The following is a 115343-nucleotide window of genomic DNA, read 5'->3' as shown; positions in this document are numbered from 1 at the left end:
CGGCGATCTGTACAGCGCCATCGAGTCGCTGCCGAGCGATCAGCAGGACGCGATCAAGGGTGATATCGACGCGCTTTATAAAGAGCGTCCGCCCATGGCGATGGTCAACTCGCACAAGGGCATCACCAACCTGCACGTACCCAGTGACGTGATCATCGACGCCTCCATGCCGGCGATGATTCGTGACTCCGGCAAGATGTGGGGCGCCGATGATCAGTTGCATGACACGAAAGCTGTCATTCCGGATCGTTGCTACGCCACTATCTACCAGGCGGTGATCGAGGATTGCAAAAAGCACGGCGCGTTTGATCCGACCACCATGGGCAGCGTGCCGAACGTAGGCCTGATGGCGCAGAAAGCCGAAGAGTACGGCTCCCACGACAAGACCTTCCAGATGCCTGCCGATGGTACCGTGGTGGTCAGCGATGATAGCGGCCAGACCCTGTTCAGCCACGAAGTGGAGAAGGGTGATATCTGGCGTATGTGCCAGACCAAGGATGCGCCGATTCAGGACTGGGTGAAGCTTGCCGTTACCCGCGCACGCGAAAGCGCCACGCCCGCCATCTTCTGGCTGGACGCCAACCGCGCCCACGACGCCCAACTGATCAAGAAGGTCGAAACCTACCTCAAGGATCACGACACCAGCGGTCTGGATATCCGTATCCTGACCCCGGTAGACGCCATGGCGGTATCGCTTGAGCGTATTCGTAAGGGCGAAGACACCATCTCGGTCACCGGCAACGTGCTGCGCGACTACCTGACCGACCTGTTCCCGATCATGGAGCTTGGCACCAGTGCCAAGATGCTCTCCATCGTTCCGCTGATGAACGGCGGCGGCCTGTTTGAAACCGGCGCGGGCGGCAGTGCGCCCAAGCACGTTCAGCAGTTCCTGGAAGAGAACCACCTGCGCTGGGATTCGCTGGGCGAGTTCCTGGCTCTGGCCGCCTCGCTCGAGCACCTGGGCAGCACCTTCAATAACGCGCGTGCCACGGTGCTGGCCAAGTCGCTGGATGAAGCCAACGGTCAATTCCTCGACAGCAACAAGTCACCTTCACGCAAGGTGGGTGAGCTTGATAACCGCGGCAGCCATTTCTACCTGGCGCTGTACTGGGCCGAAGCGTTGGCTGCCCAGAACGACGACGCCGAGCTTAAAGCGCTGTTTGCCCGCCTGGCGAAAACTCTGAAGGACAACGAAGAGACCATCGTGAGCGAGCTTAACGAGGTTCAGGGTCAGGCTGTTGATATCAAGGGCTATTTCCGCCCAAGCGGTGAGCTTGCAAGCCAGGCCATGCGCCCCAGCAAGACGCTGAACGAGTCACTGGCCGTGGTTGCCAAGGGCTGATACCCCCTCGCTCTGGGTTGCCCAGGCGGTGTAGCATGACCCCCGTCCCCTAACGGACGGGGGTTTTTGGCTTTTGCGGTATGCTGTTTTTCATACTCTTTTAACTACTCTTTCAAGAACTCTTTCAAGTACTCTGTGAACCCTTGTAGAACTTGAGCGTCATAGTAGGTGGCTGGTCACTGTTGCGCCTTGCAATGGTTAAATGGCACAGGCTAGGTCGTTTCTGAGTCCTTGAGATAACCAACAGTGCAATCTATGTCCATAGCGTTTGATATCAACAAGCCACTTCACGTGGTAGCCAGTACGACCCGACCCGACATGCCGGATGACGGCGATATTGCCGTGCAGCAGGCGAAGCCTGAACTCGCCCAGCCGCCGCTTTACAAGGTCGTGTTACATAACGACGACTACACACCCATGGATTTCGTTATCGAGGTGCTCCAGGAGTTCTTCAACCTGGACAGCGAAAAGGCCGTACAGATAATGCTGGCGGTGCACACTCAGGGTAAGGCGACCTGCGGCATCTTTACCCGCGATATAGCGGAAACGAAAAGCCATCAAGTGAATGAATATGCCCGTGAATGCGAGCATCCGTTGATGAGTGATATCGAGGCTGCCAACTGAGAGCGTTGATAAAAATTTGTCGGCGAAGGCTTGCAACCGTGCCATTTGTACCCGATGTTGAGAGTACCGGTCGATTACACTGATCCGACGCAAGTCCTAGGGGGCGATACGCCCTAGGTAGTAGCTAAAAGGGGACTGCCATGCTGAGCAAAGAACTTGAACTGACCCTGAACACGGCTTTCACCGTGGCACGCTCCAAGCGCCACGAGTTCATGACCGTCGAGCACCTGCTGCTGGCACTGTTGGATAATGCCTCTGCCGTTGACGTGCTGAAGGCGTGTGGGGCAAACCTCGACAAGCTGCGGTCCGACCTGCAGGATTTCATCAACTCGACCACACCGCTGATCCCGGAAGGCCACGGCGATCGAGAAACGCAGCCTACGCTGGGTTTCCAGCGTGTATTGCAGCGTGCGGTATTCCACGTTCAATCGTCGGGTAAAAGCGAAGTTACCGGCGCCAACGTGCTGGTGGCCATCTTTTCTGAACAGGAAAGCCAGGCGGTCTACTTCCTCAAGCAGCAAAGCGTTGCCCGCGTCGATGCGGTCAACTATATCGCCCACGGTATTTCCAAGGTGGCGGGCCACGGCTCCGCGCAGCCTAACGCCTCTCAGGAAGGCGAAGACGTCGAAGAAGGGGCTTCCGAAGGCGGCACCCATCCGCTCAACGGCTACGCCACCAATCTCAATGAGCAGGCGCGCCTTGGCAAGATCGACCCGCTGATCGGGCGCGACCATGAACTCGAGCGCGTGGTGCAGATCCTTGCCCGCCGGCGCAAGAACAACCCGCTGCTGGTGGGGGAAGCCGGGGTGGGTAAAACCGCCGTGGCCGAAGGCCTTGCCAAGCGCATCGTCGAAGAGGATGTGCCGGACGTCATTGCCGATGCGGTCGTCTACTCGCTGGATATGGGCGCTCTGCTTGCCGGTACCAAGTACCGGGGGGATTTCGAGAAGCGCCTGAAAAGCCTGCTGAGCGAGCTGCGCAAGCAGCCCAATGCGGTGCTGTTCATCGATGAGATTCATACGGTGATCGGTGCCGGTGCGGCCTCCGGCGGCGTGATGGACGCCTCGAACCTGTTGAAGCCATTGCTCTCTTCCGGCGAGCTGCGCTGCATCGGTTCCACCACCTTCCAGGAATTCCGCGGTATCTTTGAAAAGGATCGTGCACTTGCACGCCGCTTCCAGAAGGTCGATGTGCTGGCGCCTTCCGTCGACGACACGATCAAGATTCTCAAGGGGCTGCGTTCACGCTTTGAAGAGCATCACGAGATCAAGTACACCGACGGCGCGCTGGAAAGCGCGGCTCGCCTGGCTGATCGTTACATCAATGATCGCCACCTGCCGGACAAGGCAATCGACGTGATCGATGAAGCCGGTGCCCATCAGCGCCTGCTGCCACCCGAAGTGCGTGCCAAGACGATCGACGTGGAGCAGGTGGAAGCCATCGTTGCCTCTATTGCCCGCATTCCGCCGAAGAGCGTTTCAAGCTCGGACCGCAAGCTGCTCGAGAAGCTGGACCGCGACCTGAAAATGCTGGTGTTCGGGCAGGACGAAGCCATCGATACACTGTCAGCGGCTATCAAGCTGTCGCGTGCCGGGCTCAAGTCGCCTGACAAGCCTGTGGGTAGCTTCCTGTTTGCCGGTCCCACCGGGGTAGGCAAGACCGAAGTGGCCAAACAGCTTGCCCATATCATGGGTATCGAACTCGTTCGCTTCGATATGTCCGAGTACATGGAGCGGCACACCGTATCGCGTCTGATCGGGGCGCCACCCGGGTACGTCGGGTACGATCAGGGCGGCCTCTTGACCGAAGCGGTCACCAAGCAGCCGCACTGCGTACTGCTGCTCGACGAGATCGAAAAAGCGCACCCGGAAGTCTTCAACCTGCTGCTGCAGGTGATGGATCACGGCCGCCTGACGGACAATAACGGCCGCGAAGCCGACTTCCGTCATGTCATCGTCATCATGACCTCCAACGCTGGTGCCGAGCAGGCGTCGCGCCGCTCTATCGGCTTCCAGAGTCAGGATCACTCGACCGATGCCATGGAAGTCATTCGGCGCACGTTCTCGCCGGAATTCCGTAACCGGCTGGATGGCATCATTCAATTCCATGCGCTGCCGACAACCGTTGTGCGCAACGTGGTCGACAAGTTCCTGATCGAGCTGCAGGCACAGCTGGATGAGAAGCGCGTACAGCTGGACGTCGATGACGTTGCACGGGATTGGCTGGCCGAGAAGGGCTATGACCCGGATATGGGTGCCCGCCCCATGGCGCGCCTGATTCAGGAGAAGCTCAAGAAGCCGCTTGCCGAGATGATCTTGTTTGGGGAGCTTGCTGAGCACGGCGGGATCGTGCATGTCAGCCTGGAGGAGGGGGAGTTACATCTCTCGACCGAAACGGAAATGGCGGATGCGCCCTGAAAAGGGCGCTAAGAACGCCTTGATGCGTAGCGCCTGAACACGCCATGAGGTTTAGCTACAGCGCCCTGTCTTCGACGGGGCGTTGTCGTATACAGGTGATGGCGCCGTAGTGCGGGCTGGCTGAGCAGGCGTTAGACAGGCTTAGCGCGAGCGGTAGACGATGCGGCCTTTGGAAAGGTCGTAAGGCGTCAGTTCCACTTTTACTTTATCGCCGGTCAGGATGCGGATGTAGTTTTTACGCATCTTGCCAGAGATGTGGGCGGTAACAACGTGGCCGTTTTCAAGCTCAACACGGAACATGGTGTTGGGAAGGGTATCAACAATTACGCCTTCCATTTCAATATGATCTTCGCGTGCCATATAGGCAGATCCTCACTTATTTAACGTAGTTTAAAACCAAAAACCGATTCAGAATCCAGGTGCCAGATCGCTGGCCTATAGGAAACAGCGCTATATTGTGCCGTAAGCCCGTCGTCAAGGCAAAAAAGCTGGCCTAATTTATGCGTTTTAGCGAATCAGCGGCCGCCAGTGGCGTCCATCCAGCAGCTCGGTAGGGGTAAAATCCTGTTTGTAGCGCATTTTACGACACTCTTCGATCCAATACCCCAGATATAAGTGGGGGAGTGCTTTTTCACGGCTGAGCTCAATCAGCTTGAGTACGGCAAGCGTACCCAGCGAACGCCTGTCCCATGTGTCGCCCACGGCGTAAAAGGTATAAATCGCCGACAGCCCGTGCTCGAGTTGATCAAACGCGGACACGGCTATCAGCTCCTCATCCAGATACATCTCCAGCAAGAAGGCGTAGGGCTCAGATAGAGTCAGAAAGGTGCGGTACTGGTCACGGCTGGGCGGATACATATCGCCATCCGCGTGGCGTTTTCGAATGTAATCGGCGTACAGCTCGTAGTGGCGCGCCTCATAGCGGGCGGGCACTACCCGGGTAGTAATATCCTGGTTGCGCCGCCACACCTTGCGCTGGGAGCGGTTGGCCGAAAACTGCTCGACCGGAATGCGCACGGAGCGGCAGGCGTTGCAGTTTTCGCAGTGCGGGCGGTAAAGGTGCCGCCCGCTGCGCCGAAAGCCCAGCAGTGAAAGAGAGTCGTACACTCCGCGCACCGGCGACTCCTGCGGGTCCAGAAACAGTGTGGTTGCCTCTTTATCCGGCAGATAGCTACAGGTATGCGGCACGGTCAAAAAGAAGCGCAGATCCCGCACCGGGCGACGCGGAGCATTACTACTCACAGCTTGCCTCCTTGATCAATTGGCCTGAACCTGCCAGCCCCCTGGATTACTCTGGCTGGGTATTGCGCTTAACCAGGCAGATGCCGGCACTGAGGGTACGTCACTCGATGATGAGGTAGAGAACGCCTTTTCAGGCAGCCACTGATCAAGATAGTTGATGAACGTCTCGCGGGCGACTGTTGCCGCCCCCAGGCTTTGCAGATGCGGCGTATGCATCTGACAGTCGATCAGCTTGCCACCTTCGGCCTGCATGGCGAAGGCCAGGTGCGCAAGCGCCACCTTGGATGCGTCCGGTACGTTCGAGAACATCGACTCGCCAAAGAACACCGGCCCCATGGCCAGGCCGTACAGGCCGCCTACCAGTTGGCCCGCTTGATGGACCTCGATACTATGCGCAATCCCTAGACGGTGAAGCGTTACGTAGGCATTGTACATCTCGTCGGTAATCCAGGTGCCGGCGTCTTCATCGCGTGGTGCGGCGCAGGCATTAATGACGTGCTCGAAATGTTGATTCAGAGTAACGTCGAAGCCCCCATTGCGCAGCCGTTTTGCTAAGCTACGGCGCAGCTTGAACTGCTCGGGTCGTAATACCATGCGCGGGTCCGGGCTCCACCATAAAATGGGGTCGTCATCGCTGTACCACGGAAAGATGCCGCGCCGGTACGCTTCCACGAGCCAGACAGGCGAAAGCTCGCCGCCGGCAGCCAGCAGGCCGTTGGGCGAGTCCAGCGCCACGCTGGTGGATGGAAACATGGGATATGGCGAAGAAAGCCAGGGTAGCATTATTTGCTCCTGTTACTGAGCACATGTTGAGAAGCTCTGTGACGGCGGAAGGATGCTCGGTATGATGCAAACTCGCAAGTGGATTAAAGACGCCATTGAGGTGTAAAGGGAGAATCGCTTGAAAGTGAACAAGGCGGTAGACAAGCGAACGCAGCGTAATTCGCGTCAAGCACCATCTTCGGCCTCTTCTGCGCGGGTAAAAGCCGCGAAAGATAAAGCTCGCCGGTTTGGCCTGCGTTTGCAGGGTTCGGTGCGGGAAGGCGTCGTGGTAGTACTGCTGGCGCTGTGTGTATTTCTATTATTGGCACTATTTAGCTACCACCCGGAAGACCCGGGCTGGTCGTATCAGGGGCCAGAAACGGACGTCCGCAACTGGATGGGGCCGGTCGGTGCCTGGCTTGCCGACGTACTCTATTCGCTCCTGGGGGCGAGTGCGCTGTGGTGGCCGGGGATGTTCGGCTTTGCCGCCTGGTGGCTGATGCGCTCGCGCCAGGTGCGTTTTGAACTGGACCCGGTCGCCATTGCCGTGCACGCCGGCGGCCTGGTGCTGCTGATGTTTGGCACTACCATGCTGGGTGCGCTGCATTTTTATCACCCCGAGAGCATTTTACCTTACGCCTCGGGCGGTATTCTGGGTGAAGGCCTGGTCGGCACGCTGAAGCCGCTGGTGGGCAGTGGCGGTGTAGGCTTGATTGCCGCGGCGCTGATCCTGGTTGGCTTTCCCCTGTTCAGCGGCATGTCGTGGCTGCAGGTGGCCGATGAAGTAGGGCGGCGGCTGTGCCGCGTGGGTGGCTGGTTCAAGGCGCGGCGTGAGAAAGGCCGCGAAAAGCGCCAGGCGCGCGCCGCGCTGCGGGCCTCCCTGAAACCCGCGCCCAAGGCCGAAGAGCCCCCGCGGGCGCCCAAGCCCAAGCGTGACAAGAATCGCACCCGTCGCGAGCCCGAGTTCTCGGCGGCGGCTGAATCGACCGATACGTCGATCCCCTGGGAAGGTACTGGCCTGGCCAACAAGGCGCATGCTGACGTACCCGAAACCAGCGCCGCGCAAGAGGATGCGCAGCCGCAAGATACCCCTGAGGCTGTTGCCACTGCAGGCGATGAAGCCCCGGCTGAGCACGTCCAGACCAAGCCTGCGGCATCAAGGATGCCCGAGCCGGAAGCGGAAAACCTGGAAGCACAAGGCCAGGAGCCGCTCGAGGCTGAACCTCTGGTGGCGTCAAAAGCGCCGGCCGAGCCGCATCCCGCATCAGCTGACACGCTGCGCGCGGACGCTTTCTCGCCACGCCCGGTGCCGCCCGAGGCAGCAGCCCCCTCGCATCGCGAAGCAGTAGCGCCTGCTGCACCTATGGCGCCAACGCCGCCGCCGGTAGACGAAGCGCCTGCTGAGGTTGCCAGCGTGCCGCCTGTCGAAACGCCGCCTTGGCAAACGCCCCAGGTCGACGAAGCCGAGCAGGATGAGGCACCGATCAGCCTGCGCGCCTCCCGGGAAGAGGATGCCGCCTACCCCATGGCGTCGCACTTCTTTGCCCGCGAGGAGGCCGATGACCAGCAGGATGCGCCTCAGGAAAGTGAAAACACAAGTGACGCGATAAGCGAGCCCGACGAATGGGACGATACGCTTGAGGCAGACGACGAAGATCAAGACGTCTGGCACGCCGAAGAGCCGCCGGTCGAGGAGGAGCGGCCGCGCCGCCCCGAGCCCACGCTAGGCAGTACGATGACTCCTGAAGCCGCTGCCCCCCGCGAGCCGAGGCTTGACGCTGAGCCGCGCCGGGAGCCCACGCCCGAGCGCGTACCGGAGGTGGTACCCGAGCCGGTATGGGAAGACGACGAAGATGACGCCCCCATGCTGTCGGCCGCACCCCTGCGTACGCCTTCGCCTTCTCCGAGCCAGCCACCGCCCGTACAGGCAGGGGCGGCGCGTCATGAGCCCACCTTCTCGGCGGATAAGGTAGACGAGGTAGCGGATAGCGGCCCCACGCTCTGGACCGTCGAACATCTGCAGAACCAGCGCCCGGTATTCGAGACGCTGCCGGAGCCCGAGGGCGAAGTGCCGAGCCTGCAGCTGCTGACGCCCGCCGAGCCGCATCAGCCCAACTACACCGATGAGCAGCTTGCGGATATGGCCGAGCTTCTCGAAGTGCGGCTGCGCGAATACGGCGTCAAGGCCGAGGTGGTCGATACTTGGCCGGGGCCGGTCATCACGCGCTTTGAAATCAAGCCTGCGGCCGGCGTCAAGGCGTCCAAGATCAGCAACCTGGCGAAAGACCTGGCCCGTTCGCTGATGGTGAAGAGCGTACGCGTGGTGGAAGTCATTCCGGGGCGTCCAACCGTGGGAATCGAGATTCCCAACCCGCACCGGGCAATGATTCGCCTGCGTGAAGTCATCGACTCCGAGCGCTACCAGCAGGAGACCTCGCCGCTGACCATGGCGCTTGGTCAGGATATCGGCGGCGGGCCGGTCATTGCCAACCTCGGCAAGATGCCCCACCTGCTGGTGGCGGGCACCACGGGGTCGGGCAAGTCGGTGGGCGTCAATGCCATGCTGATCTCCATGCTGCTCAAGGCAAAGCCGGATGAGCTCAAGCTCATCATGGTCGACCCCAAGATGCTGGAGCTTTCGGTCTACGACGGCATTCCGCACCTGCTGGCGCCGGTGGTTACCGACATGAAGGAAGCCGCCAACAGCCTGCGCTGGTGTGTGGCCGAAATGGAGCGCCGCTACAAACTGATGGCCGCCATGGGCGTGCGCAACATTGCCGGCTTCAACGGCCGGCTGGACGAAGCCGAGCGCGCCGGTGCCCAGGTAGCGGACCCGCTGTGGGAACCGCAACCCTGGGAAATGCACCAGACGCCGCCAATACTCGAAAAGCTGCCCTATATCGTGGTGGTGATCGACGAGTTTGCCGACATGTTCATGATCGTCGGCAAGAAGGTGGAAGAGCTGATTGCCCGCCTGGCGCAGAAGGCGCGCGCCGCGGGCATCCACCTGATTCTGGCGACCCAGCGCCCCTCGGTGGACGTGGTAACGGGCCTGATCAAGGCCAATATCCCGTCACGCATGGCGTTTCAGGTGTCGTCACGCATCGATTCGCGCACCATTCTGGATCAGGGCGGTGCAGAAAGCCTGCTGGGCCACGGCGACATGCTCTACCTGCCGGCGGGTTCCGGCCCGCCCAACCGGGTACACGGCGCCTTCGTGGATGACGACGAAGTGCACCGCGTGGTGGATGACTGGAAGCGTCGCGGCGAGCCCGAGTACATCGAGGAGATTCTCTCCGGCGGCGTGTCCGCTGATGCCTTGACCGGGCTCGAGGCTGAAGGCAGCGACGGCGACGATGCCGAGCAGGACGCGCTTTATGACGAAGCCGTGCAGTTCGTGACCGAAAGCCGCAAGGCCTCCATTTCAGCGGTCCAGCGCCGCTTCAAGATAGGTTACAACCGGGCGGCGCGCCTGGTGGATGCCATGGAAATGGCCGGGGTGGTGTCGTCAATGGGGACCAACGGGGCGCGTGAAGTGCTGGCGCCGCCGCCGGTAGGAGGCCATTGAGATTGCCTGGCTAATCATGCAATAAGCGTGAAAGTCGCGCCGCGGGTGAAACCCCGCGGCGCGTTTCGCGTCTGAAGGACCACATGGATGTCGTTGACGATCCTCAGCTATTTTTTTCGGGCAATGTTATGCCTAGGGAGAACACAATGCGCGATACGCAAACTCTGCTTTCTTCACCCCTGACGCTGGCGGCAACGGCGCTTGGCCTTACCTTTGCTACTCCGGTGCTGGCAAACGATGCCGCTGAACGTCTGACCGAGCGTCTCGAACCGCTGGAAAGCTACCAGGCGTCGTTCGAACAGAAAATTCTGGATGGCAGCGGCGAGCGTCTGCAAAGCGCCACTGGTGAAATGTGGCTTTCGCGCCCTGGCATGCTGCGCTGGGAAGTCGAAGCGCCTTACTCCCAGGTCGTGGTTTCCGACGGCAGCGATGTTTACCTGTACGATCCGGATCTCGAACAGGTCACCGTGCAGCCCATGGACGACCGCGTTACCCACACGCCTGCGCTGCTGCTCTCGGGCAATATCGGTGAGCTGACCAGCAACTATGACGTGGTGTATGATCAGGAGAACGGCGAAGACGTGTTTACGCTGATCCCCAGCTCCGCCGATACGCTGTTCGAAGAGCTGAGCATGGTGTTCGATAACGACACTCTGACCCAGCTGTGGATGATGGACAGCACCGGCCAGCGCACCCTGATTACCTTCAGCGACATCACTCAGAACGGCGCGATTGACCGCAGCCTGTTCAACTTCGATATCCCGGAAGGTACCGACGTGATCCGTGAAGAGTTCTAGCGATCTGCCCGCAATAGCGAGGGAAATACCTCGTAAGTGATCGACTGTCAGGCGCCCTAGGGCGCCTGATCTGCTTGTTGATCGCGGCTTTCCCGCCACGCCATTATTTCCGCAAAGCGCTTCTCCTGGCCTATCTGGCTGGGCTCGAAAAAGCGTGTCTTGGGCAGTTCTTCCGGCCAGCAGTCGTGGGCGCTGCCGGCGGGATAGCCATCCGGCTCCTTGTGGGCGTAACGGTAGCCCTCGCCGTGGCCTAGCTGCTCCATCAGCTTGGTAGGGGCGTTGCGCAGGTAGGTGGGCACATCCACCTGGGGCTGCTGGCGCACGTACTGCTTGGCGGCATTCCAGGCGCGGTCGATTCGATTGCTCTTGGGGGCCACGGCCAGATGAATGGCCGCGTGAGCAATTGCGCGCTGGCCTTCGTAATCCCCCAGGCGCAGGTAGGCATCCCAGGCGGAAATCACCAGGGGCAGGGCACGCGGGTCGGCATTGCCGACGTCTTCCGAAGCAATCGCGGTCAATCGTCGCACTACGTCCAGCGGGTCGCCGCCGCCCTGTAAAAAGCGTGCCATATAGAGCAGCGCCGCGTCCGGGCGTGACGAACGGATGGACTTGTGAATGGCCGAAAGCAGGTCGTAGTAAGCATCGCCCTGCTTGTCGAACGCGCTGGCCTGATGGCCAATCACATCAGAAAGAATGGCGGCGTGCAGCACCTCCCGGCCGTTCTCGGTTTCGGTAAAATCACACGCGGTTTCCAGCAAGCCCAGCGCCCGACGCGCATCGCCAGCGCTTGCGTGGGCAAGAGCCGTGAGTACTTCGTCCTCTACCTGAATGTCGCGCTTGCCCAGACCTCGCTGAGCGTCATTCAGCGCTTGGCGCATGACGCTGATCAGCTCATCTTCCGAAAGCGCCTTCAGCACATACACCCGCGCCCGCGACAACAGGGCAGAGTTGACCTCGAAAGAGGGGTTTTCCGTGGTGGCGCCAATCAGGGTCAGCAGGCCGGATTCGACATGAGGCAGCAGGGCATCCTGCTGGCTCTTGTTCAAGCGGTGAATCTCATCCAGAAACAGAATCACCGGCGAGGTGTGTTGCTGGGCCCGCTCGACCACCGCGCGTATCTCCTTCACGCCGGCCATGACGGCGCTCAAGTGTTCAAGGTGCGCGTTGGAGGCCTGGGCCAGCAGCTCGGCAAGCGTCGTCTTGCCCACTCCTGGCGGGCCCCACAGCAGCATCGAGCGGATCTGCCCCGCCTCGGCCATGCGCCGCAGCGGTTTGCCCGGCCCCACCAACGCCTCCTGGCCAATGTAGTCATCAAGGGTTTGCGGACGCATCCGGTACGCCAGGGGAGCGTCGTCGCCGGGTGTCCGCTGAGAGTCAAACAGGTCCATGTAAACTTCCGTTGTAAATCGAGACGTTGAGCAACAAAGTAACCACAAGTGTGTATGGTAAACGGCGTATTGTCAGGCTACCTTTTGCATAGCCCCGTAAAAAAGCGGCCAGCATGAACCATACAAGGAGACGGCACGATGTTGAACCAATTGCGTCTAGATCATGCCAACATGGCGCGAATGCTCCATGTACTGCAGCTAAAACAGAAGACCCTGGTTCAGGGTGAACGGCCCAATTTTCAGCTGATGCGTGAAGTAGTGGATTACATTCTGGCTTACATGGAAGGATTTGCCGCACCTTTGGAGCGCATCTGCGTGGAGCGTCTGGAAAGCCGCGCCTCCGAGCATCTGCCGCTGATGGAAAAGATGGCCAGCGACTACCTGGAGCTTAAACCGAGGCTGCAACTGCTGTCCGATAACATCGATACCATCCTGATGGACAACGTGTTGCCGATGGACCGCTTCGCCGAGGATCTCAAGGATTATCTCGAAGCGCACCGGGCGTACCTTCGTCAGGAGCGTGAAGGGCTCTTCCCGTTGATTGATGAGTATTTCAGTCAGGAGGATATGCAGGAGCTTTTGCAGGCACTGCCCGAAGGTGCCGAACAGGAGCTTGAGCGTCTCCAGCTTGCCTATCCCGAACTCTACGCCGAACTGCGCGGCGCGGAGGTACCTGCGGTTTAACCCCGCCACTTCCTTCAGCGTTGAGCGGGGCGTGTTAAACTAGCGCCCCGCTGTGTGAACGGCTGAAGGAGAAGCAGGTGCACTTGACCAAGCATAAGGCGAAGGGGCTTTGATGGCAGGCCCCGTGCTGATTTTTGATTCCGGCGTGGGCGGGCTGTCCGTGGCCCGCTCGCTGCGTCATCACTACCCCGATACGGCCATGTGCTACGCCTGTGACAACGCGTGGATGCCCTACGGGCTGCGCGACGATGTGACGCTTTCTGCGCGTATCGTCGAGGTTTGCCAGGCCGCCGTTGCCGCCTGCGAGCCAAGTGTGCTGGTGGTTGCCTGCAATACCGCAAGCACGCTGGCGCTCGACAGCCTGCGCGATGCGCTGAGCATTCCCGTAGTGGGCACCGTGCCGGCCATCAAGCCCGCCGCCGCTATCAGCCATACGCGCCATATCGGCCTGCTGGCCACCCGCGCCACGGTAGGCCGGCCCTATACGCAAACGCTGATCGAGAGCTTCGCAAGCGATTGTCACATCACTCGTGTGGCCGCCGATTCCCTGGTGCTGGAAGCCGAAGCACTGCTGGGCGGCAAGGCGCCGAACAGCTCACGTATTCGCGAAGCCCTGGCACCCCTCTGGGATATACCCGGCGACACGCCGTTGGTCGATACCGTGGTGCTCGGCTGCACGCATTTTCCGCTGTTGCAACCCTGGCTTGAAGCCCACGCCCCTGTCCCCATCAACTGGGTAGACTCCGGCGACGCCATTGCCCGACGCGTCGGGCAGGTCGCCCCGGCGCTTACAAGCGGCCCGGACGGGCGTTTTTTCACCACCGCCGATGCCGACGCGCTTTACGCAGGGTTTGCCCGCTACGGTTTCCACACACCGGCGTTCATACTTCGCAGTCGCTAGGCATGAGTGCCTGGCGTCACCCATTTTGTCACTGATATCGATATTGAATAGGAGCCGACTTGGCCATCCCCGATATACAACCCGAGCGCTATGCCGAGCAGTTGGCCGAGAAGCGCGCCTATCTGGAAAGCACCTTTGCGCCGTTCAACCCGCCCGCGCTTGAAGTGTTCGAGTCCCCGGCAAGCCACTACCGGCAGCGCTGCGAGTTTCGTATCTGGCATGAGGGCGACGACCTCTTCTACGCCATGTTCGAGGTCGACCCGGCCAATCCCAAGGAAAAGCGGGTGGTGCGCCTGGATCAGTTCGCCGTGGCCAGCGAGTCGATCAACGCGCTGATGCCACGCCTGCGCGAGGCCTTTCTGGCAAGCGATGAGCTGCGCCGCCGGCTGTTTCAGGTCGAGTTCCTGACCACGCTCTCCGGCGAGGCCCTGGTCACATTGATCTACCACCGCCCGCTGGGAGACGCGTGGGAGCAGGAAGCCCGCGCTCTGGAAGCGGAACTTGGCATCATGATCATCGGCCGTTCGCGCAAGCAGCGTCTGGTGCTGACCCGCGACCACGTATGGGAGCAGCTCACGGTGGATGGCCGTACGCTCGATTACCAGCAGGTGGAGAACAGCTTTACCCAGCCCAATGCACACATCTGTCAGAAGATGCTCGCCTGGGCGCGGGAAGTCACGGCAGGCCGCCAGGACGAAGATCTGGTCGAACTCTACTGCGGCAACGGCAATTTCACCATTGCCCTGGCGGATAACTTTCGCCGCGTGCTGGCAACGGAAATATCGCGCACGTCGGTGGCCAGCGCCAACGTGAACCTGGAAGCCAACAAGGTGACCAACGCGCATATTGCCAGGATGTCCGCCGAGGAGTTTGCCCTGGCGTTAAAAGGCGAGAAGGGCGGGCGGCGCGTCGCGGAAATGGCGCTGGAGGATTATCGCTTCTCCACCGTGCTGGTGGACCCGCCCCGGGCAGGGCTTGACGAGCAGAGCTGCCGACAGATCAGCGAATATGACCAGATCGTCTATATTTCATGCAACCCGGCAACGCTTGCCGACAATCTGCAAGTGCTTGGCAAGACGCACCAGATCGAGCGTTTTGCCCTGTTTGACCAGTTCCCGTTCACCCACCATTGTGAATGTGGCGTATGGCTCACGCGGCGCGAGATTGGTCAAGAGGGCGCATAATGCGAAAGTGGCATACTCCATAAGGAACATGTCAGGTGAATAGAGTGATGGCCACGGGTAGCGTAAGCTGGTCGTCATAGTGGCCTAAAGGCCTATTGTCCCACGTATTTTTTGGCCAGGTGTGGCCCCGGCAGTCGAGGTGATGGATGCATTACGTTGCGAGTGAAGAGAGTCGGCAAGACCTTTTGAAGCAGCTGTTCGAGCGCTTGGAAGCGCGGCTGGAACCAGACCGGGCAACGGCGATAGAGGCGTTTGCTCGACGTTTCTACGCCACCGTGCCCGTCGAGGATCTGGTGGACCGCCGTCTGGATGACCTGTACGGCGCGACGCTCTCCATCTGGCAGTTCCTCCAGCACCATGATGCTCAGCACCCCAAGGTGCGCGTCTTCAACCCGGATTTCGAAGAGCACGGTTGGCAGTCCACCCATACCTTCGTGGCCGTGCTGCACGAAGACATGCCGTTTCTGGTCGACTCGGTGCGCATCGAGCTCAACCGCCGTGGCCTGACCGTCCATGCGATTCAGAACTCGGTATTTGCCGTCGAGCGTAACGAACAGAACCAGCTGAAGGTGCTGGCCTCGCCGCGCGACGCCGATGCCCCGGAGGCGCGCGAATCGCTGATCGTGATCGAAGTCGACCGGCACACCGATCCGGAAGCGCTGTCCAATATCGAGAAGAAGCTTCATCAGGTGCTGCGCGATGTGCGCACCGCGGTGGACGATTACGACGCCATCTGCGGGCAGATCACCTCGGCGATTCAGGAGCTTGAAAAGAACTGTCCGCCGCAGATCGACCCGGATGATCACGAAGAGGCGATCGCTTTTCTCGAGTGGTTGGTCAAGGACAATTTCACCTTCCTGGGCTACGACGAGTACCTGCTGGAAGGCAACGAGCTGCAGCGCGACCCCAACAGCCTGCTTGGCGTATTCCGCCTGGACGACCCGCGCTACGACGAGCGTATTCGCACCGAAGAGGGCATCAACGAGGATGGTGAATACGAGCTGGTGCCCCAGCTGCTCTCGTTTGCCAAGAGCGCGCACCACTCACGCGTGCACCGCCCGACCTATCCTGACTACATTACCGTTGACCGTTACGACGATGACGGCAATGTGATTGGCGAGCGCCGCTTCTTCGGCCTGTTCACTTCGACGGTGTACAACGAGTCGCCGCGCAATATTCCGGTGCTGCGGCGCAAGCTCAAGGCGATCATGGATATCGCCGGGTTCAACCCCCAGGGCCACAACGGCAAGCAGCTGCTGCAGGTGCTGGAAGTCTATCCGCGCGATGACCTGTTCCAGATCAGCACCGATTCGCTGGCCCACACGGCGCTGGGTATTCTCAATATTCGCGAACGCCGCCAGGTGCGCCTGTTCATCCGTGCCGATGTCAGCGGCAAGTTCTACTCGTGCCTGGTATTCGTGCCGCGTGACGTGTTCTCGACCGACTTGCGCCAGCGTATCCAGAACCTGCTGTGCGAAGAGCTGGACGCTCACTTCGGTGACTTCAACACCTATCTCTCGGAGTCGGTGCTTGCGCGTATCCAGCTGATTCTGCGCTTCAACGGCGATGCGCCCAGCCAGTTCGATCTCAAGCGTCTGGAAAGCAAGGTGGCGCGTCTGGCGCGCAGCTGGCGCGACGAGCTGATGGCGGCGATGATCGAAGGCTTTGGCGAAGAGCGCGCCAACCACAAGATGGAGCAGTTCCAGGACGCTTTCTCCGCAAGCTACCGCGAAGAGTTTACCGCGCGTACCGCGGTGTTCGACGTGCAGCATCTGCTGACCCTGGATGAAGGCGATGATCTGTCGCTGTCGCTCTACCGCCCGCTTGAAGAGCAGGGCAGCGGCGTCAACCTCAAGCTTTATCATCGCGCCGCACAGATTCCGCTTTCCGATGTGCTGCCCATGATGGAAAACCTGGGGCTGCGGGTCATCGGTGAGCACCCTTACGAGATCAACGCCCACCATCAGCGCTACTGGATCCATGACTTCGAGCTCGAGCACGGTAACAAGGATGTCAGCCTGGGCGAGATGCGCGACACCTTCGGCGAAGCCTTCAAGCGGATCTGGGCGGGCGAGGCGGACAACGACGCCTTCAACCGGCTGATTATTGCCGCCGGGCTCGACTGGCGCGAAGTGGCCATGCTGCGCGGCTATGCCCGCTACTTGAAGCAGATCCGCTTCGGCATGTCCCAGGACTACATTGCCGCGACGCTGGCCAACTACCCGGCCATCACCCAGGAACTGGTGGAGATGTTCCGTCTGCGCTTTGACCCGGCGCTCGAGTCCCACGATACCGACGAGTGCGTGGCGCGAATCAACGAGCATCTGGAAGGCGTTGCCAGCCTGAACGACGACCAGCTGCTGCGCCGCTTCATGGAGCTGATTCAGGCCACGCTGCGTACCAACTACTACCAGCGCACTGACGGCGGCCGCTTCAAGGATTACATCGCCTTCAAGCTCGAGCCCTCCAAGGTCACCGGCATGCCCAAGCCGCGGCCCATGTTCGAGATTTTCGTCTGCTCGCCACGAGTGGAAGGCGTTCACCTGCGCGGTGGCAAGGTAGCGCGCGGCGGTTTGCGCTGGTCTGATCGCCATGAAGATTTCCGCACCGAAGTGCTGGGGCTGGTCAAGGCGCAGCAGGTCAAGAACGCGGTCATCGTACCGGTAGGCGCCAAGGGCGGTTTCGTCTGCAAGCGCATGCCGGAAAACGCCGATCGCGAAACGCAGCAAAAAGAAGGCATTGCCTGCTATCAGATCTTTATCCGTGCGCTTTTGGACGTCACCGATAACCTGGATGGCAGCAGCATCGTGCCGCCGGAAAACGTGGTACGCCACGATGAAGACGATGCCTATCTGGTCGTCGCCGCCGACAAGGGCACGGCCACCTTCTCGGATATCGCCAACGAAATCTCCATCGAGTACGGCCACTGGCTGGGTGATGCGTTTGCCTCCGGCGGGGCCAACGGCTACGACCACAAGAAGATGGGCATCACCGCCCGAGGCGCCTGGCAGTCGGTCAAGCGTCACTTCAAGAACCTGGGTGTGGATACTCAGGAAGATCTGTTCAGCGTGGTGGGCATTGGCGACATGGCCGGCGACGTATTCGGCAACGGCATGCTGCTGTCCGACAAGATCCAGCTGGTGGGCGCCTTCAACCACCTGCATATCTTCGTCGACCCGAACCCCGACGCCGAGGCGGCGTTTGCCGAGCGTTCGCGGCTGTTCAATCTGCCGCGCTCCAGCTGGGAGGATTACAACGCCGAGCTGATTTCCCAGGGCGGCGGTATCTTCAGCCGCAGCGCCAAGTCGATTGTGATCACGCCGGAAATGCAGTCAGTGTTTGGCATCGACGAGGAGCGGCTTTCGCCCAACGAACTGATCCGCGCCATGCTGCAATCCAAGGTGGATCTGATCTGGAACGGCGGTATCGGCACCTACGTGAAAAGCTCGGAAGAAACCGATGCCGACGTAGGCGACAAGGCCAACGACGCGCTGCGCATCAATGGCGCCGACCTCAACTGCCGTGTGGTAGGTGAGGGTGGCAACCTGGGCCTGACCCAGCGCGGCCGGATGGAAGCCGCCGCCAAGGGCGTGCGGGTATACACCGACTTCATCGACAACGCCGGGGGCGTCAACTGCTCCGACCACGAAGTCAATATCAAGATATTGATCGATGACGTGGTCAAGCGTGGCGACATGACCGAGAAGCAGCGTAATGACCTGCTGGCGGAAATGACCGACGAAGTGGGTGATCTGGTCATTCTGGACAACTACCGCCAGGCTCAGGCGCTGGATCTTTCGGAAACGCTTTCCCATCAGGGCATCGGCCCCTACCGCCGCTTTATCAGCGAGCTGGAGTCCGCCGGCCAGATTGATCGGGAGCTTGAATTCCTGCCTTCCGATGAAGCGCTGAAGGAGCGGGCAAGCAATCAGCAGGGCATGCGCCTGCCGGAGCTTTCCGTGCTGATCTCCTACGCCAAGAGTACCCTGAAGGGCGATTTGATTACGTCTGACGTGCCTGACGATGCCTACATTCACCGTCACCTCGAGCGCCTGTTCCCCTCGGTGCTGACCGAGCGCTACCAGGCCGAGATGTACGAACACCGCTTGAAGCGTGAAATCGTGGCGACCCAGGTGGCCAACGACCTGGTCGATCACATGGGCATCGTGTTTGTACGCCGGCTGATGGACTCCACCGGCGCCGGGCGTGCCGATATTGCGCGCAACTACGTGATTGCCCGCGACAGCTTCGATCTGCCGTCGCTCTGGGCACAGATCGAGGCGCTGGACAATCAGGTGGCAAGCGAAGTGCAGCACACCATGATGCTGGACCTGATGCGCCTGATTCGCCGGGCTACACGCTGGTTCCTGCGTCAGCACCTCAATCTCTCTACTCAGGACACCATCGAGTACTTCGCACCGCGCCTGGCGCAGCTGCAAGAAGAGATCGGGGAGCTGTTGAGCGGTGAAGAGCTGGAGGCATGGAGCAAGCGGCGCGATGAGCTTCAGGCCGCCGGCGTACCGGATGCCCTGGCCTCGACCGTGGCTGCCGCACCCAGTCTCTATGCAGGCCTTGGCGTGATTCAGACCGCGCGGGTCACCAACGAGAAGCCCCAGCGGGTCGCCGACGTATTTTACGAAATCGGCAGCCGTCTGGAGCTTCCCTGGATGATTCAGCAGGTCACCCAGCTGGAAGTGCGCGATGCGTGGCAGGTGCAGGCGCGGGAAACCTTCCGCGACGATATCGACCGTCAGCAGCTGGCGCTGACCACCAGCGTCCTGAAGGTGGAAGCCGGCAGCCGCGATACCCAGGAGCTGGTGGATCAGTGGCTGGAACAGCACTCCCATCTACATCGTCGCTGGTGCCGTTTGATCGACGAGGTACGTAGCGGCAGCGAAGGCGGATTTGCCCTGTTCGCCGTCGCCGTGCGCGAACTGGTCGACCTGGCCGAGAGCGACAGCGAAACCTGAACCCGGGTCTGACCCTGCACTTGAAAGTACCGCGCCTGAAGCCATCCAGGCGCGGTTTTTTTATGCGCGGAATATCGGATGGCGGGCGGGTGCGGTGCGCTGGGTGGGGCGTTTGCGTTATACTCTGCGCCGCTCAGCCCTGCCCACCTTCAGGAGACACCTTGCCGATGTACTCACTTGCCCGCTCGCTGCTCTTTCGTATTGATCCCGAAACCTCGCACGGCATGGCGCTGGCAAGCCTGGATGCGCTGTATCGTGCAGGCGGCATAAAGGCATTGGTAGGCAAGCCGGTAGACGACCCGGTCGAGCTGATGGGGCTGCGCTTTGCCAACCGCGTGGGGCTGGCAGCAGGGCTGGATAAAAACGCCGACCACCTGAACGCGCTGGGCGCGCTGGGTTTCGGGTTTGTAGAAGTAGGCACCGTCACCCCCAAGGCGCAGCCGGGTAACCCCAAGCCGCGCCTGTTTCGTCTGGCTGGTCATGAGGCAATCATCAACCGCTTCGGGTTCAACAATAAAGGGGTCGAGCATCTGGTGGCCCAGGTACGCAAGCGCCACTACCAGGGCCTGGTGGGTATCAATATCGGCAAGAATTTGACCACCGCGGTGGAAAACGCCCTGGACGACTATCTGGTTTGCCTTGACGCCGTGCACCCGGTGGCGGATTACATCACCGTCAATATCTCATCCCCCAATACGCCGGGGCTTCGCACACTGCAGTTTGGCGAGCAGCTGGATGCGCTGCTGGGCCCCATCCGCGAGCGCAGCCGGGTGCTGGATGCCGAGGCCGGGCGCCACGTGCCGCTGTTGATCAAGATCGCCCCGGACATGAGTGAAGACGAGGTGGCGCTGGTGGCGAAAAGTATTGCCAGAAACGCGCTGGACGGCGTGATTGCCACCAATACCACGGTTTCCCGGGAGGCGGTGCAGGGCGACTCCCAGGCCGATGAGGCGGGCGGGCTTTCCGGCAAGCCGGTGTTCGAGTCTTCCAATGTGGTGATTCGCCTGTTACGCCAGCACCTGCCCGAGCTGCCCATCATTGGGGTAGGGGGCATCGACAGTGCTGACACGGCAAAAGCCAAGATCGCCGCCGGGGCGGATCTGGTCCAGCTCTATTCAGGGCTTATCTACCAGGGGCCCAAACTGGTGAACGAGTGCGCCAGGGCGTTGAAGGCGCCATGAAAAAGGCGCATTAAAAAGCCCGCTCGGTGGCGGGCTCCCTGTTCCAGAATATATAGAATATTAAGGAAGTGGTAACTTGCTAGGTCATGACCATGGGGTTTCTATGGATGCCGGAAACGCCGGTCATGCCATCCCACTGGTCTCCACGACCTTCACGCCAACCGCTCATCCAGTATTCGCGTAAATTGACATCCTGACTTGGACAATCGTCACGGGAGCGGCCCGAGACACCTGCTTTGTATCCGTGGACAAAAGCCCGCTGGAAGCGATCACGTTTTTGTCGTTTCATTGGCTAACCTCTTTCATGAAGCCTTTAATAAGAAGTAGAGCGCTGTATCCTTGGTAAAGTGTTTGATTCACAAGGATAAACTCTATTTCGAGAGCTTATTTCAAGAGCAGGTTACCCACCTGGCTGTAACGTCTGGCACTCACGCGCTGAACCGGCCGGATGACAACCTAAACAAGCCTTAGGTCAACTAGTGACTTAGACAAGCAATGCATGCATTTTGTGTAGCTACGCTTTTATTCTTAGATCATGATGGGGGCACTTGTCGACCCCCAAATTGTCATAAGATGTAAATACATTTGCCATATACAGGAATATCGCGCGGTTACGCGCTGCCATGACTATGACCCAAACGAGTCAAGACGCCCCCCTTAACCTGCTGGCCACCTGCCCGAAGGGCATCGAAGGCCTCTTGGCAGACGAGCTTGTCGCCCTTGGCGCCACACCCGGCAAGACTACCGTTGCGGGCGTGTACTTCACCGCAAGCCAGGCAAGTGCCTATCGTGTGTGCCTGTGGTCGCGGCTTGCCAACCGCGTGATCCTGCTGCTGGCCCGCGAGCCGATGATTGATACCCCTGAGCAGCTGCGCGACGCGGTCGCCCGCATTACCTGGACCCGGCACTTGAGCGTGGGCAAGACGCTGGCGGTGGATTTTCACGGCCGCAGCGATCACATTCGCCATACCCGCTTCGGGGCGCAGACGGTCAAGGACGGCGTGGTGGATTCGCTTCAGCTTTCCGGCCAGGAGCGGCCTTCCATCGATACCAAGACGCCGGATCTGCGCCTTTACGCCCATTTGCACCGCGCCAACCTGAACCTTGGCATCGACCTTTCCGGCGAGAGCCTGCACCGGCGCGGCTATCGGCGCGATGTTGGCCACGCGCCGCTCAAGGAAAACCTCGCCGCGGCGCTCCTGGTGCGTGCCGGTTGGCCCGAACGCGCCAAGGCCGGGGAACCCTTGATCGACCCGCTGTGCGGGGCGGGTACGCTGCTGATCGAGGCGGCGCTGATGGCTGCCGACCAGGCCCCCAACCTTGACCGCGAACGCTTCGGCTTCAAGGGCTGGGCGGGGCACGACGAGGCCCTTTGGCTCGAACTCAAGCGCGAAGCCGAGGCCCGCGCCTCCATCGGCCGCAAGCGCTGCAAGAACCAGCTGCTCGGGTTCGATCAAAGCCCGGCGGCACTGTCTGCCGCCAAGACCAACGCCATGCGTGCAGGCATCCCGGCACTCATTACCCTGCACGGCCAGAGTCTTGGCCAGCTGTCCCGGCCGGAGGAGCTTGCCGCGCCAAGCGGGCTCTTGATCACCAACCCGCCCTACGGCGAGCGCCTGGGCGAGCTGCCTGAGCTTGTACGCCTGTACTCACAGCTGGGCGAAAAGGCCAAGGCGCTGTTCCCGGGCTGGACGCTTGCGCTGTTTACCGGCAACCCGGATCTTGGTCACCGTTTGGGGCTACGTGCCCACAAGCAGTACGCCCTCAAGAACGGCGCACTCGATGCCAAGCTGCTGCTGATGGCGATTGGTGCTCAAGCCCCTGCATCCGAGGAGCAAGGCGAGAGTCAGGCCGCAGGGCAGGAGGGTACAGCACCCCAGAAGGCGTCCGGCGTATCCGAAAACGCGCAGATGTTTGCCAACCGGCTGGCAAAAAACCAGAAGCGGCTGAAAAAGTGGCTAAAGCAGAGCGGTGAGACCTGCTACCGGGTGTATGACGCCGACATGCCCGAATTTGCCCTGGCGGTAGACCGCTACGGCGACCGGGTGCATGTGCAGGAGTACGCCGCGCCCAGCTCGATCAACCCAGGCCAGGCCCAGAAGCGCCTGTTCGATGCTCTGGAAGTGCTGCCCGAGGCGCTGAACGTCGACCCCAGCAAGGTCTACATCAAGCGCCGCGAGCGCCAGGCCGGCAGCGCCCAGTATCAAAAGCGCGAAGCCAGCGGCGAGCGCTTTGAAGTGCGCGAAGGCGAGGCGCGGCTGTGGGTCAACCTGCGCGACTACCTGGATACCGGGCTCTTTCTGGATCACCGCCCGGTACGGCGCATGCTCGGTGAAATGGCCGCCGGCAAGCGCTTTTTGAACCTCTTCTGCTACACCGCCACGGCCACCGTGCAGGCAGCACTGGGGGGCGCCAGCGACAGCGTCAGCGTGGACATGTCCAACACCTACCTTGAGTGGGCCAAGGACAACTTTGCGCTGAACAAGCTCGATCCCAGGCTGCACCGCGTTACCCGCGATGACTGCTTTCGCTGGCTGGAAACTGCCAACGCCGAGTTCGATTTGATCTTCATGGATCCGCCGACGTTCTCCAACTCCAAGAAGATGCGCGATACGCTGGACGTGCAGCGCGACCATCCGCGTCTGGTCGAGCTTGCCATGGCAAGGCTTGCCCCGGGCGGCAAGCTGGTGTTTTCCAATAACCAGCGCCGCTTCAAGCTCGACGACGCGCTGAGCGAGCGCTACGCGGTGGAAGACATTACCTCACGCACCTTCGACCCCGACTTCCAGCGGCGCACCAACCTGCACCACGTGTTCCTGCTGCGTCATCGTGCATGAGGCGACGTGATTTCACTGACGCTCTACACCACCCTGGGCTGCCACCTGTGCACCCAGGTGGAAGCCTTGCTGGGTGCGCTTGCCAATCAGCCGGTCGTGATCGAGCGGATCGAGATCACTGAGAAGGACCGGCTGATGGAGCGCTATGCCACGCTGATACCGGTGATAGCGGATAGCCAGGGCGGGGAGCTGATCAAGGGCTTCGAGGTCGGACGCCTGGCGACCTGGCTTCGCACCCGGGGATGGCTTGATGAAGGCGCGTTAAACGCGCTGGCAGCCAGGGATGAGACGCCGCCGAAGGGCGCCTATCGGCGCAATGGGCGGCGCTTTCTGAGTTAGTGAGCGCTAGCTCCTGAGCCGGTTACAGCAGATCCAGCAGCGACAGCTGGCGCATAGCTTCCTGGCCTTCGGGTGTATTGTCGGCCGCCTCGAGTACCTTGCGAAACCCGCGCGACGCCTGAATGGTCGTTTCATCCTCAAGCCACATCTGGGCTTGCTCGAGTGTATCGGCAAGCTGATGCTTCAAGCCGCCAAACTGTGTGCCGATCTGCCCCCAGGCGCGGCTGAATATCCAGTCGCCAAACATGTCCTGATGGATATGCACCAGCACATAGTCGTGGTCGGTTTCCCACCTTACGATCACAAGCTTGCTCCCACGATTTGTCTTGTTACGGGTCTACCCGGCAAGCGCTCTTTACCGTTACCGACAACGCTTTGAATAGCCTTTTCCATTTCTGTACGGCGGGCGGTATTGTAAAGCCCATCATCGTCAAAAGGATACCGCTGTGAAGCTGATTGTGGATGCCAACATACCCGCCGCCGAGCGCTGCTTTGGCGAGTTTGGCACGCTGACCCGTCTGCCCGGTCGCGAGATAGGTGCCGAGCACGTCAAGGACGCCGACGCTCTGATCGTGCGCTCGATTACCCAGGTGAATGACACCCTGCTGGGCGAAAGCCCCGTGCGCTTTGTCGGCACCTGCACAATTGGCACCGACCATATTGACCACGCCGCGCTTGCTCGTCGCAATATCGCCTTTGCCAGCGCCCCGGGGTGTAACGCCGAAGCGGTGGTGGACTACGTGCTGAGCAGCCTGTTGACCTTGGCCGAGCGCGATGGCTGGTCGTTGCTGGCGCGCACGGTAGGCGTGGTAGGGGCGGGCAACGTGGGTAGCCGCCTGCTCGCCCGCCTGCAGGCGCTCGGCGTGAAGACGCTGGCCTGCGACCCGCCCAGAGCAGAAGCGCAGGAGAAGAGCGAGCAGGATTTTGCATCGCTGGATGAGCTGATCGAGCGCTGCGATGTGCTCTGCCTGCATACGCCGCTGGTGACAGAAGGCCCCCACGCCACCTACCAGCTGCTTGACGCCCAGCGTATCAGCGAGCTGGCGCCGGGCACCGTGCTGCTCAACGCCGGCCGCGGCGACTGTATCGATGAAATGGCCTTGCGCGGGCGTCTGGCGGGCAAGGGAGATATCAGCGCCGTGCTGGATGTCTGGGAGAATGAGCCGGGTATCGATGCCAGCCTGCGCGACCTGGTGGCGCTTGCCACCCCGCACATTGCCGGGCACAGCCTGGATGGCAAGTTGCGCGGTACCTGGATGATTCAGCAGGCGCTGGCCAAGCACTGCGGCCAGGAAGCGCCCGAAGCCTTTGCCGATATCTGCCCGTCGCCGGCGCTGGCCTCGCTTCACTTGCAAAAAACGCTGCCCGTCGAGGATGCCCTGCGCCTGTGCATGCGCGCGGTGTACGATGTGCGCCGCGACCACGATAGCCTGGAGCGCCAGGTGCATCAGCAGGGAGTCAGAAAGGGGTTTGACACCTGCCGGGCGGACTACCCGCTGCGCCGCGAGTTTGCCACGCTCACGGTCAAGCTATCTGGCAGCGCCGTTGAGCTTGAGGTGCCGCTGAAGGCCGCCGGGTTTGGCGTGCAGCGCGCCGAATAAGGCTGCGTCACAGAAAGAGAAGGTTTCAGATGCCATCAGGCCCGCTTAAGCGGGCCTGATGGGGGTAGCAGAAGAAGCAACTTACTGGCGGTAAGCGGCTTCCTTCAGCGCGCGGATACGGTCATCCAGCGGCGGGTGGCTGGCCAGCAGCTGCTGCATCAGCGAGCGGGTCTGGCCCTTGGTAATCGCCATGGCGCGCATGGTGTCCGGCATCTGGTCGGGCATTTCGGTTTCTGCCTTCAGGCGCGCCAGGGCGTTGACCATCGCCCCGGTGCCGGCAAGCCGGGCGCCGGCTTCATCGGCGCGGTATTCACGAAAGCGCGAGAACCACGCAACGATCGCGGATGCCACGATGCCGAAGACGATCTCGGCTACGATCACGACCGCAAAATAGCCCATGAACCCCAGGCCGCCTTCACCGCCGCTGCGGCTCTTGAGAAACCCATCCAAAAGCTGTGCCACCACGCGGGCAAAGAACATCACGAAGGTGTTCACCACGCCCTGAATCAGCGCTAGCGTCACCATATCGCCATTGGCCACGTGGCCGATCTCGTGGGCCAGCACGGCGCGCACTTCTTCCGGGCGCATGCGGTTCAAAAGCCCGGCAGATACGGCAACAAGGGCGGCGTCCTTGTTCCAGCCGGTGGCAAAGGCGTTGGACTGCTGGGCGGGGAAAATGCCCACCTCCGGCGTCTTGATACCGGCTTCGCGGGAAAGCTCGGCCACGGTATCCACCAGCCACTGTTCGGTGGAGTTGGAGGGCGATTCGATCACCACCGTGCCGGTGCTGCGCTTGGCCATCCACTTGGAGATGAACAGCGAAATCATTGAGCCAACCATGCCGAACACGAAGCAGAAGATCAGCAGGCTGGTAAAGTTGATGCCCTGGCTACGCAGGTAGCCCTCAACGCCAAACAGGCGCAGCGTGATACTGGCCACCAGCAGCACCGCCAGGTTGGTGGCTAAAAACAGCACTATTCGCATCATGGTGCAGGTTCTCCCTAAGAGGTCATCAACGCGTTACTGGAATACGGGTTATGTCGTATGCATTAGATAGGTACACATAAGCCCAGGTTCAAGCCATTCCGCGCTTTATTGACGATAGCGCGACAGGAAGTTGCCAAACCGGTCCAGCGCGTCGCCCAACTGATCTGCCCAGGGGAGCGTCACGATGCGCACGTGGTCCGGCTCCGGCCAGTTGAACGCCGTGCCCTGCACCAGCAGAATCTTCTCCTGCAAGAGCAGGTCCAGCACCATTTTCTGGTCGTCCTGAATATTGAAGACCTTGGGGTCCAGGCGCGGGAAAGCATAAAGCGCGCCCTTGGGCGTGACGCAGGACACCCCCGGGATGGCGTTGAGTTTCTCCACCGTGATGTCCCGTTGGGCCAGCAGGCGTCCGCCGGGCAGAATCAGGTCGTTGATCGACTGATAGCCGCCCAGCGCGGTTTGAATGGCGTGCTGGGCGGGCACGTTGGCGCACAGGCGCATCGAGGCAAGCATGGTCAGCCCCTGGATGAAATCCCGGGCGCGCTGCTTGGCAATCGTGCCGGAAATGGTCATCCAGCCGGAACGGAAGCCCGCGCAGCGGTAGCTCTTGGAAAGCCCGTTCATGGTAATTACCAACTGGTCATCATCGGCCAGGGCGCCGGTGGCGGTGTGCTCGACGCCATCGTAGAGAATCTTGTCGTAGATCTCGTCCGAAAACACCACCAGGTTGTGCTGCTTGGCTACCGCCAGCACCTCACGTACCACCGCCGGCGGGTAAACCGCCCCGGTCGGGTTGTTGGGGTTGATCAGCACGATGGCGCGGGTGCGGCTGGTGATCTTGGCGCGAATATCGGCAATGTCCGGCGTCCAGTCTGCCTGCTCGTCGCACATGTAGTGCACGCCGTGACCACCGGAAAGGTGTGCCGCCGCCGTCCAGAGCGGGTAATCCGGCGCGGGAATCAGCACTTCGTCGCCGTCGTTGAGCAGCGCCTGCATGCACATCACGATCAGCTCGGATACGCCATTGCCGATGTAGATATCCTCGATGCCGACGCCGGGAATCTCCTTGCGCTGGCACTCCTGCATGATCGCCTTGCGTGCCGAGTAAAGGCCCTTGGAGTCGCAGTAGCCCTGGGCCGTGGGCAGGTTGCGCATCACGTCCTGCAGGATCTCTTCGGGCGCCTCGAACCCGAACGGCGCGGGGTTGCCGATGTTCAGCTTCAGAATCCGCTGGCCCTCATCTTCCAGGCGCTTGGCGTGGTCGAGCACCGGGCCGCGAATGTCGTAGCACACGTTGCTCAACTTATGCGACTTCATGAGCTCGGCAGGCTGGGTGCCGGGCGTTGTGGGTTGAGACTCGCTAGAAGACTCAACGGGCGTTTGAGGCTGAGAGGTTTCCATGAGTGAGGTATCCAAAGGTGTCCAAAGGCCGTGCGGCGGCGCCGGGCGATTTTCCCATTATGCGTCGGAAGGTGCCTGATTGTCTTCGTCATCGTGCACGATGGGCGGCGGAATATCGTCAGGGGTTTCAAGGGTCAAGCGGCCAAGCTTGCCATCGCGCAGCTCGTGCAGCAGCACTTCTGCGCCACGGTGCAGATCGACCTCGCCCCCCGGGCGCAGGCCGCCGCGTTTACCGGCAATCTCTTTGAGAATGGCGTAGCCATCAAAACCTGCCAGGGCCAGAAAATCGGGCCGCTTCGGGCCATCGGCGTCCACCTCGCTGTCCACCGGAGCTTCATAAGTCGGCAGCGCCTTGAGCTTGTAGCGCGCGGTGAGTTCGGCGGGGTAGCGTTTGGCAAGCTCGGCGCTGGCCACGATCCCTACATCGGTATATTCGATGGCGGTATCGCGGATCGCGCCGCTGGCCGCCAGCCGGTAGGCACTGGCCTGGTCTTCAATCTTGGGCCACAGCACCCCGGGCGTGTCGATCAGCGCCACGCGGCCATCGATACGTACCTTCTGCTGGCGCTTGGTCACGGCCGGCTCGTTGCCGGTCTTGGCGATCTTTCGTCCGGCCAGACCGTTGATCAGCGTGGATTTACCCACGTTGGGAATACCCATCACCATCACGCGCACGTCGCGGTCGGCGCGCACGGCACCGGCCAGCTCATGGCAAAGCTTGGGAATCGTTTTCAGCTCACGGGTATTGGTGGTGGTAATGGCCAGCGCCCGAGTGTCTTCCTGGGCATCGAAAAAGGCCACCCACTCGGCGGTGCGTTCCGGGTCTGCCAAGTCCGCCCGGGAGAGAATCTTCAGCACCGGCTTGTGCCGGGTCAGCTCGGCCAGCATCGGATTGGCGCTGGAGTAGGGCAGGCGTGCATCGAGTACCTCGATGACCACGTCGATTTCCGGCAGCGCATCCTTGATCTGGCGGCGGGCCTTGTTCATATGTCCGGGGAACCAGCCGAGCATGAGTTTCTCCTACAAGCACAAAAAAACGGGCTGCCATTATAGCAGCCCGTCGTGCTTGGCGCTGATCTACTGCATGCACGCCTCGGTGGTCTTGATTCGGCCTATGAGTAGGCTACTCGCCCGGATGGAATTCGAGCGAGACGGAGTTGATACAGTAGCGAAGCCCCGTGGACTCCGGGGGGCCATCGGGGAAGACGTGGCCCAGGTGTGCATCACAGTGAGAGCATACGACTTCCGTGCGCACCATGCCGTGCGTGGTGTCCTGGTGCTCTTCCACGCTATGGCGGCCCAATGGCCTGTCAAAGCTTGGCCAGCCACAGCCGGCATCAAACTTGTGCTCGTTTTCAAATAGCGGAGCGTGACAGCAGATGCAGTGGTAGATGCCCTGTTCGTCGCGCACCTGGTAATCGCCGGTGAAAGGGCGCTCGGTGCCTTTTTCACGCGCTACCCGGTACTGCTCCGGAGTCAACTCTTCGCGCCACTGCTCGGGGGATTTTTCAATTTTCGCCATACAATGTCTCCTTTCCCTCTATTACTCGCAGGCTAGCGTACTCTTGCCAGTAAGGACAGGTGTCACTGAACACAGCCCAGTAAAGGCGTGCTGTTAAACACGCCAGAGCCGCCAAGGCATTACCCGCTGAGACTACGGCAAACCCGCATGAGTTCAGCATTTTGCAGACAGCCGACCCCGCCTGCCAATGAGGATAGGGCGAGCAGGGAAAGCAGAACAATATCAGAGTGCTTGACAGTAAAGAGCGGTCTGAGTAATATACGCGCCACCTCGACGAGGCAATGAAACGTCCCATTCGTCTAGTGGTCTAGGACACCGCCCTTTCACGGCGGTAACAAGGGTTCGAACCCCTTATGGGACGCCAATTTCATCGTTAAGGTATCGGAGTGCGGGAATAGCTCAGTGGTAGAGCATCGCCTTGCCAAGGCGAGGGTCGAGAGTTCGAATCTCTTTTCCCGCTCCAAAAACGTCCCATTCGTCTAGTGGTCCAGGACACCGCCCTTTCACGGCGGTAACAAGGGTTCGAACCCCTTATGGGACGCCAATCCGATGTGCAAGATTGATTAAGCGGGAATAGCTCAGTGGTAGAGCATCGCCTTGCCAAGGCGAGGGTCGAGAGTTCGAATCTCTTTTCCCGCTCCAATCAAGTGATTGATAAGTTAGATGTTTATACGTCCCATTCGTCTAGTGGCCTAGGACACCGCCCTTTCACGGCGGTAACAAGGGTTCGAACCCCTTATGGGACGCCATCTAGCAAGCGTTTACGTTGCGGGAATAGCTCAGTGGTAGAGCATCGCCTTGCCAAGGCGAGGGTCGAGAGTTCGAATCTCTTTTCCCGCTCCACGTAAACAGCACCATCTCAAATATCTTCTCTGTCGTTACTTTTCTGAATAAACATCTTCTATCTACCGTCTTCGCTGACGGCGTTTTGCTGTGCGTGTGATTTATGCACAGGTGGTTGATAGCTACTTACGCCCAGGCGGTATGCCTGAGCGTAAGCGGTGTGTTTAGCTGAGCGTGAAGTGGTTGACGATACCGTTGAGCGACTGCGAGCGCTGTTTCAGGTCGTGGGCGGAGTTGGCGGTCTGCTGAACCATGGAGGCGTTGTCCTGGGTGGACTGGTCAAGCTGGGCGATTGCCACGTTGATCTGCTCGATGCCTTGGGTCTGCTCATGAGTCGCCGCGGTGATATCCGCAAACAGAGCGTTGATACGCTGAATCTGCTGGTCGATATGCTCCATGCGCTCCTTGGCGGTGGTGACCAGTGAGGCACCGTTATCCACCTGGGCGTTGGACGTGTTGATCAGCGTCTTGATCTCCTGAGCCGCACTTGCCGAGCGGTTGGCCAGCTGGCGTACTTCACCCGCTACCACGGCAAAGCCTCGGCCGTGCTCACCGGCACGCGCGGCCTCCACCGAGGCATTGAGCGCCAGGATGTTGGTCTGGAACGCAATGCTGTCGATCAGCGTGACGATCTCGGAGATCTTGACCGCTTCACGGGTAATCTCCTGCATGGAGCTGACGGCTTCGCCGATGGCCTTCTGGCCAACCTGGGAGGTTTCACCGGCGCTACGCACCAGCTCCTTGGCCTGCTCGACGTTATCGGCATTCTGGCGTACGGTGGCGGTCACTTCTTCCATGCTGGCAGAAGTTTGCTGAAGGGCGGCGGCCTGCTGCTCGGTACGCGAAGAGAGCTCCTGATTGCCGGCGGCAATATCAGCGGAGTTGTGATCCACTGCGGCACTGGTCGTGTGGATTTCCTGCATGGTGGCATGAAGCTTGTTGCGCATCTGCTGAATATCGTAAAGCAGGCTGCGGGTATCGTTGGCGCTCAGGTCGACCTTGGCCGTCAAGTCACCCTGGGCAATGCGGGCAACGACGCTTGCCGCGTAATCCGGCTCGCCACCCAGGCGGCGCAGAATCAGCGAGATCATGGCCCAGAACGCCAGCGTTACCAGCGCGCCGGCCACAAGGCCCACCAGAATGGTCTTGATCAGTTTGGCCATGATTGCCTGGCTGATATCGCCCATGAAGATGCCGCTGGACACGTATACATCCCAGGGCGCGTAGGCCTCGGTATAGGTGTGTACCAGGGGCATGGCATCATTGCCCCGGGCAAAGTTGGAATGGTAATCGGTAAAGCCCGCACCCGTACTGCGGGCGCTGTCCAGGATCGAATGGAAAATCAGCTTGCCCTGCGGGTCGGTAACCTGGGAAAGGTCCTGGCCTGGCGGGCGCTTGGGGTGGGCCAGCATTTTAAGGTCGCCGGTCAGCGCGAACAGGTAGTTGTCATCCTTGCCAAAGCGCACGTCGCGGATGGTTTCAAATGCCAGGGTCTTGGCCTCTTCCAGGCTGACCTGGCCCTGTTTGGCCATCTCGTCGAAATGCTCGAGAGTGGAAACGGCAATATTCACAGCGGTCACCATGCGCTGTTCGCGCTCATGATGCAGCAGCGCCCGGCTTTGCAGAGCGTTTACGGTAATCATGATGGCAAGTATCAGCCACAGAACCGCCACACCAATCAGGCGCTGACGGCGCAGCGAAAGTGCTGACAGGCCGCGCTTGGCTTCAGCGGGCGAGGGTTCGGTGGATGCTGGCTGGGTAAAGGCGACAGGGGGCTGGGTAATGATGGTGCTCATTAAGTGTTTTTCTCATTTATGAATTATGTGTTCCCTTGCATGCCGTGCTATTAGTTAATAGCGTAATGGCATACGGCTAATACTAAAGTATTAGTCGGGCATTCATGCGCGACAAAACGCCGCTATCGCTCATTAATTGTATGAGTTAGTTAGCGGCGTAATAAAATAGCCGGTCGCTGAAGCCGCCTTCAGCTTGAAAAAAACAGCGAATGCCCCGATATCGTTGCTTCTCACTTGTTTTCTAGTGCCCCATTTTTTGCTGACAGGACATCTTTATGGCCGAACCGGCATTGTCTATCCGTGGCCTTACCAAGGTGTACGGCAACGGCTTTCAAGCGTTAAAAGGAATTGATCTGGACGTTCAGCAGGGCGATTTCTTTGCTCTGCTGGGCCCTAATGGCGCGGGTAAGTCCACCACCCTCGGCGTTGTGTGCTCGCTGGTGCAGAAGTCGGAAGGCAAGGTATCGATTTTTGGTATCGACATCGATAAGGACTTCGCCAAGGCCAAGTACCAGCTCGGCGTGGTTCCTCAGGAGTTCAACTTCAACCAGTTCGAGAAGGTGATCGATATCGTGCTGGCTCAGGCGGGCTACTACGGCATGACGCGCCGCGAAGCGCTGCCGCGTGCCGAGCAGCTGCTGCGCGACCTTGGCCTGTGGGACAAGCGCAACGGCAACGCGCGTATGCTTTCCGGCGGAATGAAGCGCCGGTTGATGATTGCCCGCGCACTCATGCATCGTCCCAAGCTATTGATTCTAGATGAGCCCACGGCGGGGGTGGATATCGAACTGCGCCGCAGCATGTGGGAATACATGCGCCGGATCAACCAGGATGAAGGCACCACCATCATCCTGACGACCCACTACCTGGAAGAGGCGGAGAGCCTGTGCCGCAATATCGCCATCATCAATCACGGCGAAATCGTGCGTAACACCAGCGTGCGCGAGTTGCTGGCCGAGCTGAATACCGAAACCTTCCTGCTGGATCTCGCCGAGCCAGTCACCGCTCCCCCGGTAATCGACGGGTTTGAAATCGCCCAGATCGAGCCTTCGCAGCTCTCTATCGTCATTCAGCGCGGCCAGCAGCTCAACGATGTGTTCAGCGCGTTGAGCGAGCAGGGCGTTCGGGTGGTTTCCATGCGCAACCGCGCCAATCGGTTGGAGGAGATGTTTGTTTCCATGGTAGAGGCAGGCAACAAGGCTATCGACGAGCGCACGCAAGCGGAGGCACAGGCATGAATGCGACCCAAACCCTGGTGGCGCTATGGACGCTGGTGCTCAAGGAGATCAAGCGCTTTACGCGCATCTGGCCGCAGACCCTGCTGCCGCCCTCCATCACCATGGCGATGTACTTCATCATCTTTGGCAACCTGATCGGCTCGCGCATCGGCGAGATGGACGGCTACAGCTACATGGACTTCATCGTCCCCGGCCTGATCATGATGTCGGTGATCACCAACAGCTACTCGAACGTCGCCTCCAGCTTCTTCTCGAACAAGTTTCAGCGCTCGGTGGAAGAGCTGATGGTTTCACCCATGCCCAACTGGGTGATTCTCTCGGGCTTCATTCTGGGTGGGATGGCGCGCGGCCTGGGCGTGGGGCTGATCGTCACGCTGGTATCGCTGTTCTTTACCCGCCTGACCATCGAGCATCCGCTTCTGACCGTATTGGTGGTGGTGCTGACCTCGGCGCTTTTTTCGCTTGGCGGCTTCATCAACGCGCTGCTGGCGAACAAGTTCGACGATATTTCCATCGTGCCGACCTTTATCCTGACGCCGCTTACGTACCTTGGTGGCGTGTTCTACTCCATTTCCATGCTGCCCAACTTCTGGCAGGGCGTCTCCATGCTCAACCCCATCCTGTACATGGTGAACGTCTTCCGTTACGGCTTTCTGGGCGTCTCGGATATCCCTGTGGTATGGGCGCTGGCCGCCATCTTTGCATTTATCATCGTGCTGTTCTTTGCCGCCCTTACCATGCTGGAGCGTGGCAAAGGCATCCGCAGCTGAGCGCACGCCCGTTTTAAAGAGTCGTTTTCAAGAGAGCATGATCTATGGCACACCGCCCCGACACTCTGGAACACGCGCCCCTGGGGCGCGATTCCGCCTACCCCGAGCAGTACGATGCCGGGCTTCTGTTCCCCATTCCCCGCGCCGCCAACCGCGCGCCGCTGGGCATTGAAGAGGGCAGCCTGCCGTTTGTCGGTGAAGACGAGTGGCACGCCTTCGAGGTTTCCTGGCTCAACGCCCGCGGCAAGCCTATCGTTGCCGTGGCCCGTTTTCGGCTGCCGGCGGATTCTCCCAGCCTGATCGAATCCAAATCCTGGAAGCTCTACCTCAACAGCTTCAACCAGACCCGCATTGAGAGCCGCGAAGCGCTGATCGAGACCCTCACGCGTGACCTGAGCGCCGCCGCCGGTGCGCCGATAAGCGTGGAGCTTCTTGGCGTGGAAGACGCCGAGCTTGCCCCGAAGCCGCTGCCCGGCGACTGCCTGGACGACCTGGACATCGAGGTAAGCGACTACACCCCCAGCGCCGCCCACCTGGCAGTAAGCGACGAGATCGTGGAGGAGACGCTGCATTCGCACCTGCTCAAATCCAACTGCCCGGTCACCGGCCAGCCTGACTGGGGCAGCGTGCTGATTCGCTATAAAGGCCCCAAGCTCGACCGCGAAGGCCTGCTGCGCTACCTGATCGGCTACCGCCAGCACCAGGATTTTCACGAGCACTGCGTGGAGCACATCTTTACCGACCTGATGGCGCACGCCAAGCCCATCGAGCTTCTGGTGCTGGCACGTTACGTGCGCCGGGGCGGGCTGGATATCAGCCCCTGGCGCGCCACGCCGGGCCTGACACCGCCAAGCCCGCTGCGTCTGGCAAGGCAGTAAGCCACTGCGCTACAGTAGAGCCTGACTGAACGAAGGATAAAACCAATGGATGCACTCACGCTTCTTCACGAACGCAGCTCGATGGGCAAGCTGGTGGAACCCGCGCCCACCGCCGAGCAGCTGGACGCCCTCTACAAGGCAGCCCTGCGCGCTCCGGACCACAAGGAGCTGCGCCCCTGGCGGTTTATCGAATTCACCGGAGAAGGGCGTGAGCGCCTGGGCGAGCTGTTTGCCGAAGCCGAGTTCCAGGAAGACCCCAGTGCCGGCGACGACACGCTGAACGCCGCCCGCAAGAAGCCCCTGCGCGCGCCCATGATCATCGCCGTGATCGCCAAGGTCACGCCGGACCTGCCCAAGGTGCCCAAGATGGAGCAGGTAATTTCCGCCGGCTGTGCCGCCCACGGCATTTTGCTGGCCGCCCACGGGTTGGGGCTGGGCGCCATGTGGCGCAGCGGCAAGTACGCCTTCGACCCCGTGGTGCGCAAGGGGCTCTCGCTTGAGGAAGACGACGAAGTGGTCGCGTTTATCTACCTGGGCAACCTGGGCGGGCGCCACAAGCCGCTGCCGCAGCACGACGTGGCCGATTTTGTCGAGCGTTGGGCCTAGGAGTAAACGCCATGCGAAAACCCGGTGTGCCTCACCCCCGCTTGCCGCTGCCAAAAGGCCAGGAAGACCTGGCGGCTTTTCACACCTGGCTGGGTGATGCCATCCCCATGGTGGGCGCACTGGGTATTGAAAGCATGTCGCTCCACAACCACTCGCTTACCTGGCGGCTGGCGTTGGCGCCCAACCTGAACGACAAGGGCACGGGCTTCGGCGGCGCGCTAAGCGCGCAAACCACGCTGCAAGGCTGGTGCTGGGTAACGCTCTGGCTGCGCGGGCAGGGGCTGGCGAGGGATGTGGTAGTGGCCGAGGCCACCCAACGCTTCCTGGCCCCGGTAAACGGCGACTACCGCCTGATCTGCACACCCAGTGAGCCAGACGGCATCGAAAAGCTCAGCCAGAAGCTCGCCGAGCGCGGCAAAGGCCGCATCGCGCTGACCCAGCAACTCTACTGCGGCGACGCGCTCTGCCTGGAAGCCCACGGCAGCTACGCCGTTCTGTCGTGCAGCGATTAAGTACATCAAACAGCTGGTCTCGAAAAAGGCCTTGCTATTTGGCCACTTAAAACATAGAATATGCGCCGTTCTGTCGCGAAAGGCACAGCCCAAGTGATGGAACACAAAATGTGGAGAGGTGTCCGAGTGGTCGAAGGAGCACGCCTGGAAAGTGTGTAAGTCGAAAGGCTTCGAGGGTTCGAATCCCTCCCTCTCCGCCACAGAATTTGAAAAAGCCCGCTGAGCAATCAGCGGGCTTTTTTATTGGAATTTTTAACTGAGCCTTCGAGCTAAGCTTTTTACTTTTTGCCTAACCTAGCCTCACTCTTGTCAATATAAAGGTGACATTTTCACTTAGTTTCGCTAATGTACTCTTAATAATAATGAGACGCTGAGTTAGGGCCGCTAACAAACTAAAGTAGGCTTCCCTTGAGATAGCCTCCTCATTTTGCATTTAACCTAGAACATGTTTTTTTGATAGAGCTTGTACAGCAGTATTAAAATACTGATAGCGTAAGCTATAGAGAAAAAGAAAAATACGTGCATAACTATATGGCACCATTGCTATAAATGAGGATTTTTGATGAATTGGGTTTTTGAAAATAAAGAATGGTTATTCAGTGGTTTAGGTATGGCTGTTCTAGGGTGCATTTTTTCATTCTTTTTTAAGAATCGAACAATAACTGCATCCGAAAAAAATAAAGCGGTAAATACAAATACCATAGCAATTAATGTTGGCGAAAAAAATCATAACCCGGGAGAAAAGACGGTGAATGATAAAAGCCATAAAAAAAGTCTAGGTGAGTATAAGAATGAAACACGAATTCTTTTTATTGATGATGATGCAAGATTTAAAGTAGCTAAAATATTAACTCAAAGTGGGTGGGTGCATACTAAGTTAATAAAGGATTGTAAAACATTAGATGAATACGATATTGTTGAAGCTAATTTACTCTTTATTGATGTACAGGGAGTAGGTGTTGCTATGGGTTTTAATGATGAAGGGCTAGGATTAGCTCTTGCTGTCAAAGAGAAATATCCAGAAAAAAAGGTGATTATATATTCTGCAGAAACAAAAGGTGATAGATTTCATGAAGCTTTAAGAAAGGCTGATTCATTTTTACCTAAAAATGCAGATCCTTACGAATTTCAACGTATTGTAGAAGAATTTACCATAGGCTTAGAGTCTTAAATATTATGAATATTAGATATAGGATTTCTTCTTCTGATGGAAGTGTTATCTTCTGTAATTTACATCCAAAAGAAATAGAAAAAATAAACAGTATTAATTCAAGATCTCAGAAGCTTAATGGTATTAATTTGCGAGCGGGCAGGATATTTAGTCAGCATGGAACTGTTGTTGCATTTTCATCTGATAAAAATTATATAAAAAGTTCTGCAAAATTTTCTACTGCATTAAATATTATTTTAGACTCTACTGAAATGATTAATCATGTGGTCAAAGAGGCGCGTGCCAATATTAATAAAAATACTAGTAGATTGATTCATAATTTAACATCGTTAAATGCTCATAATATCCAAGAAATATATTCTTTAATTCCACAAGAAAATGTAAGTCAAAAAATTGGCGGACAAATTTCATTTGTAGAGGATATTGTAAAGAGAGAACCTAGAGAAGCCGCATTGTCATTTCTCAGAATTGCAAAAAACAATGCTGCAATGAAGGCAGAGTTCTCAGTGTTTCGGAAACTGTTTGATAGTAATCCAGATCTTCAGATTAGAGAACACAATGTGCATAAAGTGTTAATGAATATTTTCTATTTATTTTTTTCTGATTTTACAGATAAGGATGTAAGAGTAAAGATCGCTAATGATAAGAATAAATATTTTGCTAATTTCGATTATGAGTCATTTCATGTAGCTATATATCATATCATTGAAAATGCTGCAAAATATATAAAACCGAAAACAACTTTAAATGTTGAAATAAAAGATGTTGGTGAATTTATTGAAATAGTAATGGATATGATTAGTTTAGAAATTAAAAAAGGAGAATCTGATGAAATATTTGAGGAAGGTGTTTCAGGTGAACTTGCTAATCGAATCGGAAAAGCCGGCGATGGTATTGGAATGAATCGAGCTAAAAAAATATTAGAATTAAACTCAGGTTCAGTATTAGTTAATCCGGTTTGTGATACGGTAGAAAATTTTATGGGTGTAAATTATCAAAGAAATATATTTACCGTTAGTTTGCCTAAGCGTAAATCGACCTGGCAATAGTGTTATGCTTTTATTTTCGTAAACTGAAAAATTATAAGTTTTGAGTAAAGTTTAATGAAAATGAACGTAAAGTGAGCTAGATATAAGCTATTTGTAGATTATGTTTTTAATATTTAAGTGCTCAGATCAAAAAATAGAGTGTTTTTTAGGAGGAGGTAGTTTTATTAACCTGCATAAAAAATTGCTTAAAAATTAACTTTTTACGTAAATCAAGTGATCGCAGCTCATAGTATTTATGCTATACATTATTCTTATTTTTAAGATAGATAAGGCATTTATAATGTCGCTGTTTCTATCTTAGTAAATAGTTACATTTTTGGGGTGCAAAATTGAGAAAATCGATAGATAGCGCAATTATTTTAGCTGTTTGTACAGCTATTCTCTATTCATGGAGTACCGCGAAGTACCACGGATTTCTCATAGAGGCGAGCCTAAATTCGAATATGATGGAACGAAGTTTTCATCAAGTTATTTATGGTGGTTTCATCTCATCGTTTGGTCCAACTATTATAATGCTAATTATGACTTCAGTTTTATTATATCTTTGGTCCTATGCTATTTTGCCATTATATATTGATAAACTTAAAACTAGTGTGAGATTCAAACGAAAAGTTATAAAACTTCATCGATTCTGGATAGGGACAAGGATATCTCTTGACATAGAAAGAAAAGAAAAACGTAGGTTTAATAATATTGCATTTTTGTTATTGGCTAGCTTGGCTTTCATCCTTAGTCTTGTATATTTCGAAAATGAAGGGCAGAAAAAAGCGGAAAAAGTTATCAGTGATCATATGGCTGGAGAGAACAGCTCTGATAGTATGATTACCGTTATAATTAATGAAAATGAGAAAAAACTTCGATTTTTAGGTTGTGGGGCAAAGAATTGCGCAGGTATAGAAGAAAAGTCTAATAAAATATATTATTTTTCTCAAGATAGTGGCTATAGTTTTATCTATAAACTAGATATGTAAAAATACGTCAGGCATATAATCTTATATTGCTTCGCACCTTAGATTTGCCAATTGTTCAGGCTCTATGTAGTAGAGTTCTATGTCCCCGTAAATACTTTTAAGGAGTAAATGATTGTCTTGTATAAAGGTAGTTGAGAGTGTAGTTACTCGCAACGTTCAGTCCCTTCCACGAGTCTGTCTGCCTCGCTAAAGTAGCCTCGAACAGTAAATTGTTAAAGTTGTATTCAAAATATTTGACGAAAAGAATCTTCGAAGAATTGCGACTGATGAAGTATTTATTGTTGATAAGAACTAGACTGTCTGTTTTCAAAATGCTCTTGTGCAAAGCTTATGCATGGTAGTAGCTGAAAACGATTCTGAACCATGTTGTGCCCGCTGCTAGCCCTTCATTTTTCCCCAACATCTTGGCGTGATCAGCCCATCACTCCTATGTTGTTGTAAAGAAAAGGGGAACGAACATGCTCAATACGCTTGCGAGAAGGCTTGACCTTCGAACGGATCCGACTATCTTCTTCACTTCCGCAGGCATCATGGTTCTGTTCCTGGTGGCGCTGCTGATTGCACCGGATGCCATAGGGGCGGCCTTTGGTGCGGGGCGGGAGTGGGTGGTGACCAACCTTGGCTGGTTCTTTATTTTAGGGGTCACCACGTGGGTAGCGTTTCTGCTGTGGGTGGCGATCAGCCGTTACGGGGCGATTCGCCTGGGCGGTAACGATGCCAAGCCTGCCTATAGCAATATCTCCTGGTTCACCATGCTGTTTGCCGGTGGCATCGGTACGGTGCTGATGTTCTGGGGGGTGGCCGAGCCTATTTCCCACTTTGCGACGCCGCCAAGACCGGGTGTCGAGCCCTTTTCGGTGGAAGCCGCCGACGATGCCATGAGCTTTTCGATCTATCACCTGGGGCTGCATACCTGGGCAATTTTCGCCATGCCGGGGCTGGCGTTTGCGTACTTTATCTACCGTTACAACCTGCCGATGCGGTTCAGCTCTGTCTTTTATCCGCTGCTGGGCGAGCGCATTTACGGGCCTATCGGCAAGACCCTCGATATCTTTGCCATCCTCGGTACGCTGTTTGGCGTGGCGGTTTCCATTGGCCTGGGCACCCAGCAGATCAATGCGGGGCTGACCGAGCTGTTTGGCGTGCCGGATGCCGTGTTGACCAAGGTCATCATCATTGCCGTGCTGACCACCATTGCCGTGGGGTCGATTGTAGCTGGGCTGGATTCGGGCATACGGCGGCTCTCCAATATCAATATCGGTATGGCCGTTGGTTTGCTGCTGTTCGTACTCTTTACCGGCTCGACCGTGTTTCTGTTGCGTGCCATGGTCGAAACCCTGGGCCTTTACATCACCAACCTGCTGCCGATGGCATTCTGGAACGATACTCTGGCGCGCTATACCAGTACCGATGGCAGCGGCTGGGGGTGGCAGGGCAGTTGGACGGTATTCTACTGGGCCTGGACGGTTACCTGGTCGCCGTTCATCGGCATCTTTGTGGCGCGTATTTCCCGCGGGCGTACCATCCGTGAGTTCGTGCTGGGGGTACTGTTCGCACCTTCCATGTTTACGCTGGTGTGGTTTGCGATCTTTGGCTGGTCGGCGATGGAAATCGACGGGATCGGTTCAGCTGCCCGCGAAGCCCTGGGCGATCAGGCCGGTATCCTGTCTGCCGCCGTTGCTGAAAGCATCCCACTGGCCATGTTCGCGTTTTTCGATAACTTCCCGGCGGCGACGTTAATCCAGGGCCTGGCGGTGGTGATCGTGGCCATCTTCTTTGCAACGTCTTCGGATTCCGCGTCACTGGTGGTCGATATGCTGTGTACCGGCAGCCCCGACCCCGGCCCCTGGCATCAGCGCGTCTTCTGGGGTGTCTCGGAAGGCATGCTGGCCGCCATGCTGATTGTGCTGGCGGGCGATGCGGGGCTGACCGCCTTGCAGGAAGTGATCACCGTGGTCGGCCTGCCGATGTTCATACTGGTGTTTATCATGATGTTCTCGCTGTTGCGCGGCCTGTCCCATGAAGATCTCAGCCAGGTGAGGGTAGGCCGCCCGCCCAACCCCGAGAAGCTGAACGAATAGTCAGGCAAGAGAAAGGCCACCCATAAAAAAGCCCGCTGAGAAAAATCAGCGGGCTTTCAAGCAGACGTGGGGGCGAGTCTCCCCATCCGCCGTTGATACGGCACTACGATTGCTGAGACACGATTGCATCCAGCAGCCCCGGAAACCGGCTATCCACATCAGCTTTACGCAGCGAATTCATATGGGTGGTGCCGATGGTCTGGGTGTGCACCAACCCGACATCGCGCAAGATGCGAAAGTGGTGCGACATGGTGGACTTCGGGCGACCGCCGTCCAGCTCGCCGCAGCTGGCCTCGCCCAATTCGGCAAGGCGCCGGACGATATCCAGGCGTACAGGATCGCTCAAGGCGTAAAGCAGACGCTCGAGAACGAACTCGCTAACGGGGGGATGTTTGAAAGGGCGCATGGGCAAATCATACACGAATTTGCGCTAGGCCCATAGTTCGAATATTATCGAACTTTAGTAATAACCTCTCCTGGAGAATTTCCAATGTCTGCGCTGTTCCAACCCTTCACGCTGAAAGATGTCACCCTGCGTAACCGGATCGCGATTCCGCCCATGTGCATGTACTCCGCCGAAGATGGACTGATCAATGAGTGGCACCGCGTTCACTATGCCTCCTTGGCGCGCGGTGGGGCGGGGCTGGTGGTGGTCGAAGCCACCGCTGTGTCGCCGGAAGGGCGTATCACCCCCGGGTGTGCGGGTATCTGGAATGATGACCTTGCCCAGGCCTTCGTGCCGGTGGTGGAATCGATCAAGGCGGCGGGTGCCGTACCGGGTATCCAGATTGCTCACGCCGGGCGCAAGGCCAGCGCGAACCGCCCGTGGGAAGGTGATGACCATATCGGCGAGGATGATCCGCGTAGCTGGCAGACCATTGCCCCGTCGGCGATTGCCTTTGGCGCTCACCTGGATAAACAGCCCAACGCCATGACGCTGGAAGACATTGCCCAGGTACGCGAGGATTTCGTGGCCGCCGCTCGCCGTGCGCGCGACGCTGGCTTCGAGTGGCTGGAGCTGCATTTCGCCCACGGCTACCTGGCGCAATCGTTCCTTTCTGATCACTCCAACCAACGCGATGACGCCTATGGCGGCAGCTTCGATAACCGCAGCCGCTTCCTGCTGGAAACCCTGGCGGCGGTTCGTGAGGTATGGCCAGAGCATCTGCCGCTGACCGCGCGCCTGGGCGTGATCGAATACGATGGCCGAGACGAACAGACCCTGAGCGAGGCTATCGAACTCACACGCCGCTTCAAGCGCAGCGGCCTGGATCTGCTTAGCGTCAGCATCGGGTTCAGCATCCCTGACGGCAACATCCCCTGGGGCCCGGGTTTCATGGGCGAAGTTGCCCAGCGGGTAGGCAGCGAGGCGGGAATCCCCGTGGCGTCTGCCTGGGGCTTCGGTACGCCAAGCGTTGCCGAGGAGGCTATCAAGCGTGGTCAGCTGGATTTGGCGATGATTGGCCGGGCACACCTGGCGAATCCTCACTGGTCCTACTTCGCTGCTCAGGAGTTGGGTATTGACCGTGCCTCCTGGACCTTGCCGGCACCCTATGCGCACTGGCTGGAGCGCTACAAGTAAGCCTGTCGCGCTTCTGGAGTTTTATCAGGCAGGCGACAAGACCGTGCTGAAAGGCTTCATGATCTGAAAAGCAAAACGCCCGCTGATATCTCAGCGGGCGTTTTCACTCATTCAATCGCGTATTAGAAAGGCAGTACGCCGCTGAAGCCGACGCCCAGCACGGCAATGACGACCACAACAACGACGATAACGGTAGTAGATGGCATTTTACTTTCCCTGTAAGTAGTTGAGATGCTTCCAGCTTAGTACAAGCAAAGCGTTTGCGCACGCCTTGCGGTTTGACGTGGGTCATGCGCCAGCCAAGGTGGCAAAGCAACGCCCTAGAGACAAAAGCGCCCGGCAGAAACCTGCCGGGCGCCGGTTGGCTGAATGGCCGAAGGCGGTTATTTACCGCACTGGCAGTTGTGACCGCAATCAGTTGAACCGTCGGTATGGCCGATGGCGCAGGCTTCACAGCAGTAGCGCTGGCCGTTTTTTTCGATGGCCTGACTATCAACGGAACAATCGCACTTGGGGCATGCACACTGTTGCTGAGACATATCGCACCTCCTTGGTTGGTACCTTACAGCGTAGGCGCGACCCCCGGTGTTATGTAATTGCGTTTTCCACTCTTTTTCGAGCAATGGATTTGCGGGCTTCTACGCTTGCGCGAGGGCTTTACCCAACTGGTTAAAGTAGGCGCTGAAGGCTTCATTGATGCGCTCGCGCTGCTCGCCCTGGGGGTAGAGGCCAAGCGCGGCTTCTGGCGTTGCCTTGGTGCCCTTCACCAGAAAGTGGTTCTTGAGCGGGGCGTCCTGCACGAAGGCTTCAAAGGCGCGAGCGCACAGCTCTTCGGGCTGGCTGTAGTAATGCTGGTTGAGTTGGCGGTCCATCTGTTTAGAGTGCTGGAAGAGCGCACTGGGCTGGTGGCCCTCCGGCGTCAGCATGACAGCCTTGAAACACTCCACCAGGCGTTGATTGAGCGGATGGTGAACAGGCGCGGCGCATCGCCAAGCCAGGCGCTGGAAGCAAACTGGCGTGCTGACACGCCGTGAAAGCACTTACTGGCAATGTAATGATCAAAAGCGTGAAACCACTCATGGGCAATGCTGCCGGGTCCTGCGTTCTTGGCAAGGGCGAAGCTGCGCTGGGAAGGGTCGTAATGGGCGGCCACGCCCGGCCTGCCGCCACTGCCGTATTGAAGGGCCAGCGAACCGCGCAGTGATACCAGCGCTTCAGGCCCTTGCAGAATCAGCATCAGGTCGCACAGCGCATCGTGAAACAGTTCAGCGGCCTTGTCGCGCTCCTGAGGGCTCACCCAGCGGCCGATCTCGATGGAGCGAAAATCGAACTGACGCCGAATGAGCGCAAAGCTTGCGGCTTCACCCTCGCGGTGGTGGGGGCCGTTGCGATAAAACGTGCGTGCTTCGATGCTCATGACGACTGCTTCCCTAGCGTTCAGGCCAACCATTATGCCAGCAGGTCGATACATTGCTGAATGTCGCCCACGAAAAAGCGCCCTCACGAGTGAGGACGCTTTTTCGTTTCCTTGGCCTTCCATGACGTCTTGCGGCTCATCCTGAGCGCTCATTTCCTTGCGTGCGGTTTCCCTGCCGCGAACAGTACGAACAATAGCGAATAGTTAACCGATGTACAAGTAAAAATTGTCGCCAGGTTGTACGAAAGCGTTGCCAAACCTGATTGAGGCCCGATTTGGCGGGGTATAGAGCAAATACCTGTACAAACACTGCGGAGAGCTTCCGATGTTACTGCCTGGTTGGTATCGCCATTGCAGCGTGGTGTCAGCACGGCAGGCAGCCGGTTTTACCTTCCTTGGGTGGCAATTGCCTATCGCGAACGCCCAAGCAGAGTTTGGAAAGGTTTTACAAAGTACAAGAAACAAGCCTGTAATTTCATGCGCGCCGGTTGGAATAGTAGATTGATTTTTATAACTCTTTGAAAATTAATTTCTTTGGTTTAGTTCCATTTGTACAAGAAGTAATGATTTTCTGAAGATATATATGAGATCAATAAGCCTTATTTATCATAGATGATTGACTATTTTTTCAGGATAAATAATATAGACCCATTGATGGGCATTTCTATATCGCCAAAAAATACTTTTCTTTAATAATAAAGAAAGATCAAAAAAGTATAATAAATTACTTTCTTTTTTATATTTTCTAGTATTATCAATATTCGCTTAATAGTTTAAGTTTACCTGCCTTAATATGCCCCGCTAAATTAATATCTTTTATGGATTATTGGTTATTTTATGGTTTTCATAACCTGTGTTAGATAAATAGAGGCTTTTGAGGTCCATTGTGCACACATAGCGCAGGGCAGCGCTCTAAGGAAGATGGACAGGGACGGTTCGCAGTATACAAGGAAGGGCAAGCAAGGAGTGTTTGCGGCTACACGGATGGGCAAATAAGGAATATTTGCGAAGTACAGGGAAAGGCAAACAGGGAGTGTTTGCAAATCATACGGATTAGCAAATACGGAATATTTGCAGATTGCAGGGATGGGCAAATAAGGATTGTTTGCGAAGTGCACGGAAAGGCAAGCAAGGATGCTTGCAAACTACAGGGATGAGCAAATAAGGACTATTTGCTAATACAGGGAAAGGCGAACAAGGAGCGTTTGCAGTACACAGGGAAGCACGAACAGGATGTTTGTGAAGCAGGATTAAGGACGAACAGATCACCCCCGGCCAGCAATGGCGCGGGGGTTTTTTTATGCCTGTTAATTAACTGAGTATGCTTAATTTAATCATCAAACAGAGGGCAGCAGTAGCGGCATCACGAAGTAGACGAACAGGGTAATCGCGATGGCGCTGACGATATTCATGGTGAAGCCTGCCCTGGCCATCTGCTTGATCGAAATACGTCCGGTCGAGAACACGGCCGCATTGGGCGGGGTTGAGATCGGCAGCATGAAGGCGCAGGTGGTGGCCAGCGCCACGGCGACCATCAGCCCCAGCGGGTTGCCGGTGGTAATCGCCGCCGCCATGCCGGCGGTAATGGGCAGCGCCATGTTGGCCGTGGCCGTATTGGAGATGATCTCGGTCAAAAACAGCATCAGCAGCACCATGATCAGCAGTAGCCAGAAGTAGTTGACGCCATCCAGCAGTTGAAGCTGGTCGCTGATCCAACCGGTCAAATCGCTGGCGATAAAGGCAGCCGCCAAGGTCATGCCGCCGCCCCACAGAATGAACAGCCCCCAGGGCAGGCTCTTCATGTCGTCCCACACCAGCAGCGCGCGTTTTTCGTTATGAGCCGGAATCACGAACAGGGCGATGGCGGCGGTGACCGCAATCAGCGTGTCGTTGATGGGCAGATCGAAAAACGGTGCCAGCCAGCCGCGCAGCGCCCAGGCAAGAGCAGTAACCACGAACACGCCCAGCACGCGCTTCTCTTCCTTGCTCATCGGCCCGAGCGAGGCGAGTTCCTGGGCCACGAAGTCGATCTCGAGCGGCGTATCGGGCACCTTGGTGTAAAGCCGGGTGAGGTAGACATACAAGATGACGAGCAGAATCAGCGTGAGCGGCAGGGCGAAAATCATCCACTGAAGAAAGCTGATTTCAACGCCTTCAAAGAATTGCGGAATCATCGCCACCACAATGGCGTTGGGCACCGAACCGATAATGGTGGCCAGCCCGCCGATGGAGGCCGAATAGGCAACGGTCAGCAGCAGAATACGCGCGAAGCTGTCGCGCTGGTCACGGTCGAACTGGTCGCGCTCGTCCAGCTCGTTGGTCAGCGCCACGGCAATGGGCAGCATCATCAGCGCGGTGGCGGCGTTGGAAATCCACATGGAGAGAAATGCCGAGGCGATCAAGACGCCCAGCACGATGCTGCGCAGGCTGTTGCCGATGCGATTGACGATGGCCAGCGCGATGCGCCGATGCAGGTTCCAGCGCTCGATGGCGATCGCCAGGATGAACCCGCCCATGTACATGTAGATCACCGGGTTGGCGTAGCCGACCACGGCGTCATCCAGCACCATGACGCCGCTTAGCGGCAGCACCAGCATGGGTAGAAACGAGGTAACCGGAATCGGCACGGGCTCGGTTACCCACCAGGCTCCCATCCATACCGTCAGTGCCAGCACGGTACGCGGCGCGGGGTCAATCAGCGACTCGGGCATCACCAGCTGTATGGCGATGAAAAGCAGTGGCCCAGCCAGCAGCGGCACCCAGTGGCGCCAGTTCGATAGTGTTAATCCCATACGCCTCTCTCCCATGGCACGATAAAGTAATTAGCTAAGCACTAATATAAGGGGTGAGGCATGCTACCACTTTCGTTTATACGCCGTTGGTGGTATGGCATAGACTTTGGTATGAGGTGGCAAGGCGCTGCGCGGGCCGCTGTCATCAATTTTTTATTCATGTTAATGAAGTTGACATATTTGGTCGGCAAGATAGGCATTGTGGCAGGGAGAGGCCGTAAGGAAGAGCAGGCAGGGAGCGCCTGTATTACCCAGGGAAGCACAAACAGGACGTTTGTGAGTAGGTGTCATGGAGGAGCTGATAAAGCCCTGACCGATGATTGGTCAGGGCTTTTTTTATGCCTCAGCGCGAAATCTACCGGGCGCTTGCAGCAACTAGCTTACTTCTCTTCGCCTTCCGGCTTGGCGTGGCCCTGGTGGGCAAGCGGGCTTGCCTGGTCAAGGCGCGGGTGGTTATCCAGGAACTCGCGCTCAAGGTTGGGCAGTTTGTCCAGTGCTTGCAGGGTGTGGGTCAGCGCGTGAATGGCGGCCAGTACGTCCTGGGTGTTTCCGGTTTCCGAAATGGTGTGCATGTTGCGGATCGGGAAGCCGATGGAGGTGGCGGCGCTGTCGATCGAGGCCAGCACGCCCGCCATGCCGTCGGTGCCGGTATCCACGCCCACCATATCGCGCTGCAGGGGAATGTCCTGCTCCTTGGCGGCAGTGGCGATGATGCGGTTGAGCTGTTCGCTGGCGATCGAACCAACCGACATGGTAAAGCCCTTGCCCATTTCCAGCGGCTGCATGCGCTTGTCGCCAATCCCGGGGGCGGCCACGTAGTCGTGGTTCACGTCCACGCCAATCAGCGCATCAGGCTTCAGCTCGCCGGCCATCACGCGGCTGCCGAAACGGCCAATCTCTTCGTAGCTGGCTATCGCAAACAGCACGCGCACGTTCTCGGTGCCACCCGCCTCGGCGATCAGGCGCGCCACTTCAGCGGTGACAAAGCAGCCCAGGCCGTTATCCAGGTAGGCGCCGTAAAAGGTGTTGGGGCTGAAGCCCGGGCGGATCGGGCGGTCGAAGATGATCGAGTCGCCGGGGCGTACGCCCAGGTTCAGTACCTGCTGCTTCTTGTTTTCGCCGTGAATCTGCAGATCCAGATAGATCTGCTCTTTCTTCAGGCCCTTGCTGCCATCGCGCTGGGCCGGGTCCGAGAAGTGAATCGCGCCCAGCGCTTCTACCGTGCCGCCTTCGATGCTGCGATAGCTGCCGGGTTTTTCCGGGTCTTCGCTGAACAGCTTCACCTCATGGCCGATCAGTACCGTCGGCAGGAAAGAGTCGGTGTTGATCCAGATCTTGCCGTCTTCGCCAATCGAGCGCACCTGCATGCGAATCTTGTCCGCATGGCCGATGATCATCACCGTGAACATGTCATCGCGCTGCGGGTGGGTGTCCAGCACCACGCCCGCGTTGCCCTTGAACTGGTGCAGGTGCCAATCCTTGGGGGCAAAGCTTTCAAAATGCGGCTTGAGCACACCGTAGGTCATCGCCGCTTCCAGGCCCACCGGGCTTGGAGCTGCCAGAATATCGCGCATCAGCTTGAACTGCGCGTCGGGCATGGGCTGTGTCCAGGGTTTGGCTGTATCGCTCATCTCAACTCTCCGTGTGGTTATGCCATGTGGTCATGCGTATGACCAGTCTGCCAGATTAATGCGGCTCTTCCACCATTAGACGATGGGGGGCGTGGCCATGTACACGTAATATGCAGGCTAATTACCTGGAAACAACGGCCCAGGCAGTAATTCGCAAGTGCTACAGGAGAAAGCATGAGCACAGCATCGCTACGCGTTCAGCGTTACAAGGTCTTACTGGCCGGGGTCTTCAGTCAGCTTCTGTGTATCGGGATTGCCCGCTTTGCCTACACGCCGCTTTTGCCGATCATGCAGCAGCAAACCTGGATGAACGATGCCGACGGCGGCTGGCTGGCCGCGCTCAATTACGCAGGCTATATGCTGGGTGCCGTGCTGGCGGCGGTGGTTCACAGCATTCATGTAAAGGATACGCTTTACCGCATCGGCCTGGGGCTGGCCGTGCTGACGACCGTCGGGATGGCCCTGACCGACAGCTTCTGGCTGTGGGCGGGGCTGCGTTTTTTTGCGGGCCTTTCCAGCAGTGCGGCCATGCTCCTGGCGTCGGGGCTGATTCTTCACTGGCTGATGCAGCACCGTCAGCGTGGGGAGTTGGGCATTCATTTTGCCGGGCTTGGTTTGGGGATTGTGCTGGCGGCGGTGTCGGTCGAGTTCATGCTTTCCCGTGCGCTTGACTGGCAGGCGCAGTGGTGGATGTTCGGCCTTTTGGGCGTGGTGCTGTCAATCCCCGCCTGGCGCTGGCTGCCGCGCCCGGTCAAGCCGCTTGCCGGTGCCAGCAAAGCTTACGCGCCCGCCGCCATACCGCCTACGCGGACCTTCATGCGCCTGATGCTGCCGGCCTATTTCTGTGCCGGCTACGGCTATGTGATCAATGCCACCTTTATCGTCACCATCGTGGAGCGCGAGCCGTTGCTTTCGGGCATGGGCAACTGGACCTTTGCCGTGGTGGGGCTGGCCGCCGCACCGGCGGTGATGCTGTGGGATCTCATTGCCCGGCGGGTAGGTTATCTCGGCGCCTTGATTATTGCGATGAGCATTCAGGTCGTGGGGATCGTGCTGCCGGCACTCAGTGCCAATCTCGCGGTGGTGATGCTGAGCGCCGTGCTGTATGGCGGCACCTTTCTTGGCTGCGTGAGCCTGGTGCTGACCATGGCAGGCAAGCTGTACCCGGCAAGCCCGGCGCGGCTGATGGGGCAGATGACACTGGCCTATGGCGCCGCGCAGATCTTTGCCCCCGCCTTGACCGGCATGCTGGCCGAAGCCTCGGGCCACTATACCGTGGGCCTGTGGCTTGCCGGCGGTTTTGTGCTGCTGGGAGCTGCGCTGCTTGCCTATTTACGTGGGGTGGACCAAACCGCTCAGCGTCTGGACGCTGAAGCAAAAGCGCTGTCGATTGCGCGCTAAGCCCAGGCTTTCACACAGTTTATAAAAGCGTTAACGAGAGTTTTGTGCTTTTGGCGCGAAATCCTCTAGGATAAGCGCCTTTTTCAAACAAGAAGGATGGTCATGGCGTCTTCCGAGCAACCTCGCATCCAGTGGCTGGGCCGCTGGGGGTTCGTGCTAGCGGCAACGGGTTCCGCCGTTGGGCTGGGCAATATCTGGAAATTCCCGTATATCACCGGCGAGTATGGTGGTGGCGCGTTTGTACTGGTTTATCTGGCGTGTATCTTTGCCGTGGGCGTGCCGGTGATGATGAGCGAGATCGCTTTCGGTCGGCGCGGGCGGGGCAGTCCCATCGACGCCATTCGTCGCGTGGTCAATGAGTCGGGGCGTTCATCGGCGTGGTCGCTGATCGGCTGGATGGCGATGCTGTGCGGCTTTCTGATCCTGTCGTTTTACGTGGTGGTGGCCGGGTGGTCGTTCTCCTACCTGTGGAAGATGCTGACCGGCGGGCTTGCCGGTACCAGCGTCGATGACATGGCCGCCGTGTTTGGTGCCAATAACGCCGACCCGCTCAATCTCGGCTTCTGGAGCACGCTGGTCACGCTGGTGACCATGGTGATCGTGGGCAAGGGCGTTCAGGAGGGTATCGAGAAAAGCGTCGGCTGGATGATGCCGGGGCTGGTCATCATGCTGGTGCTGCTGATCGTTTACGGCATGTTTTCCGGCGGCTTTGGTGACGCGGTGCGCTTTCTGTTCACCTTCGATGCCGGTAGCCTGTCAAGCGAGGGCATGCTGGCAGCCCTTGGGCATGCGTTCTTTACGCTGTCGCTGGCGTCTGGCGCCATTCTTACCTACGGCAGCTACCTGCCCAAGGGCGCCTCGATTGCCCGTACTTCCATCAGCGTGGCGGTTGCCGACACCGCCGTGGCCCTGATGGCGGGCCTGGCGATCTTTCCGGTCATCTTTGCCAACGGCATGAACCCTGGTGAAGGCCCAGGGCTTATCTTCATGAGCCTGCCGCTGGCGTTTCAGGCCATGCCGCTGGGCACGCTGTTTGGCGTGCTGTTCTTCGTGATGCTCTCCATGGCGGCGCTGACCTCGTCGATCTCCATGGTCGAGGCCACGGTTTCCTGGCTGTGCGATAACAAGGGCTTCTCGCGGCGCTCGGCAGCATGGAGCACGGGTATCGTGCTGTGGCTGATCAGCACCGCCGCCATGCTCTCCTTCAACGTGGGCGCCGACTGGACGCTGGCGGGCAAGACCTTCTTTGACTGGCTGGATTACATCACTTCACGCTGGATGATGCCGCTGGGCGGCCTGGGCACCGTGGTGCTGGCAGGCTTTATTCTGAAAAACGCCACCTTCCGCGATGAGCTGGGGCTTGCGCCGTTGCCCTATGCGCTGTGGCTTGCCATGGTGCGCTATGTAAGCCCCTTGGGCATTCTGGTGATCTTTGCCGATGCGCTCGGGCTTTATAGCGTGACCTTCTCGGTGCACTGGCCGTGGCTGCTGGGCATTCTGGTGCTGATGGGTATCATTGGCGAGCTGCTCAGCCCGCGGCTGCGCAAGGCGCTAGCGAAAGCCTAATCGCTTGAGACCTTAGTCTCTTCTCCTGCAAGCCAGCGCCGTTGCCGAGCCACCACGGCTTGTTCCTGCAGCGGCGTCTGGCAGCGCGCATACACTTCCCGTAGAAATTTCTTTCTGGCGCCTTTGAAAGGCCCGCTGAGAATGGCCGCCTGGGTCAGGCTTTCCAGCACCTGTGTGCGTTGCGGCTGCTCTAGGTTGGCGTACTGCCTGAGCGTATCGGGCCAATCGATATCGACACTTTGAGGTTTGTCCGGCAGCGTTTCCAAAAGCTGCGAAAGCAGCAGCACCAGGTTCGGATGCGGGTGACGGTTGCGCATCATCAGCTCGCCAATCCCCTGCACGACCAGCCGGCGCTGGGCAAGCGGCAGCTCGTTGAGCTCCTTCATCAAGGCGTCGATGCGCGGCGGGCCGTAAGCCACCAGATGCGCCTGGTGCAGCACGCGGGCGGCAATCCAGGCGTTCCAGATGGCGTACAGCGGCCCCATCAGCATGGGAATGAACCCGCGCAGCGCAAGACGCCCCAGCACGCGGCGCATCACTACGCGCAGAATGAAGCTGCTCAGGCTTATCTTCAGCCGGTAAAGCAGCGTCTTGAGTGTCAGCTTCCAGCCGTGCAGGTAGGCATGAGGGTTGATGCCGTAAATGGTATTGCCGGAGCTTGGGTACTCAAGAGCAATGCGTGCGATGCCGTGAACGGTCAACTGCACGGAAGGGGTAAACGCCGCCTGCTGCGAATAGGGCAGGCCCGCCCTGCGGGTAATATGGGTAACGCCGCGCAGGGCGTTCCAGTACAGAAAGCCGATTTCGAAGGCCGTCACCACCCCGGCCGCTGCGTAGTAGGCAATCCAGTAAGGCACCTGCTCGCTGAAGTTCAGGCTCGACCAGTCCGCGATGGCGATGCGTTTCATCCACCATTCGCCGCCGCCAATCAGCGTGCCGGAAACGATACCGGCAACCGCCGCCCATACCATGGCCCAGCGCTTGATACGCTTGATGGCCACGGGGTCGGGGGTGTCCAGCGGTGCTTGATGTTTCAAAAGGCGGCTGATGTAGCGGTTTGCCCAGCGTTGCGCCAGGTCTGGGGAGGGGGCGAATTCCTTATCGGGCCTTTCCAGTGGCATAGCAGCGAAATGTCCTTTGTTTGCGTCCCTTTAGGGTAGCGGCTGCTTGCGCAAAGCGCACTCCCTGATGGCGCCTGGATGCGTGCCAGCCTGCATCAGTTCGTCCCAGCGCGTGGTATAGCGGTGAGAGCGGTGGGCGCAGCGCAACTGCCAGGCGGCGTTGGCGTTGGTCATGCCAAAACTGATCGTGCCTTGCCCCATGCGCCGGTTGATGTCGTCGAGCGTGGCCATGAGTAGCGGATAGCGATTGCGCGAAGGCGGATTGAGCAGCGAGAGCTGGTGCTGCTCGGCGTCCACCAGGTCCAGCAGCATGACGCCTGCTTTCATGAAGCGGTAGCCCGGCCGGTAAATCTGCTCGAGACCCTGGCGCACGGCATCCAGAATGGCACGTGTATCGTCGCTGGGTGCCGGCAGGGCTACCATGGCGTGGGGGAAGTACTGGCGCTGGTCGCGCCGATGGCGGTTGGTGTTGAGAAAGATCATCACCGCCCGTGCCATGCTCTGCTGCTGGCGGAGCTTTTCAGCGCTGCGCTGGGCGTGACGGCGCAGAGCATTATGCACTTCCTGCTTTACCCCGGTCGGCTGGCCGAAGGAGCGTGACGTCATGATGCGGTGGCGCGGCTGGTCCAGGTCGTTCATGTGCAGGCAGGCCGTGCCGCGCAGTTCCAGCGCGGTGCGCGCCAGCACCACGGAAAAGCGCTTGCGCAGCCGTTGAACGTCGGCTTCGCGAAGGTCCCAGGCGGTATGGATGTCGCTGACGGCAAGCCGCTCGGCCAGGCGGCGGCCAATCCCCCAGACGCTGCCCACCGGCGTCTGCTTGAGCAGTGCGGCGGTTGCGGCACCGTCGGCTTGAAGCAGGCATACGCCCTGATAGTGTGGCATCTGCTTGGCAAAGTGGTTGGCCAGTTTGGCCAGCGTGTGGGTCGGTGCCAGCCCGACACATACGGGCAGACCCAGGTGGCGGCGAATGCGCCGGCGCAGCCACTCGCCAAGTATCTGGCACTGCCTGTCGGTGAATTCCTCGAGATAGACGAACATTTCATCGATGGAGTAGGGCGACACCGCCGGGCAGGTATCGCGTAGCAGCTGGCATAGCCTTGCGGACATGTCGCCATACAGTTCGTAGTTGGAGGATTTCAGGTGGATCTCGCCGCGCTGGCGCAGTGCTTCGAGCTTGAAAGCGGGTACTCCCATGGGAATGTCCATGGCTTTCATCTCGGCGGAGCGGGCAATGATGCAGCCGTCATTGTTTGACATGACGCCCACGGGCTTGCCTTCCAGGGAAGGGTCGAAGACGCGCTCGCAGCTGACGTAGAAGTTGTTGGCATCCACCAGGCCGATCATCGTAGGTACTCGTGGATCACCGCGCGTACCACACCCCACAGCTGACAGTCGGTATCTTCCAGGGGGAGTGGCGGGTAGTGGGGGTGAGCCGAACAGAGGTGCGGGGTGCCGCGGTAGAGGGCGTAGCGCTTGATCAGCACTTCGTCATCCAGCATCGCCACCAGAATATGGCCCAGGCGCGGCTTGATGCTGCGATCCACGACCAGCAGGTCGCCTTCGAAAATTCCCCAGCCTTCCATGCTGTCGCCGGCGGCCGAGAGATAGAACGTCTGGGTCGGGTTCTTGATCAACCGCGTATTGAGATCGAGCGTACGCGGCTCGTAATCCTGCGCTGGCGATGGAAAGCCGCTAAAGCCAGCGCGGCCTTGCAAGGAGGAGTAAGGCAGCGGCTGAGGCGTTAACGGCAAGGCTGGCGCGACAGGCGATGGCGGTAACGACATCGTCGGCATCCTCACTGAATTTAATATGTATGGATGTACAGTATTTATTCGTGAGGCAGAAATTGCAAGCGTGGCGCTTGCAGGTTCAGGTTAACGGGCGAGCCACAGGCCCACTACAATGGCGCTGACCACGGCCACTAAAAAGACGAGATTACGGGCGCGCGTATCGCGGCGTGGTTTCATGAAATCACCATTAACAATTGTGGGTAAAAGCGGCGGAAGAATTGCGTCTGGCATGGTAACGTCTGTTGCCAATACCGTCATCCAGGCATTTCATCAAGCGCTGTCGTCACCAAGCCCTGTCAGGAACCATGCCCATGTTTGAACCCACTTCGAAGCGCTCTTCCCACGCCGCGCAACCGCTGTCGCTGGCAGCCGGTCGCCTGGCCGGCCTTGGCTGGGGGCGTGTGGGCGCGCCTGTATGGCTGGCGCTACACGGCTGGCTGGACAACGCGGCAAGCTTTACCCGCCTGGCCCCACTGCTGGTTGAAGCGCTGGATATTCGCATCGTGGCCATCGATTTTCGTGGCCACGGCCATTCGCAGCACGCCCCGCCCGGCGGCGACTATGCGCTGTGGGATTACTGCCACGACGTGCTGGACGTGATGGACGCACTCGAGATCGACAAGGCCTCGCTGCTGGCCCACTCCATGGGCGCGGCGGTGGCCTGCGTGCTGGCGGCGGCTGTGCCCGAGCGCATTGCCCGGCTGACGCTGATTGACGGCCTGGGGGCGCTGAATACGCCGGCGGAAGAGACCGCAAGCCAATTGCGCAAGGGACTCATTGCTTACCGGCGGCCGCTTTCCCGGGCGCCGCGCTACGCCGATATCGAAAGCGCCGTGGCGGCGCGGGTAGCGGGCGGGGCGACGGCGCTGGATAGCGTCACCGCCACGCCCCTTGTCGAGCGCAATACCCAAGCCACGGCGGATGGCCAGGTGCAGATGCGCACCGATACCCGGCTGCTGAAGCCATCACTGGTGAGGTTCACCCCCGAGCAGGTGCTGGCGCAATTGGCCAGCATCGAGGCCCCGGTGCTGTTGATTGAAGGCGAACGGGGAATTCTCGGCGAGCGTCAGTGGGCCGAGCAGGCGCGCCAGGCGGTCAGACATCTCACCCGGCAGGTATTGCCCGGCGGGCATCACTTGCACCTTGAGCCTCGCGAAGCCGCAAGCGTCGCAGGCAGAATAGCCGCCCATTGGGGTGAAACGGCAAGATAACAGCCATCAGTGAACTGACGACAGGCACGGGAAAGGACAAGCAATGAACCAACTGACGCGTGTGGGCGACGGTAAAAAGGTGGCCCTGGTGCTGGGCAGCGGCGGGGCACGTGGCTATGCACATATTGGCGTGATCGAAGCGCTGGAAGCGCGGGGATTCGAGATTATTTCTATCGCCGGCTGCTCCATGGGGGCGCTGATCGGGGGGATCTACGCCTCAGGAAAACTGCCCGAGTACCGCGAGTGGGTGTGCAACCTGGACTATCTCGACGTGCTCAGGCTCGTGGACGTGACCTGGAGCCCCATGGGAGCCATACGCGCCAACAAGGTAATGAACAAGCTCGAAGGGCTGGTGGGCGATGTGCTGATCGAAGACCTGCCGATACCCGTGACCACGGTAGCCACCGACCTGGTGCGCCAGCGTGAGGTGTGGTTTCAAAGCGGCCCGCTGCTGCGCGCCATACGCGCTTCCATCGCTATTCCCGGCGTCATTACGCCGGTCAGCATGGGCGATCAGATGCTGGTCGATGGCGGGCTGCTCAACCCCTTGCCGATCATGCCGATCGTGGCAGCGCACGACGCTGACCTGGTCATCGCCGTCAACGTGACGGCCCATAGCCCGCAGCCGGTGGCGCTTGAAGAGCTGCTGCCTCAAGAGCAGGAAGAAAACGATAGCCGCACGGCTCAGGAGCGCGAGCGCGACGCCAACCTGGGCGGCTGGATGAGCGACGTGCGCGAAGTTACCAAACGATTATGGGATGGCCTGGGCGGTAACGGAGAGAGTGATGAAGAAGAAGAGGAACAGACGCCCGAGGCCCGCGGCAAGCGCGAGTGGAGCCGGCTCGGCATGATTCTGGAGTCCTTTGATATTACCCAGGCGGCGTTGGCGAAGTACAAGATTGCCGGTTATCCGCCGGATGTCCTGATCGAGATACCCAAGACGGTATGCAGTACGCACGAGTTTCATCGGGCCAAGGACTTGATTCGCCTGGGGCGGCACCTGGCCGATGAAGCGCTTGAGCGGCGTATGCCCGGCATCGCGTCGGATGCCGCTGAATAATCGGCTTACGCTCCGCGCTTGCGCAGCAGAATGTAAACTGCCCCGGTACCGCCATCGATATCAATCGCCGAGCAGAACGCCAGCACGCCAGGCCATTCGCGCAGCCAGGTATTGGTATGGCTCTTGAGTACCGGAAAATCCGCGTTCGTGCCCCACGCCTTGCCGTGAACCACCAGCACGCAGCGCAGCCCCTGGCCTGCGGCGTCGCGCAGAAAGCTTTCCAGCTCCGCGCGGGCCTCTTCCAGGGTGTAGCCGTGCAGGTCAAGCCCCGCCTGCCACTCGGTCTGGCCGCGTTTTAGCTGGCTGAAAGTGCGCCAGGGCAGGTCGGGCACGCTGAACTCCAGGTACTCCGACGGGCGCACGGCCTCCACGCGGCCATCCGAGGTGCGCCCGCTGGCCTGAGGCGTGCTGCTCTCCACCGCCGAGTGGCGGCGCGCCTGGTGGGCATCATCGTTACGCTTGGGCTTGCCGGGGTCTGCCTGATTGGTGGCAATACGGCGCACGCCTGCAGCTTGCAGCGCCTGGCGAAAGGCGCTGATATCGTCATCGTTAGGCAGGTGGCGGCGTCGCGTCATGTCAGGCTCAAGTATGAAAAGTGGGAAATGGTATAAAGAGCGACAGTATAGCGGGCTGAGCGTCGCTGTGAACCGGGCGGCGTCAAAGGTACAATCGTTAAAGGTATCATCTTTGCTTTATCAACCGAGTGTAGCTGCATAATGGCTGCGCGGATGTTTTTCGTTATCAGGAGTCGCTGTGACCACGCCCCTCAACCATGAGACCTCTCACTCCACCCTTTCATTGCCGGATACGGCGCTGGTGAGCGACCTTTTTACGCTACGCGACTATCTGCGCTGGGTGTCCAGCGAGTTCTACCTGGCCGGGCTTCACTACGGCCACGGCACGCAGTCCGCCTGGGATGAGGCGGTGGCGCTGTGTCTGGGCGCGCTTCACCTGCCCTGGAACGTGGACCCCGCCGTGCTGGAAGCGCGCCTGCTGCCCGTCGAGCGCCAGCGTATCATCCACCTGGCGCGCCAGCGGGTCACTACCCGCCAGCCGCTGCCGTATCTGCTGGGCGAGGCGTTTTTTGCCGGCCACCCGTTCAACGTCGATGAGCGCGTGCTGATCCCGCGCTCGCCGATTGCCGAGCTGATCGAGGACGGATTTGCAGCCTGGTTCCCGGAAGAGCCACCGCAAAGCGTGCTGGATCTGTGCACCGGCTCGGGCTGTATCGGTATCGCCACCGGCCTTTATCTGCCTACCTGCGAAGTGACCCTTGCCGACATCAGCCAGGACGCACTGGCCGTCGCGCGTGAAAACATTACCCGCCACGAGGTAGGCGACCGGGTACGCGCTGTCGCGTCCGATGTGTTTGACGGGCTCGAAGGCCAGCGCTTTGATCTGATCGTTTCCAACCCGCCCTACGTGGATGCGCGGGACCTGGCCACCATGCCCGCCGAATTCCGCCATGAGCCGGCGCTGGCGCTGGGCGCCGGGCAGGACGGCCTGGATATCGTGCGGCGCATTCTGCGCGAAGCGCGCAGCCACCTGACCGATACGGGCTGGCTGATCGTGGAAGTGGGCAACTCTGACCGCCACGTGGAAGCCGCGTTTCCCGACGTGCCTTTCCTGTGGCTTGAATTCGAGCGCGGCGGCCAGGGCGTCTTCGTCCTGAGCGCTGCTGAACTCGACGCCCATGCGGCGTCTTTTGCGTGAGGAATTAACGCCCATGTCTGGCAATAGCTTTGGCAAACTGTTTACCGTGACCACCTTTGGAGAGAGCCACGGCGTGGCACTTGGCGCCATCGTGGATGGCTGCCCGCCGGGGCTTGCGCTGTGCGAGGAGGACCTGCAGCGCGACCTGGACCGCCGCCGCCCCGGCAGTTCCCGGCATACCACCCAGCGCCAGGAGCCTGATCGGGTGCGCATTCTGTCAGGGGTTTTCGAGGGCAAGACCACCGGCACCTCGATTGGCCTGCTGATCGAGAACACCGACCAGCGCTCGAAGGACTACTCGAAGATCAAGGATCAGTTCCGCCCGGCCCACGCGGACTACACCTATCACCACAAGTACGGTCACCGCGACTATCGCGGCGGCGGCCGTTCGAGTGCCCGCGAAACCGCCATGCGCGTGGCGGCCGGGGCGATTGCCAAGAAGTATCTGGCAGCGCAAGGCGTGCAGATCCGTGGCTACATGAGCCAGCTTGGCCCGATCAAGATCGCGTTCAAGGAGTGGGACGCCGTCGAGCAGAACGCCTTTTTCTGCCCCGACCCCTCACGCGTGGCCGAGCTTGAAACCTACATGGACCAGCTGCGCCGTGACCAGGATTCCGTCGGTGCGGAGATTACCGTGGTCGCCGAAGGCGTGCCGGTCGGCCTTGGCGAGCCGGTGTTTGATCGCCTGGATGCCGATCTGGCGCATGGTCTTATGAGCATCAACGCGGTCAAGGGCATCGAGATTGGTGCAGGCTTTGGCTCGGTTGCCCAGCGCGGCAGCGAACACCGCGACGAGATGACTCCGGAAGGCTTTCTCTCCAACCACGCCGGCGGCGTGCTGGGCGGTATTTCCAGCGGCCAGCCCATTGTCGCCAGGCTGGCGCTCAAGCCCACTTCGAGCATTACCACGCCCGGGCGCTCCATCGATGTGCACGGTGAGCCGGTCGAGGTGATTACCAAGGGCCGTCACGACCCCTGTGTGGGCATTCGCGCAACGCCCATTGCCGAGGCCATGATGGCGATTACCCTGCTGGACCACTGGCTGCGCCAGCGCGGCCAGAACGGTGAGGTAAGCGTTGATACACCTCGCCTGGCGCAGCGTTAAAGCGCCGGCCTTCGCGTATCGCTGCTACACTCAAACGAGACGGCTGAGGAGTTGCCCATGAAGATCAACGTTGAATTTGACCTGACCCCGGATGAATTTCGCCAAGCGTTGGGCCTGCCCGATGTGGAAGCGTTCCAGCAGAACCTGCTGGAACATATTCAGCGCCAGATGGAGTCGGGCGTCGACGGTTATGACCCCATGAGCCTGATGCGGCCTTTTCTGCAGCAGCCCATGATGCAGCAAGGGCTGTCCCAGGGGCTTGCCAACTTTGGTACCTACCAGCAGATGATGCTGGACATGCTGCGTCAGGCAGGCAGCGCAAGTGCAGGGGCGAGCAGTGCCGGCGCCGATGACAGCGAGCAGGCTGGCCGCACTGAGACGCGCAAGCAATCGTCTGCCCAGACGGCGTCTTCGCGCTCACGCAGCAGTAAAGGAAAGGCCGAGTAGAGAAAACAGGGTAATAGCGCAAAGCGCGTTCTCGACCAGGCTTGAAGCATTGTCAGCCGTTGCAATGAATCAGGTCTGGGATTACTCTTTTTTGCAGTGCAGCAAATCACGTTCTTATGAGCACTCATGCTCATGTCCGGAATCAACCCTATCCGGCACCGACCGAGGAGCACACACCATGCAAGACAAGATGATGGACGCCTTTAACGCCCAGACCCGTCAGATGTTCGAGCCGATGCGCAAGATGAACTCGCTGATGCTCAACAACATGGAAAAAATGACCCAGTACCAGCTGGAGGCCATGAAGCGCTACAGCCAGATGGGTACCGAGCGCATTCGCAGCGCCACCGCCGTTCAGGATGCCGAAAGCCTGCGCGACTTCGGCGCTCAGCAGGCCGAGATGATGAACGAGATCTCCCAGCAGATGCAGGAAGACGCACGGGCCATGGGGGACATGAGCCTGCAGTTCAAGGCCGAAATGGAAAAGCTGTTCAGCGACGCCGGACAGCAAATGGCGGAGCAGGCCACGTCTGCCGCCAAGGGGGAGCAGCCCGGCAACGCTTCGAGCAAGTCGACCCGCAAGAACTGACCTGTCAGCCTGTTGGCGGCGCCTTTCGGCGCCGTTTGCTTATTGTCTTGATGAAACGCCTGGCTCCACGTCGGGGGTGAAGGGGAATCAGTATGCAGTCAGGGTGGGAAACGCCGCCGGATGGTCTGTCCTGTGAAGACCTGCAGGCCTGGAGCGCGCAGCTCAAGGAGATGAATGATCAGTATCAGGCGCTGATGCAGGATATGCTCGCACGCATGGCGCCTTCCGAGGCTGCCGACTCGGTCTACGGGGAGATGCGCAAAAGCTTCGAGGCTGGCGCAAAGGCCCTGATGAACAACCCCAACCTGCTGTGGCAGACCCAGACGCGCCTGATGCAGGACCAGTGGCTGCTCTGGCAACAAAGCATGCGTGCTCTGGCCGGTGAGCAGGTCAGCCCGCTGATCACCCCCGCCAAAAGCGACCGCCGTTTCAAGGATGAGGCCTGGACTCAGGACCCTCACTATACGGCGATCATGCAGCAGTACCTGCTGTTTTCCCAGACGGTTGAGGAGCTGGTGGAAAGCCTTGATGGCATGGACACCACCCAGCAGCGCAACCTGGCGTTTTATGCCCGGCAACTGGTCAGCGCCATGGCGCCGACCAACTTTATGTCCACCAACCCCGAAGTGGTGCGGCGCACGCTGCAGACCCGCGGAAAGAACCTGGTCGAGGGGCTGGCCCGGCTGCGCGAAGACCTGGAAAACTCTGCCGAAGGTATCAACGTTTGCATGACCGAGCGCAATGCCTTCGGAATTGGTGACAACATTGCGGTGACGGAAGGTGCGGTGGTGTATGAAAACGAGCTGATTCAGCTGATTCAATACGCTCCCAGTACCGAACAGACCTTCAAGACGCCGCTTCTGATCGTGCCACCGTGGATCAACAAGTACTACATTCTTGATCTGCGCCAGGACAACTCCATGGTCAAGTGGCTGGTGGATCAGGGCCATACGGTATTTCTTATCTCATGGCGCAACCCTGGACCCGCGCAGCGCGATATAACCTGGGCGGACTACATGCAGATGGGGCCGATCAGCGCCATGGACGCCATTGAGCGTGCCTGCGGGGAAACATCGGTCAACCTGGTGAGCTATTGCGTAGGCGGCACGCTGACCGCCTCCACCGTGGCCTACCTGACCAGCACCCGGCGCGCGCGCAAGGTGAAATCGGTCACCTACATGGCCACGCTTCAGGATTTTCGTGACCCTGGCGATATCGGCGTGTTCCTGAATGAGGCGGTCGTGCAGGGCATCGAGCACAGCATGCAGCTCAAGGGGTATCTGGACGGCCGCTCCATGGCCTATACCTTCAATCTGCTGCGTGAAAACGATCTTTTCTGGTCGTTCTATATCAACAATTACCTGAAGGGCGAGATGCCCGCCGCCTTTGACCTGCTCCACTGGAACACTGACGGCACCAACTTGCCTGCCAGCACCCACGCCTGGTATCTGCGCCATATGTACCTTGAAAACCGCCTGGTCGAGCCCGGTGGCATCGAGCTTGATGGCGTGAAGATCGATCTGCGCAAGGTGGCTACGCCAAGCTACTTCGTTTCCACCAAGGAAGACCACATCGCCAAGTGGAACAGCACCTATTACGGTGCGCTGCTGCCCAAGGGGGCGGTGACTTTCGTGCTGGGTGGCTCAGGGCATATTGCCGGCATCGTGAACCCGCCGGCGAAGAACAAGTATGGCTACTGGAGCAACGACACCCTGGCGGAAAGCCCTGAGGCGTGGCTTGAAAAGGCCACGTACAACGAAGGCTCCTGGTGGCCGCACTGGCAGGCGTGGATGACCCAGAACGGCTACGCCGATACCCAGAAAATGGTACCGGCACGGCAACCGGGGCAGGGCAAGCTCGACGTGATCGAGCCAGCGCCCGGGCGCTACGTGAAAATGACCATTCCGGACGTGTTAAACGAGAGCTCGTGAGGCAAGTTCTGCACTGAAGGGATAGGGGGTATCGCTACCAAGCCCTGGCCGTCGCTGGTCAGGGCTTGGTGGTTTTCCGCGATTGACATAATGTCGCAGGTGGTTTGTCCAGGCCCCGGTTCGGGCTATGGTAACCAGGATTTTGGCGCAGCGCCCAGGCGCGAAATGGTATCTGACACGGCACTGGCGGCGCGGCAGCAATTCCTTTGAGGAGTAGTGAATAATGGCGAGTAACGTATTCGACGTGCTGAACAATCGTGCCTGCCGGGGGCTCGCACTCGGCGCCCTGGCCCTGATGCTGGGTACGGGTGTTGCCCAGGCAAGCACTCTCGAAGTGAGCAACGCCCGGCTGAGCCTGCTGCCCGGCAATACTCCCGGTGCGGGCTATTTCGAGCTTGCAAACTCAGGTGAAGAAACCGTGACGCTGGTGGGCGCTGAAAGCCCGGCGTTCGAAAGCGTCGAGATGCACGTAAGCTCGGAGCACGAGGGCATGGCGCACATGCACGCCATCGAATCACTCGACATTGCCCCGGGTGAGCGTATCGAGTTTGCGCCCAAGGGCCATCACCTGATGTTCATGCGCCGCATCGAGGCATTGAGCGAAGGCGATAAGGCGGAGGTCGTGCTCGAGTTCAGCGATGAGCAGCGCCTGCCGGTCACGTTTGACGTTGTCTCTCCGGCTTCTCTGTAACCTGATAGGAAGTGATTCATGTATAAGTTGTTGTTCGCGGGGCTTGCGTCTTTCGTGCTGGCAGGCTGCAGTGATCAGAGCTGGCGTACGACGGATATTGGCGACATCATGCCCCCGCTCGATTTCACGCTGACCAATGAAGAGGGCGAAACGGTACACGGTGAGGATTACCGGGGAAAGGCGACGCTGGTCTACTTCGGCTATACCTTCTGCCCGGATGTCTGCCCGATCACGCTTTCAAGGCTTGGCGATACCATCCGCGATCTGGATGACGAGACCCGCGACAATATCCAGGTGCTGTTTATCTCCGTGGACCCGAGCCGCGACACCCCTGAGGTATTGAAACGCTACACTGACGCCTTCGGCCCCGAGTTTATCGGCTTGAGCGGCGAGCAGGCGGAAATCGACGCGGTGACCAACCGCTACCGCATCGCCTACGAGTATGGTGAAGAGAACGAGAACGGTGACTACCTGGTAACCCACTCGAGCGCCGTTTTTGCCTTTGATCGCGAAGGCCAGGCGCAGTTTCTGATGCGCGACAGCCACCCGGTGTCGGACGCTGAGGCGGATATCAAGCGCCTGGCGTCGCAGGGCGGATAGTGCTTGGGTAATCAGCGATAAAAAAGGGGCAGCGCCATGGCGCTGCCCCTTTTTGTTTTACGCTGCCTTGTTTTACCTCACCGCTCAGCACACCGAAGAGAGGCCGCAACGCGATTTGTACAGGCGCGAATTGATATCCAGTTCCACGTTCTCGCTATCGGTGTCGTAGAAGAACGACGCATAGCCATTTTCCGACGACGAGGTACGGTAGAGTCCGCAAATACCGTAGCCGTACTGCACCTTCTGCAGCTGGGAAAGCTCGATGTCGCTGGAGGTATCGAGCTTCTGGGCCAGGGCGCGCTGAATGTCGCTATCCACGTGGCTATCCGACAGGGCCTGGCTGCCAAAGATGGCCGCGCCCAGTACGACGATCAGGGCCAGTGGGAGCACAACGAGCAGGATAAAGGGGCGTGATTTAAGCATGGCGTTACCCTATTTCACCTGAGTGGGTTAGATGGACGCATTATAGCGCTGCGCGCAGGCGCCGCCTACTTGCCGCGACAACGTGTCAAGTAAAGCCCCGGCAGCAGCATGAGCCCGGCCAGCAGCCACGCAGGCCAGCTACCGGTCCGCGTAAACGGCGTTGACCCCTGCATGGCGTAGAACTCACCGACCAGCGACGTGGTTTCAAACTGTGGCGCCTGTGCCGTGATGCGGCCCTGGTCATCGATGATCGCGGTAATGCCGTTGCTGGTGGCACGTATCACATAGCGGCCGTTCTCCAGCGCCCGGAGCCTTGCCATCTGCAAATGCTGGTGCGGGCCGATGGAGGCGCCAAACCAGGTATCGTTGGAAACGGTGAGCAGGACATCGCTCTGTTCGGCACGACGAGCGACCAGCTGCGGGTAGATGATCTCGTAGCAGATTGCGTTGCCAAGGCTTATGCCTGAGGCCTGCATGGGCGTCTGTTCAGAAGCACCTTTGGTGAAACTCGACATGGGCAGGTCGAAAAAGTCGATGGCCCCACGCAGCACGCTCTCAAGCGGCAGGTACTCGCCAAACGGCACCAGGTGCTCTTTCTGATAGCTGCCCTCGACATTGCCCACACCGATCACGCCGTTGTAATAACGGTTTGCGTCATCGAGTTGAACAATCCCCGTCACCAGCGCTACGCCAGGCGGCAGGTTGGCCTGCACGCGTTCGAGCACCGGGCGGGCCTGGGCTTCCATCATCGGCAGGGCGGTTTCCGGCCAGATGATGATATCCGCCTCATCGGCAACCTCAGCGGTCAAGCGGCTGTAGGTATTGGCGGCAATGCGCTGACCATCCGGGGTCCATTTCAGCAGCTGGGGAAGATTGCCTTGTAAAAGCGCCACGCGGGTGGGCGTCTCGGCCGGGGTGGTCCACTGCTGGGGAAGCGCCAGCGGAACAAGCCAGATGGCGGCCAAGGGGGCAACTGCCCACCATTGGCGGCGCATGAGAAGTTCGGCAGCGAGCGTGCCGCTCAGCACCACCAGCAGCGAAAGCAGGTAAACCCCGCCGATTGGCGCCCAGCTGGCAAGCGGCGAATCAACGTAGCCTGAGCCCAGCAGCAGCCACGGGAAACCGGTAAAGAGATAGGTGCGTAGCACCTCGCCCAGCACCCAGGCGCCAGCGAAGGTCAATAGCGCAAGCCTGGCGCCGAAAAAACGCCGGTAGAGCCAGAAGGTGCCGGCGTAGAAAAGCGCCAGCACGGCAACAAACAGCCCTGTCAGAAACACCGCCAGCGGCACGCCGGTATAGCCGTAGTCGTGAATCGAGACGTAGACCCAGGAGGTGCCACTGGCAAACAGGGCCAGCCCGTAAAGCCAGCCCTTGAGTGCCGCCTGGGCAGGCGTCAGGGTGTGCAGGCCTACATACAGCAGGGCAATGGCCACCGGCCCAAGCCACCAGAGTTCGAAGGGGGAGGCGGTAAGCGTGGTAAAGCCGCCCGCGACAAGCGCCAGCAGCAGTTGAAGCATGAAAACGGGCGTCGGCCCCATGGTGATATCCTATCGGCTAGTCGTTTTCCGGCTCGTCGTCTGCGGCTTCGCTGTCGCGGTAGGCTTCCAGTAGGCGAATGCGCCGGTTGTCGGCATTGAGGATGACAAAGCGCCAGCCGCCAAAACGGGTGTGCTCACCGCGGCCGGGCAGGTGACCAAACTGCTGCATCACCAGACCCCCGACGGTGTCGAATTCATCATCGGAAAATTCGGTGCCAAAGCGGTCATTGAAGTCTTCGATGGGCGTGAGGGCGCGAATGGCGAAGTGGCCGTTTTCCAGCGTGCGGATATCGTCCTCTTCGTCGGTGTCGTGCTCGTCTTCGATATCGCCGACAATCTGCTCGAGAATGTCTTCAATGGTAATGATGCCGGCGGTGCCGCCGTACTCATCCACCACGATCGCCATATGGTTATGGGTATCGCGAAACTCCTTGAGCAGGCTGTTGAGCCGCTTGGATTCCGGGATGAACATGGCCGGGCGCAGCACGTCATCGAGCTTGAATGCATCGCGGCTCTCCTGGGTCTGGGAGAGCAGCGGCAGCAGGTCCTTGACCAGCAGAATGCCCTTGATGTCATCCAGGTTTTCGCCAATGACCGGGTAGCGTGAGTGGCCGGTTTCCTGAATGAGCGGCAGATAGCCATCGCTTGCTTGATCAAGGGCAATGGCCGAGACCTGGGAGCGGGGAATCAGCACCTCGCGCACCTGCTGATCGCTGATTTCAAGCGCCCCTTCGATGATCATGATGGCGTCTTGATCCAGCTTCAACTTGCCTGCCGTGTGGCGTAAAAACGTCATCAGCTCATCGCGCGAGCTGGGTTCGTCGGAGTCTCCGGTTAGGGCGCCAAAGAGTTTCTCGAGCCAGGATTTTTGATTGGGGTTGCTCGATCGGTCTTCGCTCATGCGTCAAATCTCTTGTTTACAGGGCAAGCAGGTGTCTTCACGTGCATGGATAGGCAGTGTGCCAGCCAACGTTTTAGCACTGACACGAAGCGTTATACCAGCCACGCTGGGTCAATGTAACGGCTTTTGGCTCAAACATGATAAGGATCAGGAATATCGAGCCTGGCCAGCAGCGTACGCTCAAGCTGCTCCATCGCCTCGGCTTCCTGCTCTTCGATATGGTCATAGCCCATCAGATGCAGCGTACCGTGAATCACCATGTGCGCGTAGTGATTGACCAGGGGCTTGTGCTGCTCGTCGGCTTCCCTGGCCACTACCGCGTGGCAGATGACCAGATCACCCAGCAGCGGCAGTGTGATGCCGGGCGGGTTCTCAAACGGAAACGACAGCACGTTGGTCGGCTTGTCCTTGCCCCGATAGTCGCGGTTCAACGTCTGGCTTTCCGCTTCATCCACGAAGCGGATGGTCAGCTCGTCGCGTTCGTCGTCCGGGTGGTGAGAAAACACACAGCCCACCCAGTGGGTGAGCTGTTCAAGAGTCGGCAGTGCAGGCTCATCGATCGCCGCCTGACGGTCGATCACGATATCGGTCATCGCGGTGAGTCTCCGCGGCGCTCCTGGGCCTGCATGCGCGCTTCACGCTCTTGCTGGCGAACCTCGCGGCGGGCGCGCTCTTCGACTTCCTGCTGCGACTCGAATTCGTCGTAGGCTTCGATGATGCGCTGTACCAGGGGATGGCGTACCACGTCCTTGGCGGCAAAGTGAGTCACCCCGATGCCAGGGGTGTCCTTGAGGACATCCAGCACCTGAGAAAGGCCCGAGCGCTGTCCGCGCGGCAGGTCGACCTGGGTGATGTCGCCAGTGATGACCGCCGTCGAGCCAAAGCCGATCCGGGTCAGGAACATCTTCATCTGCTCCGGCGTGGTGTTCTGGCTCTCATCGAGAATGATGTAGGAGTTGTTCAGCGTACGTCCGCGCATGTAGGCAAGCGGCGCTATCTCGATGACCTGGCGCTCGATCAGCTTGGCGACCTGCTCGAAGCCGATCATTTCATACAGCGCGTCGTACAGCGGGCGCAGGTAGGGGTCGATCTTCTGGGCCAGATCGCCGGGCAGGAACCCCAGCTTTTCACCGGCTTCTACTGCCGGGCGGACCAGAAGGATACGGCGCACTTCCTGCTGGTTGAGCGCCTCGACCGCGGCGGCCACAGCCAGATAGGTCTTGCCGGTGCCCGCCGGGCCAATACCGAAATTGATATCGTGCTCGCGGATGCTAGTCACGTAGCGCTGCTGGTTGAGGCCGCGCGGCTTGATCATGGTACGCGGTGTGCGCATGACCACGTCGCCGCTGCCGCCTTCGCTGTCCTCTTCTTCCTCCAGCGCTTCAAGGCCGGATTCCTGTAGAAACAGGTGTACGGTATCGGCAGAGAGCTCGCTTGCCGCGGTCTCCCGGTAAAGGTGTTCAAGTACGTTAGCCGCTGCCTTGATGCGGTTGCCCGCTCCGGCAAGCTGGAACATGTTGCCGCGGTTGCGCAGCGTCACATCCAGCCGGCTTTCAATCAACTTCAAGTGCTCGTCCTGCTGGCCGCAAAGACTCGCAAGACGCTGCGGGTCGTTGGGTTCAAGGCTTAGGGTAATGATGCGATTGGCCTGAGATGATGGCTGGCTCAAGAGTAGGAAACCCGTCAGTTGATGTATGTAGCTCTCAGCTTACTGCCCCGACCGGGGTCGGGGCAATTACCTGGGATAAGAGAGCGTTCAATAACGCTCGGAGGATGCCAGCTCGCCGCGCAGCGAGTTGGGGAAGGCCTCGGTGATCTCGATATCCACGAAGTAGCCGATCAGCTCGGTAGGATTGGCCGCGCGGAAGTTGACCACCCGGTTGTTCTCGGTGCGTCCGGAAAGCTGGCCGGGGTCCTTGGGCGAGAAGCCGGTGACCAGAATGCGCTGGGTGGTGCCTACCATGCGCCGACTGATCTGGGCCACGTTCTGCAGGATACGGTCCTGGAGAATCGCCAGGCGCTGCTTCTTGACGCTTTCCGGCGTGTCATCCGGTAGCGAAGCCGCCGGTGTGCCGGGGCGCGCCGAGTAGACAAAGCTGAACGAATGATCAAAGCCGATCCGGTGGATCAGATCCATGGTGGCTTCGAAATCTTCCTCGGTTTCGCCGGGGAAACCGATAATGAAGTCAGACGAGAAGCTGATGTCCGGGCGGTTGGCGCGGATGCGCTCCATCTTCTCGATGTACTCCTCTGCCGTATGGCCACGCTTCATGGCGCTTAGAATGCGATCGGAGCCCGACTGCACCGGCAGGTGAAGGTGGCTGACCAGCTCTGGAATGTCCGCGTAGGCATCCACCAGGCTGTCGGTAAACTCGACCGGGTGGGAAGTGGTAAAGCGCACGCGGTCAATGCCATCCACGGCGGCTACGCAGGCGATCAGCTCGGCAAGATCGATTTCATCGCCGTCTTCGTTATCGCCCCGGTAAGCGTTGACGTTCTGGCCCAGCAGGTTGATCTCGCGCACGCCCTGATCGGCCAGGTGCATGACCTCGTCCATTACCTTCTCGAAAGGACGCGAGACTTCTTCACCGCGGGTATAGGGCACCACGCAGAAGGTGCAGTACTTCGAGCAGCCTTCCATGACCGAGACAAACGCAGTGGCACCGTCGGACTTGGGCTGGGGCAGGTGGTCGAACTTCTCGATTTCCGGGAAGGTAACGTCAACCGCTGCAATCTGGTTGCTGCGCTTTGCATCGAGCATGGAAGGTACGCGGTGCAGGGTTTGCGGCCCGAACACCATGTCCACGAACGGCGCACGCTTGCGCAGCGCTTCGCCTTCCTGGCTCGCCACACAGCCACCTACGCCAATCACGAGGTCAGGATTGGCATCCTTGAGCTTTTTCCAGCGCCCAAGCTGGTGAAATACCTTTTCCTGGGCCTTTTCACGAATCGAGCAGGTGTTGAGAAGGATAACGTCGGCTTCCTTCTCGTTGTCGGTCAGTTCAAGCTGATGAGATTCGCCGAGCAGATCCGCCATGCGAGAGGAGTCGTACTCGTTCATTTGGCAGCCGTGCGTTTTGATGAAGAGCTTCTTCGCCATCGGTACCTGTCATCTATGGGTCGTCGGGGGACGAGGGATGAATGAAGTGTCGGGTCGTGGGCATTGCCACTTTTGGATAACCCCTATTATACGGGCACAACAAACCCGGGGCTAGCGTTCACCCATAATCGATACTTGACCTGAAAGTTTCTATGAGTATACTACGCACCGTGTTTGAGCAGTTCCTCGATAGCTCAGTTGGTAGAGCAAATGACTGTTAATCATTGGGTCACAGGTTCGAGTCCTGTTCGAGGAGCCAACACACCGCGTGGTGGCTCTGCTTGAAACACAATAGCTTAAGGTTGTTCCTCGATAGCTCAGTTGGTAGAGCAAATGACTGTTAATCATTGGGTCACAGGTTCGAGTCCTGTTCGAGGAGCCAAGCTATATCCACTTTTACTATCTGTTCGGTCAGCCGTCTCAGGTAGCGCGTGATTCCTCGATAGCTCAGTTGGTAGAGCAAATGACTGTTAATCATTGGGTCGCAGGTTCGAGTCCTGCTCGAGGAGCCATCTCTTTATTTTTCCGCTGTTTTCAAGGCTAATGCCAGGTTCAACTTGACGTTGATGCCGGCAATTCCCATGCGTTTCATCGTGTTGCCCGCTGCTTGATGCATCCGGGTGTTTTTGCATGCCTGGGATTTCTGCCAATCAGCGCGGTCATCATGGCTATGCCTGCTTCCCGCGCTGGTCGACGTGTTGCGCCTTGTTCCATGTCTAGTGTTTCTTGGCTAGCGTTTACATGGCTGCCTCGTCACACCATGGCCACCAGCCAGCGCGCGGCGTAGGGCGGCAGGGTCTCATCCACGTTCGGGCCTGCTGGGTCGAGCGAGCGCCAGCGGTGCTGCTCAAGTGCTTGAGTAACGGCCTCACCCGCCTCGCTTAACGGCAGGGGATTGTCGGTCACGTTGTAAAGTGCCAGCAGCCGGCGCCCATCGGCCAGCGGGCCGCGCTCGATGGCCAGAAGCGCCGGCGACGAGACAAGCACTCGCTGCGCCGCGCTCGGATGAAAGCAGGGCTCCTGGCGGCGCTGCTCCAGCAGTCGACACAGCGCGTGGAATATATAGTGGGTGGGGTTGGCGGTATTATCCAGCAGCAGGTCAAGCTCGCTGCGCTGCCAGCGCCGGCGATTGATCGAGCGCAGGCGACCGCTGCGCTCGACGCCTTCTACATCGTTGAGCGTGCTGGTCAGCGTATGAATATACAGCGCTGGAATGCCCTGCAGGCTCAGCATGATCGCCTGGCTGCACAAGAAGCGGGCGACCTGCCACGGGTCCGGCCCGCGACGGGTGCCGCGCATGGCCTCGAACCAGGTGATGTTGATCTCGTAGGGCGTGTCGCTGCCGTCGGGGTTACTGCGCATGCTGACAAAACCGCCGAAGCGGTGCATCAACTCCAGCAGCGCATCGCGCTCGTGGTCCGGCAGTAGTCCCTCCAGTGGGCGCACGCCGATGCCGTCATGGCTGGCGGTAAAGTTCAGGTAGGTGCAGTGGCTGGGCAGCACCGGCAGGCTCGAGAGCCAGGCCTGGAGGGTGTCGGACTCGCCCCGGGTCAAGGTGTGCAGTAAAAGCGGCGGAAGAGTGAACTGATACACCATGTGGGCTTCGTCGGGCGGGCCATCCGGCAGCCGCTCGAGCCCGAAGTAGCTGAGGTTCTCTTCGTGGGGCACGTTGGTTTCGGTCACCAGCAGCGTCCCCGGGGCCACGTGGTCGACGATGGCACGCAGCAGGCGTACCACGGTATGGGTTTCGGGCAGGTGAATGCAGGAAGTGCCAAGCCGCTTCCATAAGAACGCCACCGCATCCAGGCGGATCATGCGCGTGCCCTGTTCAAGATAGAACAGCAAGATGCCCACGAACTCGAGCAGCACGTCCGGGTTTTCAAAGTTTAAATCGAGCTGGTCTTCTGAAAAGGTCGCCCACAGGTGGCGGGTGCCGCGGCGCGTGGATACCGGCACCAGAAGCGGGCTGCTGCGCGGGCGGGTCACGGCGGAAACGTCGGTGTCCGGATCGACTTCGATAAAGTAGTCGCGGCCTGGCTGGCTGCCGCTCAAATAGTCGACGAACCACAGCGACTCGCGGGAAACGTGGTTGAGCACCAGGTCGGCCATCACGTCATAGTGGCTGGCCAGTGCTTGAATGTGGTGCCAATCGCCAAGTTCGGGATTGACTTCGCGGTAGTGAATGACCGAGAAACCGTCGTCACTGCTCCAGGGAAAGAAGGGCAGCACGTGAACTCCGCTGATACGGTCATCCAGGCGTGCCTGCAGAAAATCATCGAGTACGGCCAGCGGCGGCGTCTCGTTATCCACAATGGAATCACCATAACAGATCAGCCACTGATCCTTTTCGCTCCAGGTTGGTGCCTGACCGGCGGATGGGGCGGTAGCGCCCGCGGCGGCGGTGGATGAACGGAAATGCTCGAGGTGCTGCTGCAAGCGGCGCATGACCTCGTCGGCCCGAGGGCCATAAAGGTGTGTCAGGTAACCATGAACCGTGTCTTCGAACGACGCCATGCGGGTCTCCTCATCAGCCGTCTGTTTTCTGAGTTCATCAAGCACTTGCATCGAGCAATTACATCGAATAAATGCAGCTTGTGTGCCAAATCGTTACAATGCAGGGTTAATACCGCGTTTAAACCCTTCGGGCATGTGAACTTGTGTCTGGCAAGTGAGTTGAAGCGCTTGGAAACAGTGAGTGAGAACAGGTTATAACATGCTTATTCGTGCGGCTTACAGCACGGGCTGACAACAGGGTTGACCGCTATGCATTGCCCTTTTTGTGGTGCAAACGATACACGAGTGACCGATTCGCGACTGGTAGCGGAAGGTGATCAGGTGCGTCGGCGTCGCCAGTGCGCCAGCTGCCACGAGCGCTTCACGACCTATGAAACCGCCGAGCTCTTGATGCCTCGCGTGGTGAAATCCGACGGCTCGCGGGAAAGCTTCAACGAAGCCAAACTGCGCGACGGCATGGTGCGGGCGCTGGAAAAGCGCCCGGTCAGCGCCGAAGCCATTGAAGCCGCCGTCGAGCGGATTCGCCAGACCCTGCGCGCCCGGGGCGACCGTGAAATCAACGCGCGCGATATCGGTGAGTCGGTCATGCAGGCGTTGAAGAATCTGGATCAGGTTGCCTATATCCGGTTTGCCTCGGTATACCGCAAGTTCCAGGACCTGGACGAGTTTCGTGCCGAGATCGACCGGCTCTCACAAGAGCCCGGTCAACTGTCGGCCGCCATGCAAAAGGAGCCGCCCAGTGAGTCTTGAGGCAGCGTTCAGCGAAGCCGATCACCGCCATATGGCGCGGGCATTGACGCTTGCCCGCCAGGGGCTTTATACCACCGACCCCAATCCGCGAGTCGGCTGCGTGATCGTGCAGCAGCCACCCGGTCAGCCGGAGCGGGTAGTGGGCGAGGGGTATCACCGGCGAGCCGGCGAGCCGCATGCCGAAATTCACGCGCTGAACGCCGCCGGTGAGCATGCCAGAGGCGCGACGGCATACGTGACGCTGGAGCCTTGCTCGCACACTGGACGAACCGGGCCCTGCGCAGTAGCGCTCAAGAATGCCCAGGTGGCACGGGTGATAGTGGCCATGGTGGACCCTAACCCGCAGGTGAGCGGGAGGGGGATAGAGCTACTTCGGGCGGCAGGTATCGAAGTCAGCGTGGGTCTTCTCGAGCAGGACGCGCGCGCTCTGAACCCGGGTTTCATTGCCCGGATGCAGCACAAGCGCCCGTTTGTACGTCTCAAGATGGCCATGAGTCTGGATGGCCGCACGGCCATGGGCTCGGGCGAGTCTCAGTGGATAACCGGGCCCGAGGCCCGCAGCCACGTGCAGCGCCTGCGGGCGCGCTCAAGTGCGATTCTGAGCGGCGTCGAATCCATCATCATGGACGATTCGCGGCTGACCCTGCGTGCCGAGCAGCTGCAGCTGGATAACGCCGAAAGCGTTGTGCTGCGCCAGCCTTTGCGGGTAATTCTGGATACCCGGCTGCGTTTGCCGCTTGCTGCCGCCTGCCTGAGCGAACCCGGCCGCACGCTGGTCATGACCACGCCGGATCACTCACCGGAAAAGCGCGAGAAGCTGACCGCTGCCGGCGCCGAAATACACGTTTTCGAGCCTGGCATGGACGGGCGTTTACCGCTCGAGGAACTGCTGGGCTGGCTTGCCGAACACGAGCAGGTCAACGAGCTTCTGGTGGAAACCGGCGCGACGCTGGCCGGTGCACTGCTCGATGCACGCCTGGTGGATGAGCTGCAGCTATTTGTCGCGCCTACGCTGCTGGGCGGCGAAGCCAGGCCGCTTTTTGCACTGCCCGGGCTTTCACGCATGGCCGATCAGCGGCGTTTGACGATTCACGATATGCGCGCGGTAGGCCGCGATTGGCGTATTATCGCCACCCCGCAGCCCGACTAGCGCACGCAGCAATAGCAGGGTACTCTGTCGTCAATTTCAGCGTCGTCAATTTTGTCGTCGTCAATTTCGCCGACCGTGTGAACACATATTTGGGAGATTTCATGGCGCACACCTCCTCTGGGGGCCTGGCCTCTATTGCCGAGCTGGTGGACGATATCCGCCAGGGCAAGATGGTGATTCTCATGGACGATGAGGATCGCGAGAATGAAGGCGATATCATCATGGCCGCCGAAAAGGTCGAAGCTGAGCATATCAACTTCATGGCGCGTTTTGCGCGCGGCCTTATCTGCATGCCGATGACGCGCGAGCGCTGTGAGCAGCTCAATCTGCCGCTGATGGTACGTGACAACGGCTCAGGTTTCGGCACCAAGTTCACGCTTTCGATCGAAGCGACCCAAGGCGTGACCACGGGCATTTCTGCCGCTGACCGGGCGCGTACCGTTCAGGCCGCCTGCGCGCCCTACGCCAAGCCGACCGATATCGTCCAGCCCGGGCATATCTTTCCGCTGATGGCCGAGCCTGGTGGCGTACTGCGCCGCGCCGGCCACACCGAAGCCGCCTGTGACCTGGCGGCACTGGCAGGCTGCGACCCCAGCGGCGTGATCTGCGAGATCATGAACGACGACGGCAGCATGGCACGCCGGCCCGAGCTTGAAGCGTTTGCCCGCGAGCACGACATCAAGATCGGCACCATTGCCGACCTGATTCACTACCGGATCATCAACGAGCAGACGATAGACCATGTGGAAACCACCGAGGTTTCCACGACCCAGGGCGAGCTTGCCCTGCACGTGTTTCGCGACCGCATTCAGGGGGCGCACCACATGGCGCTGGTCAAGGGCCAGCCCACTCCCGAGCAGGCGACGACCGTGCGCGTTCACCTGGCCGACACGCTGCGCGATGTGCTGGGCCTGAACAAGGGTGAGCAGGGCCGCTGGAATGCCCAGCAGGCGCTGGAAGAGATCGCCAGCGCACCCGCGGGTGTGCTGGTGCTGATTGATGACGGGCGTCCGCATCAGGATTTGAAAGACCAGTTGGACGTGTTTCTGGATCGTGTGCGCCAGCCGCGCACCAGCGACTCCGATGGCACGGGCAACTATTTAACGATTGGTACTGGCTCGCAGATTCTGCGCCATCTCGGCGTGGGGAAAATGCGGCTATTAAGCTCCCCGTGGAAGTTTTCAGCGCTTTCAGGCTTCGATCTTGAAGTCATAGAGCTGGTAGGTCCCAATGACACGGCGTATGAGCCAAATTCTCAGCAGGAATAAATTGATGCAATCCCTCTCTCAAGTAGAAGGTACGTTTGTCGACGTCGATGGTCGGTACGTTATCGTGGTTGGACGATTCAACCATCACGTAGTGGATAGCCTGGTGGAAGGCGCGATCGACAGCCTGACGCGCCATGGCGTCGATGCCGAAAACATTCATCTCGTTCACGTACCGGGCGCCTGGGAACTGCCGCTGGCCGTCAAGCGCGTTCTGAAAGTGATGAAGCCGGATGCGGTCATCGCACTTGGCGCGGTGATTCGCGGCGGCACCCCGCATTTTGAATATGTGGCGGGTGGCTGCAACACTGCCATCAATCAGCTGCAGCTTGAGTTCGAGACCCCGGTGGCCAACGGCGTACTGACCGTCGAGTCCATCGAGCAGGCAATCGAGCGTGCTGGTACCAAGGCGGGCAATAAAGGTACCGAAGCCGCCATGGCCGCCATGGAAATGGTTTCCCTGCTGCGTGCGTTACCGGCAGGAGATTCACAATGAGTGAACGCCGTGAGCGTAAGCCGTCCGCCGCCCAGCAGAGCCGTCATGCGGCCCGCGAGCTGGCGGTTCAGGGGCTCTACCAGTGGCAGATGACCGGCAAGTCGATCACAAGCGTCGAGGCCGAGTTTCGAAGCCAGGTGGCCGATGATGATCTTGAAGATCATGAGAACTGGGTCAAGGTCATGGAGATTGCCGACAAGGCGCTTTTCCATGAATTGCTGCACAACACGGCGCGCTTCAAGGCCGAGCTCGACCGGGAAATATCCCCGCTTCTAGACCGCCGCCTGGAAGATCTGGACGCGGTGGAACTTGCCATTCTTCGCCTGGGTGCCTACGAGCTTTCCCGGCGCATGGAAGTACCCTACCGGGTCGTCATCAATGAAGGTGTTGAGCTTGCCAAGTCGTTTGGCGCCACCGACGGCCATAAATACGTAAACGGCATTCTCGACAAGCTGGCTAACCGCTTGAGAAGTGCCGAAGTCAGCGCCCGCCGTTTATAACGGCGCGCCGTCTGATACTGTGTTTAAGGGGCCTTTGTGCTTGCCGAATTTGATTTGATTCGCCGTTATCTGATGCCATCGCCTACGCGACACGCGGCAGATGGTGTCGCACTGGGCAGCGGCGACGACGCTGCCCTGTTAGTGCCTCAAGCGGGTCATCAGCTGGCGGTCAGCGTGGATACCTCGGTAGTCGATGTTCACTTTCCCGGTGATGCCCCTGCATTTGCGGTGGGCCACCGTGCACTGGCGGTGGCGCTGAGCGACCTGGCGGCCATGGGGGCGAAGTCGCGCTGGTGTTTCATGGCGCTGACGCTTGACCAGCGCCGCTTTGCCGACGATGCCGCGACGCATGCGTGGATGGAAGGCTTTGGTCAGGGGTTTCATACCCTGTGCCAGCGTCACGCCACCACGCTTGCCGGCGGTGACGTGACCTCAGGGGCACTGACCGTTGGCGTGACGGTGATGGGGGAGACGCCTCAAGGCCAGGCCCTGCGCCGTGATGGCGCCCGGCCTGGCGATGTGATCGCCGTGACCGGGGAGCTGGGCGGCGGTGCCGGCGGGCTTGCGCTCTGGCAGCGTGGCGAACGCCACCTTGAGCATCCGCTGCTACAGCGTTATCTGCTGCCCGAACCACGGCTGGCGGCGGGCGAGGCGCTTTTAGGGCTCGCCTCAGCCGCCATCGATATTTCAGATGGCCTGCTTGCGGATCTTGGCCATGTTCGTCATGCCTCAAGCGTGGGCGCTGTGCTGGATATCGAGGCGTTGCCGCTGGCACAAGGGCTTGAAGAAGCGCTGGGTGGTGAAGCCGCGCGTCAGGCCGCGCTTTCCGGTGGCGATGATTATGAGCTGCTGGTGACGCTGGCGCCCGAGAAGGTCGAAGAGGCGCAGCAGCGGCTAAGCGGTTTCGGGCTTGGATTGACGGTTATCGGCCACTGCAGCGAGACGCCGGGTGTGCAGGGCATACCCTCTGGCGGTCGCGCTGGTTGGCAGCATTTTAATGAGGGAACGCCATGAACCGTGCACCATCAAGTGTGTGGCGTCGCCCAACGCATTTTTTCGCGTTTGGATTAGGCAGTGGTACCGTGCCCTGGGCGCCGGGCACGTTCGGGACGCTCGCCGCCATCCCTTTTTATTGGATGATGGCGGATCTGCCGTTAGGTTGGTATCTGGGCATCGTGCTGGTGGCTTTTGTCGTCGGCGTGTGGCTGTGCGATAAAACGTCCCATGACTTGGGTGTGCATGACCATTCAGGCATTGTCTGGGATGAGTTCGTGGGCTACTGGATCACCATGGCCGCGGTACCGTTTTCCTGGGAAGCGGCGCTGTGGGGCTTTATCGTGTTCCGCATCTTCGATGTGTTCAAACCCTGGCCCATCCGTTGGGCAGACCGGCGGGTCGCCGGTGGCTTTGGCATCATGATCGATGATGTAATGGCAGGCATCTACGCCTGGAGTACGCTGCACCTCTGGTACTGGCTCCACTAAGACGTCATATCGCATAATCAACGCCAGCAGGCCTTGGTCTGCTGAAACATAACGACAGGTAACGCCAAGACAAAATCACTCCCTACTGGTGCGGTTGCTCAAGGAGATGGCATGCGCAAGGAACGATTGATCGTCCCTATTCTGGCGGCGATAGCCGTTATCTGGATGGCAGGGCAACTGCTGTCCAGCGTGCTGTTTGAGCGCAGCCTGCGCCAGGCGCTCGAGGATCTGGAAGCGCGCGGTGAATGGCGCGTTACCCGTCCTGAGAGTAGCCGGGGCTGGTTAAGTTCCCAAGGGCGGCTTCTGCTTTCTCCCTTGCTGGGCCGCCCCTGGCGCCTTGAGCTTACCTATAACGCCCGCCACGGCATCCTGAGCACCGATGTGGAAGGCACCTTTCTGCCCCGCCTGGATACTGCCCTGCAGCGCGCCGTGGGTGAAGTCACCGCCGCATCGGCGCCGCGCTGGAAAGGGCGTTACCACACCCTGAGCGGGCGCAGCGAACTACAGCTTGCGTTGGCCCCTTTCATCATTCAGCAAAGCGGGCGCGAGCTTGAAGTGCGCGGTGCAAGGCTGCGCCTGGAAGGCATGTTTGGCGACTGGCGCCTGCGCCTGCGGCTCGATCAGCTCGCGCTGACCGATGGAGCGGCGCAACTGACGCTGGGGCCTGCGCTGCTGGAAAGCCGCTATACCTACATTGACGACGCCTACCATTTCGCTCAGCGCGACCACCTGCAGATCGATGCTCTGACGCTGCGCTATCCAGCCTACGAGATTCAGCTGGCCCCGCTCAACCTGCATAGCCACATGGTGCTGGACGAGAGCGAGCTGCGCATCAAGGGTGAGCTGATCATGGGGGACATGATGGTGCCTTCTGAGGCGCCGGATACGCCGCTGCTCAACGGGCGTATTGAAATGGAGCTTTCGCGCCTGAATGCCGATGCCATCCGCCAGACCATTCGACGGCTACGTCAGGAAGCCGCCTGGGGAGATACCAGCCTGCCCATGGCAGAGGGCCTGCTGGCCCGGCTCGAGCCGGACCTGCTTCAAGTGCTGAGCGATTCGCCGCGCCTGGATGTGTCTACCGTCGCCCTGGAAAGCCCCTTGCTGGGGATTCAGCTGGATGCCGACGGGGCGCTGTTCTTCGATGCCCGCAAGCTTGACCAGCTCAGTGTCACCCGCCTTGAATCGCCTGAAGTCCGCGAGCGCTGGTTTGAACGCCTGGACGGCGATTTCATCTGGCATGACGCGCCCACGGTAGCAGCACTCTGGCTTGGATTGCCGCTGGGTACCCGCGAGCTGCAGTTTGACGTGATTCGCGGCGATTGGCGGGTCAATGGCCGGCCCATGCCGGATCTCTGGTCACAATAGCGCGCCCCAAGGGTTGAAGTTTCAGCGCAGCGCCCACATTCCATAGGCAGTCACAGGCGGCGTGACCGCCGATATCTGTTTATGGGAGTGCGCATGAGCGACCAGGATTACGACCGCGATCACGATAATCTCGACTGGCTGGCTGAAGACGACCATTCGTCCCATGAGGGAAGTGGTGCAAACGATCAGATGCATCGCTCCGACGGCGAAAAGGTCAACTCGCTGGTGCCCGCCAGCGATATGCTGCCCGAACGTATCTATCTTCTCCCTATTCATAACCGCCCTTTTTTCCCCGCTCAGGTACAGCCGCTGGTCATCAACCGCGAACGCTGGGAAGAGACCATGCGCCGGGTGGGTAATACGCCTCACAAGACCTTGGGCGTTGCCTTTGTAGGCGAGGGCGGGGTGGAATCGCTCGACCACGACGACTTCCCGGCCATTGGTACCGCGGTGAAAGTGCACAAGCTCAAGGGCGAGGATCAGCAGATCCAGTTCATTGCCCAGGGCGTGCAGCGCTTTCAGATAAAGCGCTGGCTTTCCAAGGAGCCACCTTATCTGGTGGAAGTCACCTATCCAAAAGAGCCGGTGGATGCGGAGAACGAAGAGACCCGTGCCTACGCCATGGCGATCATCAACGGCATCAAGGAACTGCTGCCGATCAACCCGCTTTACGGCGAAGAGCTCAAGCACTACCTCAACCGCTTCAGCCCCCACCAGCCCGGCCCGCTGACCGATTTTGCCGCCGCGATCACCTCCGCCAAGGGCCCAGAACTTCAGGACGTGCTGGCGACACTGCCGGTGGCCGAGCGAATGCACAAGGTGCTGCCGCTGCTGCGCAAGGAAATTGACGTTGCCCAACTGCAAAGCGAGATCAGCGAGCAGGTCAATGCACAGATGCAGGACCGTCAGCGCGAGTTCTTCCTGCGCGAGCAGCTGAAAGTCATTCAGCGCGAGTTGGGCATCTCCAAGGATGACCGCGAAAACGACGTCGACACCTTTAGAAACCGCCTTGAATCGCTGGTTGTGCCCGAGCGGGTGCAGGGGCGAATCGATGATGAGCTCAACAAGCTCAGCGTGCTGGAAACCGGCTCGCCGGAGTACGGCACCACCCGCAACTATCTGGATTGGCTGACCTCTTTACCTTGGGGCGTGACCAGCCAGGACAAGCTTGACCTGGGCCATGCCCGGGACGTGCTCAACCGCGACCACGACGGCCTGCAAGATGTGAAAGAGCGCATCGTCGAGTTTCTGGCCGAAGGCACGTTCAAGGGCGACGTCGGTGGCTCGATTGTTCTACTCGTTGGCCCGCCCGGGGTGGGTAAAACCTCTATTGGCCGCTCGATTGCCGAAGCGCTGGGCCGTGAGTTCTATCGCTTCTCGGTAGGCGGAATGCGCGATGAGGCGGAAATCAAGGGGCACCGGCGTACCTACGTCGGCGCCATGCCGGGCAAATTGGTCCAGGCGTTCAAGGAAGTGGAAGTCGAGAACCCGGTCATCATGCTCGATGAGATCGACAAGCTCGGTCAGTCGTTCCAGGGTGACCCCGCCTCGGCGCTACTCGAGGTGCTCGACCCCGAGCAGAACGTCGATTTCCTGGATCACTATCTGGATGTACGGATGGACCTTTCCAAGGTGCTGTTCATCTGTACGGCCAACACGCTGGACTCGATCCCCGGCCCGCTTCTGGACCGCATGGAGCAGATTCGTCTTTCCGGCTATATCGCCGAAGAGAAGCTGGCCATCGCCAAGAACCACCTGTGGCCCAAGCTACTCAAGCGTGACAACCTGTCCAAGAAGCGCATCAATCTCTCCGATGCGGCGCTGAAGCAGGTCATCGATGGTTATGCCCGGGAAGCCGGTGTGCGTCAGCTTGAGAAACAGCTGCATCGCATCGTGCGCAAGGCGGCGGTCAAGCTTCTTGAAGAGGAGCCCGAAACCGTCAAGATCTCGGTCAAGAACCTGGAAGAGTTTCTGGGCGCGCCGATCTTTCGCAAGGAAAAAGTGCTCAAGGGGGAAGGCGTGGTCACCGGGCTTGCCTGGACGTCCATGGGCGGCGCGACGCTGCCAATTGAAGCCGGTAAGGTGCATGCGCTGGACCGCGGCTTCAAGCTGACCGGCAAGCTGGGCGATGTCATGAAAGAGTCAGCCAATATCGCCTACAGCTACACACTCGGCCATCTGCAGGAATATGGCGCCGATGCCGACTTCTTCGACTCTGCCTTTGTACACCTGCACGTGCCGGAAGGCGCGACACCCAAGGACGGGCCTTCCGCTGGTGTCACCATGACCACAGCGCTGCTCTCGCTGGCCAAGCACCAGTCGATCAACCGCCCTCTGGCGATGACCGGTGAGCTGACGCTGACAGGTCAGGTACTGCCAGTTGGTGGTATTCGTGAGAAGGTAATTGCCGCCCGGCGCAGCGATATCTTCGAGGTGATTCTGCCCGAAGCCAACCGCCGCGATTACGACGAGCTGCCGGAGTATCTAAAGGCAGGCATGACGGTGCATTTCGCCAATCGCTATCAGGATGTGGCCAAGGTGGTCTTCAAGGATTAGTAGTCTGCTAATTTTAAAGCCATTTCACTGAGCTGCAATACGACGCCGTACGAAAGTACGGCGTTTTTTCATAGCTATTCGTTAATTTAATTTCATGATAGAAAGCGAGAATGGGTTTGATAAAAAAGAATTAGAAACTTTCCGGGGATCCCCATGCGCAACAACCAACCTGTTACTCAGCGCGAATATGTCCTGAGTGATGAAGCCGTGCTGATTTCACGCTCTGATCTGAAGGGGCGGGTGACGTTTGCCAATTCTACCTTTGTGGATGTCAGTGGCTATACGCGTGAGGAGCTTATTGGCGCACCGCATAACCTGCTGCGTCATCCAGATATGCCTGAAGCCGCCTATGCAGATTTCTGGAAGACCATTCAGGCGGGGGGTACCTGGCAGGGGCTGGTCAAGAACCGGCGCAAGAACGGTGATTACTACTGGGTCAACGCAACGGTGGCGCCGCTCAAGGATGGCGACCGGGTAGTGGGTTATACCTCCGTACGGCGCAAGGCGGTGCCGGAAGCCGTGGCGCAGGCTGCCCCGGTTTATGCAGAACTGCGCGAAAAAGGCAGCACCCGACGCTACAAGCTGGCACAAGGGGCGTTGCGCCGTAAGGGGCTGGCCGGTTTATGGGCGCGGTTCAATGTCACCAGCCTGAAAGCCAAGCTGATCACCATGGTCGCTGCCGCCCTCATGCTGCTGTGTCTTGCCGGCGGCCTGGGCATTTACGGGGTGATGGAGTCCGGTGAGCGCCTGGATACACTCAACCACTCGGGCCTTGAGTCCATTGCCAACCTGCAGCGTATCGAGCGCCACCTGGGTCAGAGCCTTGAGGCGCTTGAACCGGCCGTGCGTAATCCCCGCCGTGCTGACACAGACGCCTTGGACGTTGAAATGCAGGAGCACACCGCCTCTTTGCAAGAACTGTGGCGGGCATTCAAGGCAGAGGGGGAGGCCGGGAATGACGTCATAGCGGCCTTCGACACGACGCTGAATGAGTGGCTGACAAGTGTGGATACCGCACTGAACGCCGTTCAGACCGGCAACGGGTTTGCCGCGTTCGAGGCGCTGACCGATACCATTCAACCTCATACCGACGCGCTGCGTGAGATGAACGCTGAACTGGTAACTCAGGAGCGGCGTCAGGCCCAGGCGCTAGTAGCAGATGCCCAGCGCAGCCGCCAGCACATGCTGATTGCTCAACTGGCATTGATCGGAATAGGACTACTGGTACTGATCGGGCTAAGCGTATTCATTCTACGCAGCGTATTGAACGGCCTGGCCGGCGCCCGCCATCTGACCTTCCAGATTGCAGCCGGCAACCTGGCCGCCAGCGAACGGCATAAAACCAACGACGAGCTGGGGGAGCTGCTCTATTCGCTGGATACCATGCGCTTTAGCCTGGCCAGCATCGTCAACGACCTGGATAGCCGAGTGGCGGTGGTTACCCCCGCGATCCGGGAAATCGCCGCGGAGAACGAAGAGCTTGCCTCGCGCACCGAGCAGCAGGCTTCATCGCTTCAGCAGACGGCCGCCAGCATGGAGGAGATGACCTCCACCGTGCAGCAGAATACGCAAAACGCCCGTCAGGCGACCGAGCTTGCCCAGCAGAACGCCGCCAGTACCCGCGATACCGGCAAGCAGATGGAGGCGCTGGTAGAGCGTATGCAGCGCATCGCCCAAAGTGCGGACAAGATGACCGAGATGATCAGCGTCATCGACGGTATCGCTTTTCAGACCAACATCCTGGCGCTCAACGCCTCTGTGGAGGCAGCGCGGGCCGGGGAACACGGCCGTGGCTTTGCCGTGGTGGCAAGCGAGGTGCGTAACCTGGCCGGGCGCAGTGCCGAAGCCGCCCAGGAAATTCGCCGGATGATCGACAGTACCACCCAGGAAGTCGGCAGTGGGCGAAGCGCGGTAGAGCAGGCTGAGCGCGCCATCGAAAACGTCATGCAGCAGGTCAACCGGGTCAGTAGCCTGATGGAGTCCATCAGCACCGCTTCCAGCGAGCAGAATAGCGGTATAGGCCAGATCAATTCAGCCGTGGCCGAGATGGACCACGTTACCCAGCAAAACGCTTCCAAGGTGCAGTCCATTGCCGCCTCCGCCGATAACCTGTCGCTGGAAGCGTTCGAGCTGGCCAACGTGGTAGGCGCTTTCCGCCTCAAGGGCGCTCAGGAAGAGAACGTCAATACCGCCCGCGAAGCGCTGCAGCACCTCCATCAAAAGCCGCAGAAACTGCCTAAGCCTCTAGCCTCGGATGAAAAGCCGTCTGCGAAAAAGTGGGAAGCCGTCTCTCAGCATGATCAGTGGGAAGCGTTCTGACCCTGTATAACCTGTGATGGCCGTTCCCTACATCTGGTCTGATGAAGGCGCTCATGCCACAATCTGGAGCGCTGGATTCACTTACCCGCCGCCGAACGAGCGGCGGGCCAAAAAAAAGATGTAGAGGACACCATGCCCGAGTATCGCTCCCGTACCACCACCGCCGGCCGCAACATGGCCGGCGCCCGCGCTTTATGGCGCGCAACCGGCATGAAGGACGACGATTTTCACAAGCCGATCATCGCCGTTGCCAACTCGTTTACCCAGTTCGTGCCGGGCCATGTTCACTTAAAGGACATGGGCCAGCTGGTCGCGCGTGAAATCGAGAAGGCCGGCGGCGTGGCGAAGGAATTCAACACCATCGCCGTGGACGACGGTATCGCCATGGGCCATGACGGCATGCTCTATTCGCTGCCCAGCCGCGACATCATCGCCGACAGCGTCGAGTACATGTGCAATGCCCACTGCGCCGATGCGCTGGTGTGCATTTCCAACTGCGACAAGATCACCCCCGGCATGCTGATGGCCGCCATGCGCCTCAATATTCCGGTCATCTTCGTTTCCGGCGGGCCGATGGAAGCCGGCAAGACCAAGCTGCTTGACCACGGGCTGGATCTGGTCGATGCCATGGTCATGGCCGCCGACGACAGCGTGGATGATGAAACACTGGCCGAAGTCGAGCGCAGCGCCTGTCCCACCTGCGGCAGCTGCTCGGGCATGTTCACCGCCAACTCCATGAACTGCCTGACCGAAGCGCTGGGTCTGGCGCTGCCGGGTAACGGCACGGTGCTTGCCACGCACTCCGATCGCCGCCGCCTGTTCGAAAACGCCGGCCACAAGATTGTCGAGCTGGCCAAGCGCTACTACGAAAATGAGGAAGCGCACCTGCTGCCCCGCGCGATTGGCTCCAAGGCCGCGTTTCGTAACGCCATGACGCTGGATATCGCCATGGGCGGCTCTACCAACACTATCCTGCACCTGCTGGCCGCTGCCCAGGAAGCGGAAATCGACTTCACTCTATCGGATATTGACCGTCTCTCGCGTGAAGTGCCCCAGCTGTGCAAGGTGGCGCCCAACACCCAGAAGTACCACATCGAAGACGTCCACCGCGCTGGCGGCATCATGGCGATTCTGGGCGAGCTTGATCGTGCCGGCGTGCTGGATACCTCGGTACCCACTGTGTATGGCGATACCCTCAAGCAAGCCCTGGACGAGTGGGACATCATGCGCTCGCCAAGTGCGGAGACGGTCGAGTTCTTCAAGGCAGGCCCTGGCGGTGTGCCCACCCAGACGGCGTTCTCGCAAAGCGCGCGCTGGCCGAGCCTTGACGGCGACCGGGCGACCGGCTGTATTCGCGATCTGGAGCACGCGTTCTCTCTAGAGGGCGGCCTTGCCGTGCTCTACGGCAACATCGCGCTGGATGGCTGCGTGGTCAAGACCGCCGGGGTGGACGACTCGATCCTGCTGTTCGAAGGCACCGCTCACGTGGTCGAATCCCAGGATCAGGCCGTGACCAATGTGCTGGAGGGCAAGGTAAAGGCGGGCGACGTGGTGGTCATCCGTTACGAAGGCCCGAAAGGCGGCCCGGGCATGCAGGAGATGCTCTACCCGACGTCGTACCTGAAATCGAAAGGGCTCGGCAAGGCCTGCGCGCTGCTCACCGACGGGCGCTTCAGTGGCGGCACGTCAGGCCTTTCAATTGGCCACGTATCGCCGGAAGCCGCGGCGGGCGGGGCGATTGGCCTGGTCGAGCAGGGCGACACCATCGTGATCGATATCCCCAACCGCACCATCAACGTCAAGTTAAGCGACGCCGAGCTTGCCGCGCGCCGCGAAGCCATGGACGCCAAGGGCAAAGACGCCTGGAAACCTGTCGAGGTTCGCCCGCGCAAAGTCACGCCAGCGCTCAAGGCCTACGCGCTGCTGGCAACCTCTGCCGACAAGGGCGCGGTGCGCGACCTTTCCAAACTGGATTGACCACGAGCAAGGAGCGTTATGAAGTCGACGATCAATGTTGGCCTGGTAGGCTACGGGTTCGCGAGCAAGACGTTTCATGCACCGCTCATTCAGGCCACGGACGGCCTGAATCTGGTGGCGGTGTCCTCAAGCGACGCCGCCAAGGTGCAGGCGGATCTGCCGGATGTCGAGGTCGAGCGCGAGGCGCGAGGGCTGTGCGAGCGTTACGATATCGATCTCATCGTGATTCCCACCCCCAACGACACCCACTTTCCCCTGGCAAAAATGGCGCTTTCTGCGGGCAAGCACGTGGTGGTGGACAAACCCTTTACCGTCACGCTGTCAGAAGCCAGGCAGCTTAAATCGCTTGCCGTGGTGAAGGAGCGCCTGATCTCGGTATTCCATAACCGCCGCTGGGACAGCGATTTTTTGACCCTCAAGGCCTTGCTGGAAGCCGGTACTCTGGGGCGCGTGACCGGTTTCGAATCGCGCTTTGACCGGTTCAAGCCGGAGGTTCGCGACCGCTGGCGCGAGAAAGCCGCCGCGGGCGGGGGGCTGTGGTTCGATCTTGGTCCGCATCTGCTGGACCAGGCCTGCGAGCTGTTCGGCACCCCCAACGCCATTTTGCTGGAACAGGGCGCACGGCGTGACGGCGCCCAGGCCGACGATGACTTTCTGGCCCTGCTGGACTATGACGGCTGCCGCGTTAGCCTGAGCGCCAGCGCGCTGGTGGCCGAACCCACCCCTCGGTTCAGGGTCCACGGCACGCAAGGCAGCTATCTGAAGTACGGCCTGGACCCCCAGGAAGACCGCCTGAAAGCAGGGGAGACGCCCAGCGTAAACTGGGGCGAAGACACCCCGGGCACGCTGACGCTTCGCGACGGGCAGGGAGAAGACGCAGCGCTGAAAAGCCAGGAGCATCCATCGCAGCCCGGCAACTACCTGGCCTATTACCAAGGCATCGCCAGCGCCATCCAGGGCCACACCCCGCCCCCGGTCGATATCGACGCCGCCCTGCGTTCCATGACGCTTCTTGAAGCCGGCCAGGACAGCCACCGCCAACGGCGCTGGATAGCGCTAAAACCCCACTTCTAAACCCACCAGCACGCGCTGCGTGTTTGTCGCCGATGTTTGATTGGGCAAACCGTAGCGCGTGGTAAGCCGTTAGGCGCACCCGCAGCGGCGGCCCGGCGCGGGAGCAGCGCGGAGAGCGCTGCCGATGTGTGGCGCAAAAGCATGGCATGGGTGCCACTGCCGGGGCGGCTAACCGCCGCCCATCCGCGGGTGCCTTATTTGCTCGTGCCTCGCAAGATTCGTTACCACGCGCTACGGGTATATCGCTGATGTTTGATCGGGCAAACCGTAGCGCGTGGTAAGCCGCTAGGCGCACCCGCAGCGGCGGCCCGGCGCGGGAGCAGCGCGGAGAGCGCTGCCAATGTGTGGCGCAAAAGCATGCCATGGGTGCCTCCGCCGGGGCGGCTAACCGCCGCCCATCCGCGGGTGCCTTATTTGCTCGTGCCTCGCAAAATTCGTTACCACGCGCTACGGGTATATCGCTGATGTTTGATTGGGCAAACCGTAGCGCGTGGTAAGCCGCCAGGCGCACCCGCAGCGGCGGCCCGGCGCGGGAGCAGTGCGGAGAGCGCTGCCGATATGGTGCAAAAGCATGCCATGGGTGCCACCGCCGGGGCGGCTAACCGCCGCCCATCCGCGGGTGCCTCATTTTGCTCGTACCTCGCAAGATTCGTTACCACGCGCTACGGGTATATCGCTGATGTTTGATTGGGCAAACCGTAGCGCGTGGTAAGCCGCCAAGCGCACCCGCGGGAGCAGCGCGGAGAGCGCTGCCGATGTGTGGCGTAAAAGCATGCCATGGGTGCCACCGCCGGGGCGGCTAACCGCCGCCCATCCGCGGGTGCCTTATTTGCTCGTGCCTCGCAAGATTCGTTACCACGCGCTACGGGTATATCGCTGATGTTTGATTGGGCAGACCGTAGCGCGTGGTAAGCCGCCAGGCGCACCCGCGGGAGCAGCGCGGAGAGCGCTGCCGATGTGTTGCACAAGCATGCCATGGGTGCCACTGTCGGGGCGGCTAGTCGCTGCCCATTCGCGGATGCCTCATTACAACAAATCCGCACTGTTCTGGCGCTTCTCATCACGCAGCCGGTCGCGGGCGATGTATAGCGCGGCGATGGCGCGGGCTTCGTGAAAATCGTCGCGCAGCAGCAGGGCGGGGAGGTCTTCTATCGGGTGGGTTTCGACGATTAGCGGCTCGGGCTCGTCGCCGGGCAGGCGCTTGGGATATAAATCGGTGGCGATCATCACCTGCATGCGGTGGCGCATGTAGTTGGGGGCCAGGGAAAGCTCCACCAGCGGCTCGATACGGTGGGCGCCGAAGCCGCACTCTTCCATCAGCTCGCGATTGGCGGCGGTGACCACGTCTTCGCCCGGGTCTACCAGGCCCTTGGGCAGCGTGAGCACGTACTCCTCGTAGCCCGCGGCGTATTCGCGAATCAGCAGAACGTGGTCCGGGTCGGGCATGGCGACGATCATCACCGCCCCGCTGTCGGCGCCGCTTTCCCTACCAGCCAAGCGTTCGAACTGGCGCTCCTCGCCATTGGAGAAGCGCAGATCCAGCGCTTCGACGTGAAAGAGACGGCTCTTGGCCACGCTTTCTCGGGCCAGTATCTGGGGTTTTTGCGGGTAGCTGGATGAAGTGTCTGATGCCGACATGAGGCGCCTCCATGGCTGCTAAAAAGGGGTTGAGCTACAATAGCACGCTTACTCTTTTAGACTGGAGCGGCAATGATCGACTGGCGCGAAATTGATACCGTCCTGCTGGACATGGACGGCACGCTTTTGGACCTGCACTTTGACAGCCACTTCTGGCTGGATCATCTGCCCCGGCGCTACCGCGAACTTCACCACCTGGATGAAGCGTCGCAAAATGCCCTGCGCGATCGCATCATGGGCGAGCAGGGCACGCTCAACTGGTACAGCCTGGCCTACTGGAGCCGTGAACTCGACGTGGATGTGGTTGCGCTCAAGCGTGAGGTGCAGCACCTGATTGGCCTGCGCAGCGATGCGCTGGATTTTCTCACATGGCTCAAGCAGGCTCATCCGCGCGTCATTCTGGCCACCAATGCTGATAGAGCCAGTCTATCGCTTAAATTACCGCTCACGGGGTTGGAAAACTACCTCGACGCCATCATCTCCTCGGAAGACGTGGGGGCGGCCAAGGAGGAGCAGGCATTCTGGTTTGCGCTTCAGGACATCGAGCCGTTCGACCCCGCCCGCACCTTGTTCATCGACGATAACCCCCGCGTGCTGGAAAGCGCCCGTGAATTTGGTATTCGCCATCTGCTGGGTATCAAGCAGCCCGATAGCCAGCGCCCTGAAAAAGAGCTGCAGGAGTTTATCGCCCTGGATCGATTTGCCCAACTGCTGCCGGAAAATCTGCCCGGGCAGCAAGGAGAGCGTTAATGAGCGACACCGTTCGCCTGGATAAATGGCTGTGGGCCGCGCGGTTCTTCAAGACGCGCGCCATGGCCAAGAAAGCCATTGAAGGCGGCAAGGTGCACTACGACGGTGCCCGTGTCAAAACCAGCAAGAATGTAGAGCTGGGCGCGTTGATTCGCGTACCGCAAGGGTGGGATGTCTACGAGGTCGAAGTCATCGCCCTTTCAGATCAGCGCCGCGGCGCCCCCGAGGCGCGCAAGCTGTACGCCGAAACCACCGAAAGCAGCGAACGCCGCGCGCGTGAAGCCGAGGCGCGCCGGTTGACCAATGAAGTCATGCAGCACCCGCTAAAGCGGCCGGATAAAAAGCAGCGCCGCGACATACAGCGCTTCCAGCGCCAGCCCGGCGAGTAGCCGCTCCCGCCGTTACGCGGCCTGGGTATCGTCATGCCATCACCCCGGCCGCTTCTTGTTTGCATACATTTATACCCAGGACCCTTCAATGTCTGATCAGATTCAGCGTTTCATGTTTGACCACACCAACGTGCGCGGCGAAATCGTCACGCTGTCCACTGCCTATCACGAAGTGCTGTCGCGCCATGCCTATCCGGGCGCCGTCAATGAACTGCTCGGCGAGCTGCTGGCGGCGGTTGCGCTATTGACCGATACCGTCAAGCTCGACGGAACCCTGAGTATCGAGGTGCGCGGCCAGGGCGTGCTTTCGCTCTTGATGGCCGAATCCAACCCGGGTGGCGAGCTGCGCGCGATTGCCCGGATTGCGGAAGACAGCCACCTGCCCAGCGAGCAGGCGAGCTTTCGCGAGCTGGTAGGTGAAGGCCAGATCGTGATTACTCTGGACCCGAAGGATGGCAATCGCTATCAGGGCATTGTAGCGCTGGACCATGAAACGCTCAGTGGCTGCCTGGAAGCCTACTTCAGCCAGTCCGAGCAACTGCCCACCCGGCTATGGCTGGCGGCGGACGGCGAGCGCGCCGGCGGCCTGCTACTGCAGCGCCTGCCCGAGGAGTCGCAGAATCAGGATGTCGATGCCTGGGAGCGCAGCGTGCACCTGGCCGAAACCATCAAGCCCGAAGAGATTCTGGGTCTTGAGCAGCGCGAAGTGCTGTATCGCCTCTACCACGAAGAAACCGTGCGCGTTTTCGAACCCAAGGCGTTGCGCTTTGGCTGCACCTGCTCACGGGAGCGGATGGCCGGCGCACTGCTGACGCTGGGCGCTGATGAACTGCGCGATATTCTTCAGGAACAGGGTGCCATCGATACCCAGTGCCACTTCTGCCACACGAAATATCACTACACTGCGGTGGATATTGAAGCCATGTTGGATGACCCTGAAGCACCGGCGCCGGTTATTCACTGATTATGTAGTCGCCCAGGTAAGTGGAGGCGTCAGTGCAAGGTGTGCAAAGTGTCAGCAGTTACAACGTGTTTGGCCTGGTTGCCAAACACTTGTTTGAAAAAATACTGCGCCGCAACACAAAATATTGTGTCCTTGTAGTAGTTTAACTACAAAATGTTTGATGCAAGCCCCCGTTTCGCGGGGGCTTTCTTTTTGCAATAATGCGCCACACTTCAGCATCCCCAGCCAGTTTTACATCGCTGGGACGACCTTTTAACGGCGTCGATGACGCCCGGTAACGAGAGAAACGGCCGCAAGGCCCAGGAATCGACATGACCACGACTCAAGCCGCTCCCCAAGCCCACGTCAATCTCAGCAGCGCCGAACTGATCGAGCGCGCCGTGGCCGGTGGTGAAGGCCGCCTGTCGGCTGATGGTGCTCTGGTAGTCAATACCGGCGTACGCACCGGGCGTTCACCGAAAGACCGCTTTATCGTCGATGAACCCGGAACCCGCGACAGCATTGACTGGGGCAGCGTCAACCGTCCGTTCGACGCCGCAAAGTTCGATGCCCTGTGGGCGCGGGTGGAAGATTACCTGGGTAGCCGTGAGTATTTCGTCTCTGAACTCCACGTGGGCAGCGATTCCACTCACTACCTGCCGGTTCGTGTGAACACCGAAACTGCCTGGCAGAACCTGTTCGGCCGCACCATGTTCGTTCGCCCAACGGCCTACAACCCGGCGGCTAAAGACGAGTGGGTCATTCTCAACGCGGCAGGTTTCGAGTGCGACCCGAGCCGCGATGGCACCAACTCCGACGGCTGCGTGATCATCAACTTCGCCGAGAAGAAGGTGCTGATCGCCGGCATGCGCTACGCCGGTGAAATGAAGAAGGCCATGTTCTCGGTACAGAACTTCCTGCTGCCGGCGGCCGACGTACTGCCCATGCACTGCTCGGCCAACGTGGGTGAAGATGGCGAAACCTGCCTGTTCTTCGGCCTTTCCGGCACCGGCAAGACCACGCTCTCCGCCGACCAGGCCCGCTACCTGATCGGTGACGACGAGCACGCCTGGGGCGACGACATCGTCTTCAACATGGAAGGCGGCTGCTACGCCAAGTGTATCGATCTTTCCGAGAAGAACGAGCCGGTCATCTGGAACGCCATCAAGTTCGGCACCGTGCTGGAAAACGTGGTGCTTAACGACCGCCTGGAGCCGGACTACGCCGACGACAGCCTGACCCAGAACTCTCGCGCCGCGTACCCGCTCGAGCACGTTGAAAAGCGCGTGCCGGAAAATCTGGCCGGTGAGCCCAATGCCATCGTTTTTCTGACCTGCGACATGTCCGGCGTGCTGCCGCCGGTTTCCGTGCTTTCCAAGGAAGCCGCCGCCTACCACTTCCTGTCCGGCTACACCGCCAAGGTCGGGTCGACGGAAATGGGCTCGTCCGAAGGCCTGGCCGCCACGTTCTCTACCTGCTTCGGCGCACCGTTCTTCCCGCGTCCGGCGCGTGAGTACGCGGACCTTCTGATCAAGCGTGTGGCCAAGAAAGACGCTCAGGTCTACCTGGTCAACACCGGCTGGACCGGCGGTGCTTACGGTGAAGGCGGCTCACGCTTCTCCATTCCGACCACCCGCGCCATCATCAGCGCCATCCAGTCCGGCGTGCTGCGCGATGTGGAAACCAAGCACATCGAAGGCCTCAACCTGCAGGTGCCGGTAGCCGTACCGGGCGTTGATTCAAGCCTGCTCGACCCGCGCGACACCTGGGCCGACCGTGACGCCTACGACCGCCACCTGAAAGACCTGGCCACCAAGTTCGTGGACAACTTCAAGAAGTTCGAAGGTGTAAGCGAAGCGATCATCAAGGCCGGCCCGCAGCTGACCTGATTGCCGCACCAGCAGTGCCAGAAGGCCGCCTCCGGGCGGCCTTCTGCTGTATGGATACCCAAGCGTGATAATGGCCCGCGGCGTCGCCTCCAGATAAAGCGGTGATAGACCGATTGTGATACCTTGTGGGCACTTAAAAATGCTGCATGAGTTAGTTGCACGTTATGGATGTCAATCAGCGAATTATTTCCCGCCTGGCCGATGAGCTGGGCGTGCGTCACCAACAGGTCGCGGCCACGGTAGAGCTTCTGGATGGCGGTGCGACTGTACCTTTTATCGCCCGTTACCGTAAGGAAGTGACCGGTGCGCTGGACGACAGCCAGCTTCGCCAGCTGGATGAACGGCTGCGCTACCTGCGCGAACTTGAAGAGCGCCGTGAAGCCGTGCTGCTTGCGATCAACGAGCAGGGCAAGCTGGATGCGCCGCTGAAGGCGGCGATCCAGTCAGCAGAAACCAAGCAGCGTCTGGAAGATCTGTACCTGCCGTTCAAGAAAAAGCGCCGCACCAAGGCGCAGATTGCTCGCGAGGCGGGCCTTGAGCCGCTGGCCGACGCGCTGCTGGCCAACCCCACGCTTGACCCCGAAGCCGAAGCGGCCAGCTACCTGCGCCCGGCCGAGGGGGACATACCCGCGATTGAAGACGCCAAGGCGGCGCTGGATGGAGCCAAGCAGATCCTCATGGAGCGCTTTGCCGAAGACCCGGAGCTGATCGGCCGGCTGCGCGAGCGCCTGTGGCAGGAGGGCGAGCTGAGCGCCCGAGTGCTGGACGGCAAGCAGCAGGAGGGCGCCAAGTTTTCCGACTATTTCGAGCACGACGAGAAGCTTGCCAAGGTGCCGTCGCACCGGGCGCTTGCCATGTTCCGCGGGCGCAACGAAGGCGTGCTGAGCCTCGCCATTCGTCTGCCCGGCGAAGAGGACGCCCCGGTGCATCCGGCCCAGGTGGCCATTGCCCGCCAAGTGGGTATCAGCGATGAAGGCCGCGCTGCGGATAAGTGGCTGGGCGAGGTAGTCCGCTGGACCTGGCGAGTGAAGCTATACACCGCGCTTGAAACCGAGCTGCTGAGCCGTCTGCGTGAACAGGCAGAGCTCACTGCTATCGAGGTATTTGCTGCCAACCTGAAGGACCTGCTGCTGGCTGCACCGGCCGGGCAGAAAGTCACGCTTGCGCTCGACCCGGGCCTGCGCACCGGATGCAAGGTGGCCGTGGTGGATGCCACCGGGCAGTTTATCGATCAGGCCACTATCTACCCCCACGCGCCGCAGAACCGCTGGGACGAGTCGCTTTCCGTGCTCGCCAAGCTGGTCAAGCAGCACGGCGTGGAGCTGATTGCCGTGGGCAACGGCACCGCCAGTCGGGAGACCGACAGACTGGCCGGCGACCTCTTAAAAGCGCTGGCGCCGGAGCGCCGGTTAAGCAAGGTAATGGTGTCTGAGGCGGGCGCTTCCGTCTACTCTGCCTCCGAGTATGCCTCACGCGAGCTGCCGGATCTGGATGTCACCATTCGCGGTGCGGTCTCCATCGCTCGCCGCCTGCAGGACCCGCTCGCGGAGCTTGTAAAGATCGAACCCAAATCCATTGGCGTGGGCCAGTACCAGCACGATGTCTCCCAGGTGCAGCTCTCGCGCAGTCTGGAAGCCGTGATCGAGGACTGCGTCAACGCCGTGGGCGTGGATCTCAATACCGCCTCGAGCGCGCTGCTTTCCCGAGTCGCGGGCCTGAGCACCGCGCTTGCGGAAAACATCGTCGCCCAGCGTAACGTAAGCGGCGCGTTCAAGAGTCGCAAGGCGCTGCTTGAAGTCAGCCGCCTGGGTCCCAAGACCTTCGAGCAGTGCGCGGGCTTTCTGCGCATTCACGGTGCCGATAACCCCCTGGATGCCAGCGCCGTTCACCCCGAGGCCTATACTTTGGTTGAGCGCATCGCCAAGCAGAGCGGGCGTGAAGTGAAAGGTCTGATTGGCGACAGCGCCGCGCTGAAAGCCCTGAAGCCGGCGGATTTTGCCGACGAGCGCTTCGGTATCCCGACCGTCAGCGATATCTTGAGCGAACTCGACAAGCCTGGCCGCGACCCGCGCCCGGAGTTCAAGGCCGCCGAATTCCGCGAAGGCGTGGAAACGCTCAAGGATCTCAAGCTCGGCATGGTGCTTGAAGGTACGGTCACCAATGTGACCCATTTCGGCGCGTTTGTGGATATCGGCGTTCACCAGGATGGCCTGGTGCATATTTCCGCGCTATCAAACCGTTTTATCGACGATCCGCGCAGCGTGGTAAAGGCCGGTGATATCGTGTCGGTCAAGGTCATGAGCGTGGATATCGCCCGTAAGCGGGTCGGCCTCTCCATGCGCCTGGACGATGAGCCGGAACGTGAAGAGGGTGGGGCCGCCCCCGCCAACCAAGGGGCACAGAAGCCGCCGCGCAGCAAGCGCGCCGCGCAAAAGCCGGCAGAAACGGCGGCTCCCATGGGCGCACTGGGTGCGGCGCTTTTAAAGGCACGCAAGGATAAATAGGCGCATCGCCCGAAAGCTTATTAGGCTTCATGGCAGAGGCGTCTTGAAAAAAGCATGGTTGCCGCCATATCCTGTTTTCTGTTTTTTTAGGCAGTTTTTAAGACAGCGATGATGGCGATGCCACCGGATTTCACCAGGGCCCGCAAGGCGGGCCTTACTGACAAGGAGTGTTCACCTTGCCTGAACCACTCACTGTATCTACCCGACTAACCGCTCAGATCGAGCGGCTCCTGCCCAGTGCCCGCCTTGGGCGTTTAGGGCGCCTGCGGCGCGGGCTCGAAAAAGAGGGCCTGCGGGTAGATGCAAAGGGGCATATCGCACAAACGTCGCACCCGGCTGCGCTGGGCTCCAAGCTCACGCACCCGCATATCACCACCGATTATTCAGAAGCTCTGCTTGAATACATCACCCCGGTCTATTCCGAGCCCCGGGAAGCGCTGGCGTTTTTATCCGATCTGCACACGTTTACCTACCACCACCTCGAGCAGGAGTGGATCTGGCCGGGCAGCATGCCGTCCAGGCTCTCGGGTAACGACAGCGTACCCATCGCCGACTACGGCACCTCCAACGTAGGCACCATGAAGCACGTCTACCGCAAGGGGCTGGATGTACGCTACGGGCGCATCATGCAGGCCATTGCCGGGGTGCACTATAACGTCTCGCTACCCGAAGACATGTGGCACGCCCTGCGTGAGCTGGAAGGCGCGGGCAATATCCCGTTCAACGACTACCGCTCGACGCGCTACTTCGGTCTGATTCGCAACTTCCGCCGGCACAGCTGGCTGCTGCTGTACCTGTTCGGCGCTTCGCCGGCGATCGACAAGAGCTTCCTGCCTGACGGCAAGGTGCCTGAAAAGCTCGAGCCTCTGGGCGACGATACCTTCTACGCGCCCTACGCCACCACGCTGCGCATGTCGGATCTGGGCTATCAGAACAAGGTCCAGTCGCAGCTCAAGATCTGTTTCAATTCGCTGTCGAACTACGTCAATACGCTGCGTCACGCCATCTCGACGCCCTGGCCCGATTACGAAAAGCTCGGCGTGAACGTGGAAGGCAACTGGCAGCAGCTCAATGCCAATATCCTGCAGATCGAGAACGAGTACTACAGCGATATACGCCCCAAACGGGTGGCCAAGCACAACGAAACGCCGAGCCAGGCGCTCGAGGCGCGCGGCGTCGAGTATATCGAAGTACGCTGCCTGGACCTGAACCCCTTCGACCCGCTGGGCGTGACCGAAACCCAGATGCGCTTTGTGGATACTTTCCTGATGTGGTGCCTGCTCAGCGAAAGCCCGTGGATTTCCGATGATGAGTGCGACCGCCTGGATGATAACCGCCGCTGGGTAGTCGAGCGCGGACGCGACCCCGAACTTGCGCTGATTCATGACGGCCAGCCGACTTCCGTCAAGGCATGGGGCGGGCAGATATTTGCCGAACTCAAGGAAATTGCCCGCCTGCTGGACGCCGTTGAAGACGAAGCGCCGCATGCGAAAGCGCTGGATGAACTTGCACCGCGTCTTGAGGATCCCTCGCTTACGCCTTCGGCACAGCTTCTGGCGCGCATGAAAGAGGGCAACGGCTCCCTGAGCGATACTCTGCTTGCCCTTGCCAAGGAGCAGGGCGAAAAGCTCAAGCAGACGCCGATGGTGCGCTCGCGCGAAGCGCTGCTGGCCCAGTTGATCGACACCTCGCACCAGCAGCAGCGGGACATCGAAGCGGCCGACCAGGAAAGCTTTGCTGACTTTCTGAAAACGTACTTTATCAAGGCACGCGAATCTCGCGCGCTCTCGGCGTTACCCTCTGAGGATAGGCAATGAACCCGGCAGCACTTCGCCCAGTGGCACTCGCAGGTCTGGCTTTCTGTGTATTGATGATGGCAGTCGCGCTCGGCCTTGAACATATCGGCGGGTTTGAGCCCTGCCCGCTGTGCATTTTTCAGCGGGTAGCGGTCATTAGCGCCGGGCTGATCTTTGCCGTCGCGGCGATTCATAACCCCGGTGGCAAGGTGGGCGCCGGTATTTATGGCGTGCTGGGGCTTTCGGCAGTGGGCACCGGCGCGTTCATTGCCGGGCGCCACGTCTGGCTGCAAAGCCTGCCCGCTGATCAGGTGCCGTCCTGTGGCCCTGGCCTTGATTATATGATGGATGTGCTGCCCATGCGCGATGTTATCGCCATGGTGCTGAACAGCTCCGGCGAGTGCGCCGAGATCGATTTCACCTTCCTGGGACTTTCGCTGCCCGCCTGGACGCTGATCGGGTTCGTGATTCTGGCGGCGGTGCCGCTGCGCATGCTGTGGCTGGCGTTTCGTCGCCGGTAAAGGAGAGCGGTGTGCTGTATCGACACTACGCGACGCAAGAGGAAATTGACCGGGCTCACGACCCGATGCTCGGGCGAGACCCCAGCGTATTGGTGCATGATTGGCGCAAGCGCAGCGAAGCGTCGCGCGCCAAACACCGCGTGAGCCTGGACCTGGCTTATGGGCCTAGCCTGGCCGAGCGCATGGATGTCTTTCATGCGCCGTGCCCAAACGCGCCCGTGCACGTGTTCTACCACGGCGGCTACTGGCGCTCGCTTGGCCACCGGGAATTCAGCTTTATCGTCGATGACCTGGTAGCGTCGGGTATTACCGTCGCCGTGGTCAACTATGCGCTGTGTCCGCAGGTGCGCTTTAGTGAACTGGTTCGCCAAAGCCAGGCAGCGATTGCCTACGTATACCGAAATGCCGCTGCCTTGGAGGTAGATCCAGCTCAGCTGAGTGTGTCAGGCCATTCGGCGGGCGGGCACCTGAGCGCGATGCTGGTTTCAACGGATTGGGAGCGTGTCTTCGGGCTGCCCAATCACATCATTCGCGGCGCGCTGTGTGTCAGCGGGCTGTATGACCTGCGCCCGTTTCCGTGGTCCTGGCTGCAGCCCAAGCTTCAACTGACCGGACGCGATATCGAGGAGTTCAGCCCGCTGGGGCTGACGCCACCCCTGCAGGTGCCCGTTCAACTGGCCGTAGGCGGGCAGGAGCCCGAAGCGTTCGAGCAGCAGATGGCGGATTACGTCACTCATCTGGCGCAAGCGGGCCACCCGGTTCGACATCATGTGCTGGCGTCAGCCGACCATTTTTCGATTCTTGAGCACTACCTGGAAAATGGCTGTTTCGTTGAATGGATTAAAGCGTTTCACGACATTGGCTAGCGCCCCGGCAGGGGCGCTATGCATTTGGCGGCTTAATTAACGTACTGGTAATTAGCGCCTAGGGAATGACCGCCGTGGCTTCGATCTCCACCTTGGCCTGGTCCTCGACGAGCCCGGCCACCTGGACCATGGTCATCGCCGGGAAATGCTTGCCCAGTACCTCGCGGTAGGCCGCGCCCACTTCCTTGAGGCGTGCCAGATACTCCCGTTTATCCGTGACATACCAGGTCAAGCGAACAAGATGCTCCGGCCCGGCATTGGCTTCTTTCAGAATGCTTACAATGTTTTGCAGCGCCTGATTCACCTGCGCGACAAAGTCGTCGCTCTCGAAGCGCTGGTCGGCGTTCCAGCCGATCTGCCCCCCTACAAACACCGTCTGCCCGGAAGCCACCACGCCATTGGCGTAGCCGATGGCGGGCTTCCAGTGGGAAGGGTGAAGAAGCTTTACAAAGCTGGCGTCGCTCATGAGAATTATCCTTATCAGTTATCTACGGTAATGTGCTGGCGTATCCCTTCGACCCAGGGCATCGATTGTCCGCTATCGAGATCCATGAACACCAGGGTGGAGCGGCTGGTCAGTCGCTTCTGCTCACCGCAGTAAGCCGAGATTTGAAGGGTCAGGCTACTGCGGCCGATGGCCTCTACCGCAAGCTCGAACCTGAGCCGCTCGCCCAGGCGGCTCGGCGCATGGAACTGAGTCTCGATCGAGACCGTAGGCACGCCCTGGCCGGTTTCAACATGCAGATGATTGAAGTCGTGGTGCAAGACCTCTTCGAACCAGTCTTCGACCACTGAATTTATCATCTCGAAATAACGCGGGTAAAACACGATCCCTGCCGGGTCGCAGTGCTGAAAACGGACTTTTCGCTGTGTGGTAAAAGGCATCATGTCTCTTTGCTCGGTGGTTCGGCTACACGCCCAGGTAACGGTCGCGAACGGTGGCGTCCAGGGCGGCGGGCCTGTCGTCCCACACGGTGCAGCCTTTCTCTAGAATGGTGCAGCGGTCGGCAATCGGCAGTATTTCGCTCAATGACTTATCGACCAGCAGAGTGGCCTGGCCCTGCTCCTTGAGCAGGCGAATCGCCCGCCAGATTTCCTGACGAATGACCGGGGCCAGCCCTTCGGTAGCCTCGTCGAGCACTAAAAGGCGTGGGTTGGTCATCAGCGCTCGGCCAATGGCCAGCATCTGCTGCTCACCGCCAGAAAGCGTCTTGGCCATCTGGGTACGGCGCTCTTCCAGGCGCGGGAACAGCGCCTCCACCTTATCCAGCGTCCACTCCCCCGGGCGAGCGGTGACCAGCAGGTTTTCACGCACCGTGAGGTTGGGAAAGCAGCGCCGCCCCTCCGGCACCAAGCCAAGCCCCGCCTTGGCAATGCGGTAAGCGGGCAGACGGCGCAGATCCTTCGATTCAAACTCGATAGTGCCGCGGCTTGCCGGTGTAAGGCCGAACACCGAACGGATGGTCGTGGTCTTGCCCATGCCGTTGCGGCCCATCAAGGCCACCATTTCGCCCGCCTTTACCTCGAGGCTTACACCGAACAGCGCCTGGGAGGGGCCGTAGAACGTTTCGATATCGGCAACTCTAAGCATTGGAATCTCCCAGGTAGGCTTCACGCACGCGCGGGTCCTGCTTGATCGTATGGCTATCGCCGTGGGCGATGACGCTACCCGAGACCAGCACCGAGATGCGGTCGGCCAGGCGAAACACCGCTTCCATATCGTGCTCGATCAGCAGGATCGGCACTTCCCGCTTGAGCACTTCGAGAAGCTCCGTCAGCTTGGCCGAGCCTTCCGGCCCGAGACCCGCCATGGGCTCATCGAGCAGCAGAGCACGGGGCTTGAGCGCCAGAGCGCAAGCAACTTCCACCTGGCGGCGCTCGCCGTGGGAAAGCTCGAACACCGGCGTCCAGGCGCGATGGGAAAGCTGCATGTGCTCCAGCGCCTGGTAGGCGGGTTCAAGCAGGGCCGCATCGCGGGAGACGCGCTTGAAGAACCGGAAACTGTGCCCCTGCAGCGCCTGCACGCTCATCATCACGTTGCGCATCACCGAAAGCGGCTCGGCAAGCGACGACACCTGAAAGCTGCGCCCGAGCCCGAGGCGGGCGCGCTGGGCCACGCTCATGCTAGTGATCGCGGTACCCGCCAGATGAACGCTGCCTTCGTCCGGGCGGATGTTGCCGGCAATCTGGCCGATTAGGGTCGATTTGCCGGCGCCGTTAGGGCCGATCAGGGCATGGATCTCTCCCGGCCTGAGATCCAGCGAGACATCGTTGGTCGCGTGCAGGGCGCCAAAGCGCTTATGCAGGTGATGTAGTGATAGAACGGCGTCACTCATTGCGTTCTCTCCCGGCCAGTAGCCCCATGACACCGTGCTGGGCAAACAGCACCACGCCCAGCAGCACCAGCCCCAGGAAGAGCTGCCAGTACTGCGTGATACCGCCCAGCAGGGTTTCCATCATCACGAACAGCACCGCCCCGGCAAGCGGGCCATAAAGCCGCCCGACACCGCCCAGAATCACGATGACCATCAGCTCGCCGGAAAAATGCCAGCTGAGCACGGTCGGGCTGACAAAGCCGTTCAAGTCGGCATACAGCGCCCCGGCAAGCCCGGTAATGGCCGCGGAGATGACGAAAGCCACCAGACGAATGGGGTAGGGGCTGATACCCGACGTAGCCAGACGGACGTCGTTGAGCCTTGCCATGGTCAGCGCTGCGCCAAAGCGCGATTTCATCAGCCGTGAAGTCAGCGCCATGGCCAGTATCAGGCCGATGAAACAGATCAGAAAATAGGTCAGCGCGTTGCCGGTATCCAAAAGCGGCAGCGTGTTGCGAATATAGATCGGCAGGCCGTCCTCGCCGCCGTAGGTTGGCCAGGAGTTGGCGAAGTAGTAGATCATCTGGGCAAAGGCGAGAGTGATCATGATGAAATACACCCCGGTGGTGCGCAGCGAAATGGCGCCGATCACCAGTGCCAGCAGCGCACACAGCAACGCCGCTGCCAGCCAGATGACCAGCAGGTTATCGCTGCCCGGTACGCTGATGGGCCAGCTCATGAAAGGCGTGAAGTCAAAGGCGTGGTAAGCGCTGATACCGGCGACGTAACCGCCCAGGCCAAAGTAGGCCGCATGCCCGAAGCTCACCATGCCGCCATAGCCAATCGCCAGGTTAAGGCCCACCGCCGCCATGGCAATGATGGTAATACGTGAGGCCAGATTGACGTAGTAGAGATGCCCCAGAAAATAGGCCACCACCGGGAGTATCAGCAGCAGGCCAAGCAGGGTCATCTGCACAAGCCCCTTGCGATCAAAATGGCGCTCGGTTCCGGGAGCCTTTACGGCACCGGGGGCGCGTTGGGAAGTCGTGTTAATCATGAGCGGAGAACAGTCCCTTTGGCTTGAACGCAAGAATGATCGCCATGAGGATATAGATCAGCATGGCTGCCAGCGCAGCGCCTACCCCGGATGCCTCGGATGGCGGCATGAACGCACGAAAGAAGATCGGCAGATAGACGCGCCCGAGAGTATCCACCACGCCGACCAGCAAGGCGCCCAACAGTGCGCCCTTGATCGACCCGATGCCGCCGATGACGATCACCACGAAGGCCAGAATCAGCACCGGCTCGCCCATGCCCACCTGTACCGACTGCAGGGCGCCCACCAGCGCCCCCGCCAACCCGGCAAGGCCCGCGCCGAGAGCAAACACTACCGTATAGAGCTTGGAGATGTTCACCCCCAGCGCACCGATCATCTCGCGGTCGCTTTCGCCGGCGCGGATACGCATCCCCAGGCGCGTTCTGGAAATCAGAACGTAGAGCGCAATGGCAATGACGATACCCACGCCGATCAATACCAGCCGATAAATGGGATAGCGAGTATTACCGGGTAGCGTCACGAAACCGGTCAGCCAGGATGGCGGGCTGAGTCGCAAGGGGGACGAGCCGAAAATCCAGCGCGTGCCTTCCGAAAAGATGAGAATCAGCGCGAAGGTAGCCAGCACCTGGTCCAGGTGCGGGCGATGGTAGAGCCTGCGTATCACGATCAGCTCCACCAGTGCCCCGGCCACGGCTGCTGCTGCCATGCCCGCGGCCAGCCCTGTCAGAAAAGAGCCGGTTGAGGCGGTCACCGCTGCCGTCGCGTAAGCGCCCACCATGTAGAAGGAGCCGTGGGCCAGGTTGATCAGCCCCATCACGCCGAACACGAGGGTAAGGCCGCTGGCCATCAGAAACAGCATCGTGCCAAGCTGCACGCCGTTAAGTAATTGCTCGATTAGCAGAGTAACGGACACGTTGGGTATCCTTGACCGAGTGAAGAGAAGGGCCGGGTTTCAGCCCCTGGCCCGAGTGGATCACATCTGGCACTGTTCGTAATAGACGTCCTGAATGTCTTCGACGGCAACGCCGATCAAGCGGTTGGTCGGCTGGCCGTCCTCGCCCTCGACGACTTCACGCACGTAGATATCCTGGATGGGGTGATGGTTGGGGCCGAAGCGGAACTCCCCGCGCACGCTGTCAAAGTCAGCGGCCCGCAGCGCTTCACGAAACGCATCCTGGTCATCCGGGTGGACGCTATCCAGGGCACTCAGAATCAGATTGGCGGTGTCGAAGCCCTGGGCGGCATACAGAGTGGGTGTGCGGCTGTAGGCCTCACGGAAGCTGTCCACGAACTGATGATTGGTCTCGTTATCCAGGTCGTAGGCCCACAGGGAGGTGTTGCGCGCACCGATGGCAGCGCTGCCGACCGCCTTGATCAGGATTTCATCGAACGAGAACGCCGCGCCGAAGATGGGAATGTCCACGCCGGAGCTCTCCCACTGCTTCATGAAGGAGATGCCCATGCCGCCGGGCAGGAAGAAGAACAGGCTATCGGCGTCGCTGGCGCGGATCTGGGCAATCTCGGCGGCGTAGTCGGTCTGGCCCATCTGGGTATACAGCTCGTCGACAACCTCACCTTCATAAAGGTGCTTGAAGCCTGCCAGGGCATCGGTACCTGCCGGGTAGTTGGGCGCCATGATGATGGGGCGCTCAAAACCCTCCTTGCGCATGTACGCGCCCATGGCGCCGTGCAGGTTGTCGTTCTGGTAGGCCACGTTGAAGTAGTTCTCGTGGCACATGCGCCCGGCAAGATCCGAGGGTCCGGCATTGGGCGAAAGATAGAAGGTGCCCTGGCGAGTCACCGCAGGTACCACGGCCATGGCCAGGTTCGACCAGATGATACCGGTCATGATGTCCACGTCGTCGCGCTGCATGAACTCGTTGGCGAGGCTGCGCGCCAGGTCCGGGCGGTTGGCATCATCCTGGATAAGCACTTCGATGTCATCGCGGCCGGACTGCTCGATGGCCAGCATGAAGCCGTCACGAACATCCACCCCAAGGTGAGAGCCGCCGCCGGAGAGTGTTGTGATCATGCCGATCTTGACATCGTCAGCTTGCACTGCCATCACGCTGGATGAAAGCAGCAGGCCAAGGCCGAAGCGGGTAATGTTCTTCATGTTGATTCCCTCATTTTGTTGACGTTTTATGGCTGAGAGGCGGTCTAGTGGATGCTCGGTGCGCTGCTGTCGCTGTCCTTGCGGGTTTGCGTCAGCCGAAAACGCTGCACCTTTCCGGTGGCCGTTTTGGGCAATGTATCGATAAAGCGTACCGAGCGAGGGTACTTGTAAGGCGCAATCGTTTGTTTTACAAAATCTTGCAGCGCCTGCCTGCAGGCATCATCTTCTTCAAATCCAGCGTTTAATACCACAAAGGCTTCGACGATCTGGCCGCGTTCCGGGTCCGTGGCACCAATCACGGCGCACTCCTTGACCGCGGGGTGGGCAAGCAGTGCCGACTCCACCTCGGGGCCAGCAATGTTGTAGCCCGCCGAGATGATCATGTCATCGTTGCGGGCCGCGAAGTGGAAGTACCCCTCGTCGTCTTTATAAAACGCGTCTCCGGTAATATTCCAGCCTTCCTGGACGTAGTGACGCTGGCGCCGGTCAGCCAGGTACCGGCAGCCCGTGGGGCCGCGCACGGCAAGCTTGCCTATGGAACCCACTGGCACGTCCTGCATGTCGCTGTCGACGATTCGCGCTTCGTAGCCGGTTACCGGTTTGCCGGTACAGTTGGGGCGGTGGTCATCCAGGCGGTTGGAAATGAAGATATGCAGCATTTCCGTTGCGCCAATCCCGTCGATGATGGGCGTGCCGGTCTGCTTGATCCAGTCGTGATAAATGGGCGCCGGCAGGGTTTCACCGGCGGATACCGCCACGCGCAGGCTGCCAAGATCCTCATGACGGGTAGGCGAGGCAAGCATCGCCCGGTAGGCGGTGGGTGCGGTGAACACGACCGTTGCCTGATACTCGCGGATGATTTCCATCATGTTGGGCGGGGAGGCATGCTCGAGCAGGACGGCGCAGGCCCCGAAGCGCAGCGGAAAAATCGCAAGGCCCCCCAGGCCGAAGGTAAACGCCAAGGGTGGCGAGCCCACGAAAACGTCATCCGCGGTCACCTTGAGCACGTCTTTTGCGTAACCGTCGGCAATCATCAAGAGGTCGCGATGAAAATGCATGGTGGCCTTGGGGGAGCCGGTAGTGCCCGAGGTAAACCCCAGAAGCGCCACGTCATCGGCGGCGGTGTCTATCGCCTCGAAATGGGCAGGTTTGTTCAAGGCCAGCCGGTCAAGCTCGGCGTCGTGGCTGGCCGTGCCGTCGAAACCGACGATGCGGGTAAGCCCGGGGCACTGCGTCTGGCACGCCAGCAGCTCATCGACCAGGCGAGTATCGCACAGGGCGAGATGCACCTCCGCCTTGTCGATAACCTGGGTAAGCTCCTTGGCGCGCAGCATCGGCATGGTGTTGACCACCACCGCGCCTGCCTTGGTGGCTGCCAGCCAGCAGGCTACCATCGCCGGGTTATTGGCTGAACGTATCAGCACGCGGTGGCCGGGGACAACGCCCAGGTCTTCCACCAGAACGCGCGCCAGGCGATTCGTCCACTCGGCAAGTTCCTGATAGGTGCGCCGGCGTCCGTTGCCGGCCAGGGCGATTCGGCCACCCAAGCCTTGAGACACCAGGCGGTCGCAAAGCTCAACGCCAGCGTTGAGCCGTTCAGGATAGTTGAAGCCTGCGAGCAGAAACTCAGGCTGGTCCTCAACAGGTGGCAGATTATCTCGGGCAAACGTATCCAGATGCGCCGATTCGATGTACATGACCAACCTCCGTATTTAGTGTCGTTGTTTATTCCCGCAAGCGTTTGAACGGCGCCTGCGGGATACGGTGTCTGGCGTAGTGCGTTATCGCAGTTATTGTTGTTGGTATGGTGACGGCTTTAACGCTTTAGCATGTGGCGATAATCGATGGCTGGCGGTTTACTCCTCGGCAAGCAGGCTGCGGGCGATCACCACCTTTTGCACATCGGATGCGCCCTCGTAGATCCGCAGCGCACGAATCTCACGATACAGGCTCTCGATGATATGGCCCTTGCGCACGCCATCACCGCCGTGGAGCTGCACCGCCTGGTCGATCACCAGCTGAGCCTGGTCCGTGGCAAAGAGCTTCGCCATGGCCGCTTCACGGGTCACCCGCTCGGCGCCCTGGTCCTTGGTCCAGGCCGCGCGGTAAACCAGTAGTGCTGCGGCATCCACATTGAGCGCCATATCCGCCAGGTGGCCCTGTACCATCTGCAAATCCGCGAGAGCGGCGCCAAACAGTTCGCGGTCACGGCTGCGCGTCAGCGACTCGTCCAGCGCCCGGCGGGCAAAGCCCAGCGCCGCCGCGCCGACCGTCGAGCGAAACACGTCGAGTACCGACATGGCGATTCGAAACCCCTGCCCGGGCTTGCCGATCAGTGCACTTTCCGGCAGGTACATATCCTTGAACCCGATGCGCGCCAGCGGGTGGGGCGCCACCGCCTCCAGCCGCTCGCGGATTTCCAGCCCCGGCGTATCCGCGGGTACCAGAAAGGCCGAAAGACCTTTGGCCCCGGGGCCTTCGCCGGTGCGGGCGAACACCGTATAGATATCCGCGATTCCGCCGTTGGAGATCCATGTCTTCTCGCCATTCAGCCGGTAGCCGCCGCCGTCGCGTTCGGCACGCGTATCCAGCTGCGCCACGTCCGAGCCGGAACGCGGCTCGCTCAGGGCAAAGGCGGAAATCGCTTCGCCCCGGCGGGTCTTGCCCAGCCAGCGTTTCTGCTCGTCGCTGCCGTAAAGGCTGATCGCCCCGGTGCCGAGTCCCTGCATGGCAAAGGCGAAGTCGGCCAGCCCGTCGTGGCGGGCAAGCGTTTCACGAATCAGGCACAGGCTGCGTACATCGATATGCTCACCGGCGGTGCCTGCCAGAAAACCCGCCTTGCCCAGGTCGCGCACCAGTGCGACGCAGGTAGCGTCCACGTCATCGTGCGCGCGAGGCAGCGTCTCGCGGCACCAGGCTTCGAGCTTGTCGGCAAGCTCGCGGTGGCAATCTTCGAAAAAAGGCCAGTGTAGAAAACGCGTATCGCTCATCAGTCCCCCTTGAACTCAGGTGTTTGCTTGGCGACAAAGGCTCGATAGGCGCGTTCGAAATCCAGGGTCTGCATGCAGATCGCCTGCGCCTGAGCTTCGGATTCTATGGCCTGTTCAAGGCTCATCGACCACTCCTGGTTGAGCTGTGTCTTGGTGATGCCGTGGGCGAAGGTGGGGCCCTGGGCCAGACGAGTGGCGTAGACGAGGGCCTCCTCTTCAAGGGCGGCGGGTTCGACCACGCGGTTATAGAACCCCCACTGCAGGCCTTCCTCGGCGCTCATGCTGCGCCCGCTGTAAAGCAGGTCTGCCGCACGCCCCTGGCCGATGATGCGCGGCAGCATGGCGCAGGCCCCCATGTCGCAGCCTGCAAGCCCCACGCGGGTGAACAGGAAAGCCGTACTGGCGCGAGGAGTGGCAAAACGGATGTCCGAAGCCATGGCGATGATTGCCCCGGCGCCCACGCAGATACCGTCGATGGCGGCGATGATCGGCTTGCCGCAGTGAAGCATGGCCTTGACCAGATCCCCGGTCATGCGGGTGAATTCGAGCAGGCCTTTCATGTCCTTACCCACCAGCGGGCCGATGATCTCGTGCACGTCGCCGCCGGAGCAGAAGTTCTCGCCATTGGCGGTAAACACCACGGCGTGAACGTCCGAGGCGTAGGCCAGGTCGCGGAAGGTATCGCGCAGCTCGGCGTAGCTTTCAAAGGTCAGCGGATTCTTGCGCTCGGGGCGATTCAACCGAATAACGGCGACGCCTCCTCGCATTTCCCAGATAAAGTGTTCGGGGGATAGCCCTGCCATGCGCTTCATCTTGTTGTTCTCGCCTCTGGTTGTTAGTCGGGGTCGTGGGCAGTGGTAGGCAAGCAGTGCAGCAGCTCGCCGATATGGTGGGCGTCCTCTTCGCCCACGCCTTCGAATAGTGCATTGATCCAGCGCTCGTGCTCGACGGCCATGGCGCTGAAGGTCTCGCGGCCAGCGGGGGTCAAACATACCCGCGTGGCGCGGCGGTCGCCTTCGATGGCAATACGCTCCACCGTGCCGTCTTCCACCAGCCGGTCGACAATGCCGGTGACATTGCCGTTGGAAACCCGTAACCGCCTGGAAAGCTCGTTCATCTTCAGGCCGTCTTTATCCGCATACAGGGCGGCCATGACGTCGAAGCGGGGCAGGGTGGTGTCGTGCTCGGTACGCAGGCGCTCACGCAGAATGGATTCCGTCTGGCGAGTCACCCGCAGCATGCGTAGCCACAAGCGCAGGCGCTCCTTGCTCAGGCTCTGTGCCGTCATACTTCGCCCCCTGAAATGGAAATGGCCTGGCCAGTGATGGCGCCGCTGTTCGGCCCGCATAGCCACAGTGCCGTGGCAGTCACCTCGGCGGGCATTACCAGGCGCCCCGTCGGGTTGGTGGATTGGAAGTGGGCGGTGGCCTGTTCGGCAGACTGCCCGGTCTTGGTCACGATAGTGTCAACGCTTGCCGCCAGCAGCGGCGTATCGGTAAAGCCGGGGCAGAGCGCGTTGATGGTCATGTTGCGGGCGGCAGTTTCCGCCGCCAGCGCGCGTACCAGGCCGACCACGCCGTGCTTGGCCGCGCAGTAGGCGCCTACGTAGGCGTAGCCCTTGAGCCCAGCGGTGGAGGCCACGGCAATCATTCGCCCGCCATCGTTGAGCCGTTTCAGCCCTTCGCGCAGGGTCAGAAATACCCCGCTCAGGTTGACATCCAGCATGCGCTGCCACTGCTCGAAGGAGGTCTTGGCAAGAGGCGCGCTTTCCGCGGCCCCGGCGTTGGCGATCACGATATCCACGCTCCCGAGCGTCTCGAACAGGGCCACCATGGCGGCCTCGTCGGTAACATCCACCACGTTATACGAAAGCCCATCGTGCTTGCGAGCGAGTGCTTCAAGCACTTCCTGGCGCCGGCCGGTGATAGTGACGTTCGCCCCGGCCCTGGCAAACGCCAGCGCCATGTCCGCGCCTATACCGCTGCCGCCGCCGGTGATGACTACCCGCTTGCCGTGCAGGTGTTTTGCCTGACTCATATCCAACCCTCGTTGCGCTCGGCCAGGCGCTTAAGCTGAGCGCCCCCGGCCCGGTAGGGGGCAGGCCACTCCACTTCATCGTCACCCAGCGAGGCGGCCACGTGCAGCGTCCAGTAAGGGTCGGCCAGGTGCGGGCGGGCGATGCACACCAGATCTGCACGACCGGCAATCAGGATCGAGTTCACGTGATCCGCCTGATAGATATTGCCCACGGCCATGGTAGCAATGGGCGTTTCGTTGCGAATGCGATCAGAAAAGGGGGTCTGGAACATGCGCCCGTAAACCGGCTTCGCCTGGGTGGAGGTCTGCCCGGCGGAAACGTCGATGATGTCGACCTCTGCCTCACGCAGGCGTTTGGCGATCTCGACCGCTTCGTCCGGTGTCACCCCTTCATCGCCGCGCCAGTCGTTGGCGGAAATACGCACGGCGAGCGGCTTGTGCGCAGGCCAGGCCGCGCGTACCGCCTTGATGACCTCAAGCGGATAGCGCAGGCGGTTATCCAGCGAGCCGCCGTACTCGTCATCGCGATGGTTGGTGAGCGGGGTAATGAATGACGAGAGCAGGTAGCCGTGGGCCGCGTGAATCTCGATCATGTCGAACCCGGCGCGGTCGGCCATGCGTGCCGCTTCAACGAACTCATCGCGTACGCGCTCCATGTCTTCTCGCATCATGGCGCGCGGCACCTGGTTGCGCTCGGACCAGGGCTGCTTGGAGGCCGCCATGATCGGCCAGTTATCTTCACCAAGCGGCGCATCCATCTCTTCCCAGCCCAGCTGAGTTGAACCCTTGGGCCCCGAGTGGCCGATCTGAGCGCAAAGCTTGGCTTTGGTTTCCTGATGGACGAAATCGCACAGACGCTTCCACGCCGCTTCATGTTCCGGGGCGTATAGTCCCGGGCAGCCCGGCGTAATGCGCCCGGTGGCGCTGACGCAGGTCATCTCGGTATATACCAGGCCCGCACCCCCCTTGGCACGCTCGGCGTAGTGGCTGAAATGCCAGTCGTTAGGGCAGCCGTCGACGGCCTTGTACTGCGCCATGGGGGAGACCACCACGCGATTGACAAGGCGCATGTCGCGAAGCTGATAGGGCGCAAACATCGGCGCCCGCGCGCTGTTCGGGTTGCCCGCCTGGGCTTGAAACCAGCGCTCCGCACTTTCCAGCCATTGCGGGTCACGTACCCGCAGGTTTTCATGACTGATACGCTGGGAGCGGGTCAACAGCGAGTAGTTGAACTGCACCGGGTCAAGGTCCAGGTAGCGCTTGATCTGCTCGAACCACTCCGTCGAGTTGCGCGCCGCCGACTGCAGACGCAGCACCTCGAAGCGGCGCTCCTCTTCATAGCGGGCAAGCGCGGTTTCCATGCTGCTTTCACTATGCAGGTAGTTGGCCAGCGCAATGGCGCTCTCCAGGGCCAATTTGGAGCCCGAGCCGATCGAGAAGTGGGCCGTGGCCGCGGCGTCGCCCATCAGCACGACGTTTTCAAAACTCCAGCGCTCGCACAGCACCCGGGGAAAATTGATCCAGGCGGAACCGCGGATGTGGTGGGCATTGGTCATCAGCGCATGGCCGCCCAGGTGCTTGGCAAAGATTCGCTCGCAAAGCGCGATGGATTCCTGCTGGCTGAGTTCGCCAAAGCCGAACGCCTGCCAGGTGGCTTCGCTGCACTCGACGATAAAGGTCGCCGTGTCGCTGTCGAACTGGTAGGCATGCGCCCATACCCAGCCGTGTTCGGTTTTCTCGAAGATAAACGTAAAGGCGTCGTTGAAGGTCTGGTGCGTGCCCAGCCAGACGAACTTGCACGCCCGCACATCGATATCGGGCTTGAAGTGTTCGGCGTAGGTCTGGCGGGTGCGTGAGTTGAGGCCGTCTGCGGCGAGTACCAGGTCATACTCACGCCGGTACTGTTCGATAGCGGCTTCGCTGGCATCGGTTTCAAAACGCATCTCGACGCCCAGCTCGCGGGCGCGGACCTGCAAGAGAAGCAAAAGCTGCTTGCGTCCGATACCGCAGAACCCATGGCCGGTGGAGACCGTCTTGACGCCTTTGTGAACGACTGCGATATCGTCCCAGTAGGCAAAGTGTTCGCGAATGCGCTCGGCACTCACCGGGTCGTTGGCGGCCAGGTTATCCAGCGTTTCATCGGATAGCACCACGCCCCAGCCAAAGGTGTCATCGGCACGGTTGCGCTCGATGACCACTATCTCGTGAGACGCGTCCTTGAGCTTCATGCTGATGGCAAAATAGAGACCGGCAGGCCCTCCACCCAGGCAGGCGATTTTCATTATTGTTCTCCCTATGGACGTACTTCATGGCTTGAAGATAGGGAGAGCAGCTTAAAAATTCAAGTTTAAAATTTTTAAGCTTAAAGTATTTTTATCGATGCTTTGTTGGCCGTGAATTCGTCGTACTCGTCGGCCTGATCGCCGGTCGAGAGCACACCTTGGGTCCAGCCGTCTTACTCTAGGGCTGGTATTTAGGGCGATGAGGCGTTAAAAAGTACTCTCGCTCAAGAAGTTTACGTACCAGGGAAACCCGTCCATGGCGGGATTGACAGCGTTGGATGAAAAGGTGAGTCTAGCGCTGGTATAGGTGGCTAATTAGCAAGGAGAAGCCCCATGCTCGAAGATTGCAAAAATGCCCAGGAGCGCTGGGGAGGCGTTCATGGCTTGATCGACCGCTGGCTTGAGCAGCGCCGCTCGCTCCTGATCAGCTTTATCGAGTTGAAGGAAGCCTGCGACAGCGAGCTTGAAGCCGTCAGCAAACCGCGTATCGATACGTTCAGTGAAAGCCTGATGGACTACATCAGCGCCGGCCATTTCGAGATTTATCCGCAGCTGGCCGAAGAGGCCCGCGCCTTCAACGATGAAAGCGCTCTGCACATTGCCTCGCAGCTGCTGGAGCGTCTGGAGATGTCCACCGAGATGGTGCTCGAGTTCGATAAGGACTACGCCTCGATGGAAAGTTGCCAGCAGCATCTGGTGCGCCTGCCCGCCTGGATCGACCGCCTCGCCAGAGGCCTCACCGAACGCTTTGCCCTGGAAGACCAGTTGATCGCCCGCATGCACGCCGCCCACACTCCGCTTTCGAATAAAACACTCGCGTAGCGTGGGTGTTTAAAGCGCCAGGCCTTGGCGCCCATATATGCTTTTGCACCCTATCACCAACCCCGGCAGCGCTCTCCGCGCTGCATCCGCGCCGGGCCGCCGCTGCGGGTGCGCCTGGCGGCTTACCACGCGCTACGGGTATGCCGGCAATGTTGGGCAATGCACTAACCGTAGCGCGCGGTAACGTTTTGCGAGGTTACGAGCAAATAAGGCACCCGCGGATGGGCGGCGTCTAGCCGCCCCGGCCTTGGCACTCATATATGCTTTTGCACCCTATCACCAACCCCGGCAGCGCTCTCCGCGCTGCATCCGCGCCGGGCCGCCGCTGCGGGTGCGCCTGGCGGCTTACCACGCGCTACGGGTATGCCGGCAATGTTGGGCAATGCACTAACCGTAGCGCGTGGTAACGTTTTGCGAGGCACGAGCAAATAAGGCACCCGCGGATGGGCGGCGTCGAGCCGCCCCGGCCTTGGCACTCATATATGCTTTTGCACCCTATCACCATCCCCGACAGCGCTCTCCGTGCTGCACCCGCGCCGGGCCGCGGCGCCAACGTGGAGTGAATGCACCAACCGTTGCGCGTGGTTTATGATTCCTTGCCTTTTACGCGATGAAACCTGCCGTCGATCACCAGCATGCAGGGTGTAAGCAGCAGAGTGAGGGCGGTGGCGAAGGTGAGCCCGCCGGCGATGGCGCTGGACATCTGGGTCCACCACTGAGCAGAGGGGGCGTTGAAGCCGAGCGCCGGGGCGAACAGGTTGACGTTTACCCCCAGCACCATGGGCATCAGCCCGAGCACGGTAGTGATCGCGGTCAGCAGTACCGGGCGCAGGCGTAAACAGCCAGCCTCCAGGGCTGCGGCGGCGGGGGCCATGCCTTCGTTGCGCAGTTCGTTATAGGTGTCGATCAGCACGATATTGTTGTTCACCACGATACCGGCAAGCGCGATGACCCCCATCCCCACCATGACGATGCCAAACGCCTGCCCGGTGATCAAAAGCCCCATCAATACGCCAGCGGTCGAAAATACGATGGCCGAAAGCACCAGCCCCGCCTGATAGTAGCTGTTGAACTGGGTGACCAGAATCAGCGACATCAAGCCAATGGCCACCAAAAAGGCCCCGACCAGAAACTGCATCGACTCCTGCTGGTCTTCCTGTTCACCGGCCACGTTGACCATCAGGCCGTCCGGCAATTGGTCACTGCCGGCCGCCAGCAGGGCGCGCAGGCGCTCGTCGGCCAGGTAACCGGGTGCCAGGTCAGCCTCGATGGTAATCGCTCGCCGCCCGTCGATGCGGTTCAGCGTGCCCACCTTGGGCGCAGGCTTCATGGTCACGAAGTGAGAAATCGGCACCTGACCGCGTTCGGTGTTGATCGTCAAGCGCTCCAACTGGTCAAGCGTGCGCCAGTGCTCCGGCAGGCGAACGCGGATGTCCACCTCGTCGCTGACCGTGGGCGGGCGGTAGGTGGCCACTTCAAGGCCCGTGGTCAATAGCTGCACTGCGCTTCCGATGGTGGTGACATCCGTGCCCATGCGGGCGGCCGCTTCACGGTCCACGCTGATCTGCCACTCGACCCCGGGCAGGCTGCGGTTATCCTGAATATCCACAAAGCCCCCCAGCTCGCGCATCAGACCATGCAGTTGATCGACCCCGGCATCGGCCACCGCCGGGTCCATGGCGCTGACTTCCAGCACGATCGGCTTGCCGCCTCCCGGGCCCATTTCCTGCTCCTGAAACTCCAGCACGATACCGGGCAGGTCCCGGGTGCGCTCGGCCATGTCGTTCAGAATGGCGCGAGCCGGACGGCGCTGGTACCAGTCCACGAACTGGAACTGGAGCATGCCGATCACATCGTTGCCCATCTGCTGATCTGGCACCGCAAACGAGCGCGCGTAGAGCGCCTCGACTTCGCTCATGCGGCCAAGCCGGGCCTCTACCCGCTGCAAGATGGCATCGGTTTCCGTGGCCGAGAAATCACCGCGGGCGCGCACCAGCACCTGGGCACTGTCCGGCTCGACGTTGGGGAAGAAATCGACCCCGTGATTGAAGCGCGCGTAGCCGGTATACAGCAGCATGATGGTCAGCACCGCCACCAGCAGCACCCACGCCGGGTGCAGCAGTAGGCGGCCGAGCAAGCGTCGGTAGCCGCGCCCCAGGGCGGTCGATTCATCCGGCAGGGTAGCGCCTTCGCTCTGTGTTGCCGTACGGGTAAACAGCCGCCCAAGCGTAGGCAGAAACACCAGCGCCATGGCAAGCGAGGCGAGCAGGCAGAGAATCACCGTAGCCGGCAGGTATTTCATGAACTGGCCCACCACGCCCGGCCAGAACAGCAGCGGAATGAAGACCGCAAGCGTGGTCGCCGTGGAGGCGATCACCGGCCAGCTCATGCGCGATGCCGCGTTCAGCCACGCCTGATGCGGCGGCTGACCTTCGTGCAGGTAGCGGTCGGCAAGTTCGCTGACCACGATAGCCCCGTCCACCAGCATGCCCGCCACCAGAATCAGCGCAAACAGCACCACGATATTGAGCGTAAAACCAAATACCCACACCAGCAGAATACCGGTCAGGAACGCCCCGGGAATGGTCAGCCCCACCAGCAGTGCCATGCGCCAGCCCATCACGGCCACCACCACGACAAGTACCAGCACCACCGCAGTCAGCACGTTGTTCAATAGCTCGGAAAGCATGTTCTGTACGGTGAT

The 115343-nt window shown here is 59.8% G+C and carries 96 protein-coding genes, 10 tRNA genes and 1 pseudogene (2 of these 107 cut by a window edge); 65 read left to right on the top strand and 42 right to left on the bottom strand.

Annotated features, from left to right (window positions below; genetic code table 11):
• The 3 genes from B0H98_RS02260 to clpA form a co-directional block, all read left to right on the top strand.
• Window positions 1-1342: the 3' portion of an NADP-dependent isocitrate dehydrogenase gene (locus tag B0H98_RS02260; RefSeq protein WP_106373435.1), read on the top strand. 893 nt of this gene lie to the left of the window's left edge; 1342 of the gene's 2235 nt are visible here — the last part of the coding sequence; its start codon lies off the left edge, out of view; the stop codon is at window positions 1340-1342.
• 318 nt (window positions 1343-1660) lie between these two features.
• Window positions 1661-1966, top strand: a complete 306-nt coding sequence (clpS, locus tag B0H98_RS02255) for an ATP-dependent Clp protease adapter ClpS (RefSeq protein ID WP_106373864.1) — start codon at window positions 1661-1663, stop codon at window positions 1964-1966.
• Window positions 1967-2106: 140 nt separating this feature from the next.
• The gene (clpA, locus tag B0H98_RS02250) at window positions 2107-4383 is read left to right on the top strand and encodes an ATP-dependent Clp protease ATP-binding subunit ClpA (RefSeq protein WP_106373434.1); all 2277 of its coding nucleotides are present in this window, start codon (window positions 2107-2109) and stop codon (window positions 4381-4383) included.
• Between the two features lie 141 nt (window positions 4384-4524).
• On the opposite strand, the gene infA is transcribed toward clpA, so the two are convergent.
• The 3 genes from infA to aat all read right to left on the bottom strand — a co-directional run bounded on the left by infA (window position 4525) and on the right by aat (window position 6408).
• Window positions 4525-4743, bottom strand: a complete 219-nt coding sequence (gene infA / locus B0H98_RS02245; protein WP_007111068.1) for a translation initiation factor IF-1 — start codon at window positions 4741-4743, stop codon at window positions 4525-4527.
• Window positions 4744-4890: 147 nt separating this feature from the next.
• A complete protein-coding gene (locus B0H98_RS02240; RefSeq protein ID WP_106373433.1) occupies window positions 4891-5625 on the bottom strand; it encodes an arginyltransferase in 735 nt (244 codons plus the stop codon).
• 15 nt (window positions 5626-5640) lie between these two features.
• Window positions 5641-6408, bottom strand: coding sequence for a leucyl/phenylalanyl-tRNA--protein transferase (aat, locus tag B0H98_RS02235; RefSeq protein WP_106373432.1), 768 nt, complete (start codon window positions 6406-6408; stop codon window positions 5641-5643).
• A 118-nt stretch (window positions 6409-6526) separates the two neighbouring features.
• Between aat and B0H98_RS02230 the strand changes: the two genes are divergently transcribed.
• Both B0H98_RS02230 and lolA read left to right on the top strand, forming a co-directional pair.
• Window positions 6527-9955: a DNA translocase FtsK gene (locus B0H98_RS02230; protein ID WP_106373431.1), complete on the top strand. Its 3429-nt coding sequence runs from the start codon at window positions 6527-6529 to the stop codon at window positions 9953-9955.
• A 146-nt stretch (window positions 9956-10101) separates the two neighbouring features.
• On the top strand, window positions 10102-10752 hold the full coding sequence (gene lolA, locus B0H98_RS02225) for an outer membrane lipoprotein periplasmic chaperone LolA (RefSeq protein WP_106373430.1): 651 nt from the start codon (window positions 10102-10104) through the stop codon (window positions 10750-10752).
• 56 nt (window positions 10753-10808) lie between these two features.
• Here lolA and B0H98_RS02220 read toward each other — a convergent pair whose 3' ends face one another.
• The gene (locus tag B0H98_RS02220) at window positions 10809-12140 is read right to left on the bottom strand and encodes a replication-associated recombination protein A (protein ID WP_106373429.1); all 1332 of its coding nucleotides are present in this window, start codon (window positions 12138-12140) and stop codon (window positions 10809-10811) included.
• 138 nt (window positions 12141-12278) lie between these two features.
• On the opposite strand from B0H98_RS02220, the gene B0H98_RS02215 reads away from it, so the two are divergent.
• From B0H98_RS02215 to B0H98_RS02195, 5 genes are all read left to right on the top strand, one after another.
• Entirely contained in the window at window positions 12279-12824 is a 546-nt protein-coding gene (locus tag B0H98_RS02215) for a hemerythrin domain-containing protein (protein WP_106373428.1), read from the top strand.
• Between the two features lie 112 nt (window positions 12825-12936).
• Window positions 12937-13725 (top strand): glutamate racemase, encoded by a 789-nt coding sequence (gene murI / locus B0H98_RS02210; protein WP_106373427.1) that lies wholly within the window; start codon window positions 12937-12939, stop codon window positions 13723-13725.
• Window positions 13726-13784: 59 nt separating this feature from the next.
• The gene (gene trmA, locus B0H98_RS02205) at window positions 13785-14909 is read left to right on the top strand and encodes a tRNA (uridine(54)-C5)-methyltransferase TrmA (RefSeq protein ID WP_106373426.1); all 1125 of its coding nucleotides are present in this window, start codon (window positions 13785-13787) and stop codon (window positions 14907-14909) included.
• Window positions 14910-15055: 146 nt separating this feature from the next.
• Window positions 15056-19879, top strand: coding sequence for an NAD-glutamate dehydrogenase (locus B0H98_RS02200; protein ID WP_106373425.1), 4824 nt, complete (start codon window positions 15056-15058; stop codon window positions 19877-19879).
• A gap of 167 nt (window positions 19880-20046) precedes the next feature.
• A complete protein-coding gene (locus B0H98_RS02195; RefSeq protein WP_106373424.1) occupies window positions 20047-21060 on the top strand; it encodes a quinone-dependent dihydroorotate dehydrogenase in 1014 nt (337 codons plus the stop codon).
• Window positions 21061-21139: 79 nt separating this feature from the next.
• On the opposite strand, the gene rmf is transcribed toward B0H98_RS02195, so the two are convergent.
• Window positions 21140-21349 carry a ribosome modulation factor gene (gene rmf / locus B0H98_RS02190; protein ID WP_106373423.1) on the bottom strand — a complete coding sequence of 70 codons (210 nt, stop codon included), beginning with the start codon at window positions 21347-21349 and terminating at the stop codon, window positions 21140-21142.
• Window positions 21350-21689: 340 nt separating this feature from the next.
• On the opposite strand from rmf, the gene rlmKL reads away from it, so the two are divergent.
• A complete protein-coding gene (rlmKL, locus tag B0H98_RS02185; RefSeq protein ID WP_106373422.1) occupies window positions 21690-23897 on the top strand; it encodes a bifunctional 23S rRNA (guanine(2069)-N(7))-methyltransferase RlmK/23S rRNA (guanine(2445)-N(2))-methyltransferase RlmL in 2208 nt (735 codons plus the stop codon).
• Between the two features lie 6 nt (window positions 23898-23903).
• On the top strand, window positions 23904-24236 hold the full coding sequence (locus B0H98_RS02180; protein WP_106373421.1) for a glutaredoxin family protein: 333 nt from the start codon (window positions 23904-23906) through the stop codon (window positions 24234-24236).
• A gap of 22 nt (window positions 24237-24258) precedes the next feature.
• Here B0H98_RS02180 and B0H98_RS02175 read toward each other — a convergent pair whose 3' ends face one another.
• Window positions 24259-24540, bottom strand: a complete 282-nt coding sequence (locus B0H98_RS02175; protein WP_106373420.1) for a hypothetical protein — start codon at window positions 24538-24540, stop codon at window positions 24259-24261.
• Between the two features lie 142 nt (window positions 24541-24682).
• Here B0H98_RS02175 and pdxB point away from each other — a divergent pair, with 142 nt between their 5' ends.
• On the top strand, window positions 24683-25837 hold the full coding sequence (gene pdxB / locus B0H98_RS02170) for a 4-phosphoerythronate dehydrogenase PdxB (protein WP_106373419.1): 1155 nt from the start codon (window positions 24683-24685) through the stop codon (window positions 25835-25837).
• 81 nt (window positions 25838-25918) lie between these two features.
• Here the strand turns inward: pdxB and htpX are convergent, their stop codons facing one another.
• The 4 genes from htpX to msrB form a co-directional block, all read right to left on the bottom strand.
• Complete coding sequence (htpX, locus tag B0H98_RS02165) at window positions 25919-26824, bottom strand: protease HtpX (protein ID WP_106373418.1); 906 nt, start codon at window positions 26822-26824, stop codon at window positions 25919-25921.
• Between the two features lie 105 nt (window positions 26825-26929).
• Window positions 26930-28141 carry a pyridoxal phosphate-dependent aminotransferase gene (locus tag B0H98_RS02160; RefSeq protein ID WP_106373863.1) on the bottom strand — a complete coding sequence of 404 codons (1212 nt, stop codon included), beginning with the start codon at window positions 28139-28141 and terminating at the stop codon, window positions 26930-26932.
• A 141-nt stretch (window positions 28142-28282) separates the two neighbouring features.
• A complete protein-coding gene (gene ylqF / locus B0H98_RS02155) occupies window positions 28283-29236 on the bottom strand; it encodes a ribosome biogenesis GTPase YlqF (protein WP_106373417.1) in 954 nt (317 codons plus the stop codon).
• A gap of 112 nt (window positions 29237-29348) precedes the next feature.
• Window positions 29349-29747, bottom strand: a complete 399-nt coding sequence (gene msrB / locus B0H98_RS02150) for a peptide-methionine (R)-S-oxide reductase MsrB (RefSeq protein ID WP_106373416.1) — start codon at window positions 29745-29747, stop codon at window positions 29349-29351.
• Between the two features lie 288 nt (window positions 29748-30035).
• Between msrB and B0H98_RS02145 the strand changes: the two genes are divergently transcribed.
• The 6 genes from B0H98_RS02145 (at window position 30036) to B0H98_RS02120 (ending at window position 30590) form a co-directional block, all read left to right on the top strand.
• A tRNA-Glu gene (locus tag B0H98_RS02145) sits at window positions 30036-30111 on the top strand.
• Window positions 30112-30135: 24 nt separating this feature from the next.
• Window positions 30136-30210, top strand: a tRNA-Gly gene (locus B0H98_RS02140).
• A 5-nt stretch (window positions 30211-30215) separates the two neighbouring features.
• A tRNA-Glu gene (locus B0H98_RS02135) sits at window positions 30216-30291 on the top strand.
• A 23-nt stretch (window positions 30292-30314) separates the two neighbouring features.
• Window positions 30315-30389: transfer RNA gene (locus B0H98_RS02130), tRNA-Gly, on the top strand.
• Between the two features lie 31 nt (window positions 30390-30420).
• Window positions 30421-30496, top strand: a tRNA-Glu gene (locus B0H98_RS02125).
• A gap of 19 nt (window positions 30497-30515) precedes the next feature.
• Window positions 30516-30590: transfer RNA gene (locus B0H98_RS02120), tRNA-Gly, on the top strand.
• 164 nt (window positions 30591-30754) lie between these two features.
• Here B0H98_RS02120 and B0H98_RS02115 read toward each other — a convergent pair.
• Window positions 30755-32386, bottom strand: coding sequence for a methyl-accepting chemotaxis protein (locus B0H98_RS02115; RefSeq protein ID WP_106373415.1), 1632 nt, complete (start codon window positions 32384-32386; stop codon window positions 30755-30757).
• 275 nt (window positions 32387-32661) lie between these two features.
• On the opposite strand from B0H98_RS02115, the gene B0H98_RS02110 reads away from it, so the two are divergent.
• The 10 genes from B0H98_RS02110 to B0H98_RS02070 all read left to right on the top strand — a co-directional run bounded on the left by B0H98_RS02110 (window position 32662) and on the right by B0H98_RS02070 (window position 41662).
• Entirely contained in the window at window positions 32662-33624 is a 963-nt protein-coding gene (locus tag B0H98_RS02110; protein WP_106373414.1) for an ABC transporter ATP-binding protein, read from the top strand.
• On the top strand, window positions 33621-34394 hold the full coding sequence (locus B0H98_RS02105) for an ABC transporter permease (protein ID WP_106373413.1): 774 nt from the start codon (window positions 33621-33623) through the stop codon (window positions 34392-34394). Before B0H98_RS02110 ends, B0H98_RS02105 begins: the two co-directional genes overlap by 4 nt.
• A 44-nt stretch (window positions 34395-34438) precedes the next feature.
• The gene (gene queF, locus B0H98_RS02100; RefSeq protein WP_106373412.1) at window positions 34439-35272 is read left to right on the top strand and encodes an NADPH-dependent 7-cyano-7-deazaguanine reductase QueF; all 834 of its coding nucleotides are present in this window, start codon (window positions 34439-34441) and stop codon (window positions 35270-35272) included.
• A gap of 45 nt (window positions 35273-35317) precedes the next feature.
• Window positions 35318-35878: a nitroreductase family protein gene (locus B0H98_RS02095; RefSeq protein ID WP_106373411.1), complete on the top strand. Its 561-nt coding sequence runs from the start codon at window positions 35318-35320 to the stop codon at window positions 35876-35878.
• 11 nt (window positions 35879-35889) lie between these two features.
• Window positions 35890-36390 (top strand): YiiD C-terminal domain-containing protein, encoded by a 501-nt coding sequence (locus B0H98_RS02090; RefSeq protein ID WP_106373410.1) that lies wholly within the window; start codon window positions 35890-35892, stop codon window positions 36388-36390.
• A 112-nt stretch (window positions 36391-36502) separates the two neighbouring features.
• Window positions 36503-36590 (top strand) — tRNA-Ser (locus B0H98_RS02085).
• A gap of 362 nt (window positions 36591-36952) precedes the next feature.
• On the top strand, window positions 36953-37561 hold the full coding sequence (locus B0H98_RS02080; RefSeq protein ID WP_106373409.1) for a DNA-binding transcriptional response regulator: 609 nt from the start codon (window positions 36953-36955) through the stop codon (window positions 37559-37561).
• Window positions 37562-37566: 5 nt separating this feature from the next.
• Window positions 37567-38610 (top strand): histidine kinase, encoded by a 1044-nt coding sequence (locus B0H98_RS16940; protein WP_146130228.1) that lies wholly within the window; start codon window positions 37567-37569, stop codon window positions 38608-38610.
• A 446-nt stretch (window positions 38611-39056) separates the two neighbouring features.
• A complete protein-coding gene (locus tag B0H98_RS02075) occupies window positions 39057-39581 on the top strand; it encodes a hypothetical protein (protein WP_208623567.1) in 525 nt (174 codons plus the stop codon).
• A 458-nt stretch (window positions 39582-40039) separates the two neighbouring features.
• Complete coding sequence (locus B0H98_RS02070; protein ID WP_106373407.1) at window positions 40040-41662, top strand: BCCT family transporter; 1623 nt, start codon at window positions 40040-40042, stop codon at window positions 41660-41662.
• A 103-nt stretch (window positions 41663-41765) separates the two neighbouring features.
• On the opposite strand, the gene B0H98_RS02065 is transcribed toward B0H98_RS02070, so the two are convergent.
• Complete coding sequence (locus B0H98_RS02065) at window positions 41766-42068, bottom strand: ArsR/SmtB family transcription factor (RefSeq protein WP_106373406.1); 303 nt, start codon at window positions 42066-42068, stop codon at window positions 41766-41768.
• Window positions 42069-42152: 84 nt separating this feature from the next.
• Here B0H98_RS02065 and B0H98_RS02060 point away from each other — a divergent pair, with 84 nt between their 5' ends.
• Complete coding sequence (locus tag B0H98_RS02060) at window positions 42153-43244, top strand: NADH:flavin oxidoreductase/NADH oxidase (RefSeq protein WP_106373405.1); 1092 nt, start codon at window positions 42153-42155, stop codon at window positions 43242-43244.
• Window positions 43245-43627: 383 nt separating this feature from the next.
• Here the strand turns inward: B0H98_RS02060 and B0H98_RS02055 are convergent, their stop codons facing one another.
• From B0H98_RS02055 to B0H98_RS02040, 4 genes and pseudogenes are all read right to left on the bottom strand, one after another.
• Window positions 43628-43783, bottom strand: a complete 156-nt coding sequence (locus tag B0H98_RS02055; RefSeq protein ID WP_106373404.1) for a metallothionein — start codon at window positions 43781-43783, stop codon at window positions 43628-43630.
• A gap of 99 nt (window positions 43784-43882) precedes the next feature.
• Window positions 43883-44661, bottom strand: a pseudogene (locus B0H98_RS02050) (CLCA_X family protein).
• A 1337-nt stretch (window positions 44662-45998) separates the two neighbouring features.
• On the bottom strand, window positions 45999-47453 hold the full coding sequence (locus B0H98_RS02045; RefSeq protein WP_106373403.1) for an SLC13 family permease: 1455 nt from the start codon (window positions 47451-47453) through the stop codon (window positions 45999-46001).
• 380 nt (window positions 47454-47833) lie between these two features.
• Window positions 47834-49084, bottom strand: coding sequence for a M20/M25/M40 family metallo-hydrolase (locus B0H98_RS02040; RefSeq protein WP_106373402.1), 1251 nt, complete (start codon window positions 49082-49084; stop codon window positions 47834-47836).
• Window positions 49085-49258: 174 nt separating this feature from the next.
• On the opposite strand from B0H98_RS02040, the gene B0H98_RS02035 reads away from it, so the two are divergent.
• Both B0H98_RS02035 and B0H98_RS02030 read left to right on the top strand, forming a co-directional pair.
• Window positions 49259-50485, top strand: coding sequence for a YbfB/YjiJ family MFS transporter (locus B0H98_RS02035; RefSeq protein ID WP_106373401.1), 1227 nt, complete (start codon window positions 49259-49261; stop codon window positions 50483-50485).
• Window positions 50486-50587: 102 nt separating this feature from the next.
• The gene (locus tag B0H98_RS02030; RefSeq protein ID WP_106373400.1) at window positions 50588-52051 is read left to right on the top strand and encodes a sodium-dependent transporter; all 1464 of its coding nucleotides are present in this window, start codon (window positions 50588-50590) and stop codon (window positions 52049-52051) included.
• Here B0H98_RS02030 and B0H98_RS02025 read toward each other — a convergent pair.
• From B0H98_RS02025 to B0H98_RS02015, 3 genes are read right to left on the bottom strand one after another with little or no spacing between them, the layout of a single operon-like run.
• The gene (locus tag B0H98_RS02025; RefSeq protein ID WP_106373399.1) at window positions 52048-53172 is read right to left on the bottom strand and encodes an LBF_2804 family protein; all 1125 of its coding nucleotides are present in this window, start codon (window positions 53170-53172) and stop codon (window positions 52048-52050) included. The two genes, B0H98_RS02030 and B0H98_RS02025, sit on opposite strands and share 4 nt — an antisense overlap.
• A gap of 30 nt (window positions 53173-53202) precedes the next feature.
• A complete protein-coding gene (locus B0H98_RS02020; protein ID WP_106373398.1) occupies window positions 53203-54516 on the bottom strand; it encodes a Y-family DNA polymerase in 1314 nt (437 codons plus the stop codon).
• Entirely contained in the window at window positions 54513-54956 is a 444-nt protein-coding gene (locus B0H98_RS02015; protein WP_106373397.1) for a LexA family protein, read from the bottom strand. The genes B0H98_RS02020 and B0H98_RS02015 overlap by 4 nt, the downstream gene beginning before the upstream one ends.
• A gap of 317 nt (window positions 54957-55273) precedes the next feature.
• Between B0H98_RS02015 and B0H98_RS02010 the strand changes: the two genes are divergently transcribed.
• Window positions 55274-56173: an alpha/beta fold hydrolase gene (locus B0H98_RS02010; RefSeq protein WP_422822136.1), complete on the top strand. Its 900-nt coding sequence runs from the start codon at window positions 55274-55276 to the stop codon at window positions 56171-56173.
• A gap of 43 nt (window positions 56174-56216) precedes the next feature.
• Window positions 56217-57233: a patatin-like phospholipase family protein gene (locus tag B0H98_RS02005; RefSeq protein WP_106373395.1), complete on the top strand. Its 1017-nt coding sequence runs from the start codon at window positions 56217-56219 to the stop codon at window positions 57231-57233.
• A gap of 5 nt (window positions 57234-57238) precedes the next feature.
• Here B0H98_RS02005 and B0H98_RS02000 read toward each other — a convergent pair whose 3' ends face one another.
• Window positions 57239-57808, bottom strand: coding sequence for a Smr/MutS family protein (locus B0H98_RS02000; protein ID WP_106373394.1), 570 nt, complete (start codon window positions 57806-57808; stop codon window positions 57239-57241).
• 178 nt (window positions 57809-57986) lie between these two features.
• Between B0H98_RS02000 and prmB the strand changes: the two genes are divergently transcribed.
• The 7 genes from prmB to B0H98_RS01965 all read left to right on the top strand — a co-directional run bounded on the left by prmB (window position 57987) and on the right by B0H98_RS01965 (window position 64309).
• A complete protein-coding gene (prmB, locus tag B0H98_RS01995) occupies window positions 57987-58946 on the top strand; it encodes a 50S ribosomal protein L3 N(5)-glutamine methyltransferase (RefSeq protein ID WP_106373393.1) in 960 nt (319 codons plus the stop codon).
• A 13-nt stretch (window positions 58947-58959) separates the two neighbouring features.
• On the top strand, window positions 58960-60051 hold the full coding sequence (gene aroC, locus B0H98_RS01990) for a chorismate synthase (protein ID WP_106373392.1): 1092 nt from the start codon (window positions 58960-58962) through the stop codon (window positions 60049-60051).
• Window positions 60052-60108: 57 nt separating this feature from the next.
• On the top strand, window positions 60109-60498 hold the full coding sequence (locus tag B0H98_RS01985; RefSeq protein ID WP_106373391.1) for a hypothetical protein: 390 nt from the start codon (window positions 60109-60111) through the stop codon (window positions 60496-60498).
• A gap of 178 nt (window positions 60499-60676) precedes the next feature.
• Window positions 60677-61087, top strand: a complete 411-nt coding sequence (locus B0H98_RS01980; protein WP_106373390.1) for a phasin family protein — start codon at window positions 60677-60679, stop codon at window positions 61085-61087.
• Between the two features lie 92 nt (window positions 61088-61179).
• Window positions 61180-63018, top strand: coding sequence for a class I poly(R)-hydroxyalkanoic acid synthase (phaC, locus tag B0H98_RS01975; protein WP_106373389.1), 1839 nt, complete (start codon window positions 61180-61182; stop codon window positions 63016-63018).
• Between the two features lie 223 nt (window positions 63019-63241).
• Window positions 63242-63709 carry a copper chaperone PCu(A)C gene (locus B0H98_RS01970; protein WP_106373388.1) on the top strand — a complete coding sequence of 156 codons (468 nt, stop codon included), beginning with the start codon at window positions 63242-63244 and terminating at the stop codon, window positions 63707-63709.
• An 18-nt stretch (window positions 63710-63727) separates the two neighbouring features.
• Window positions 63728-64309: an SCO family protein gene (locus B0H98_RS01965; protein WP_106373387.1), complete on the top strand. Its 582-nt coding sequence runs from the start codon at window positions 63728-63730 to the stop codon at window positions 64307-64309.
• An 84-nt stretch (window positions 64310-64393) separates the two neighbouring features.
• Here B0H98_RS01965 and B0H98_RS01960 read toward each other — a convergent pair whose 3' ends face one another.
• The 6 genes from B0H98_RS01960 to miaB form a co-directional block, all read right to left on the bottom strand.
• A complete protein-coding gene (locus B0H98_RS01960) occupies window positions 64394-64732 on the bottom strand; it encodes a hypothetical protein (RefSeq protein WP_106373386.1) in 339 nt (112 codons plus the stop codon).
• A gap of 65 nt (window positions 64733-64797) precedes the next feature.
• The gene (lnt, locus tag B0H98_RS01955) at window positions 64798-66270 is read right to left on the bottom strand and encodes an apolipoprotein N-acyltransferase (RefSeq protein WP_106373385.1); all 1473 of its coding nucleotides are present in this window, start codon (window positions 66268-66270) and stop codon (window positions 64798-64800) included.
• Window positions 66271-66286: 16 nt separating this feature from the next.
• Window positions 66287-67171 carry an HlyC/CorC family transporter gene (locus B0H98_RS01950; protein ID WP_106373384.1) on the bottom strand — a complete coding sequence of 295 codons (885 nt, stop codon included), beginning with the start codon at window positions 67169-67171 and terminating at the stop codon, window positions 66287-66289.
• Between the two features lie 131 nt (window positions 67172-67302).
• Entirely contained in the window at window positions 67303-67764 is a 462-nt protein-coding gene (gene ybeY / locus B0H98_RS01945) for an rRNA maturation RNase YbeY (RefSeq protein WP_106373383.1), read from the bottom strand.
• Window positions 67761-68840: a PhoH family protein gene (locus B0H98_RS01940; protein WP_106373382.1), complete on the bottom strand. Its 1080-nt coding sequence runs from the start codon at window positions 68838-68840 to the stop codon at window positions 67761-67763. Before B0H98_RS01940 ends, ybeY begins: the two co-directional genes overlap by 4 nt.
• A gap of 87 nt (window positions 68841-68927) precedes the next feature.
• Window positions 68928-70271, bottom strand: coding sequence for a tRNA (N6-isopentenyl adenosine(37)-C2)-methylthiotransferase MiaB (gene miaB / locus B0H98_RS01935; RefSeq protein ID WP_106373381.1), 1344 nt, complete (start codon window positions 70269-70271; stop codon window positions 68928-68930).
• 183 nt (window positions 70272-70454) lie between these two features.
• Between miaB and B0H98_RS01930 the strand changes: the two genes are divergently transcribed.
• The 3 genes from B0H98_RS01930 to B0H98_RS01920 all read left to right on the top strand — a co-directional run bounded on the left by B0H98_RS01930 (window position 70455) and on the right by B0H98_RS01920 (window position 70783).
• Window positions 70455-70530, top strand: a tRNA-Asn gene (locus B0H98_RS01930).
• A 47-nt stretch (window positions 70531-70577) separates the two neighbouring features.
• Window positions 70578-70653: transfer RNA gene (locus B0H98_RS01925), tRNA-Asn, on the top strand.
• Window positions 70654-70707: 54 nt separating this feature from the next.
• Window positions 70708-70783 (top strand) — tRNA-Asn (locus B0H98_RS01920).
• 241 nt (window positions 70784-71024) lie between these two features.
• On the opposite strand, the gene B0H98_RS01915 is transcribed toward B0H98_RS01920, so the two are convergent.
• Window positions 71025-72785, bottom strand: coding sequence for a sugar phosphorylase (locus tag B0H98_RS01915; protein WP_106373380.1), 1761 nt, complete (start codon window positions 72783-72785; stop codon window positions 71025-71027).
• Window positions 72786-73034: 249 nt separating this feature from the next.
• On the opposite strand from B0H98_RS01915, the gene nrdR reads away from it, so the two are divergent.
• From nrdR to B0H98_RS01855, 12 genes are all read left to right on the top strand, one after another.
• Complete coding sequence (gene nrdR / locus B0H98_RS01910) at window positions 73035-73535, top strand: transcriptional regulator NrdR (RefSeq protein ID WP_106373379.1); 501 nt, start codon at window positions 73035-73037, stop codon at window positions 73533-73535.
• Window positions 73536-73566: 31 nt separating this feature from the next.
• Window positions 73567-74685 carry a bifunctional diaminohydroxyphosphoribosylaminopyrimidine deaminase/5-amino-6-(5-phosphoribosylamino)uracil reductase RibD gene (gene ribD, locus B0H98_RS01905; protein WP_106373862.1) on the top strand — a complete coding sequence of 373 codons (1119 nt, stop codon included), beginning with the start codon at window positions 73567-73569 and terminating at the stop codon, window positions 74683-74685.
• 101 nt (window positions 74686-74786) lie between these two features.
• Window positions 74787-75953 (top strand): bifunctional 3,4-dihydroxy-2-butanone-4-phosphate synthase/GTP cyclohydrolase II, encoded by a 1167-nt coding sequence (gene ribBA, locus B0H98_RS01900; RefSeq protein ID WP_106373378.1) that lies wholly within the window; start codon window positions 74787-74789, stop codon window positions 75951-75953.
• 4 nt (window positions 75954-75957) lie between these two features.
• Window positions 75958-76446: a 6,7-dimethyl-8-ribityllumazine synthase gene (gene ribH, locus B0H98_RS01895; protein ID WP_106373377.1), complete on the top strand. Its 489-nt coding sequence runs from the start codon at window positions 75958-75960 to the stop codon at window positions 76444-76446.
• Window positions 76443-76946 carry a transcription antitermination factor NusB gene (gene nusB, locus B0H98_RS01890; RefSeq protein ID WP_106373376.1) on the top strand — a complete coding sequence of 168 codons (504 nt, stop codon included), beginning with the start codon at window positions 76443-76445 and terminating at the stop codon, window positions 76944-76946. The genes ribH and nusB overlap by 4 nt, the downstream gene beginning before the upstream one ends.
• Before the next feature lie 36 nt (window positions 76947-76982).
• Window positions 76983-77960, top strand: coding sequence for a thiamine-phosphate kinase (gene thiL, locus B0H98_RS01885; RefSeq protein WP_106373375.1), 978 nt, complete (start codon window positions 76983-76985; stop codon window positions 77958-77960).
• The gene (locus B0H98_RS01880) at window positions 77957-78430 is read left to right on the top strand and encodes a phosphatidylglycerophosphatase A family protein (protein ID WP_106373374.1); all 474 of its coding nucleotides are present in this window, start codon (window positions 77957-77959) and stop codon (window positions 78428-78430) included. Before thiL ends, B0H98_RS01880 begins: the two co-directional genes overlap by 4 nt.
• A 111-nt stretch (window positions 78431-78541) precedes the next feature.
• Window positions 78542-79798 (top strand): DUF945 family protein, encoded by a 1257-nt coding sequence (locus B0H98_RS01875; RefSeq protein ID WP_106373373.1) that lies wholly within the window; start codon window positions 78542-78544, stop codon window positions 79796-79798.
• 93 nt (window positions 79799-79891) lie between these two features.
• Window positions 79892-82354 (top strand): endopeptidase La, encoded by a 2463-nt coding sequence (gene lon / locus B0H98_RS01870; RefSeq protein ID WP_106373372.1) that lies wholly within the window; start codon window positions 79892-79894, stop codon window positions 82352-82354.
• Between the two features lie 153 nt (window positions 82355-82507).
• Complete coding sequence (locus B0H98_RS01865; RefSeq protein WP_106373371.1) at window positions 82508-84673, top strand: methyl-accepting chemotaxis protein; 2166 nt, start codon at window positions 82508-82510, stop codon at window positions 84671-84673.
• Window positions 84674-84805: 132 nt separating this feature from the next.
• Complete coding sequence (ilvD, locus tag B0H98_RS01860; protein ID WP_106373370.1) at window positions 84806-86650, top strand: dihydroxy-acid dehydratase; 1845 nt, start codon at window positions 84806-84808, stop codon at window positions 86648-86650.
• Between the two features lie 18 nt (window positions 86651-86668).
• Window positions 86669-87724: an oxidoreductase gene (locus B0H98_RS01855; RefSeq protein WP_106373369.1), complete on the top strand. Its 1056-nt coding sequence runs from the start codon at window positions 86669-86671 to the stop codon at window positions 87722-87724.
• Between the two features lie 1026 nt (window positions 87725-88750).
• Here B0H98_RS01855 and nudE read toward each other — a convergent pair.
• Window positions 88751-89362 carry an ADP compounds hydrolase NudE gene (nudE, locus tag B0H98_RS01850; RefSeq protein WP_106373368.1) on the bottom strand — a complete coding sequence of 204 codons (612 nt, stop codon included), beginning with the start codon at window positions 89360-89362 and terminating at the stop codon, window positions 88751-88753.
• A 72-nt stretch (window positions 89363-89434) separates the two neighbouring features.
• On the opposite strand from nudE, the gene yrfG reads away from it, so the two are divergent.
• The 8 genes from yrfG to B0H98_RS01810 all read left to right on the top strand — a co-directional run bounded on the left by yrfG (window position 89435) and on the right by B0H98_RS01810 (window position 99020).
• Window positions 89435-90112 carry a GMP/IMP nucleotidase gene (yrfG, locus tag B0H98_RS01845; protein ID WP_106373367.1) on the top strand — a complete coding sequence of 226 codons (678 nt, stop codon included), beginning with the start codon at window positions 89435-89437 and terminating at the stop codon, window positions 90110-90112.
• Window positions 90112-90501, top strand: coding sequence for a ribosome-associated heat shock protein Hsp15 (gene hslR, locus B0H98_RS01840; RefSeq protein WP_106373366.1), 390 nt, complete (start codon window positions 90112-90114; stop codon window positions 90499-90501). The genes yrfG and hslR overlap by 1 nt, the downstream gene beginning before the upstream one ends.
• Window positions 90502-90589: 88 nt before the next feature.
• Window positions 90590-91465 (top strand): Hsp33 family molecular chaperone HslO, encoded by an 876-nt coding sequence (gene hslO / locus B0H98_RS01835; RefSeq protein ID WP_106373365.1) that lies wholly within the window; start codon window positions 90590-90592, stop codon window positions 91463-91465.
• Window positions 91466-91776: 311 nt separating this feature from the next.
• Window positions 91777-93333 carry a phosphoenolpyruvate carboxykinase gene (locus B0H98_RS01830; protein WP_106373364.1) on the top strand — a complete coding sequence of 519 codons (1557 nt, stop codon included), beginning with the start codon at window positions 91777-91779 and terminating at the stop codon, window positions 93331-93333.
• Between the two features lie 164 nt (window positions 93334-93497).
• Window positions 93498-95837: a Tex family protein gene (locus tag B0H98_RS01825; protein ID WP_106373363.1), complete on the top strand. Its 2340-nt coding sequence runs from the start codon at window positions 93498-93500 to the stop codon at window positions 95835-95837.
• A gap of 176 nt (window positions 95838-96013) precedes the next feature.
• Entirely contained in the window at window positions 96014-97654 is a 1641-nt protein-coding gene (gene gshA / locus B0H98_RS01820) for a glutamate--cysteine ligase (RefSeq protein ID WP_106373362.1), read from the top strand.
• A complete protein-coding gene (locus tag B0H98_RS01815; RefSeq protein ID WP_106373361.1) occupies window positions 97651-98154 on the top strand; it encodes a disulfide bond formation protein B in 504 nt (167 codons plus the stop codon). The genes gshA and B0H98_RS01815 overlap by 4 nt, the downstream gene beginning before the upstream one ends.
• Window positions 98155-98165: 11 nt before the next feature.
• Complete coding sequence (locus tag B0H98_RS01810; protein ID WP_106373360.1) at window positions 98166-99020, top strand: alpha/beta hydrolase; 855 nt, start codon at window positions 98166-98168, stop codon at window positions 99018-99020.
• 58 nt (window positions 99021-99078) lie between these two features.
• Here B0H98_RS01810 and B0H98_RS01805 read toward each other — a convergent pair whose 3' ends face one another.
• The 13 genes from B0H98_RS01805 to B0H98_RS01745 all read right to left on the bottom strand — a co-directional run bounded on the left by B0H98_RS01805 (window position 99079) and on the right by B0H98_RS01745 (window position 111817).
• On the bottom strand, window positions 99079-99486 hold the full coding sequence (locus B0H98_RS01805; protein ID WP_106373359.1) for a RidA family protein: 408 nt from the start codon (window positions 99484-99486) through the stop codon (window positions 99079-99081).
• Window positions 99487-99500: 14 nt separating this feature from the next.
• Window positions 99501-99905: an acyl-CoA thioesterase gene (locus tag B0H98_RS01800; protein ID WP_106373358.1), complete on the bottom strand. Its 405-nt coding sequence runs from the start codon at window positions 99903-99905 to the stop codon at window positions 99501-99503.
• Window positions 99906-99930: 25 nt separating this feature from the next.
• Window positions 99931-100611: an ABC transporter ATP-binding protein gene (locus tag B0H98_RS01795; RefSeq protein WP_106373357.1), complete on the bottom strand. Its 681-nt coding sequence runs from the start codon at window positions 100609-100611 to the stop codon at window positions 99931-99933.
• On the bottom strand, window positions 100604-101356 hold the full coding sequence (locus tag B0H98_RS01790) for an ABC transporter ATP-binding protein (protein ID WP_106373356.1): 753 nt from the start codon (window positions 101354-101356) through the stop codon (window positions 100604-100606). The genes B0H98_RS01795 and B0H98_RS01790 overlap by 8 nt, the downstream gene beginning before the upstream one ends.
• Window positions 101349-102392 (bottom strand): branched-chain amino acid ABC transporter permease, encoded by a 1044-nt coding sequence (locus B0H98_RS01785; RefSeq protein ID WP_106373355.1) that lies wholly within the window; start codon window positions 102390-102392, stop codon window positions 101349-101351. Before B0H98_RS01785 ends, B0H98_RS01790 begins: the two co-directional genes overlap by 8 nt.
• Window positions 102385-103305, bottom strand: coding sequence for a branched-chain amino acid ABC transporter permease (locus B0H98_RS01780; protein ID WP_106373354.1), 921 nt, complete (start codon window positions 103303-103305; stop codon window positions 102385-102387). Before B0H98_RS01780 ends, B0H98_RS01785 begins: the two co-directional genes overlap by 8 nt.
• 60 nt (window positions 103306-103365) lie before the next feature.
• Entirely contained in the window at window positions 103366-104508 is a 1143-nt protein-coding gene (locus tag B0H98_RS01775) for an ABC transporter substrate-binding protein (protein ID WP_106373353.1), read from the bottom strand.
• Window positions 104509-104552: 44 nt separating this feature from the next.
• Window positions 104553-106205, bottom strand: a complete 1653-nt coding sequence (locus B0H98_RS01770; RefSeq protein WP_106373352.1) for a benzoate-CoA ligase family protein — start codon at window positions 106203-106205, stop codon at window positions 104553-104555.
• 159 nt (window positions 106206-106364) lie between these two features.
• A complete protein-coding gene (locus B0H98_RS01765) occupies window positions 106365-107498 on the bottom strand; it encodes an acyl-CoA dehydrogenase family protein (RefSeq protein ID WP_106373351.1) in 1134 nt (377 codons plus the stop codon).
• Window positions 107498-108301, bottom strand: a complete 804-nt coding sequence (locus B0H98_RS01760; RefSeq protein WP_422822135.1) for an enoyl-CoA hydratase family protein — start codon at window positions 108299-108301, stop codon at window positions 107498-107500. The genes B0H98_RS01765 and B0H98_RS01760 overlap by 1 nt, the downstream gene beginning before the upstream one ends.
• A 32-nt stretch (window positions 108302-108333) precedes the next feature.
• Window positions 108334-108786: a MarR family winged helix-turn-helix transcriptional regulator gene (locus B0H98_RS01755; protein WP_106373349.1), complete on the bottom strand. Its 453-nt coding sequence runs from the start codon at window positions 108784-108786 to the stop codon at window positions 108334-108336.
• Window positions 108783-109535 (bottom strand): SDR family NAD(P)-dependent oxidoreductase, encoded by a 753-nt coding sequence (locus tag B0H98_RS01750; RefSeq protein ID WP_106373348.1) that lies wholly within the window; start codon window positions 109533-109535, stop codon window positions 108783-108785. Before B0H98_RS01750 ends, B0H98_RS01755 begins: the two co-directional genes overlap by 4 nt.
• Window positions 109532-111817, bottom strand: coding sequence for a bifunctional salicylyl-CoA 5-hydroxylase/oxidoreductase (locus B0H98_RS01745; protein ID WP_106373347.1), 2286 nt, complete (start codon window positions 111815-111817; stop codon window positions 109532-109534). The genes B0H98_RS01750 and B0H98_RS01745 overlap by 4 nt, the downstream gene beginning before the upstream one ends.
• A 333-nt stretch (window positions 111818-112150) precedes the next feature.
• Between B0H98_RS01745 and rsd the strand changes: the two genes are divergently transcribed.
• Window positions 112151-112639, top strand: coding sequence for a sigma D regulator (gene rsd / locus B0H98_RS01740; protein WP_106373346.1), 489 nt, complete (start codon window positions 112151-112153; stop codon window positions 112637-112639).
• Between the two features lie 586 nt (window positions 112640-113225).
• Here the strand turns inward: rsd and B0H98_RS01735 are convergent.
• Window positions 113226-115343, bottom strand: partial view of an efflux RND transporter permease subunit gene (locus tag B0H98_RS01735; protein ID WP_106373345.1) — the 3' portion only. Its footprint extends 966 nt past the window's final position; 2118 of the gene's 3084 nt are visible here — the last part of the coding sequence; the start codon falls outside the window, past its right edge — the gene reads right to left on this strand; the stop codon is at window positions 113226-113228.

Source organism: Vreelandella songnenensis, from assembly GCF_003002925.1.
Taxonomy (GTDB): Bacteria; Pseudomonadota; Gammaproteobacteria; order Pseudomonadales; family Halomonadaceae; genus Vreelandella; species Vreelandella songnenensis.
This window is presented reverse-complemented; position numbering and strand designations above follow the sequence as displayed.

Excerpts from the sequence above, each read along its gene's own strand:
- B0H98_RS01745 (WP_106373347.1), bottom strand. The coding sequence starts at position 111,817 with ATGAAAATCGCCTGCCTGGGTGGAGGGCCTGCCGGTCTCTATTTTGCC.
- B0H98_RS02045 (WP_106373403.1), bottom strand. The coding sequence starts at position 47,453 with ATGGGATTAACACTATCGAACTGGCGCCACTGGGTGCCGCTGCTGGCT.
- B0H98_RS02080 (WP_106373409.1), top strand. The coding sequence starts at position 36,953 with ATGAATTGGGTTTTTGAAAATAAAGAATGGTTATTCAGTGGTTTAGGT.
- B0H98_RS02000 (WP_106373394.1), bottom strand. The coding sequence starts at position 57,808 with ATGACGCGACGCCGCCACCTGCCTAACGATGACGATATCAGCGCCTTT.
- B0H98_RS02115 (WP_106373415.1), bottom strand. The coding sequence starts at position 32,386 with ATGAGCACCATCATTACCCAGCCCCCTGTCGCCTTTACCCAGCCAGCA.
- B0H98_RS01800 (WP_106373358.1), bottom strand. The coding sequence starts at position 99,905 with ATGCCTTTTACCACACAGCGAAAAGTCCGTTTTCAGCACTGCGACCCG.
- B0H98_RS02195 (WP_106373424.1), top strand. The coding sequence starts at position 20,047 with ATGTACTCACTTGCCCGCTCGCTGCTCTTTCGTATTGATCCCGAAACC.
- B0H98_RS01750 (WP_106373348.1), bottom strand. The coding sequence starts at position 109,535 with ATGAGTCAGGCAAAACACCTGCACGGCAAGCGGGTAGTCATCACCGGC.
- lolA (WP_106373430.1), top strand. The coding sequence starts at position 10,102 with ATGCGCGATACGCAAACTCTGCTTTCTTCACCCCTGACGCTGGCGGCA.
- ybeY (WP_106373383.1), bottom strand. The coding sequence starts at position 67,764 with ATGACCGATATCGTGATCGACCGTCAGGCGGCGATCGATGAGCCTGCA.
- B0H98_RS02015 (WP_106373397.1), bottom strand. The coding sequence starts at position 54,956 with ATGTCGTTACCGCCATCGCCTGTCGCGCCAGCCTTGCCGTTAACGCCT.
- B0H98_RS01880 (WP_106373374.1), top strand. The coding sequence starts at position 77,957 with ATGAACCGTGCACCATCAAGTGTGTGGCGTCGCCCAACGCATTTTTTC.
- nudE (WP_106373368.1), bottom strand. The coding sequence starts at position 89,362 with ATGTCGGCATCAGACACTTCATCCAGCTACCCGCAAAAACCCCAGATA.
- B0H98_RS02110 (WP_106373414.1), top strand. The coding sequence starts at position 32,662 with ATGGCCGAACCGGCATTGTCTATCCGTGGCCTTACCAAGGTGTACGGC.
- B0H98_RS02060 (WP_106373405.1), top strand. The coding sequence starts at position 42,153 with ATGTCTGCGCTGTTCCAACCCTTCACGCTGAAAGATGTCACCCTGCGT.
- ribD (WP_106373862.1), top strand. The coding sequence starts at position 73,567 with ATGGCGCGGGCATTGACGCTTGCCCGCCAGGGGCTTTATACCACCGAC.
- rlmKL (WP_106373422.1), top strand. The coding sequence starts at position 21,690 with ATGACCCAAACGAGTCAAGACGCCCCCCTTAACCTGCTGGCCACCTGC.
- B0H98_RS01755 (WP_106373349.1), bottom strand. The coding sequence starts at position 108,786 with ATGACGGCACAGAGCCTGAGCAAGGAGCGCCTGCGCTTGTGGCTACGC.
- B0H98_RS01825 (WP_106373363.1), top strand. The coding sequence starts at position 93,498 with ATGGATGTCAATCAGCGAATTATTTCCCGCCTGGCCGATGAGCTGGGC.
- B0H98_RS02090 (WP_106373410.1), top strand. The coding sequence starts at position 35,890 with ATGCGAAAACCCGGTGTGCCTCACCCCCGCTTGCCGCTGCCAAAAGGC.
- B0H98_RS01865 (WP_106373371.1), top strand. The coding sequence starts at position 82,508 with ATGCGCAACAACCAACCTGTTACTCAGCGCGAATATGTCCTGAGTGAT.
- ilvD (WP_106373370.1), top strand. The coding sequence starts at position 84,806 with ATGCCCGAGTATCGCTCCCGTACCACCACCGCCGGCCGCAACATGGCC.
- B0H98_RS02055 (WP_106373404.1), bottom strand. The coding sequence starts at position 43,783 with ATGTCTCAGCAACAGTGTGCATGCCCCAAGTGCGATTGTTCCGTTGAT.
- B0H98_RS16940 (WP_146130228.1), top strand. The coding sequence starts at position 37,567 with ATGAATATTAGATATAGGATTTCTTCTTCTGATGGAAGTGTTATCTTC.
- infA (WP_007111068.1), bottom strand. The coding sequence starts at position 4,743 with ATGGCACGCGAAGATCATATTGAAATGGAAGGCGTAATTGTTGATACC.
- B0H98_RS01805 (WP_106373359.1), bottom strand. The coding sequence starts at position 99,486 with ATGAGCGACGCCAGCTTTGTAAAGCTTCTTCACCCTTCCCACTGGAAG.
- ylqF (WP_106373417.1), bottom strand. The coding sequence starts at position 29,236 with ATGCTCGGCTGGTTCCCCGGACATATGAACAAGGCCCGCCGCCAGATC.
- B0H98_RS02160 (WP_106373863.1), bottom strand. The coding sequence starts at position 28,141 with ATGAAGTCGCATAAGTTGAGCAACGTGTGCTACGACATTCGCGGCCCG.
- ribBA (WP_106373378.1), top strand. The coding sequence starts at position 74,787 with ATGGCGCACACCTCCTCTGGGGGCCTGGCCTCTATTGCCGAGCTGGTG.
- queF (WP_106373412.1), top strand. The coding sequence starts at position 34,439 with ATGGCACACCGCCCCGACACTCTGGAACACGCGCCCCTGGGGCGCGAT.
- B0H98_RS02040 (WP_106373402.1), bottom strand. The coding sequence starts at position 49,084 with ATGAGCGATACAGCCAAACCCTGGACACAGCCCATGCCCGACGCGCAG.
- B0H98_RS02005 (WP_106373395.1), top strand. The coding sequence starts at position 56,217 with ATGAACCAACTGACGCGTGTGGGCGACGGTAAAAAGGTGGCCCTGGTG.
- rsd (WP_106373346.1), top strand. The coding sequence starts at position 112,151 with ATGCTCGAAGATTGCAAAAATGCCCAGGAGCGCTGGGGAGGCGTTCAT.
- B0H98_RS01950 (WP_106373384.1), bottom strand. The coding sequence starts at position 67,171 with ATGAGCGAAGACCGATCGAGCAACCCCAATCAAAAATCCTGGCTCGAG.
- clpA (WP_106373434.1), top strand. The coding sequence starts at position 2,107 with ATGCTGAGCAAAGAACTTGAACTGACCCTGAACACGGCTTTCACCGTG.
- B0H98_RS02035 (WP_106373401.1), top strand. The coding sequence starts at position 49,259 with ATGAGCACAGCATCGCTACGCGTTCAGCGTTACAAGGTCTTACTGGCC.
- B0H98_RS02075 (WP_208623567.1), top strand. The coding sequence starts at position 39,057 with ATGGAACGAAGTTTTCATCAAGTTATTTATGGTGGTTTCATCTCATCG.
- aat (WP_106373432.1), bottom strand. The coding sequence starts at position 6,408 with ATGCTACCCTGGCTTTCTTCGCCATATCCCATGTTTCCATCCACCAGC.
- B0H98_RS01960 (WP_106373386.1), bottom strand. The coding sequence starts at position 64,732 with ATGCTTAAATCACGCCCCTTTATCCTGCTCGTTGTGCTCCCACTGGCC.
- nrdR (WP_106373379.1), top strand. The coding sequence starts at position 73,035 with ATGCATTGCCCTTTTTGTGGTGCAAACGATACACGAGTGACCGATTCG.
- B0H98_RS02010 (WP_422822136.1), top strand. The coding sequence starts at position 55,274 with ATGTTTGAACCCACTTCGAAGCGCTCTTCCCACGCCGCGCAACCGCTG.
- yrfG (WP_106373367.1), top strand. The coding sequence starts at position 89,435 with ATGATCGACTGGCGCGAAATTGATACCGTCCTGCTGGACATGGACGGC.
- B0H98_RS01770 (WP_106373352.1), bottom strand. The coding sequence starts at position 106,205 with ATGTACATCGAATCGGCGCATCTGGATACGTTTGCCCGAGATAATCTG.
- B0H98_RS01795 (WP_106373357.1), bottom strand. The coding sequence starts at position 100,611 with ATGCTTAGAGTTGCCGATATCGAAACGTTCTACGGCCCCTCCCAGGCG.
- B0H98_RS02065 (WP_106373406.1), bottom strand. The coding sequence starts at position 42,068 with ATGCGCCCTTTCAAACATCCCCCCGTTAGCGAGTTCGTTCTCGAGCGT.
- htpX (WP_106373418.1), bottom strand. The coding sequence starts at position 26,824 with ATGATGCGAATAGTGCTGTTTTTAGCCACCAACCTGGCGGTGCTGCTG.
- B0H98_RS01970 (WP_106373388.1), top strand. The coding sequence starts at position 63,242 with ATGGCGAGTAACGTATTCGACGTGCTGAACAATCGTGCCTGCCGGGGG.
- B0H98_RS01985 (WP_106373391.1), top strand. The coding sequence starts at position 60,109 with ATGAAGATCAACGTTGAATTTGACCTGACCCCGGATGAATTTCGCCAA.
- B0H98_RS01980 (WP_106373390.1), top strand. The coding sequence starts at position 60,677 with ATGCAAGACAAGATGATGGACGCCTTTAACGCCCAGACCCGTCAGATG.
- B0H98_RS02030 (WP_106373400.1), top strand. The coding sequence starts at position 50,588 with ATGGCGTCTTCCGAGCAACCTCGCATCCAGTGGCTGGGCCGCTGGGGG.
- B0H98_RS02200 (WP_106373425.1), top strand. The coding sequence starts at position 15,056 with ATGCATTACGTTGCGAGTGAAGAGAGTCGGCAAGACCTTTTGAAGCAG.
- B0H98_RS01765 (WP_106373351.1), bottom strand. The coding sequence starts at position 107,498 with ATGAGCGATACGCGTTTTCTACACTGGCCTTTTTTCGAAGATTGCCAC.
- murI (WP_106373427.1), top strand. The coding sequence starts at position 12,937 with ATGGCAGGCCCCGTGCTGATTTTTGATTCCGGCGTGGGCGGGCTGTCC.
- aroC (WP_106373392.1), top strand. The coding sequence starts at position 58,960 with ATGTCTGGCAATAGCTTTGGCAAACTGTTTACCGTGACCACCTTTGGA.
- B0H98_RS01855 (WP_106373369.1), top strand. The coding sequence starts at position 86,669 with ATGAAGTCGACGATCAATGTTGGCCTGGTAGGCTACGGGTTCGCGAGC.
- B0H98_RS01775 (WP_106373353.1), bottom strand. The coding sequence starts at position 104,508 with ATGAAGAACATTACCCGCTTCGGCCTTGGCCTGCTGCTTTCATCCAGC.
- B0H98_RS02215 (WP_106373428.1), top strand. The coding sequence starts at position 12,279 with ATGTTGAACCAATTGCGTCTAGATCATGCCAACATGGCGCGAATGCTC.
- B0H98_RS02105 (WP_106373413.1), top strand. The coding sequence starts at position 33,621 with ATGAATGCGACCCAAACCCTGGTGGCGCTATGGACGCTGGTGCTCAAG.
- nusB (WP_106373376.1), top strand. The coding sequence starts at position 76,443 with ATGAGTGAACGCCGTGAGCGTAAGCCGTCCGCCGCCCAGCAGAGCCGT.
- phaC (WP_106373389.1), top strand. The coding sequence starts at position 61,180 with ATGCAGTCAGGGTGGGAAACGCCGCCGGATGGTCTGTCCTGTGAAGAC.
- B0H98_RS01760 (WP_422822135.1), bottom strand. The coding sequence starts at position 108,301 with ATGGCAGGGCTATCCCCCGAACACTTTATCTGGGAAATGCGAGGAGGC.
- lnt (WP_106373385.1), bottom strand. The coding sequence starts at position 66,270 with ATGGGGCCGACGCCCGTTTTCATGCTTCAACTGCTGCTGGCGCTTGTC.
- B0H98_RS01790 (WP_106373356.1), bottom strand. The coding sequence starts at position 101,356 with ATGAGTGACGCCGTTCTATCACTACATCACCTGCATAAGCGCTTTGGC.
- B0H98_RS02025 (WP_106373399.1), bottom strand. The coding sequence starts at position 53,172 with ATGCCACTGGAAAGGCCCGATAAGGAATTCGCCCCCTCCCCAGACCTG.
- lon (WP_106373372.1), top strand. The coding sequence starts at position 79,892 with ATGAGCGACCAGGATTACGACCGCGATCACGATAATCTCGACTGGCTG.
- hslR (WP_106373366.1), top strand. The coding sequence starts at position 90,112 with ATGAGCGACACCGTTCGCCTGGATAAATGGCTGTGGGCCGCGCGGTTC.
- B0H98_RS01965 (WP_106373387.1), top strand. The coding sequence starts at position 63,728 with ATGTATAAGTTGTTGTTCGCGGGGCTTGCGTCTTTCGTGCTGGCAGGC.
- B0H98_RS01830 (WP_106373364.1), top strand. The coding sequence starts at position 91,777 with ATGACCACGACTCAAGCCGCTCCCCAAGCCCACGTCAATCTCAGCAGC.
- B0H98_RS02220 (WP_106373429.1), bottom strand. The coding sequence starts at position 12,140 with ATGGACCTGTTTGACTCTCAGCGGACACCCGGCGACGACGCTCCCCTG.
- B0H98_RS01815 (WP_106373361.1), top strand. The coding sequence starts at position 97,651 with ATGAACCCGGCAGCACTTCGCCCAGTGGCACTCGCAGGTCTGGCTTTC.
- ribH (WP_106373377.1), top strand. The coding sequence starts at position 75,958 with ATGCAATCCCTCTCTCAAGTAGAAGGTACGTTTGTCGACGTCGATGGT.
- B0H98_RS01875 (WP_106373373.1), top strand. The coding sequence starts at position 78,542 with ATGCGCAAGGAACGATTGATCGTCCCTATTCTGGCGGCGATAGCCGTT.
- rmf (WP_106373423.1), bottom strand. The coding sequence starts at position 21,349 with ATGAAACGACAAAAACGTGATCGCTTCCAGCGGGCTTTTGTCCACGGA.
- B0H98_RS02020 (WP_106373398.1), bottom strand. The coding sequence starts at position 54,516 with ATGATCGGCCTGGTGGATGCCAACAACTTCTACGTCAGCTGCGAGCGC.
- miaB (WP_106373381.1), bottom strand. The coding sequence starts at position 70,271 with ATGGCGAAGAAGCTCTTCATCAAAACGCACGGCTGCCAAATGAACGAG.
- clpS (WP_106373864.1), top strand. The coding sequence starts at position 1,661 with ATGCCGGATGACGGCGATATTGCCGTGCAGCAGGCGAAGCCTGAACTC.
- B0H98_RS01785 (WP_106373355.1), bottom strand. The coding sequence starts at position 102,392 with ATGATTAACACGACTTCCCAACGCGCCCCCGGTGCCGTAAAGGCTCCC.
- B0H98_RS02095 (WP_106373411.1), top strand. The coding sequence starts at position 35,318 with ATGGATGCACTCACGCTTCTTCACGAACGCAGCTCGATGGGCAAGCTG.
- hslO (WP_106373365.1), top strand. The coding sequence starts at position 90,590 with ATGTCTGATCAGATTCAGCGTTTCATGTTTGACCACACCAACGTGCGC.
- B0H98_RS02070 (WP_106373407.1), top strand. The coding sequence starts at position 40,040 with ATGCTCAATACGCTTGCGAGAAGGCTTGACCTTCGAACGGATCCGACT.
- B0H98_RS01915 (WP_106373380.1), bottom strand. The coding sequence starts at position 72,785 with ATGGCGTCGTTCGAAGACACGGTTCATGGTTACCTGACACACCTTTAT.
- msrB (WP_106373416.1), bottom strand. The coding sequence starts at position 29,747 with ATGGCGAAAATTGAAAAATCCCCCGAGCAGTGGCGCGAAGAGTTGACT.